This window comes from Nitrosomonas sp. PY1 (genome assembly GCF_022836435.1).
Lineage (GTDB): Bacteria > Pseudomonadota > Gammaproteobacteria > Burkholderiales > Nitrosomonadaceae > Nitrosomonas.
Window position 1 is genome coordinate 1 of record NZ_BQXC01000001.1, and the last position, 115,343, is coordinate 115,343.

Consider the following 115,343-nt stretch of genomic DNA (forward strand, 5'->3'; position numbering starts at 1 on the left):
CAGCGATATGCCAAATTTAAGTGGATATCACGGCAAAGCTGGCGGTCAGACTCAATCCCAAACAGATAACTGATCAATTGCATCCGAAAAAACAATACCGGATCGATGGAAGCTCGTCCATTGTCCAAACAGTAGAGCTCTTCTGTCAGATCATACAAAAAGTCTAAATCTAATAGCTTATCCACCTTACGTAACAAATGATCCTTAGGAATGAAGCTTTCCAGATCTATCGTCGAGAATAATTCCTGTTGATGCGTTTGCTTGCCTTGCATTGATCTTTATCGGCAGTAGATAGTGAAGCTCCTATTTTATTATTAACTCAACGTAGTATTTGGGGGTTTTTCAACAAGCCGTCTGAATTACTACATTTGATTGAATGAGTATAGTTGAATTCATAGGCCGAATCTCGATGCTTTGAGTTCCACATCTGTACGTTTCCAGGATTGCTCAAACCTCTCTTTAACAATTGCTGCACGTTCTGTTTTATTTTGTGCGGTCAATGCTTGTGTTAGTCCAAAAAGTGCCCAACCATTGTTACGAACATATTTTAAATCTTCCCAATAAACGGTTTCTGCTTCATTGGCGCGACCAGCTTTTAACAAAATAGCGCCGAGAGCCAAGCGCGGCGGGAAATGAAACTCAGGGGGTTCGGTGTACAGCAAGGCATCGTCTAGCCGAATCGCTTTATCGAGATGTAAAATTGCTTGCTCAAATTGGTTTTTTGCTCCGGCAATTTCTCCAGCAAGTACCTCAGCTGCTATGCGAAGAATGCTACTTGCGGAGTTTTTTGAAATTATAGGATCATCTTTCGATAGGCGCTCAAGAACGGTATGCAACTTTGCTAATTCCTGTTCCGCCTGCGATATATGCTGTGTCGCAACTTGCGCGAGACCTCTTACATAGTGCCAGCTACCCATCAAAAAAAGATTGGAAGCGGGAGGTGCAGGTTCTCGCAAAATTTCTTGCCAATATCCAAAACGAGCCAATGCCCAATAAGGAGTGACACGAAAAAATGCCGTGATGGGTATTTCATTCAACATGGTGTCATCAACTTTACTGGCTACTTTGCGTGCCGCTTCAATGGCCAATTGACTTTGTCCATCCAAGGTTGCGGCATACCAAAGGAAATGAATGTTATGAGGATAGTATGTAGTAGTATAAGGTCCTCTATCTTGGCACCTAGCAAGGTAACTTTCATCGACCGCAATAGCCATTTGATTGCTCTTGATGGCGTCAGCATAACGTCCGACACGCTGATAAATATGCGACGTCATATGTACTAAGTGCCCTGCTTCCGGTACCAACGTCAACAAGGTGTCGGCAGATTGTTCCGCTTTTTCAGGATTCTTGGTTGATTCCATCAAGTGAATATACATGTGCAGCGCCCCCGGATGTTTCGGGTTTACTTTTAGAATTTGCTCGGTAACACCCACGATTTCAGCGATTCCTTCGTAAGGTGTATCATCAGGCATCCAATAGCCCCACGAATGCAAATCCATTACCGCTTCGACAAATAATACCGCAATGTCTTGATCGTCCGGAAATCGTTGATGGGCTTTGCGCATAGCTTGCGCGTATGCTTTATTGTTCGTTGTCCGATCCTTGGCGTGACCTGTATAGCGCTTTTCCAAAGCGTTGATCAGTACTTGTTCACGTGGCGATATATTTTGCATCAAAGACTTAGCTTGCTGCACCAATGTGTGAGCTTGCATTTCCAAAGTGGCATTCATTTCTGCATTAATATTAGGACCCAATACCAGAGCCTGCCCCCAATAAGCCATCGCAAGATTGGGATCGAGATTCGCCGCTTCTCGGAAAGCACACCCCGCTTCAGTGTGATTAAATCCATAAGAAAAATTCAATCCCTGATTCATATATCGTTGTGCATCTTGGTTTTGCGTGGTCACAGGAAAAGAGTGCTCTCCCAATTGATATAATTTTGCAGCAAACAGCTCATCCGAACACGCGGTCTTCGTATCTGACATAACGTGTTGATGCGTGTTGTTTGTTATTTGAGATTTTTCGGATGAACTTGCTGAAATAGTGTCACTTTTGATTGCGCAGGATTGTAGTAAAACACCTATCGTCAGTGCTAAATAAATTTCTGTAAATTGAACATTTCTCAACAGCATGTATTTCTCCTTTGCCTTTAATTGCCGCACGAAGTAAAGAACGCGAAAGCCCTTTTCACGAATTGCAGCATCGATGAATTCATATTGCATTTTTATCAAAAAGATAACTAGATCTAATCGATTTCTTGATAAATCAGTTATTTACACGTGACCCTCAATGAAGATCAGAAAAACTTGATTAAGATCAAGAATGCATGTAGCAAGATTCAGTATCGTATGCAGGCCTTGATAAAAATTTAGTTTTTAAATAACAAATATAAAGGATTTATATGAATATTAAGCATTTGTTGATTTTATCGTCTGTAGTAATCGCCGTAACTGCTTGTGGTGGTAGACCGACGGCGCCAGAAACGCCTGATCCCGGTGCTTATGGAAAAACCATCCAACCTTTCCACCAAATTCCTGCGGGTGATCAGGAAGGTGGTGGTAAAGCTCGATCTACAGAAGAGAAATCAAGCTACTAACCTTTTCAGGTTTCATTGAGCTCAGCATTGAGCTATCTTAGTGCTCTATAATCGGAACAGTCGGTGAACTGATTATAGAGCACATTTTTAAACTCCAACATCATGTATTCGGATTAAAGAGTGTCATCACCAGAATCTTTGATCGTATGCCGACTATCTTAATTCTCAAGAAACTATTGAATCCAAACTTACAGTTCGTAAGCTCAACCAAAATTAGCGTGTTGGATATCTACTTTCTACAATTATTTCTCGACATTCCGAGATTTTAACTGGATGATAATTAGTCTTGTCGTCAATTTACTTTGAACAAATAACCATACTTGCGTGCTTAGTACATTGCCTTTCCCCCCTAGCATCTTTCAAGAAACGAAATTCCTATCGGCAAAGATCATAATCGTTGATCATTGCTATTTTTTCTTAATTATTACCTTGTTATCCCGTTAACTAGGAAGGCATTTAAATTCTACGGCAAACAAATTGTATTTGAGTGCTGGAAGCTTTTATTCGACATAATCACTTGGAATGACGATATGAGTATATTGGAGCTACTGGCTTTTGTAGTCAAAAATGGTGCATCAGATTTACATCTTTCATCCGGTATGCCCCCCATGATTCGAGTACATGGTGAGATTCGTCGAATCAATTTGCCTGAAATGGAACATAAAGAAGTACACAGCATGGTGTACGACATTATGAACGACAGTCAAAGAAAAGCTTACGAGGAACATCTCGAGTGTGATTTTTCGTTTGCTGTTCCGAATCTGGCACGCTTTCGTGTTAATGCATTCAATACTCAACGAGGCGCGGCAACAGTAATGCGAACAATTCCCTCCAAAGTACTTACTTTGGAGGATATTAAAGCACCGAAAGTTTTTGCAGAAATTGCCAAACAACCGCGTGGTGTAGTTTTAGTAACAGGTCCAACAGGCTCCGGTAAATCGACAACTTTGGCAGCCATGATTAATGACATCAATGAAAATGATTACGGGCACATTTTAACATTAGAAGATCCAATCGAGTTTGTGCATGAAAGCAAAAAATGCCTGATTAACCAAAGGGAAGTTGGAAGGGATACGTTAAGTTTCTCAAATGCTTTACGTTCAGCTTTACGTGAGGATCCTGACATCATTCTCGTGGGTGAGATGCGGGATTTGGAAACGATACGTTTAGCTATGACTGCAGCGGAAACCGGACATCTGGTTTTTGGTACCTTACATACTAGCTCTGCTGCTAAAACAATCGATCGTATTATTGACGTATTTCCAGCAGAGGAAAAAGAAATGATCCGCGCGATGCTATCCGAATCATTACGTGCGGTTATTTCGCAAACATTGCTAAAAACGAAAGACGGCAAAGGCCGTGTTGCTGCACATGAAATCATGATTGGCACTCCAGCTATCCGAAATCTAATACGAGAAGGTAAGGTAGCACAAATGTATTCGGCCATTCAAACCGGGCAGGGTGCAGGTATGCAAACGCTTGACCAGAATTTAACAGATCTAGTGAAACGTGGCGTTGTTTCAACGGCTGAAGCGCGTACGCAAGCAATGAATAAAGATAATTTCAGAGTTTAGCAAGCAAAATATCAATTAGCGTTATTTTATGAAAAGTTTTCGGTGATACTATGGATAAAGATCAAGCAACAAAATTTATGCATGATTTACTGCGTTTGATGTTAAGCAAAAAAGCATCGGACTTATTCATTACTGCCGGATTCCCACCGGCATTAAAGATAGATGGAAAAATGACCCCGGTTTCTCAACAATTACTGTCAGCACTCCACACTGAAACGCTTGCACGGGCAATTATGAATGAGAAACAAGCGATAGAGTTTGAAGCAAGTAAAGAAGCCAATTTCGCAATTAATCCCACGGGCATAGGGCGTTTTCGTGTCAATACTTTCGTACAGCAACAGCGTGTCGGGATTGTGCTGCGAACCATTACTACTAAAATTCCTGAGTTTGATGATTTAGGACTTCCGCAAGTACTGAAAGAAGTCGTTATGAGCAAACGAGGTTTAGTAATTTTTGTTGGCGGTACCGGTTCTGGAAAATCGACCTCAATGGCATCACTCATTGGTCATCGTAATAAAAATAGCCATGGCCATATCATTACCATTGAAGATCCTGTGGAGTATGTTCACGAACATATTAACTGCGTTATCACACAACGTGAAGTCGGAGTTGATACTGATTCATGGGAAGCAGCTCTAAAAAATACCTTGCGACAAGCACCTGATGTTATTTTGATCGGCGAGATACGTGATCGTGAAACGATGGAACATGCAATCGCATTTGCAGAAACAGGGCATTTATGCATGGGCACCTTACACGCAAACAGTGCAAATCAGGCATTAGATCGCATTATCAATTTTTTCCCGGAAGAGCGACGCATGCAATTACTGATGGATCTATCTTTGAATCTTAAAGCGCTGGTTGCACAACGCTTGATTCCCGCAAAAAGTGGCAAGGGCCGCGTAGCAGCGATTGAAGTATTGCTCAATTCACCGTTGATTGCTGATCTAATTTTTAAAGGCGATGTACATGAAATCAAAGAAATTATGAAGAAATCGCGCGAGCTTGGAATGCAAACATTTGATACAGCGCTTTTTGAGTTGTATGAAGCAGGAAAAATTGGTTATGAAGATGCCATGAGAAATGCGGACTCCATGAATGAACTTCGCTTACAAATAAAACTAAGGGGTAACGAAGTTAAAGAAAAAGACTTTTCCTCTGGAATAGAGCATCTGACAATAACCTAGATTATCTTAGAAACCAAGTATTTTTAGATTCTATCCATGTACTAAAAATCACTTATCTTTAGACTTAGTTATTTCTGAGATGGCATTCAATATCTGTTGACGTAAACTAGGACTAGCACCAAGTATTATGCCAGAGATTAGAACCGTCAGTACAATGTCGCTTTTTTTAACATTTGACTTGGCAACAATATCTCCAATTACCGATCCTAATTGAGTAGTAGAATCATCAGGGGAAACCTGTGCGGCTAGACGATTAACATTTTTCGGTGGTTTCGGTGGCGCACTTCTTCCACCTTGCTGAGAGATAATTATTAGTAGCAGCGCAGCAAGTAAAAATACTCCTCCACCAACAATTGCTCCAGCTTGCCAGTAAGGCATTATCTCGGCTAACGACAAATACAAACCAATGAGCACAAAAATTACACCCACGATCATTGCCATTACGGACAAGCCCAGAAAGGCCATGATTATGGCCAATCTGACTGATCCCTTCCACAGCTTAGCTGTTTCAGCAGCAAGCGTTTCTGTCAACAATTTTGGTAGCATTTATGCTGCAACGCTAACAGCTAACGCCTATTACTCAATAGCATACCGATTATAAAACCACCACCAAAAGCCACAAGCGCACTGGTTAAAGGTCGTTCTTCAATATATTTTTCCATATTTACTCCCACTTCCCTAGCTTGTTTTTTGACAGTTTTTTCAGCATCATGAGCCAAATCAGCAACATTTTGCCCCTGTTTTTCTGCCAGATCCTTCACTGAAGTCAATATCGATCCAATATCATTACGCAGATTAGCAAAGTCTTTTTTCATCTGATCCATTTCTTTACTGAATTCATCTGTTGTTGCCATATTTCAGCCCTCCATTTAAATTTAAGTTTGGTAACCGGAAATTAAATCACAAGAAACCCTTCTTGCGTTTTAGACAAGAATTTCAGGCAGTGTCCAGAAAACGATCCTACTTTATTTTTCAATTTGCTATTGATTATAGAGTACTTGAGAAATTACATATTCAGCAAATAAATAATTACCAATACGCTTGTCGGCACTTCGAGTAACCATGCTAAAAAATATCTACCCACTTTAGCCTCCTTATGATTTGTGATAACTAGCTTTAGTTCACCTATTTCCGGTCAATAGGACAAAATATTCATACGTTTATGTGATCAATCGGTAATAGCGAAGAGTTAGGGAGTTTTTTCATCTTCAAGTTATACGTCAGCCATCCTAATCTTAGTTTTTTGCGAGCTTTATGTAATAATGCTCGAGACCCACTAAAAAGGCAATACGAAATCCATTGAAAACAGTATCTGATCTTTGTTTCCCCCGAATGGTCTATAAGCAGGCGGATTAAGCGCATCAACACGGTCGTAGCGAATATTGGTGCGAAGGGTAAGCTTTTTTAACCAATCCCATTTGAGCTGCAATGAACGAGCCGCTTTCCAATTCAGTCCAATAGTTGCATCGTAATAATCAGCCGGGGTGACTGTGACGCTGCTCAAGTTACCAGCAAAACTGATTGCTGTACCGTTTACGTCCCCAACGTCAGCGGAGACGCGATATGGGGATGGATTGCGGAAACCAGCTTCATCACGGAACCATTCCCCGCGGAAACCGATCGATACATTTTCGGTTAAATCATAGTATAAATGCACGAGTGCACTCATCCATTCCGCATTTTTAACGGCATTAGTATATTTGAGATTATTCAGTAATATACCGCCCGCATACCCATAAACATGGTGCAAAACTAATAGCGTTTTAGGAGTAATTTTGTGTTGCAATACGATATTGTAAAAGGCCCATATTTCACTACTATGACTAGAAGTTTCACCATAGGTACCAGAAAAATGCAGGGTAGTAGCCTTGTTATCGGAGTTCCATGTAAAGCCGCCAAGACCACTCCAATTACCAAGTTGTCTATTCCAGCCACCATCCCAACCACCGGTTGCACTACCGGTAACCGCTCCCGCCAAAATATTCCAGTTGCTATTAACATTATAACTTGCCAACATTCCAGTATGCGTGAAAGGTTCTCCAATATTCATGGTATAACCCCGAGTATAGAAAAAATTCTCCGGTGCCGGAACCGTTTCAAACCCTGTTGGCGTATAAAAGTGACCCAGTTTGACGACAAGCCCGTTACCAACAGGCACATATGCTTTCAGATAAGCTTGTGGTAGCGCGATACCATAGGTTTTTGTCGAGTTACAACATAGATCGAGATCCCAGTCATTCCTTTTTAGCGGCTCACCGGAATTGACGTCATAAGCTGGTACACCGAATGCCTGGGTAAATATGGAGTCAGTTCCAAACATAAAATCAAAGCGACCGCCCCAATCGAAGGTATTACCTGAACTCCTAACTCCACGGCGCATGAACAAATTCAATTGATTCAACTGAAACCGATTGGCTTCGTCAGCAAAAATAACCGGACCATTAAAACCATTACTCTGACTAGGATTAAATGTTGCCCCGCCATGAATCCAACCGCCAAGCTCTAGTTCTTTGTTTTTTAAATAATTCATAAAACTATTGGCGTGAAGGCTTTCGGTCTGCATGATAAAAATTAATGCGCCTACAATGACAAAAAGAAGCCAAATTACATCGTATTTTAAAGGTGGTTTCTGAGAGATCTTTGCAAATTCACGTAACTTTCTTATTTTAAAGTAATTTGAGGTTTTCATTTGTAAACAATCAGATAGTTTTTTACCATTTACTAAAAACTAATCTGAAAAAATCATTTTAGGCCAGCCATTTCCGTTTGAGAAAACACAATATCTCTATTTGTTTGTTCGATAGGTAATCAATAAGAATCTCGGCAGTCTTCTCAATTCATACGCCATAATTACTAGGATATTTCCAGCATGTAATAATGCTTTCATTCGTGACAAGTGCTTGTATTGACCATCTAACTTGGTTGTCTAAGGCATGATTACGATATAACATAGCCTTTATGATAAGGCCACTGCACTGTAATCAAAGGTGACCTCTCGCAGCTTTATCGAGTTTGGCATCGAGTTTCATCATTTCGCTCTTCGCGACCGTTCACCACTTCACAAGCAGCCCTGATTCTAGGTTTAATCAACAACATCCCCGAATAAGTAAGACGACCCGCTTCATCCGATACCGGTGCATAATGAACTGCAACCGCTTTCTCTAGCAAGTTCCAGTCGATTAATTGATCAATTTGCTTCAAAGAATTCCCTTTTCGAGGGTGACGAGTTGCATCCAATTTAGAGAAACTCATGCTCACACTTAGTGCTATTGATTTAAAACTAAATTGTAGCATCGGACTGGGTAATCAAGAGCACAACCATGCACAGTTTCTCATATTCAACATATTCATATCACTCGATTCATTGAATTTGGATCGTAGTCTGTGGAAACATCGCTCTGAATAAAAAAACAGGAGAGGGCATCAGGAATTACTTCCATAAGAAAGTTCTTGCAAAACACTATTTCCTCAAGATCATGATTAATAAAGGCAATAAATTAACGTATTAATTTTTAGACCATTCAATCATACCGCTATACGCTGTCAGTAACACCATGATACCAAACACGATACGATACCAAGCAAAAATCGTAAAATCATGATTACTAACAAAACGAACCAATCCTCGTACTGCGATTAATGCACTGATAAAAGCGGAGACGAAACCAACCGCGAACATACTGAGGTCCCCCCACTCGAGTAATTCACGATTTTTGTAAACATCATAGACCGTTGCAGCGAACATCGTAGGAATCGCCAGGAAAAAAGAAAATTCTGCAGCAGTTTTTCGAGACAAGCCAAAAAGTAATCCACCGATAATAGTGGCGCCTGAACGCGATGTACCGGGGATAAGCGCCAAACATTGCGCACAACCTATTTTGAGCGCATGCTTCCAATTCATGTCATCAACGTTTGCTACTTCGATGGGATGTTCTCGACGCTCTACCCACAAAATCAATAAACCACCGATAATCAACGCGATCGCAATCGGGATAGGATGAAATAAATAGTCTTTAATGATCTTAATGAAGAAGAATCCCAATATTGCAGCCGGTAAAAATGCAATCATGAGATTCATCACAAACTGATTGGCAGTAGCATTACGACCTACACCACTGATCACTTGTATTACCTTATTACGATATTCCCAACAAACCGCCAGAATGGCTCCAAACTGAATAGCAATCGTAAATACCATGCCACGCTCATCATTGAAATCTAACAAACTACCAACCAAAATTAAATGGCCAGTGGAAGAAATGGGAAGAAATTCCGTCATTCCTTCCACTACACCTAGAATGAGCGCTTTTAATAATAAAATAAAATCCATTGGGCTATTGGTACGCCTGCAAAATTAATTGGATACAAAAAAGAACTTACAATTTACCGTAAATTTCAGATCCTTTTTCCTTAAATTCCGCTGATTTTTGCACCATTCCCAGCTGTAAAGCTTCGTCATCGGCAACGCCCTGGCTAGCAGCATAATCACGAACATCCTGTGTAATTTTCATGGAACAAAAATGCGGCCCACACATTGAGCAAAAGTGTGCCACCTTGGCACCCTCTTGCGGTAAGGTTTCATCGTGAAACTGTTGCGCTTTGTCAGGATCGAGACTCAAATTAAATTGATCTTCCCAACGGAATTCGAAACGTGCTTTCGATAACGCATTATCACGGACTTGCGCACCGGGGTGACCTTTTGCCAAATCGGCTGCGTGTGCAGCTATTTTATAAGTAATGATACCGTCTTTGACATCATCTTTATCTGGCAAGCCGAGGTGCTCTTTGGGTGTGACATAACACAACATTGCCGTACCATACCACCCGATCATTGCAGCGCCAATCGCAGACGTAATGTGATCATAACCAGGTGCAATATCGGTTGTCAGTGGACCGAGCGTATAAAAAGGTGCTTCATCGCAATATTTCAACTGCAAATCCATGTTCTCTTTGATTAAATGCATCGGCACATGACCAGGTCCTTCAATCATGGTCTGCACATCATGCTTCCACGCAATTTGTGTTAATTCGCCGAGCGTTTTGAGCTCGGCAAACTGCGCTTCATCATTCGCATCATGAATAGAACCTGGACGCAAACCATCGCCAAGCGAGAAACTGACATCATACGCTTTCATAATCTCACAAATATCTTCAAAATGCGTATATAGAAAGCTTTCTTGATGGTGCGCCAAGCACCACTTTGCCATGATTGAACCGCCGCGAGATACGATACCAGTCATACGCTTTGCTGTCATCGGTACATAAGCCAAGCGTACCCCCGCATGAATAGTGAAATAATCAACGCCTTGCTCGGCTTGCTCTAGCAAAGTATCACGAAAAATTTCCCAGGTCAGTTCTTCCGCTTTGCCATCGACTTTCTCTAATGCTTGATAAATCGGTACAGTACCAATTGGTACCGGACTATTACGAATAATCCATTCGCGGGTTTCATGGATGTTTTTGCCAGTAGACAAATCCATTACGGTATCACCCCCCCAACGAATCGCCCAAGTCATTTTTTCAACTTCTTCCTGGATACTAGAGCCTAACGCAGAGTTACCGATATTTGCGTTGATCTTAACCAAAAAATTGCGCCCTATGATCATGGGCTCGGATTCTGGATGATTGATGTTGGCTGGAATAATGGCGCGTCCACGTGCTACTTCGTCGCGAACGAATTCCGGCGTAATCATTTTAGGCAAAGATGCACCAAAATCGTGCCCCGGATGTTGACGCGTCAGTATTGCATGATGTTCCGCATTAAAAACTTCCACACGCTGATTTTCTCGAATAGCGATGTACTCCATTTCTGGCGTAATGAGACCACGACGCGCATAATGCATCTGGGTAACATTCAAACCGGCTTTGCTACGGCGAGGTTTTCGCTGTAAATTAAAACGCATGCCAGCCAATTGAGGATCATTTAGGCGAGATTGACTGTAAGTCGAATTGTGGCTGGATAATATTTCTGTATCGCTCCGCTCAGCAATCCAATTTTCACGCAGTGCAGGTAGTCCTTCGCGGATATCGATTTTCGCCGATGAATCGGTATAGGGGCCTGAAGTATCGTACACCCAAATAGATGGGTTTTTTTCTGCGCTTTTACTCGTAGTTGTGTCGCTTTGACGAATTTCACGCATAGGTACGCGGAGATCGGAACGCGATCCTTGCACATAGATTTTCCGGGAATTCGGTAGCGGCTTAATCGCCGCAGCATCGACTTGCGCAGAAGTATTGGAAAAAAGCTTTGGGTTTAAAATTGAATTCATAAAATAATCGCTCCTTAAAAAATGCCATAAAGAGCAGGGGTTCAATCCCAGCTTCCCTACGGCGGCATTATCCGCGTCAGGTATTAAGGGACTTTCTCACCAGAAATCAGATAATTCTGAAAACGGACCCCTAGCCGATGCTGTGAAGCTAATGGAAATATGAAATAATTGCAAGTCTTACTCTTAAAATTAAAAAAAACGGATGATCACAATGAATCTCGAAATCGAAGAAACCCGATCTCTTATGGTAGTACAGCAAATTCGTCCATGGTATGTTTTGGATGATAGTGTTTTGGATATGCTATATAAAATTAAACGTGAAGATTTCGTTCCCCATGAAAATCGCTCACTGGCTTTTGTTGATATGAAAATCCCTTTAGGATATGGGCAAATCATGCTTGAACCCAAAGTTGAAGCACGTATTTTACAGGAACTAAAAATTACCAAAAACGATAAAATTTTAGAGGTTGGTAGCGGCAGCGGCTATATGACCGCACTATTAGCTGAAAAAGGCAATCACGTATACAGCGTGGAAATCTTGCCAGAACTTAAATTACTGGCAGAAAAAAATCTAAAAGGGTATAACATTCAGAATGTCACGCTTGAACAAGGCGATGCTGCACAAGGATGGACTAAATATGCCCCTTATGATGTCATCGCGCTCACCGGATCGACTCCAGTACTGCCGGAAGTTTTTAAACAAAGCTTGAATATTGGTGGTCGCCTGTTTGCAATTGTCGGAGAAGATCCAGTCATGCAAGCTTTGTTGATTACGCGTACTGGATTAACTGAGTTTACAACTCGCAATCTTTTTGAAACCAGTATCACTCCCCTAATGAATGCACAACAACCGGAAAAATTTTTATTTTGAATCTCTACAAAAACTTAGCTACGGTAACCATCAAAGCGAGCTTACTATTGGTACAGTCTCATTGATTCCACGAAGCTATCGGAAATCAATATGAAACTGTGGCAACTGATTCTAGTCGCATTCATCATTGCCTTCTGGCATCCCCTGCTCGCAGCGGCGGATTTGATGGGGGTATACCAAGATGCGTTGGCACACGATGCGCAGTACCGTTCAGCACGAGCTATTTATGAAGCAACCCAAGAAAAGACGATTCAGGGTCGAGCCGGCTTTTTACCGAATATTGGAGTTTCTGCGGCTCGCTCTATTCAACAAATCAACCCAGGAAAAGTAATTTCCTCTACTACAGGGATGCCGGTTAATCCTCCTGAAAATACTATCCATACGGGAAGCGTTGTCGTGACTGCAACGCAACCGCTGTTTCGTATGGAAAACATCATTATCTACCAGCAATCGAAAACAGAGGTAAGTCGAGCCGATGCGCAATTTATCGTGGCTGGACAGGATTTGATTTTACGCGTTTCACAAGCCTATTTTGATGTCTTGGATGCACAAATCGATATAGAAGTCGTTGAAACACAGAAAAAAGCCATCCAAAAACAATTAGAGCAAGCCAAGCGTAATTTTGAAGTAGGCACTGCCACTATTGTAGATACCAATGAAGCGCAAGCACGTTACGATTTAACGCTATCGCAAGAAATTGCTGCCCGGAATGCGCTGGAAATCCGGAAGCGCACGCTGCAAAGTGTCACGACCCACTTTCCTGAGCATCTGACAGGTGCGAAAGAAATTATCTCTGAATTGACAGGGTTGAAATACAAAACCATGGACGAATGGGTGCAAGTCGCTGAATCACAAAACTTTACGTTAAAAATACAGCAGGCTGCCTATGAACTAGCACTTCAGGAGGTTAAAAGAATCAACGCGCAACACTATCCAACATTAGATTTGGTTGCCCAATATAGCGCTCAAGAAAATGTGGGTGCAGCAATTACCGGCCGCGGTATTGATCTCATATCAAAATCCATTGGAGTACAACTCAATGTCCCGATATTTCAAGGCTTTTCGGTACAGTCCAAGGTTCGTGAAGCAATAGCGTTAAAAGAAAAGTCCTACCACGATTTGGAAAATACCCGACGCAACATTACCTTACAAGTGCGCCAACAGTATCTGAATGTTACCAACGGTATTGCACAAGTCAAAGCACTTAAACAAGCTTACAAATCTAGTCAAACACAGTTGGAATCAACAATGTTGGGGCAACAAGTTGGCGTCCGAACCGAGGTCGATGTTTTAAATGCACAACAACAAATGTATGCTGCCAAACGTGATTTAGCCAAAGCTTATCACAGCTATTTAATGTCACGGTTACGCTTAACCGCAGAAACCGGTGAGTTAGATGAAGACGCTTTGATACAAGTCAATGCTATGCTGGTTAAGTAGTCATTCTTACGAAATTAATTCGCGCAGTTTTTACCAAACCGCAGATTCTTTTATTTGTTTATTGGATTAATTGCTGATAGATTACAGGCAACACATGAGAGAGTCGGTCTGGTCGAGCCACAATCGTATAGCCACCCCTACCAAACAAATAAGGAAAATAATCCTGTGCTTTGTGGTCTATCGTAATCCCAAACACGGACAAGCCTGCATGACGAGCCTCAATAATAGCTTGTCGGGTATCTTCAACACCATAACGACCTTCGTAATAATCGAGATCGTTCGGCTTGCCATCGGTCAGGAGCAGGAGCAGGCGATGCCGTTCAGTACGATGTTTGAGAAGTTTGCTGGTATGTCGCAAAGCTGCACCCATACGTGTGTAATACCCTGGGCGTAATGCTGCGATACGCCGAAGTAAGCGAGCATCAAATGCCTCAGTAAAATTTTTCACTTCAGTGACACGCACATAATCCCGCTTGCGTGACGTAAACGTGTAAATGGCGAATGTATCGCGACAAGTGGCAAGTCCTGTCGCAAGCGTGATTAATGCCTCTTTTTCAATATCAAGAATCCGCCTACCACCAATCCAACTATCTGTGGATAAGGAAACATCCATCAGAATGGCAACGCTCAAATCACGAGACTGCTGCCGTGTATCAAGGTAGATTCGGTCCGAACTATTACCGGTTGCATGCAGATCACATCTTGCACGTACTAAAGCATCCATATCGAGCTCAGTGCCATCCAATTGACGATGAAGCCTTTCACGTTTTGGCCGTAGCGCCTCAAATTGACGGCGAATTTTGCGAAAACGCTTTTTCGCCTGAAGATCGGGTTCCCACTGTTCAGCACTTTCAGTTGCGTGCTGAAAGATAATCCGACATTGTTGGGCATGATACTGTTTACGCCTGAAATCCCATTCCGGATAAACCAGTTCGGAAATTAATATCGCCGGATCGACATCGCCTGGCGAGAGATCCAAATCAAACTTCAATCGAGTAGCAACACGCTGCTCATTAGGACTTAGCGTAATTTCTTCCAGTTTTTCCGCGGCATCTTTAGCGGTATCCTCTTCATCGTCCTGTACCGCTCGATTAACATTGACCATTTCGGACCAACTCATCAATTTCTCGAAACGATTCAATAACAACGGGTCATCGCGCGTACTTTGATCTTGTTTTTCCCAGCGGCTTTTTTTATTGCGCTGTTTTTCATTGGTCTCGGCACTATGTGCTGAATGATCATCCAAATCATCCGGCTTAGCATTTTCAGACTTTAGATGAGCACTTATTTTCCCCCATAGCGGCACCGGTAAAAAGGTACGATAATTTCTAGTAGCATGCCATTGTGTAAAATCGGGCACTGGCTGTTGGATAGCTTGTAAAAAAATACTTCCTAATGTATCCATGTATGGTTGCGCTCCCAACATTACCTGAATTACGTTCTCGACAGCTTGCTCTTGTGCTGTCAGTGAACGCTGAGGCCGTGACTCCTTGATGGCGATACAAAGCCTGCGGTAGCTTTGAGCCAACCTTGGATAACGCTGATTAGTATGGGTACTTATCCAGTAAGCCTGGTGCAAAAAAGCAAGATCGGCTTGCAAAAGATCAGAGCGCTTTAACGACGACGAACAGTTCAAGTCGTTCGCTGTAGCGAAAAACACAGCGAGCCAAAAATAATGTTGTCGATTTAAGTCATTGTCTGAAAAATAATCGAGTGTTTCTGGAAGCAGCATGCGCTCTGCGTTGCATTCAATCGGAGCAATTGATTCTTGCATCATACCGAGACGTTGACGCAGCATCAGTCGATGTTCTGACGATTGCTGCGCTCCTGCAATAATACCCACACCTGGTGCGCCGCCCATTCCACGAAAAAAAACACCGAGTGCAACGCGCACGTTATCCAATGACACAGCCGCCTCCGGATAGCGCTGATAGCTAGGAGATTTACCAATCATGCGGTGCCATAAGTGACCGACCTGTTCCTCCAGTTCGGTAAATTCAAGCCATTTCATTATCGACCAAACGTCGCGTCAATTAACTCCAACAATCCTTGTTTCACTTCCGGGTCGTCGCACAATGGTTCTACTAGTGCCGCTTCAGCAGCTTGATAGGGATTGAGGCCATTCTTCAATAACGTAGCGCAGTAGATCAACAACCGTGTAGATACAACCTCTTCCAGATCAACATCTTTCAATGCGCGCAACCGTTGGGCCAGTGCAGCGAGGGAAATACACTGTGATTCGGGTAAGCCACTTTCCGTGGCGATGATTTGAGCCTCGATAGCAGGTGGGGGAAAGTCAAAGCTAATAGAAATGAAGCGCTGGCGTGTACTAGGCTTTAGGGATTTCAGAATGTTCTGATAGCCTGGGTTGTAAGATACTACCAACATGAATTGATGCGGAGCTTTCAGTAATTCGCCAGACCGTTCCAAAGGTAAAATCCGTCGGTCATCTGTCAATGGATGCAGCACAACCGTCACATCTTTACGTGCTTCTACGATCTCATCCAGATAACAGATACCACCTTCTCGGACAGCGCGAGTCAATGGTCCATCAACCCATTTTGTTTCACCGCCTTGCAGCAAGTAACGCCCTGTCAAATCCGCCGCTGTCAAATCATCGTGGCAAGAAACTGTATGTAATGGCCGCCCTAGGCGAGCAGCCATGTGCGTAACAAATCGAGTTTTACCACAACCGGTTGGTCCTTTAATCAACAGCGGTAAGCCTTCTCGATAGGCAGTTTCAAACAATGCGCATTCATGACCAATTGGTCGGTAAAATGGAATCTCTGTTATCTGCGGATCATATGCAGCGCCAACAGTCTTTTGAACGATTCTGTGATCGATCATCGGTTGTTAATGTGTGTGCTTCGATGTCAAGGCCTGTTCACGTGCTGGGCCTAACGCCGAATAAATAAACATCAGTGCACCAATGATAAAAAACACTCCAGCCCCCAAACGTAGCCAGTAAAATAATTCGATTTGCGATTGTACTTTCATGTATCCCATCTCCAGCACACGCTGCAAATGCGTTTGCAGGATACCCGCGAATACCAATGCAAACGTAATACCGATCATGGCGGCATTCATAAGCCAGAAGCTCCAAATATTCAAGGTTTGATTGAAGGGCTGTAGTTTGCGCAACGCAGGTAGCGCATAAGTGAAGAACGCCAAATTCAGCATCACATAAGCACCATAAAAAGCCAGATGGCCATGTGCAGCCGTCAGTTGTGTGCCATGCGTATAGAAATTAATCGATGGAAAGCTGTGCATGAGGCCAAGCAGTCCAGCGCCAATGAAAGCCATGACCGGACAACCCAAGCTCCAGAGAATAGCTGCTTTGTTAGGATGATCTCGGCCACTTTTCTTGACTAAGTAAAAAGCCCATAACATCATGGCAAAAAATGGAACAACTTCTAAAAAAGAAAATATAAGACCAATCCAGTGCCAGTATTCTGGCGCACCGATCCAGTAGTAATGATGGCCCGTTCCAAGCAAACCACTAAACAATGAAAAACCGACAATGACATACAACCATTTTTCAATCACTTCGCGATCAACGCCAGTTAATTTGATCAGCAAAAATGCCAACATGGCTGCCATAATGAGTTCCCATACGCCTTCCACCCATACATGCACGACCCACCACCAATACAGTTTATCGACAGCAAGATTATCGGGGTTATAAAACGCAAACATAAAGAAAATTGCCGCACCCCATAAACCCAATAACAACACAACAGACACGACCGTTTTGCGTCCTTTGAGCACAGTCATGGTGACATTATAAATGAATATCAAAAAAGCAATAACCATTAAGACTTTGACCAAGAAAGGCTGCTCCAGAAATTCCCGTCCTTCGTGAATGCCCAAAAGATAACTACCTACCGCAGCTAACGCCGCAAAAACAAAAATGCCCAGTTGCAACCACGCCAGTTTAGGGCTATGAATTTCCCGTTCACTTTCTTCCGGAATCAAAAAATAACTGGCGCCAAAATAACCGAGCAACAACCAAACCAGCAGCGCATTGGTATGAATCATCCGGAAAATGTGAAAAGGTACGGCTTCCGAAAGAAAATTTGGAAATACGTAAACAGTACCAGCCAACAAACCAGCCAAAATCTGAACCAGGAATAAAGCAAGAGCAGCTATAAAATAGGGGAAGGCAAGCCCCTGTGAATCATATTTCATTGATATGTCTCCTAAGACTGTATCTAAGTAAATAGAATAACTTGAATGATCAGATGTTAACCAGAAACATTGGGTGGCCAGCCAAGGGTATTGATACGACTCGTCCATTCGAGAAAATCTATCAAATCATCCAGTTCCTGCTCGCTTAAATTAAACTGGGGCATTTGTCGCCGTCCTTCAATACGGGTCGGCTGTGCGCGCATCCATGCCTTAAGTCCTAATCGAGCCCCTTCCGGGCTCTGCTTGCCGCCGTAGCGAACCCAAACATTACCCAATTCGGGAGCAAAATAAGCGCCTTCCCCAAGTAAAGAATGGCAATTAATACAAGAATGACGCTCCCATACATGCTTACCTCGCGCAACCGACTCTGTCAGCGTAGATTCATCAGTCGCCGTATTAACCATGTAAAAATGACTGTGAATGGTTAAAACTGTGAAAGCTACTAGAAAAAAAATAGAGCCACCGTAGAAAATATTACGTGCGGCTGATTTGGTTAAATATTCGGCCATATTAATGTTACTCCTGATTGGCAGACATTAAAAACCTCTTTAGCATAGAGGAGTATTATCCATAATAATCAAATGGATATGTTGTTTTCATCGAATCCGGACTTGATTCTAGCTTAAATGTTATAAGAATAAAAGCTAAAGAAGTATCGATAAACTCGTCAAGTCAGCAAGGTACAAAGCGAATAAAACATAAGAAATGAAATCTATCATAGGGATAGAAGAACCCTCGAACACAACCAAAGCAGTAATTATGATCTAAAATTTATCAACCTCATAAACCTCTTGCGCTTTTCAAGTGTTTGCAGAAATGATTAAGTAAGTTTTTCTTGAGGTTTTGCTTCAGGGACATCGCGCACATGTAAATCAAGCTGCGGAAAGGAAATTTCAATATGATGCTCATCGAATAATCCAAGAATCCGCGTATTCATTGCATCTTGAATCTCCGTGCGCAAATTAACCGTATCAACAAAAACACGCAATTCAAAGTCTAGCGTACTAGCACCGAATGCCATGAACCAACAAGATGGCTCCGGTTCTTTCAATACTCGCTCATCCTCTTGTGCAGCTTGTAGCAATAATGCGCGTACCTGGTTGACATCAGAATCATAGGCAACACCAACACGAATAATAACCCGTGTAATGTTATCGGTTAGCGTCCAATTGGTAAGCTGTCCGGTAATAAATGTTTTATTAGGAATAACGATTTCCTTATTATCAAAATCCAAGATCGTTGTTGCCCTAGTTCGAATTTTAGTTACTCTACCGGAAAACTCATCGACGGTAATAAGATCCCCTACGCGAAACGGTCTTTCAAACAATAGAATAATACCGGAAACAAAGTTAGCAAAAATTTCCTGTAACCCAAACCCAAGTCCAACAGACAACGCGGCGGCCATCCATTGCAATTGTGACCAACGCATTCCGAAAAAGCCCAAACCCAAAACTGTTCCTCCAATTACAATCGCATAACGCAAAACACTCGTTATCGCATATCGCGATGCGGCATCAATGCGGATATGCGACAACAAACTGATTTCAATTAATCCAGGCAGATTTCTCGCACCAGCCACTGTTATCATTAGCGTAATCAATCCAAAAATGAATGCCATCAAAGTCACGGGCTTCGTTGTGATCTGTCCATCCGGTCCGGTTTCACTAAAATCCCATAGTTCAATCTCATCCAGCTTGGCAACCGCAGGCAAAATTGAAACCCAGACCCAAGTCAATCCTACGATCAGTAAAGTAATACGCAATACACTCAATAAGCGGCCTGTCTGTGTATTGACTTGCTCCAAAGTGACATTTTCGCTTAACTCGGGTGTAACAACGCCGCTGGATTCCTCAGCGGCTTCAGCCGCCAAGCGACGTTCCTCCAGACGGTGCAACGCTAGGCGCCTCTCTCCCAGCAAAAACCACCGCGCCAACATGGCGCCAATCAATGCAATTGCAACGATTACGCTAAAACTGGCCAAGGCAGATCGCAATATAATTCCAGCCGTATAGATATAGCCCGTCATTGCTAGCGTTGCCACAAAAATGAAAGCAAGAGGTAGCGACCACCGCAAAAACTTTCTTAAGCTTGATGGTTCACTGACTGCGCCTCGAACTACCCAGAGCTTGCCAACATCCAGTACACGCCAGAGAACCCAAGCTAATACGATACAACACGCCACAATGGCTATGCGCGCTTGCACATCAATGGCTAAATCAACGCGACGAATAAAAGCTAAATTACCGACAAAATAGAGAAATAGTACAATAGCCGTTGATAGTGGTAACCATTGACGCAATACTTCTCGTCTTTGTTTTGTCCACCGGAAATGCGCTTGAGCAATTCCTTTGTCCTTATTTACCCAGAACAGTAGCGCGGCGGCAAATAACGGTGCTATCACTCTCATGAGTGCGAGCCCCAAAGAATGGCTAAAACGCCCTGGACTGCCAATATTTTGCAATAGCAGCCCTAGTGCCGCTAAAATGGAAGGATATAGCAAAGCTCCTATAATAGTCCAAATCAATGCTCGTATCGTAACCGTATAACTATCTTTACGGATTTGATAAGTGCTCTCAGCAAGTGCTGCAATCCGTGATGGCGCACGCCTTCGCAATTCAATTAGTACGATGATGAGCAATAAAGCGATCACCCAGGGTAGCGGATCTCGATGGAAACTCTGTAAACTTAGTTCCAACGTCATAGCATAACGCGATGGTTTGATTAAATCATGAAAACCTTCGGACACTTTCTCTAACCACTTGTTATCGACCATGCCATGACTTGGAATCCACAGCAAATGACGGCTCAACATTTGCTGTAAATCTTGTGTCACGCGAATTTGTTCTTGCAATTCATGTTCACTTTTTTCCAGAGTCGAAATACGTTTTTGAGACAATGAATCTTGCATCACTAACAGTTCAGCACGCTTCTGCAAAAGTGAGACCAATACATGATGCGTATTGCCATTTGTTTGCTCCAAACCATTTTTACTTGCAGCTTTATTGATCATGGCATCCGCCATATCATCAAAATCAACCAGATCCCGTTGCTGCTCATTCAAGACAATACGTTCCAGTCTCAAGTCCGACAAATCATCACGAATTGATTTTAAACGCAACTCTAAGCGCTCTGTCGGCCTTAACCGACGCTGTTCCCCCCAGAGCCAACGACCTACGCGTTCATTGATACCTCCTACATCGAGCCTTGCACGGCTATCTCGTAGGCTATCTGCGATATGTCTAAGTGCATACCCAATACTCGTCAGATCGCTTCGATCGTGCAACAACATTTCATTTTGATGCAACATCTTCTCGCCAATAACAAGGTTCTCATGCGCAATTGAAACCAAAAGTGGAACAGAGCCAATCAGATCCTGCTCTTGCTGCGCTAATTGACTGACCAAAGCTTTCAACTCAATACGACCACGATCTGAAATACGTTTCTGTAAATATTCCACGCGCTTTTCGTGCAATCCTTGCCGGAAATATAAATCCCGCAAAAGCGTTTCATAGAAACTTTGCCGTTGCGAAGCCGTACTTTGTTCCGCATTTTGCAAATCTATCGTCGCTTTTAATAAGCGCTGTTCGCTAATACGCCTTAACTTTCGTGCCTCGAATAAAGTTGTTGGTTCATCGTTCTGAATCACTACTGGTAATGACACATCATCCAACATGCGATGCAAAGAAGTGGTATCTTCACCCGTTTGGATAGAGTGCGATATCAACGCCGTCAATTTTTGCGTTGCTGCGAGTGTTTTGGTTTGTATATCTGCGATGGTGGTACGCTCTTGCTCAAGAAACTGCTCTAGCATAAAACCTTCGGCATTCTCCGGAATCCGTCTCGACCATTCCAAAAACTCTTGCTCTTGGTTGATGAGTAAATCCTTTTGCAGTCTACTTATTTTTTCTGGTTGCTCTGCCACTTCGGCTTGCAAAGCAGTTAAGTGCTCGTTAATCGTTATGATCTCTTCTTCTTTGGTTTTTGCTTCTTCCAAATGCCCCAAGGCCATTTGCTTCTGAGTTTCACCCATGGTGCTACGCTCCACCGCGTTCTTTGCTGCTGCAATATCTTTCATCAGCGAGGGCGGCTGCGATTGCGGTTGCGATTGTGGTTTCTGTTTCTGAGCGATTGCCGAATGAGGAAAAAAAACCGCTAGCGTTAACAAACTAAAAATGACTAAAAACAAAAATAATGTTCTGAATCTTAGTAGTGATTGGATTAACATGAATTCTTATGTTTGGAATGTTCTGAAAGATACTTATTTTAAAGATACCTTAATTAACTCAAATACAAAAGCCGCTTATAGGCAGCCGAAGAAGCACCCAACGCTATGAATTGATTGATGACTTCGTATGGTTACAGATATTATTTTAGTTACTACGCACTGACATTTGTTTTACAAAACACTAAAAAATCGATCTAATAAGCAATGTACTATTCAATTATTACTTTTATTGTTTGTTAAGTCTCAACATCCCATGCCTAGAAAGCCTAAAAAGAAAGTATTTGTCTTGGATACATCGGTTATTTTATACAACCATAATGCAATATACAGCTTTGAAGACAATAATATCGCAATTCCCATTACGGTACTGGAAGAACTTGATCACTTTAAGAAAGGCAACGATATTAAAAATTTTGAAGCAAGAGAATTTATCCGAATTATGGATAAATTGTCGTCCAATCATTCACTACAACAATGGATTCCCATTGACCGACCGAACCATGGTCATTTCAAAGTGTGTATGCAAGAGAAAGCCAATGGATTGGATGCCACCCAAGTATTTGGAGAAAATACCGCTGACCATCGTATTCTGAATGCCGTTATTTCACTCAGCGAAGAATATCCGGACAATAAAATAGTTTTGGTTTCGAAAGATATCAATTTACGCCTCAAGGCAAAGTCTCTCAATATCCCTGCAGAAGATTTTGAAACCGGAAAGATTAAAGATCTCGATTCGCTATACACTGGCAAAACAATCATAGACAAACTGCCTAAAGAAATTATAGACAGCGTCTATACCAATAATTTTTGCATGCCTGCTGATATAGGTCTGCAAGATCCTATACCCAATCACTACTTTATTCTAAAAAATGCTCGTGCTTCCGTTTTGGTCTTTTATAACCCAGTATCACAAAAAATCGAACGCATCCAAAAAGAATCCGCGTTTCGGATTACACCTAGAAACGCTGAACAAGTGTTTGCTTTACATGCAATTACGAATCCATATGTCAAACTTGTTACTCTGCAGGGCGTTGCAGGTACAGGAAAGACATTACTTGCTCTTGCTGGAGCATTAGATCAGAAAAGGCATTACAAGCAAATTTATCTAGCACGCCCAATTGTTCCTCTTAGCAATAAAGATATTGGCTTTTTACCAGGCGATATCATTTCTAAGCTTAATCCTTATATGGAACCCCTATGGGATAATCTTAAATTTATTAAAAGCTTGTTTACCGAAAAAGACAAGGAATTTAAACAGATTACGGATGCCGTTGATCAAGAAAAATTGAAGATTACACCTCTCGCTTATATTCGCGGACGCAGCATCTCGAATGTTTTTTTTATTGTCGATGAAGCACAGAACTTGACTCCGCACGAAGTGAAAACGATCATCACCCGTGCAGGAGAAAACACAAAAATTGTTTTTACGGGCGACATTTACCAGATAGATACCCCTTATCTCGACTCCCAAAGTAATGGATTATCTTATCTCATCGATAAAATCAAGCATCATGATATTTATGCACATGTACGGTTAGAAAAAGGTGAACGATCTAATCTTGCTAATTTAGCTAATCAATTATTGTAATTTAGCCAAGCTTACCTATAGTCGAGTTCAGCAAAGCTAACCGAACATCGTCTCAAACTTTACTAATACATCGGCTGCTAATGTTAGAATGCTTCTTGAAGCTGGCTAGACAGTCGCCGCTTGCGGTTTCATCAAGCAAGGGGAGGAAAGTCCGGGCTCCATAGAGTGGGATGGCGGCTAACAGCCGTCTGCCGTAAGGCAAGGAATAGGGCCACAGAGACGAACGTATTCAGTTACGGTGAAACGCGGTAACCTCCATCCGGAGCAAAACCAAATAGGCAGGCAATGACGCTACTCGCCGAGCCTGCGGGTGGGTTGCTTGAGCGTGTAAGTAATTACACGCCTAGAGGAATGACTGTTCACGACAGAACCCGGCTTATCGGCTAGCTTCACTTTCAAAATCTACGATCAAGGTCAAGTATTAATCATCAAAACGATATAAAATCAAGCGCAGCGTAAATACCTAACGATGGATATGACTACTTATAATTATTAGTAATGATTTTAAAACTCCTCAATAAAGTATTTAATCGTAAATCGTCTTATTACGAATCAGCCGCTCAGCCAATCGTTATCTCACGCCAACATCACGGAATTCAGCGCCTCCAAATTGATTCTTGTGCATTAAAAATCGTTACACAACTCCAACAAGCTGGCTATAACAGTTATATCGTGGGTGGTGCAGCTCGCGATTTACTATTTGGCTTTACCCCAAAAGACTACGATGTCGCCACTAATGCGACACCGGAGCAAATAAAACGTATTTTTCGTCGATCACGTATTATTGGACGACGTTTCAGGCTTGTTCATGTTATGTGCGGTTCTGATATTGTCGAAGTATCGACGTTTCGTGGGAGTTCAAAAATTGACGATGCGACTCAGACCGATCTGCATGGTCGGTTACTTCACGACAATGTATTCGGTACTCAAGAAGAGGATGCTGCGCGACGTGATTTTACAGTTAACGCGCTTTTATATGATCCCAATAAAGAAGAAATTATTGATTATGTGAGTGGATACGCAGATATCCAAGCTAAAAAACTTCGTATTATTGGAGATCCTGCACAACGTTACCGAGAAGATCCTGTGAGAATGCTACGGGCAATCCGGTTCGCGTCCAAACTGGGCTTACAAATTGATAATAGCACCGCACAACCGATTAGTGAATTGGCTCATTTATTGCAAAATGTACCGGCATCGCGGTTATTCGATGAAATGTTGAAACTATTATTATCGGGTCACGCTTTGGCATGTATTACCGAATTGCGCGCACGTGGCCTGCACCACGGCCTGTTACCCATGTTGGATGTCATTTTAGAGCAACCACTTGGTAAGCAATTCATCACTCTCGCATTAAAAAATACTGATGACCGAATCCAGCAAAACAAGCCAGTATCAGCAGGATTTTTATTTGCCACATTACTGTGGCATGAAGTGCTATCGAATTGGAATGCCTTACGTAGTCGAGGTGAAAAAACTTTTCCAGCACTATTTAATGCAATCAGCCAGACACTTGCAATTCAACACAACAAACTTGCGATCCCACAACGTTTTGATACGATTATGCAAGAAATCTGGACCCTACAACCCCGTTTTGAAATGCGTATAGGTCGTAGACCTTTTCAACTGATCGCTCACCCGCGTTTTCGATCCGCATATGATTTTATGCTACTGCGCTGTGAAAGCGGTGAATTCGATATTGAGCTAAAAACTTGGTGGGAGGATTTCTTAAGCGCCGACCCTGAAAAACGTGAAAAGATGCTCGTTAAATCACCGTTGACAAAAACTAAAAGACGGCGACGGAGAAAAAAAGCTGCGACACAAACAGGTACTTCCCCAGTTACTACCGTAGGTGTTAATCAGTAGCGCCGCAATGAATAGTAAAAAGAAATGGAGTGAAGCTTTTATTGCACTAGGGAGTAATTTAGAAAAACCTATTCAGCAAATTCAAGAAGCATTCGAAGAACTGGCACATATTCCCGAAACGCAATTAATAAAACAATCTTCATTGTATCAAAGCGCACCAATCGGACGATTGAATCAGCCTGATTTTGTCAATGCGGTCGTAAGGATCAAAACGCATTTAACACCACACGAATTATTCGATGAACTAATGGCCATTGAACAAATACACGGCCGCGTTCGGGAATCCTTAAACGCTCCACGCACATTGGATTTAGATCTTTTGCTATATGATATTTTAACTTTTCAAGATAAGCAGCTAATTATCCCTCACCCACGCATGTTTCAACGTGCATTTGTGTTAGTTCCATTACAAGAAATCGCCCCGGATTGTTTTATACCAGGTCATGGTTCGATTTCTCAGTTGGTCGCGGCTTGCTTCGATCAAAAGATACAATCTATTTCTCTAGAAAATTGATTTTTCATTAGTTTTTGACGTTAGTACGTATATACAACGGAATACAAAATTAGTTTATCCGTGATTCACCTTGTTTGTATAACGATTCTTAACGTATGGAGCATTTATGATGATGAGAAAATATATCATTACTGTTTTGATTGCGATTTATGCAATACCAGCTTTAGCAAGTAACACTGGGGCTTCGGTCAGTATCGGACAATCAGGGGTTTATGGTCAAATTCATTTGAACAATCAGTATCCCAATCCACAATTAATTTACTCAAATCCAGTTACGGCCATACATTCTGCCGGTGTTCCACAACAACCTGTTTATCTTCATGTTCCTCCAGGTCACGCAAAGAAATGGAATAAACACTGCCACCGCTACAATGCATGCGGCCAACCAGCTTATTTTGTTCAAGAAAAATGGTACAACGATGTATATCGACTACATTCTCATAATCAGAACAGCCATTCTGATCGACGCACTACTGTAGCAAATCGTAATGGCCATCGCAAACCGTCCAATATTGCTACGAACAGTAGGCAAGGTAATCAAAAACATTTAGGCCAAGCTAACAACAAGCAGCATAAAAAACGCGAACAGAAGCAACTTCACCAGAAAAACCCTAACAAAGGCGGTCGAAAAGATCGATAGCTTAGAGAGATATTCAAGCTCAATACTCGCCCATTAGGGCGAGATTCTCTTCTCCTACAAAAAAATAGGTTTTCTTATCCATCAAGTAATATCTCTATCACAAATTTCATTCGGTGAAATCTTTAATTCAAGTTGCTTATTTCCTGCTTTAGCTTATTTTTACAGTGTATCTCTTTACCTGATAAATCAAGCATTCCCGTTGCTCGCATACATTCGTTATAGTCAAATAGAATATCGGCCTTTTTTTGTGCATGATCTATTGAAATGGCCAGATTATTAACATACTTAGCGATCTTTTTAAGATCTGCCTCATCGATACGCGCGCCGATACCTTCTACAGTTTGTTTAGTGGCATCGAGTTTTTGTAACGATTCTTTATTGGTTTTATTGACTTGTTCTGCAAAAGCCTGATTAGCTTTATTAGAATAATCTCTTAATTCATCAATATTTTTTTGTGTAATATCGGATAATTTCTCTTGGTAATTACTTAGTTCAGATTGCACAAAGTTATTTACATTATTTCTAAAATGATCCAATGATTTATCGATTTCCAGTTTAAAGTTTTGCATTTTTTCAGAAATCATTTGATTGATTTCATTATCCAACCGTTTTTCTAACGATTCAGAAATTTTTTCAACAGGTGGCTGAGATGCAATAATTTGCATCTTTGATTCATTTAAATGTGCTTTAATATCGCTAGCAAACGACCGTTGGAATTGCTGTTGTTTATTATCAATTTGATTCTGAGAGTTTTTTTCATTTTCAGAAAGCAACCAAGACACAAAGATTAAATCCTTTTTTTTGTTGGTATCCATACCATGCAACATATCGTCTAAGACATTAGCAGAAACATCCGTATCTCCCGCCACCAAGATGTTGGTATGATGCAAATTGGCTGAATTCAATAAATCTTGTAACTTAATTTGGACTTCTTTGATATTCACATTGGCTCGATCAATCTGAGTGGATTGACGAAGCAATTCATAGGGCAAGTAAGTCAAAGCAACAACAATGCACGCTAGCAGAGCAAGCTTGCGCCCATTTCTATTTTTTATTCGAAAACACAGCACAAACACAATCACCAGCAATGCTATCGCAGGTGCGAGAATCAACAATACCTCGAGCCACTCTCGGCCCATTAAAATATTCGCTGAAATAAAATTCAGTGCTTTATTAATCAGTTCACTCATTTAAAATTTCTCCAAACCTCAATCCGATGTATTTGTCACTAATTTTTTAAGATGACAAAACAACTTTAAACATCAATATTCACTGCCCGCAATGCATTTTTCTCAATAAAAGCTCGGCGTGGTTCGACCACATCGCCCATGAGCGTAGTAAAAATTTCATCGGTCAAAATACTATCATCAATTTGTGCGCGAAGTAGGCGGCGGTTTTGAGGATCCATGGTGGTTTCCCAAAGCTGTTCCGGATTCATTTCACCCAGACCTTTGTAGCGTTGTACATTGATGCTTTTTTTCACTTCTTCCAGCAACCACTCTAGTGCCGGCTTAAATTCATATACGGCTTGCTTACGTTCGCCTCTTTGAATATAAGCGCCTTGGCCAAATAATCCTTGAAATAGTTGTGCTGTTTTTTGGATCTGCGCATAATCGGCGCTCTCAAGAAAATCATTATCCAAGTAACTCGTTAGTATATTGCCATGTGACATGCGCATGATTTTAAGTCGAAAACGTTCGTGAACTTGATCAAATTCCGCAACAATCTGTACATCCTTAACACGTGCAGCTAATTTCACTGCACTGTCGTTTGCTGTTTGTTCACTACTCAAATTCACATCTGGTTGACGCAGCAAAGCATGCATAATGTGACTATCAATGACCTGGCTCATACGCTCGATTACGGCTTCGGCTAAAATATATTCTGTTGCCATTTTTCCCAACGTATCGCCTGCCATCGGTGGCTTTTCTTCATGAAGAAAAAGCTCTGCACCATCTAAAGCCAAACTTAACATGTACGCTTTAAGTTCATTGTCATCTTTGACGTAACGCTCCTTTTTTCCTTGCTTAACTTTATATAAGGGTGGCTGTGCAATATATACATGACCTCTTTCAATCAACTCTGGCATTTGCCGATAAAAAAAAGTCAATAATAGCGTACGGATATGAGAACCATCCACATCCGCATCAGTCATAATAATGATTCGATGATAGCGTAATTTATCCGGATTAAATTCATCTTTACCAATGCCTGTACCCAGCGCTGTAATTAAAGCAATAATTTCCTGTGATGAGATCAATTTATCAAAACGGGCTTTTTCAACGTTTAAAATCTTACCTTTAAGCGGCATAATCGCTTGAAATTTACGATCCCGACCTTGTTTTGCAGAGCCTCCCGCAGAATCACCTTCGACTAGATAGAGCTCGCATAACTCCGGGTTCTTTTCCTGACAATCAGCCAACTTACCTGGTAACCCCATACTATCTAGCACGCCTTTTCGGCGCGTTAATTCACGTGCTTTTCTAGCAGCCTCACGAGCTCTAGCAGCTTCAATGATTTTATTGCAAATAGTTTTTGCATCGATGGGGTTCTCCAATAAATATTCTGAGAACTTTTGTGAAACAATTTCTTCTACCACTGGGCGAACTTCTGAAGAAACAAGTTTTTCCTTAGTTTGCGACGAAAACTTAGGTTCAAATAGCTTTACCGACAACACACACGACAATCCTTCGCGCATATCATCACCGGTAGTTTCAATTTTGGCCTTTTTAGCCAATTCATTTTTCTCAATATAGTTATTGAGCGTACGCGTCATCGCTGCACGCAGTCCGGTCAAATGAGTCCCACCGTCTTTCTGAGGAATATTATTAGTAAAACACAATACTTGTTCGCTGTAGCTGTCATTCCATTGCATGGAAACTTCCACAGCAATATTTTCTTTGGTGCCAATGGTATAAAAAATCGTTGGGTGCAATACTGTTTTGCTACGATTTATATATTCGACAAAATTCTTGATACCGCCGGTAAATGCAAAAATTTCTTCTTTACCAGCGCGTTGATCGATCAAGTGAATTTTTACGCCATTGTTAAGAAAGGATAGCTCACGTAAGCGCTTAGCAAAAATCTCGTAGTGATATTCGACATGACCGAAAATTTCTTCACTAGCTAAAAAATGAACTTCGGTACCATGCCTTTCGCTTTCACCAGTAACCTCTAGTGGCTTGACCGGTACCCCCATGCGAAATTCCATATGATGAATTTTTCCATCGCGGCGAATAGTTAACTTCAACCATTCAGACAACGCATTAACTACTGACACACCAACACCGTGTAGACCGCCTGATACTTTATAGGAATTATCATCGAACTTTCCACCTGCATGTAACTCCGTCATGACAATTTCCGCAGCAGAACGCTTCAAATCATCATCTTGTTTAATACCGGTTGGAATTCCGCGTCCATTATCTAATACACTGATAGAACTGTCTGGGTGCAAGGTCACTGTAATTTCATCGCAGTGACCCGCGAGCGCTTCGTCAATTGCATTGTCAACCACTTCAAATACCATGTGATGCAGTCCTGTACCATCGCTAGTATCTCCGATGTACATGCCAGGGCGCTTACGTACAGCATCCAAGCCTTTTAATATTTTGATGCTGTCAGAACCATAATCGTTTGGCATCTCTTTCGGTTGACTACTGTTTGGATCGCTCATTGGTTTTGTCTTAAACGCTATTAATGAAAAAATTTAAAGAGATACATGAAAAATCGTGAAACCTTTCAGCTTGACTAAATTCTCATGGGCATGACGATATATTTAAAAGCTTTTTCTTCTGGAATCGTGATCAATACGCTGGTATTGGCATTTTCAAAGGCACATTGCACCGTTTCGCTACTGACATTGTTTAGTAAATCCATCAAATAGTTTACGTTTAAGCTGATGTCGATCGATTCGTCATTATACTGAATTGCTAATTCCTCTTGCGCATCTTCTTGCTCATTGTTTTTACAAGTAATACATAAGTTATCTTTACTGATAAGCAACCGTACGCCACGGAATTTATCACTTTGATTTGATAGTATGGAAACACGCTGGAGCGCTTGTAAAAAAGCAATACGACTGATATCAAAAAATTTTTTATTTTTAGTAGGAATTACTCGATTGTAATCGGGAAATTTACCATCAATGATTTTCGATATTAATGTGATATCGGAAAATGCGAAACAAATTTTGTTTTGGAAATACTCAATATGGATAAGATCATCAGTATCCGTAAGTAATTTTGATAATTCCAAAACAGTTTTACGTGGCAGGATGACCTCTTGTTTCGTTAGTTTTTCTTGTAGTGAAGTAGCTGTATATGCTAATCGATGACCATCCGTACCTACACAAATGAATTGATTATCTTCTGCCAACAATAATAATCCATTCAGATAGTAACGAATATCTTGTTGTGCAATGGAAAACTGTACGTGATGCAGTAGTTTTTTTAATTCTTTTTGTTTAAGTGTCAAGGAAGTTGTTACAGGGATTTGCTCTGTCATTTCGGGAAAATCTTCTGCCGGTAGAATTTGTAGATTGAATACACTTTTACCGGATTTAACATGCAGATGATTGTCTTTACGTGTCAACGAAACCTCAGCGGTAGCATCTAATGATCTAAGAATATCTTGAAGCTTTTTAGCAGCAACCGTTAGAGAAAAAATTTGCACATCCGCTTTATCTTTAGGTACTGCTGTTTTAATCTGAATTTCAAGATCAGTGGCCAAAAAATAGGTCTTATCTTCGGTTTGACGAATCAATACATTCGATAGTATAGGCAGTGTTTGTCGACGTTCTACAATTCCTGTGACCGTTTGTAATGGTTTTAGTAGTGTATCTCGATTAGTTTTTATTAATAGCATTTGTATATAAAAAATAATAATTAAACTAAAGTACTAACAACTTCTGTATTATTTAAAAAATTTTATTTCTATCAAATAGATAATTTTAAAATATAGTATGTATAGTTGTTGTAAAGCAATTGGATAATTTGTGGATAAGTAAGCGAGAATAATTTATTGTCGAGTTATACACAAATTGTTAACCTGATATCCACTAACCTCGTAAAATAAGGATTAATGCATTAAAATCACGACTTATCGTGGGATCTGACATACGTAGCTCATTAATTTTCTTACAGCCATGTAAGATAGTGGTATGGTCTCTACCACCAAAAGCTTCTCCGATATCAGGTAGGCTTAGAGAAGTTAACTCTTTAGCAATAGACATGGCCATTTGCCTTGGTCGTGCGACAAGGCGGGAACGCTTCTTAGAGTACATTTCAGAAACCTTGATTTTGTAGTAGTCTGCAACGGTTTTTTGAATATTTTCCACCGATATCTGCCGACTTTGTACTGCTAATAAATCCTTGAGCGCTTCTTTTGCTAAATCCAATGTGATTTCCTGATTGATAAAACGTGAAAAAGCTAACACACGTTTCAATCCACCTTCTAATTCCCGAACATTGGAGCGAATATGCTTAGCAATAAAAAAAGCAACGCTTTCATCGAGCTTGATTTTTTCCAGTTGTGCTTTTTTAAGCAAAATTGCTACGCGCATTTCGAGTTCTGGTGGTTCAACTGCAACGGTTAAGCCCCATCCAAAACGTGAAACTAAACGTTCTTCTAAGCCAGAAATTTCTTTAGGGTATGAATCACAAGTGATGATCACTTGTTTATGTCTTTCCACCAATGCATTGAATGCATAAAAAAATTCTTCTTGCGTGCGGTTTTTTCCACCAAAAAATTGCACGTCATCTACTAATAGCACATCAAGTGAATGATAATATAATTTAAACTTATCAAAAGCTTTGTGTTGATAGGCACTGACCACATCTGAAACATACTTTTCTGCATGTACATACCGAATTTTGGCATCTTTGTTACCACTAACAATGTGATTTCCAATGGCTTGAATTAAGTGGGTTTTGCCTAATCCTACGCCACCGTATATAAACAGCGGATTATAGGCAATACCGGGAGACTGTGAGACTTGCATTGCGCCAGCCCGAGCAAGTTGATTAGCTTTTCCGGTAACGAAATTATCAAAAGTAAAATTTGGATTTAAGCGACTTAGATTCTTTTTATTTGCACCGTATGGATTATTACTATTGGATGAATCTGTATCGCGAAGGTGCATTACAGACTCTGGGGGCGTAGAAATAATTGGTTGAGGTAAAGGTGGCGGTGTTTGAAGTGCATTATTTTTTACTTCAACGGGCTCTGAGAGCTTTAAATTAAATGCGATTTCTTTGGCAAAATAGTTTCGTGCCATTATTTCAATATGATGAATAAAGTTATCTCTTACCCACTGTGACACAAAGCGATTTGGTGCGATTAGTACAACACCTTCATCACTGTTTGAGGTGGGATCGATTTGTAATGGCTTAATCCAAGTATTAAATTGCTGCGCATTTAATTCTTTTTTGAAATGATCAAGGCAAGAAAGCCAAAAAGTATTTAGCGATTGCATAACCCTAAGATATTGATTTAATATAACTTATAGTTGGATAACTATCATAAATAGAACAAGGAACCGAAAATTTCACTTTATACTTCTATATTGTCTATTAATCGAGTTTTGGCGAGCCATGCTGCTACCAATACTACTAAAGGTTCGATACGATAACAGGCAGGAGACAGCGAAGCACGATCACAAATTTGAACGTAGTCTACTTTCCATCCAAGCTCTGTCAAACGCTGTGTAGCTTCTTCTTGCAATACTTGAAAATCTTTATTGTTCGAAATAATTTCTTTTTTGATGTGAAGTAGTGTTTGATAAAGATTACTTGCTTCAATGCGTTGTGACGGGTCTAAATATTGATTTCTTGAGCTGAGCGCTAGCCCATCTGATGCACGAACAGTTTCTCCAGCAATGATTTCAATCGGCAAATTGAGTTGCTTGACCATTTCTTGCACCATGTACAGTTGTTGATAATCTTTTTTACCAAAAATTGCCAGGTTTGGTTGAATAATATTGAATAATTTCAATACTATCGTTGTTACGCCACGAAAAAAACCAGGGCGAAATTTACCTTCCAAAGTATCTGCGATAGGTGGTAATGCTAACAAGAATTCCTGGTGTGTAGGAAAAAGAATTTTTTCATCTGGGATGAAAATAGTATTGACATTTAGTTCTTCAAGTAATAGACAATCTTGTTCAATGGTTCGAGGATATCTTGAAAAATCTTCATGAGGTAGGAATTGCAAGCGATTGACAAAGATACTGACAACCACTTCACTGGATAACTGTTTGGCTTGTTTTATCAGCGCTAAATGGCCAGCATGTAAATTACCCATGGTTGGAACAAAAGCAATCGATGATAAGTTCTGTAAATGCGCGCGAATAGAAGGAATATCTCTAAAAATTTTCATAATGTGATCAATATTCTAATATTCGTGCTCGTGATCAGGAAATTGTCCTGATTTAACAGCAGTAACATAATTCGCAATAGCTTGTTGAATACTGTTTGTGCCCGTCATAAAGTTTTTTACAAATCTTGGCTTTTTATCTTTGTATAGACCTAATATGTCATGAAGTACAAGCACTTGTGCAGAACAATCCTTACCCGCGCCTATTCCTATGGTAGGAATTGAAAGTGATTGGGTAATTTCTTGAGCCAATTTCGCTGGGACGACTTCCATTAAAAGCATTCTTGCGCCTGCTTTTTCCAATAATAGTGCGTCTTCAATCAGCTGCTTCGCAGATTGTTGTGAAGCACCTTGTAACCTATAGCCGCCTAATTGATGAATGGACTGAGGCGTCAATCCGATATGAGCACAAACCGGGATTCCTCTTTGTGTGAGAAATGCGGTGGTTTCAGCCATGACTTGGCCTCCCTCAATCTTAACAATGTGTGCGCCTGCTGCTAAGATTTTACTGGCATTCTCAAAGGCCTGCTGTGGGGATTGCTGATAGCTGCCGAATGGCATGTCTGACATAATAAGCGCTTTGCTCGAACCGTTTGATACACATTGAGTGTGATAAATGATATTATCCAAAGTCACTGATAGCGTCGTGCTTTCGCCCTTTAGTACATTACCTAGCGAATCTCCAATCAATAATATATCAACGCCTGCGTCTTCCAATATTTTGGCAAAAGTCGCATCGTAACAAGTTAAAGCAGTGAATTTATCATTATTTTTAATGTATTGCTGTAAGGTAGTAAGAGTAGTACGCATCGGTCAGGAAGAATTTCAGCGTTGAATCCATAGATTTTAATAAAATCATAATAACGCATTTAACATATAAGATTGAAACAATGCAGCGAATTTATTAATCTTTGAGGGTTAAATTCTCCGTTTCTTGGGGAGAAAGCAGTTTGAAAATCAGTAGATTGGAAAGCGTAGTTGATGCCGCCGCTGTTCACGGAGACGTGCTTGCTTTATTTATATTTTTATCCTTTAGAAAAGATTATTGGTGAATTAATAAAGTCAGCCAGTTAGAACCTCGACCAATGGAAATGAGCAATTCGCCCATTAATTATCGTAAAACGGTAATTATATTCGTCGATGCGATAAATCCACATTTCTCTTGTATTGTATATTGGATCCAAATTTATTTTTACGTGCGGCCTTCCCATGTTGGAAATTAACTTATCGATAAAATCGCCATTTGAAATAATGGCGTCATTTGGAGCACGAAACCCACTTAATGAGATGAATAGCATTAAGATGAGCAATATTTGCCATAGCTTTTTCATGATGCTCTCCTTTTCCAGATCAGTTCAATCTAAATAAATTTGAATATGGCGTCACTATAAAGCTCAGGAAATTAATACAAGCTGAACAAGGAGTAAGCACATTGAAAACTATCGTGATACAAATGCAATATTTACGTATGACCGACTCTTTTAGTTGATTTGCGAAGAAATAATGCGCATGGATAAAAAGCCTGCATGATTGAATCTGATACTATTTGTGATTTAAGTGCCTGAAAAAAATGTTTATTGTTATTTCTCCTGCTAAAACATTGGATTTTGAGTTTCCTACAAATTTCGCTTTGTATACACAACCAGATTTTCTTGATGATTCGGCTGAATTGATAGATGTATTAAAAAAATTAGAGCCTGATCAGATTGGTCGGTTGATGTCGATCAGTCCTGCTCTGGCAACACTCAATTCCAATCGTTATATCGCCTGGAAGCGACCGTTTACGCAAGATACCGCTAAACAAGCAGTGTTAGCTTTTAAGGGAGATGTGTATATAGGGCTTGATGCAAATACACTTAGTACATCGGAGCTTGCGTTTGCACAAAATCATTTGCGAATTTTATCGGGATTGTATGGTTTGCTACGCCCGCTGGATTTGATTCAGCCTTATCGATTGGAGATGGGCACCAAATTTAAAAATCAACGCGGTAACAATTTGTATGAGTTTTGGGGTGATAAGATTACTCAAACTATAAACCAAGAAATGGAAAAACAGAAAACCGATGTTTTGATTAATTTAGCATCCAATGAATATTTCCAAGTGATACAACCACATCGGCTTAATGCGCGTGTTATTACGCCAGTATTTAAAGATCAAAAGAATGGCATATATAAAGTGATTAGCTTTTTTGCTAAGAAGGCGCGTGGCATGATGAGTCGCTATATTATTCAGAATAAACTAACTAAACTGGAGGATATTCGTTATTTTGATAGAGCTGGTTACCAGTTTAGTCAAAATGACAGCAGCGTAGATCAATGGGTTTTTTACCGGGCGGAATCCAAAGTAAATTAACCCGTTAAATAGGTACTAGAATTTATGAATAATCAGGAATATATTGAACGCGCTCAACGATATGTTCAATTGTCAAATCAAGGCGATTTGACGCAAATACAACGGATGTTTGCTTCGCATGCTGTTTACTATTCTGCGTACTTTGGTGAATATGTTGGTAATCAATCGATTCACGATATGATGTGTGAATTCTTTGGTCGTTTTCAGGATGCGCACTGGCAAGTTGAAGAATATCGCTGTATTGAAGAAAGAGGAGTGGAATTTGATTTTGTCATGACCGGAACGAATATTTCTACAGGAGAATCTGTAGAGCGCTATGGATTGGAGAAGATTTTTTTTACTGCCGCGGGATTAATCGAGAAAATTGTCGTATGTAAGGCGAAGAAACCACATTTTAAGCAGTAATGGTTTCCTTTTTTGTTTTGATGTGTATCGAGGTTACCTCAATCGATTATCATTGTTCAGTATAAAATTGCCAATAATGCCATTATTGACAACAAACTCATACCCACCCTCGTTTAAGCCATAAGTAGATAAAGCAATGATTTCTTCATACGGAACGCAATCGGTCAAAGGATCGTTCGTAAATGTATTCACGATATCAATCGAAATCACAAAACGATTTTCAATCAAGCGTTGATAGACTTGCCCAATTCTTTGACTGCAAATAGAGTTTCTATCCAAAACACGTAAGAATACCTGCGTTGGAAAAGAGTCGGTTATGATAACCTCGGTTACATCCAATTCCATTTTCGGTGGCGCTATACGGTAGCTCAATAAATTCCACGCATTTTTCCCCGGATCAAACTGCAACAAAGCATCCTGATACAGACCAATTTGATCAAGTGTGTCAACACGAGGAATTTGTAAGCTACCATTCTGATATAGCGGAAAGTGTTTTAGATCAACCAAAGTTTCTGCGATAGCAATCGTTGCAAGCAACGACGTTATTAATGGGCTGGCGACACCCCAAAGCAAAAATATTTGGCGCTTATGGCAATTAAAAATCACTATATCGCGAAGATCTTTTACGAGCAAATCGAGGGAGGATCAGGCCCAATATTAAGCCACCAAATAAAACTAAAGCGCCAGTGATAAACCAATCCCTATTTTTACGTGCTTCTATTTCACTGCTTTCATTTTGCAGTATGTTTAGGCGCTCTTCTGCATCAGCCAATTTGTCACGAAGTTTCTTATTATCCGCTTCAATATTCAAAACATTCGCAGATGCGGCCTTTAATGAGGACAATTGCTCGGTTAGTTTTTTATTTTCACTTTCTAATTGCGAAATAAGCTGTTTGGCGTTCTCATGCTCGTTTCTGATAGTTTTTAATTGCTCTATCACAGAGACATTAGCGTCTTCTTTCTGGTTCATGCTTTTAAGCAGTTGCTCCAGTTGAACCCGGGCGGTAGGCTCTGCACTAAGATAGCGCGTTAAGATCCAGCCTTCTTGACCATTGTTCGTCTTAACCCGTGTATGCCCACTTTCTTTATCAACTTCTAGTACTTCAACAGGCGTGCCGCTCTTAAGCATTCTCAAAATAGCATGACTTAACGTTGGGCCACGGCGCAATGTTACTTCTAACTGGTCGGATACATAACGCGTTTCTGCAGAAATCGAAGTAGTAAATAAAAAGCCTAAAAGAAAAAAAAGAAAAGCGCTGCTGTCAATACAGTTTTTCATTATTTTTTAAAGTAAGTTCCAAACTAATAAGTTCTGGCTTTTGGTGGAAAAGATTCCACAGTGAAAGGTTTCAATCGAACAGGTTTGTAATCTAATCGATTGTCTTGACTGAAAAACAGAGTGTGCTTTAACCATTTGACATCATCGCGTTGCGGATAATCGTCGCGTGCATGTGCACCACGGCTTTCACATCGAGCTTCGGCGGAAAACATGGTTGCAATGGCTATTTCCTTTAAGTTATCTAATTCCAAAGCTTCCGTGCGGGCGGTATTAAAGGTTTTGCTTTTGTCTTTTATTTCCGTGTGTGCTACTCGTTGCCCGATTTCTAGTATTTTATCTAATCCTTGTTTCAGAGTATCTTCAAAGCGGAACACACCGCAATGTACTTGCATGGTTTTTCTCAAATCTACCAACACCTGTGCTACGCTCTCGCCATCTTTTTGGTTTTCCAAGCGTGCGAGTCGCATCAGCGTTTTATCGCCAGCATCTGCGGGTAAAGGCTTGTGGTGAGGATGAGTCTTCAAATCTTCAATGATTTGATTGGCTGCGGCTCGTCCGAATACGACCAAATCCAGTAGAGAATTGGTACCTAAACGATTGGCACCATGCACTGAAACACATGCGCATTCGCCCACGGCATAAAATCCCGACACGACTTCTTCCGGCCCTGTACCATAAGGCGCCACGACCTGCCCTAAGTAGTTTGTTGGAATTCCTCCCATCATATAATGTACGGTTGGCACTACTGGAACAGGTGCGGAAATCGGATCGACATGTGCAAATTTCATCGCTAATTCACGGATACCAGGCAGACGAGATTTGATGATATCTGCACCCAAATGATCTAATTTTAGTAATACGTGATCGTTTTCTTCTCCACAACCTCGGCCCTCCTTAATTTCGATGGTTATCGATCGTGCAACAACATCTCTGCTTGCTAAATCTTTGGCATTTGGCGCATAGCGTTCCATGAAACGCTCGCCATCCTTATTTAATAAATAACCGCCTTCACCACGTACTGCTTCACTAATGAGTACCCCAACACCATAAACACCGGTCGGATGGAATTGCCAGAACTCCATATCCTCAAGCGGAATTCCGGCCCGGGCAGCCATACCTAAACCATCGCCGGTATTGATCCAAGCGTTGGTGCTGGCTTGAAAAATACGCCCACCACCACCCGTGGCAAACAGTGTTGCTTTGGCTTGTAGTAACACCACTTCACCGGTTTCCATTTCCATTGCGATAACGCCCAGTACATCGCCTTGTTCATCGCGTATCAGATCTAGCGCCATCCATTCAATAAAAAACTGTGTATTGGCACTGACATTGCGTTGATACAACGTATGTAATAGCGCATGTCCGGTACGGTCTGCTGCTGCACAAGAACGTGTCGCTTGCGCACCACCGAAATTCTGTGATTGCCCGCCGAAGGGGCGCTGATAAATTTTGCCACTTTCTAAGCGATCAAATGGCATGCCAAAATGTTCCAATTCATATACAACTTCATTCGCTTGCCGGCACATAAATTCAATGGCGTCTTGGTCACCGAGATAATCGGAGCCTTTCACTGTATCGTACATATGCCAATGCCAATTGTCTTCGGTCACATTACCTAAAGCTGCGGCAATGCCACCTTGCGCCGAAACGGTATGTGAGCGAGTTGGAAATACCTTGGAAAGTACGGCTACTTTCAATCCGGCTTCTGAAAGTTGTAAGGCAGCCCGCAAGCCTGCGCCACCTGCACCAACAATTACTACGTCAAATTTTCTTTGTGTTATTGTCACGCTAATTCCCTGTATTCCATAAAATATTCGCAGCCCATACGGTATAAAACAATAAGGAAACGATCACCAGAATCTGCAACGTCAGACGAACTGCGGTCACATGTATATAATCCATCAGAACATTTCTCAAACCAATCCAAGCATGCCAAAATAAGCAGATGAAAAAAATCAGGGTAGCAAATCTTATCCATTGTTGATTAAATAAATTTTTCCATGCTGTATAGTCGTGATAAGGTCCGGTAGTTAATATCACGATTATCATTGAAACCAGATAAGACACCATCAAGACAGCAGTAACACGCTGTATGAGCCAATCCTTCAAACCATAGTGTGCTCCAGTTACCGCAAGTTTGCTTTGCTTTACCATAGTAGCAATCCAGTTAAAGTAGTTAACATGATGCCCACGACAAACACTAAATAAGCGCTGGTGCGTGCTTGTTGCAATTCGACACCGATATGTTGGTCCAACAATAAATGACGAATTCCCGCACATACATGGTGAAAAAAGAACCATAGCGGAGGTAATATTATCAACATCATCAATGGATTCTGTAGATTTTTCTGCAAGTAATCGAAGCTTTCCTGAGAACCAAGAAAATCTTGAAAAATACACAGTAATACTGGAATGCCAGGGAAAAAAAGCAATACGCCCGTGATTCTGTGAATAATTGAAACTATAGCAGGTAAAGGCTGCTTAATTTTTAGAAGATTCAGATATTTAGGGCGGTTAGAATATGTTTTTGCTATCATGCTGAAAGTTCTTATGTAGAAATTTTGCCACCAAAACTCAATTCTGCTTGTACCTAAACAACGTTTGCAGCAAGTGTAGACCGTTATGCTGAATGATACAAGCCAGTTTTAACTTTTAGATAAATAGGGTTATATGTGGATAAAAAGTATATGCTTGTTTTATTAACGGAAGCTGCTGGCAGGTAAATTTTATGGTTTATGAAATGCTAACAACAATAAACCGCCTACCGACAGCAAAAGGACTGTCAACGCAATCAGTGTATTACGCTGATATTTTTGGGAGAGTTGTTTTTGAGGGTATACTGAAATGATAAAAGGATATCCACTCTTTTCAGGTTTTGCGATGATATTGACGTCGGGTTCTAGTACTAGCTGAGCGTGAATTTGTTGCGCTTCCAAGCGCGCTTGCTGTCGTGCAACTTCCCATTCTGGTTGATTGATAACTCCATCGCGGTTGCTATCAAAGCGCCGCTGCAAATCTGCTTGGTCTTTTTTCCATTCGTTCAGTAAATCGATCATAATAGCGCGCTCTTTGTGTTGCGTGCTAGCTGAGACTGTTGTGAATTGACCTAAGATATACAATGATTGTCCTGGCAAAATAAGTGATTCGCTATAACGATAATGATTAGAAAATCCATGTATCAGTGATTGACTTTCCAATAAAAGTGTTTTGGTTGGCCATTCGGTATTGCCATACCAGGCCAGGTGTTCGCTGCCATTTACTTCTGCGTGCGCTGGATCGACATAGCAACTGCTATCAGCGTCCATTAATTTAAACCGATAGTCACTGGTACGGTTATAAACAATCCGCCAACGCGATTGTTTGCGATTATTTTCGATAACCGATTCTTCTTGCTCGATTTGGCTGTGATACCAAAGGCAAGGGTGATTCGATAGTGGTGCATAAATCGCTTGATCATCGATAAACTGCCCTTTTCCGCTGACTTCCACATAGCCTTGATGCGCAGATCGTAGCTTGGTGGTGGGTGTATCTTCGATAATCCTCGACCGCTTCCAGTTTCTTATCGCTAGGTACAGGCTGATGCTAGCTACTAGCAGGCATGACAATACAGCAAATTCCCAGTCCTCACGCGACATGTCAGAAAACAGAGGATCCATGCTGAACGTGTTAGCGAAATAGCTGATTGATATTGACGTCAGTCGTTTCGGTGGAATTGAATTCCAATAAATCCCGTGGTGTAAAATGGAACCAGCGTGCAATCAGAACATCTGGAAATTGTTCGATGCGTACGTTATTGATTTTGGCCGCTTCGTTATAGAACTCTCGGCGATCTGCAATGGTGTTTTCCAGTCCGGTAATTCGAATTTGCAGGTGCTGAAATTTCTCGCTGGCTTTGAGCTCAGGATAGTCTTCCGAGACCGCAAATAAATTACCTAATCCGATACGCAAACTATTTTCTGCCGAACCTAATGCACTCATATTACTGGTTTCTCTCGCGGCAGCCACTTGCGAGCGTGCTGCAATCACTTGTTTCAGCGTTTCTTGTTCAAAACCCATGTATTGCTTGCATGTTTCCACCAATTTAGGAAGCTCGTCATGACGCTGCTTCAATAATACATCGATGTTCGACCAAGCCTGAGACACATTGTGTTTGATATCCACCAGGCGATTATAGATCAAGACACCATAGATAATAACGATGGCAATCAATGCCAATAGTATATAAATGAAAGCTTCCACGGTATAAATTCTCCTTTTATCAGTCAGGCAATGGTTAATATACCTGATCCATTATTGTATGAACGGTGTAAAAAGAAGGCTTATCAAAATGGTATTTTTTATCATGACTTATCATAGAGATATGTACTCGGGTCGAATTTTTAATTTTATTGACGCGAGTGGGCCTTATACTATGTGTGGGCTATTACAAGTATCAATCACAGCGAGGAGAGTGCGTTGCGAGTATATTATGGAAATCGATTTGAGCGAATTAAGCTTATTAAGCTGTCAGTGTTGTTGCTTTGCTTGACTGTTTCTGCAAGTGTTTGGTCGCAATCTCAGGAATCAAAAAGCATTACTATCCACTTGAGTGAGGAAGGCCCGGGTGGGTGCGAGCTACTTGGCAGAGTAAAAGGTTCTTCAAAAGAAAACGATCAGGATGCTAATGACGATAAAACACCTTACGTTGATCGACTGATTAAAGCGAGAAACCGCCTGCGAGAAGAGACTGCAAGGCTGGGTGGTAATACGGTCCATATTCTTCGTGCCAATAACTCAGGAAAATATGAAGCACCCGGTGTGGACAAGGAAATTTTTTATATAGGCGATGTTTATCAATGTAATTGAGTGTAGTTAACTTGTAGTCCCCCGCGGGCTTTGCCACGGGGTTGTTTATTTCAAGCAATTGGCATTGATGCGATCAATGCCTTGGTAATCAAGATATAAACAGGAATACCGATGGTTACATTATAAGTAAAAGTCAATCCAAGTGAGGCTGCCAGGGGTAGTGTGGGGCTGGATTCCGGAATCGCAATGCGCTGAACAGCAGGTACAGCGATATACGATGCTGCTCCACATAATACTGCGAATAGAACATACGTGCCTACTTCAAATGGATGTTGAAGCAACATACTATAGCCATGAGCAATCATGATACCGATCGATGCAAAAACATTAGGGGCTATTAATCCGAATGCAATAAAACCAGAGCCACCAAGTTTCAAGTCTTTAAGTTGCGAGCAGGCAGTCATTCCCATTTCCAAAAGGAAAAGACATAGAATACCTTGAAATAAAACTACAAAAAAACTGTCGTTAGCCTCAGTAACTTGCACTCCTTGTAGCCTGGAAATGAAACCAATTGCAATACCACCGAATAGCAAAAAAATACCGGGATTGAGAAAGATTTCATGCAGAATTTTTTTGTTGAATACGGAATGGCTATGCATCGTGTCATGAGCTTTAACAGTTTTCGGATCATAGTCGGGTTCTCCCGGCATATTGCCATTTTGGTCCATTTTTCCGGAATGGCGAATCTTGGAAGCAAGATAAAGTGCAACAAGGCATCCGGGAATTTCCATGACAGCTAGCATGACCGGCATATAGGCAGCAAATGCAATATTGGCTGTAACAAGGACGCCCATACATGTTACAAACGTACCGGCCGAATCTGAGCCGTAATAACCTGCTACCGTTGCCGCGTCAAGCTGTCGTAGTCGGGTCATGCGACGCAGTGCAAAATATGCGACTAAGCCAATAATTGTATTTGTAAAGAAACCGATAATCATGAATCCAAGTGCAATTTCAAGATCGGCAAACTCAAGTTCGGCTAATTCTTCACCGCCATGCCAACCAATCGCAATGAGTAAATAAATCGTTATGCCTTTATAAAGTGCGACAGGATATTCTAAGGGCACTTTTAATAAAGTAATCAGAAATCCTAAATAGAAGAATAATAGTAAGGGTTTAAATAGATTGTGCGTAAAATTAAAAATGAACTCTTCTAACATTTCAATACTCCTTTTGTACCTATGTAATGAGTTCTAAAGTACGGAAAATAAAGTAAGAGCTATCACTCTTTAGGTAAGAGCCTAATCAAACTGCCGACAATAGAAACAAAGCACTTTGCCATTGCAAATAATAGACCTTTTAATCTAGATGCAACAGCAGAGCATTTACTTAAGTATTTTTACTAAGGGGTATTAGTAGTGAGGTCATATCGTTATGGTTTCTTGTTTCGAGTCGACTTTAAAGAAACCCGGAATAGGGTGCCAGATAAAAGCCTAGCAAGTATTTGTGTGAATCTTGCTCTGATGAGCTTGCCGATAAATTTTCCAGCAATAGTGAATTTTGGCATTGCGAGAAAAATCTTTTGGTACCATGGCTTGGCTGATGTCTTCAATGATCAAATCATCGAATGCCTGATGGTCCATTTTAAAGCGTCGGAAATTGGTGGAGAAATAGAGTACTCCGTCTTGTGCAAGTAGCGTTACGGCATTGTAAATCAAGGGCACATGATTATTCTGAATATCGAAGGCCTCATCCATCTTCTTGGAATTGGAGAAAGTGGGTGGGTCAAGGAAAATTAAATCGAATTGCGGCTTGGGTTTGCAGTGCGTTTGTGCGGCTAGCCATTGCTGGCAATCGGCGCGTATGAACTGATGGTCGCCTTGAATACCATTGAGGGTAAAGTTTCGTTTCGCCCAGTCCAAATAAGTATTTGACATATCGATAGTTAGTGTAGAACGGGCGCCGCCGATAGCTGCGTGAACCGATGCGCTTCCGGTATAAGCAAATAAATTCAGAAAACGCTTATTCTCAGCTTGTTGTTGAATCATTAAACGCATTGGGCGGTGATCGAGAAACAATCCGGTATCAAGATAATCCTCAAAATTCACCCAAAATTGACACCCACCCTCTTCAATAATATGAAAGCGGCGCGAATTATTTATTTTTTCGTATTGCTCAGTGCTTTTTTGCTTGCGACGGATCTTTAAAAATACTTGTTCCGATGGGATGTCAAGTACCTTGCTGATTTCATTGAGTGCGCCGGCTAGTCGATGGTTAGCTTTGATTGGATCAATCGATTTGGGTGGTTCGTACTCCTGCACATTCACCCAAGTTTTTTCGCCTTGGTATACATCTACAGCAACCGCATATTCCGGTAAATCAGCATCATACAGACGATAACAATGGATGTGGTGACTCTTAATCCATTGTGATAATTTCTTTAGGTTTTTGCGTAACCGATTGGCAAACATCTCGGCGTGACTATCCGTTGTTGCGGCTCGAGCGCGAATATTGATTTGTTCAATACGCTCCTGTTGAGATTTTGCTTTAGGCTCGAAAAAGGTATTTTCATCGATATTCAGACGCAACAATTTACATTCCAGCGCACCATTAAATAGCGTAATAGGTTTTTGTGAACGGACTCCGAGGCGAAAACCTAGTTCTGGATTACCGATAATGATGGCGGCTTGCCAACCGATAAAGCGCTGCTTTAGTACCTCGCCAAAGGTACGATATAGTGCTGCCGCTTGAGTTTCATCATTAAGTCGTTCGCCATAAGGAGGATTGCAAACGAGCAGCCCTTTCGGCCAACTTTCTGCGGCAGATATTTCCGCAATATCTCGTTTTTCAATGTGAATTTTGTTTTGCAGTTCGATATTTTCGATATGTTGCAGCGCGGCCGTGACTGCACGGCGATCCTGATCAAAGCCTACGATGACTGGTAATTTATCGATACCAATCGTGCGCCGTTGCTGAGCCTCATTTACCAGCATTTGCCACAAGGCTTCATGGTGTTGTTTCCAACCCAAGAAACCAAAGTAATTACGTTGTAAGCCAGGTGCGATATCGCACGCAATCATCGCACCTTCCGTTAGTAAGGTGCCGGAACCACACATCGGATCAAGCAATGAACCGCCTTGTGCAGCCACAGCAGGCCAGCCTGCCCGTAACAAAATCGCCGCCGCCAAGTTCTCCTTCAGCGGCGCAATAACTGGCGTGTCGCGATAACCTCGCTTGTGTAAGCTTTCACCTGATAAATCCAGGCTCAATTGTGCCATTTCATGATGCAGATAAACATTCACCCGAATATTGGGACGTTCTGTATCAACGTTAGGGCGAGTGCCAAAACGGTTGCGCATTTGATCCACAATGGCATCTTTGACTTTGAGTGCGCCGAAATGTGTATGGGTAATCGCCGGATTATTTTTACTGTTAAACGAAACCGCCAGACTGTCATCCGCATTCAAATGCTCTGACCAGTCGATCCGTTGCACACCTGCGTAGAGATCCTGCTGCGATCGCACTTCGAAACTATCCAATAGCAGTAAAATGCGGTTGGCCGTGCGCAACCACAAGCAGGCCTGGTAGGCGAGCTTCAAATCCCCCTGGAAGGCAACACCAGCCATCTTCAGCTGTATGTTCTTGCCACCAAGAAGTTTGATTTCATTCGCCAAAATATCTTCCATCGCTTTTGGCGTAGTGGCAAAAAGTCGATAATCCGTCACGATGGGATAAGAGGCAAAGCAGAAATACAGTGAGTGTCCGCGTATAAGGTCAAATAGTAAGCGACTCTATGAAAACAGTTTGTTAAAACAACGGTGATCAGATTTTTTTATCGACATAATAATGCCGTAATGGTCTTAGGCTCTCATCTAATTCATATACCAACGGCCTTCCGGTAGCCAATCTGGATTTCATTACTTGGCCCGGAGTCAGATCATCCAGTAGCATCATCAAAGCACGTAGTGAATTGCGATGCGCTACCACCAAGGTGCACTGATTGTTTTTTAACTGTGGTTTAATGATGTTATCCCAATGTGGTTTCACACGTGCAACGGTTTGTTCCATGCTTTCACCTAATGGTAGTATGTTTTTGTCAATGTCAGCATAATTAGGATTGTTGCCGGGAAATCGCATGTCTTGAGCATTTATCGTTGGAGGAATTGCATCAAATTGAACCTGGCAACCTAGAATAGGCCAAACGCCGAATTTCGTGACGGCATATAACCGCCCGAGGTCTTCCAGCGCGCCATAATGCCGCTCATTTAATCGCCAATTTTGATAAATCGGTCGATTTGCTTGCTCCATAACCGCCAGTACAATTTGTGCTGTGGCGATAGCGCGTTGCAATACGGAAGTGAAACAAACATCAAATTGATAACCTGCTTTTTGTAACATTTGCGCTGCTTGTACGGCTTCTCTTTCACCCTTGGCGCTTAACGCAACATCACTCCATCCAGTGAATTTCTTTTGTTGATTCCAGATGCTTTCGCCATGCCGAAGGAGAATCAGCTTTTTGGTTTTGAGCACAGCGGGTTTGGCGATTGTCAGTGCAGAGCTGGTAGTATTTTCAGTCATTGTTATAGTTTCCTATTTATTAGCGGCGGAAGATTCACGCCAGATTTGTTGTAACGCGTCCCACAGGCCGTTACGCACCGTCTTTAAATATTGGGTATTGTCGGTTAAACCGTTGACCAATCGGCGTTGCGCCGTACCTAAGTTATGATAAGGCATGCTCATGAATAGATGATGAGTGGCATGATAACGCAATCCAACCGGCGCCCATAGAGGGGTGGTTAAAAAATTTCCGGGTATATTAATGGAATCAAGATATTGATCCGCTAAAGTCATTTTATGATCGCCTGGATTGCGATAAGCATGCGCTGCCAATGTACGCAGCGAATTAAGCATGAATACCGTTACCGCAACCAAATACCATAATATCAGCAATGAATAAGGTATTACATCGATTATCATCAAAATTGCCACGATAGCAACGAATAAAAAGGTTGCTAATTCCTGTTGACGCCAATTTAAATCATTACGAATGGCATTTTCGGATCGCCGATAAGTAGGATCTATTGTGAGCGATGAAGCGCGCTCCCAAATGATTTTTCTTAGGGGTGGGATTAAATAAGATAAGGGCGTTAGTATCAGATAACGAAATACTAATAACAAAGGTATCAGAAAAGACAGCAACACATAGATAATCATTTCTGCGGGCTTGCTCACTGCGAATGGCAGGTATTCACCATCCGCCCGGGTACCGTAAACATCAGGCTTATGATGATCATTATGTACACCATCATACATAAAGGATGGAATCATGAAAGGGATGCCGCTAAGTGCATTCCATACTAAACGAAAATTCTGGAAAGTGCCTTTTTTCAAGTGTGCCAATTCATGCACAAATATCGCTGAACGATACAGTGCCAATACAGCAACGATAAAGCTACCGATTTGCCAAAGTGAAAATAAGGGCGACAGCAGCGCGGTAAAAAATGCAGTCCATCCCAGCGTAATATGCACTGTAAAATCAATCCAATAAATCCAAGGATTCGGGGTCATTAAATCACGCACTAAGTGATGTGCTTCACGAAGTGGAAATTCTTTGGTGTAAGGGGTTTGTTGTTCGGTCACGGGCCTCTCGTATTGATATTTTCTGCCAATTTAAAGCCAGCACTGCTGGATATGTTGCATAATCAAGTCATTCTGCGTTACGTCAGTTAAATTAACCTGCTTTAAGTCAGGCATAGCGGGCCAACCAGCATCAATAAATTTCATATTTGCAAAAGTTTTGTGCTGAGCGTACCTTGGAATTACGTGAAAATGCACATCCGGATCGACCATCATGAGCATCAAGTAATTAATCTTATCGTACTGAAATGCTTTTGCCAGCGCAGATTCAAGTTGCCCTGTTACGGTATGCAATTCGGCAAAGCTCGCGGAGCTCAAATCGGATAATGCCCGCGCAGGCTCATGTGCTGCAAGAATCAATGCGCCAAGGGTTGCTTGCGCTGGACGCAACAACACAGACCAGTGGCGATATTGCCTAATGATGGTTTGTGGCGCACCAAACTTAAGCATGGTGGCGTTGAAAGACGGTAATTCAGTTACACTCATAATTCAACTTGGCTGATCAAACATCATGCCCGCTCGCGACAAATCTTCGATGAAATCAATTTCACACCAACGATATCCTTGAATCGAACACGAATTGACCAAATGCTGCTTGGCCAATGCATCGATAATCGATAGATACCATGACTTCAATTCAGCGGGGTGACGCAGTGCTGACTCGATGGCTTGACAGAAAATTTGCGGGCCTTGCTCGCGAAAATAGCTCAAGCCGATGGATTCCGCATTAACCTGATGGATTGGTACAATTTTACTCACCTGTTTCACCCAACCATCGGTATCCAATTGTACTTTCATATCATCCGCATCATAAACATCTTTTACATCCACACTCAGTGTAATAGGCACAGATTCAGAATTCAAGACCTTGGCCAAAAGCGCGGGCTCGACCAGAGTATCTCCATTGAGCAATAAAAAATCGCTACTCATTTTGTGACGAGCCACCCAGCAACTGGCTAAATTGTCCGCCACTTCAAAAAAAGGGTTGAACAAGATATTGATCTTATGATTTGCATAACGCTGCTGTATCAGTGCTTCAATTAAAGCTATTTGAAAGCCAGCAATAATGATGATTTCATCAACTCCGACGCTGAGCAAAGCATCAATCTGCCAAGCCAACACGGGTTTATCAGCAACAGTAAGCATGCATTTGGGCGTATTTTCAGTCAACGGGAGCAGCCGTCTCCCCTGGCCGGCGCTGAGTATAATGGCTTTCATGTGGTTTTTGACGATACAATGGCCCGATTAATTATGTCGCTATTTTAAACAGTAATACTACTCGTATGGCGTAATTCTGTAGCGATACGTTGCGTCGTTTGCAGAAAGTCTTCGACTTGCGTCAATGTGTTACTGCGCCCTAAGCTCACCCGCACGGCGCAGCGAGCTAGCATCGGATCGACTTGCATGGCAGCTAGCACATGGCTCTGACCTGGATTGACACTGGAACACGCTGCTCCTGCAGCTACAGCAAATCCTGCTTTGTCGAGTTTTACCACCAAAGTATCGCCTTCGATATCGGGTAGCGCAAAATAAGAGGTGTTGGATACACGTGAAACTTCTGCGCCAAAAATTACGGCACCCATTGCAAGTAGTCCTTTCTCCAGATGTTCTCGTAGTGGCAGGATATGCTTTGTCGTTTCATCTAAGCGGGATTGTGCCAACTCACAGGCAGCACCTAATCCAACAATGGCTGCTACATTTTCCGTTCCTGAGCGCAAGCCATTTTCATGACCACCGCCATAAATCAGTGGCCGGAGCATTAACCGCTTATCGACAATCAATGCAGCAGCACCTTTGGGACCATAAATTTTGTGTGCGGACAAAGTCATGGCTTGTACTTTCAACTTGGGAAAATCTACCGGAATTTTCCCAAATCCCTGAACTGCATCGGTATGTATTATCGAGCCTTGCACGTGCGCCATATCGGCAATGGATGAAACATCCTGAATTACACCGGTTTCGTTATTTACCAACATTACGGAAACCAATGCAGGTTTATCGCGTTGCAGGAGCTTTTCTGCCGCTTCCAAATCAACCTGCCCGGATGTATTGGTTGGGAACATATCGATGCTCCAAGGATCGGTTATTCGTTTCGACAATGCCAATGCTGGCTTCAGCACGCAGGGATGCTCGATAGCGCTAATAAGCATATTGGCAGGTTTTAAACTGTCGGCGGCACCACGAATGAATAGATTATTAGCTTCGGAGCCGCCGCTAGTAAAAATCACCTGCACGGGTTGTACGCCGACTGCATTAGCGACTTGTTTACGCGCTTTATCAATGGCACGCCGCGCAGCTATGCCATAACTATGTCGGCTGGATGCATTACCGAAATTCTGCTGCAGATAAGGCAGCATTGCTTCCAGTACCGCATCATCAAGACGCGTTGTAGCGTTGTGGTCAAAATAGTTAAATTCCATTAATTCACAAATCTATCTATTGAATGAGAGATAATGCAATTTTAATGGGTATTTCGGTTGGTAGGCATGAAATTTATTACAGTACTTGTTGTTATATTACTGCTTTTGCTATGTCACTGGTTATTGATCGATTTTCCTCATTTTGAATCAGATGACGCGTACATAATTTATCTTACATCGACGCTTGATTGGTATCATTTTTTATACGTTCCTGAAATCTATCAACAGCTTTCGGCTGCTCATTTGACTCCGTTTGCGGTGCCGTTTTATACATTGATTCAGGAATTTTTCCCGTTTTCCCCAGGCGCTTATTTAAATATCATGGTCATTCTTTTGGCCTTATGGATGTTTTCTTGCGTGTTTTTTTTGAAAATACATTTCAGATTACCTAATGCTGACATGGTTCTTTTCGGCGTCTTGATTCTGTCAGTTTCCTCGATTGGCACCATTCTTAATCGATTCTATACCTCGCATTATTTGTTAAGCGGCATTCTCGGTACGGTTTCACTGATTGCTTTAAGCTACTACAGCCAAACACGGCGTTCGGTTTTTTATTGGATTGCAACGGTGCTGATGATTCTGGCGCTAATGTCTAAGGAAATCATGATAGCTATTCTACCGATTAGTTTTTTCCTGTTTCTGCAAAATCGATTCTTAGCTAAGAAGATTTTCATCACCGGTATTTTTATTGTAGTTGGGTACTTTGCTTATCGCGGTTATATGTTGGAACAGTTAATCGGTACACGTGTTGCCAAGGGAGGGCTGACTCAAGGATTGGTTACGATTTATGAAGCATTGCCGGGATTTATAGATTGGTACATAAGTGGTCGAGTGCTACTATCTTTAGCACTCATCGGTGCTTTTTTTCTTAGCCCATTGACAGTACTTGCAGGGCTTGTCGTTGCCGTGATGCTTGCAGCTCCCACGCTTGCGGCTCCTCATGGATACAGTTATCCAGAACTTCATGCTGACCGCCTTTTTATTGCCAGTGACTTTGCTTTAGCTGCAACTGCCACGCTAGGATTTGCTCGCTGGCGGCAGCAAAAGCAACATTTTAATCGCCCTATGATATTAGCAGTGGTAGGTGGCATAGTTATCGCGGGTTTTGCTCGATCGCTCTACCAAACTAATCTTTACGATGAGCAAGTTCCTAACTCGAGTGAATATCGCATCACACAAACGATTTTAGAGCGTCATTCTTCTGCAGATGCAATCTATTTCCCGGAAAATTATGTTTTAGGCAGCTTGGTTGCCGCATTAAAGCATAAATACTCGCGCCCTCATGAAATTACTGCAAACTGCCTTGAAGCTTTGCAATGGAGTGGTGGAAATATTTTATTGTTGAATCATCACGGTCAAATCGTCTCTCACGCAACACTCGCTGAGAATTGTAGCTCAATGGATTTCACTCCATCGCTTAGCGGAGATGTGATTTACGATCGAGGAATACTACATTGGGATATTGTCGGCGCAGAACATTTGGAAGCAGGTGTTTATTTCCAAGAGCACGCCTTGTATATAGGAAACCGCCAGTTCCAAGAACGGTTGATTCGTCCATCCGTTGGAGAAAAATACAAACTCTATGCTAAGGAAGGAACGCATTGGTGGTTTTCGGAAGAAAAGGAAGTTGTTTTTAGGTGACAGTGTTTAACAGATTGTACGATTGATGAATAAAATTGCGTATCATTGAGATATCCGGTTTTCTGCAACAAAAATCTGTGCAGTTCAATATAAAACAATCATCGATATTTTAGTCAAGGTTGCTTTATAAATAACAAAAATTATTAAGAGGAATCGGGCCTCGGTTAACTTGCTGTTTAACTTATTTCATAAGGAGAAATGTAATGCCTGATTCAAATTTTAATTATGCGGGAGTAAATCCGTTTGGAATGGACGATCCTATCTATGTGGATATCGATGGCGATAGCGATCTGGACGCATTTGTAGGTGACAAGTTTTATCAAAATACTGGCAGCAAAACCAATCCCGTCTTTGCTGCGCCAATCTCTAAGGCATTTGGATTAGGATTGCCTGATATGGGGCTTGGGGGAGGATCGGCATTTTTGGATATCGATGGCGATGGTGATCTGGATGCTTTCACCGGAACTTATGAAGGAAAGACGCTCTTTTATCGAAACGCCGGAACATCCAGCAAGCCGTCGTTTGCACCAGCAGTAGAAAATCCTTTTGGCTTGAGTAAAATATCTGCAATAAGTTCTTCTACTTTCGTCGATATCGATGGCGATGGCGATATGGATATGTTTTCTGGTAGCGCGTATACCGGTACTTATTTTTTTAAAAACATCGGTACCGCAACGAACCCTATTTTTGAAAAACCCGTCATAGATCCCTTTGGTATGACAACAGGCAGAGGTTATACCTCTCCTACTTTTGTCGATATCGATGGTGATGGTGACCTAGATCTTTTTATTCAAAAAGATCATTATCAGTACAGTGGAGTGGATTTTTTCAGAAATATCGGTACGGCGAGTAACCCATTTTTTTATCAGGATACACCGACCCGGTTTGGGCTCTCGAATGACAATAACTACGTGAGTTTGACTTTTGCCGATATCGATGGCGATCACGATATGGATGCTTTCATCGGTTCAGCGTTTTATAAGAATTTAGGTACAACCGTTGATTTACCTAATTTTTCAAATTTTATTTGGGATACAGGTATCGACAATGCCACCCTGAGTCTTACGCCAAACCCTACATTTACTGACATTGATGGCGATGGCGATATGGATGCGTTTATTGGTCTTGGCTATGATGGTCACGAAGACCCCAATTCTCCAAATTCAGTATCGGGAAATGTGCTGTTTTACAAAAATATCGGTACAAAGGATCATGCTTCGTTTGCAGTTGCAGTTAAAAATCCTTTTGGTTTGAAAGATGTAGGGCAGGATGCCATACCGACATTCATCGATATCGATGGCGATCGCGATCTGGATGCTTTTATCGGTAATGCAGCGGGGGATACACTGTTTTTCAAAAATACGGGCACCGTTACCAATCCTGCTTTTGCGGCGCCAACTACGAATCCTTTTGGCTTGATTAAAGTCAACGGTGGTTCGGATCCAAAATTCGTGGATATCGATGGTGATCACGATATGGATGCATTTATCGGCAATCAGTATTTCAAAAATACGGGTACCCAAACCAATGCTAAGTTCAGTACGCCTGTAACCGATCCTTTTGGATTGGGTGTTTCGCCAGACTTTCTGGATATCGACCGTGATGGAGATTTCGATGCCATCTCTGGAGATACGTTGTTCCTTAATAAAGGTAGTGCCACTAATCCTGAGTTCTCAACCGGGGTTTATCTTGATAGCTTAAACAATGCTGGCTATCGTGTGGCACCAATCAATCATAGCTTTGTGGATATCGATGGAGATGGGGATTTCGATTCATATACAACACTCCTGTCTGAATATCCTTCCCGGTCGCCATTTGGCGGTTTTGACATCAATAACAAAGCACCCAATGTTTCCAATCTGACAGCACCTGAACAGTATACAAAAGGCGTTTCTTTAAATTTACAAAATATCGTTATCGAAGATTCAGACGTCAACATTGCAGTCACACTCAAATTATCCAATGCGGCTGTGGGCAAATTGAGTACGGCTACGTCTGGTACCGTCACATCAACGTTCAATGCAACTACAGGGACATGGACTGCATCGGGTAAATTGGCCAATGTGAATACACTACTGGCTAATTTGCAATTCATTCCAGCCAATAATGGAACTGATAATTTTACTGTCGTTGCAACGGTTTCGGATAATCAATCGACACCTCTGGTGGCGACAAAATCTTTTAAAATCCCCGGTTCTTCACTGTTGAATGCAACAGTCGGTAACGATAATCTGATTGGAACAACGGGTAATGATACGGTCAATTATGCTTCGGCTACCGGCCCAGTAACAGTATCATTGAATATCACAACTGCACAAAACACTGTTAATTCTGGTATGGATAAATTGATCGGTATCGACAATCTGATCGGTAGTAAATTCAATGATCGTTTGACCGGGGATAGCGACGACAATGTTATTCAAGGGGATGCGGGTAACGATGTCATTCGTGGTTGGTCAGGTGCTGATACGATGCTGGGTGGTGCGGGTAATGATACTTATTATGTTGAGAATGCCGGAGATGTTGTCACCGAGCAGTCCAATGCGGGGATTGACCTCGTCAGCAGCAATCTTTCCTATACACTGGGACTTAATTTGGAAAACCTTACATTGACGGGACCAAATGAAATTGATGGTGTAGGCAATGAACTCAATAATAAGCTCATCGGTAATATCGCCAGGAATTTGCTTAGTGGTAATGCAGGTTCCGATATTTTGAAAGGAGGCGGTGGAGATGATTATCTCAGTGGCGGTTCTGGTAAAGATACCTTGACGGGAGGTACCGGTAAAGATACTTTCTTCATTGGCTCAACAGATGCCTTTGATACGATCACTGATTTCAGTGTGGCGGGTGACGATATCATTGAATTAGATAACGATGTTTTCACATCTGTGGGCTGGGGAGAATTGGCCAACGAGCAGTTCCGAGTCGGATCTAAGGCGCTCGATAGCGATGATTTCATCATTTATAATAACGCTACAGGTGCGATTTTTTATGATGCAGATGGTAATGGCGCAGGTGCCGCGCTGCAAATCGCCAAGGTAGGTATCGGACTCGCATTAACGAATACAGATTTTGTTGCGTATTGATTCTTGAAGATAATCGCGGGAAAATAATACTGATATTCAGCAGAATTATTTCCCCGTGTTTTTGAATTAAACTTGCATGTTCATAACTTCTTGATAAGCAGTAACTAATTTATTGCGAACTTGCACCATAGATTGAAATGAGACATTAGCTTTCTGCAATGAGATCATCACCTCATGCAAGTCGATATTAGGTTGATCGCTGATAAATTGCTCGCTTAACGTATCTGCTTTTTTCTGAGCATTGTTGATTTGATTAATTGCAGATTCCAGTTTTTCAGAAAAATCAACTTTCCCTACGCTGTCGACGTTTCCGTCTTTTTTAGTTCCTGATGCTAAAGCTGAGGTTGATTGCAATTGCTGAAGAATGCTGTCAATAGCTGATTTATCCATAGCTTATCTCTCTACATGTAAAACTTATCAGTTCATTCATCACGGACTTAATTTTCTTGATTGATCAAGCGATATTGTTGTAGCTTATATCGCAGCGTTCTTTCAGAAATTCCCAGTTTCTTAACGGCCAATTTGCGTGAACCATTAACGGAAGCTAATGTTTCAAGAATATGTTTACGTTCGAGTGATTTCATATCTTGAGGAGAATCCTCTGTATATTTTTCGTTCTTCAGTGAAGAAAGCTTATTCTCAGGTAAATGAATGTGTTCTACATCGATTTCATCAGTTGCCAAAATCATGGCACGCTGTATGACATTTTCTAATTCACGAATATTTCCCGGCCAGGAATACTGAATCAATTTTTCCATTGCCACTGGCGTAACTCGGAAAGGCAGCTGGTCGTTTTGTTGAGCATTTGTTCCTACCATCTTGAGCACTAGCGGTTCAATATCCAAAGGTCGTTCTCGTAATGATGGAATTTCTATCGGAAACACATTGAGTCGATAATATAAATCTTCTCGGAATTGACCATTTTTAACCATCATCGGCATATCGCGATTTGAAGTCGCTAAAACTCTGATATCGAGTTTGATCGTTTTATGTCCACCAATTCTTTCAACTTCTCTTTCTTGAAGTACTCTCAGTAATTTCGCTTGTAATTCCAATGGCATTTCGGAGATCTCATCCAGTAACAGAGTACCTCCTTCGGCTTGCTCAAATTTTCCAGGCTGAGCTTGTGTCGCCCCGGTAAATGAGCCTTTTTCATAACCAAATAATGTCGTCTCAAGTAGATTCTCCGGGATGGCTGCGCAATTAATGGCAACAAAAGGTTGTGATGTCCGTAGAGAATGTCGATGAATATAATGAGCAATGACTTCTTTTCCACAGCCACTTTCGCCCGTTAACATAACGGTCGCTGGTGATTTTGCAACACGCCTGGCAAGCGATAACAACGCTCTAGTTTTTGGATCATTGGCAATTACTGAATTATCTTGATCGGATTCCGATAATGCATAGCGTTTAATATAAACAAGCAAGCTATCTGGATCGAAAGGTTTAAGTAGATAATCACAAGCGCCTGTACGCATCGCAGTTATCGCTTTGTCGATTTCTCGATAAGCTGTCATCAGTAACACGGGCAACTCAGGGTTCAAAGATTTAATTTTCTTTAACAGCATCAATCCATCCATTGGTTTCATTTGTACATCGCTGACCACCATTCCAATCGGTTGCGTTTGGACTATAGTCAGTGCGTCGTGGGCATTCGCAGCCGCGACTGCCTCATAACCGGATAACTTGATGGTGGTACAAACCGCTTCAAGCAAATCTTGATCGTCTTCGACCACTAAAATAGGCAGTGTTTTTTGCATGCGATCAATCCTGTTGAGTTCTTGGTATCGTTACAACAAACTCGCTGCCATTATCCGATGGCGAATTAACACAAACCGTGCCATTCATGGAATGAATCACGCCACGTACAATGGCCAGGCCCAATCCAGTGCCTTCTTGTCGTGTCGTATAAAACGGTTCAAATACTCTATTTTGGGCTGTATCATCGATTCCCGGACCGTAGTCTCGAACACTCAATACCAGCATATCTTTCTTCAAACTGCTGGTCAGTATGATTAAATCATCTGCGGTAGATGCTTGCATGGCATTTTCCAGCAAACTGATCATTGCGCCAAATAGTGCTTGGTAATCAGCTACTAAATACTCTTCTTTGCTATGGTCATGGACAATCAAGTGCATATGGTGCAGTTTCAGTTGTGGCTCAATCACTTGTTGCAATTCAGATAGCAAATAACTGATCGAAAATCTTTCGAGTTGCGTAGTTTCGCCTTTGACAAAGCGAAGCATATCTTTAGTTAGCTGCTCTAAGCGATGCAAGCGTTCAATCGTTTTGTCGGCAAAGCCTTTTCGCACATCGGGAGTTAAGTTATCGTTACCTAAGTGTGTTGCATATAACAGTGCCGTCGCCAGTGGAGTACGCAGTTGATGCGCAAGGTTTGCAGCCATCTCTCCCATCGCCGTTAAGCGTTGATTCCTTCTGATTTTTTCCTGTATTGCATAAGATTCGGTAATATCGTTTAATAATAAAATTTGCCTGTTTTCGCAATCCATTAAACTGCTTTGAATACGAATGCGTAGCTGTTGCTTTGCTTCTTCATCCTGTTGCAAATACCACTCATTCATTACCTTGGTTGGTTTTAACCGTTGTGCGACGATATCTTGCCATTGCAGGTGTAACAAGGGCTCTCCAAGAATTTGCAACGCCGCTGGGTTGACTTGTTCGATGCTTCCTTGAGTGTTTAATGCAATGACTCCGCCCGGAAGCGCATTCAATAAAAAACTCAGTTGATTGGATATATTTTCTTTCTCTAAGAGTTGTTTGCGCAGTTCCCCATTAGCTAATGCTAGCTCATGTGTCAGTTGTGCAACTTGATGTTGCAATCCCTGATACACGCCGGAAAGCTGCTCAGATGCTTCATTAAATGCTGCAAAAGCAATCTGTAGCTGCTGTTGATCGGTCGTCATTGAATCTTTGTTTGATTTAAATTGATTGATCTGCACAACAAAATTTACTGACAATTATTCAAAATTATCGCTAGCTTACCTTTATTCATGCATCAACGATGACTGAAATAGGGCATGCAAATCTATTTTATTCAAGCATTCGTAATGCTTGGGATTATCCATAATCGTCAGTCATAAGAATCTATGTTGTAAGCAGCAATAATTTTATTGCTGCTCAACCGTATTTTTTATACGGAAAATTCAGCAGAACAATTGATTGAATTTTGAAAGTGATTAGGAGAACAGTTCGTGGCAACAGTTCCGGACGAAGCTAATACAACGAAGAAAGCAGCAGCGCCGATGAGTGCAACTGCATTCAAATTAGAGCAATTGCGTCAACTACCTAACCAGAAAAAAATTGGCTTGATACTGTCTTTAGCCGCAGTGATTGCGCTCATTATTGGTGGTTTGATGTGGAGTCAATCTCCTGAATATCGTGTGTTGTACAACAATGTATCGGATCAAGATGGTTCGAGCATTATTACTGCTTTGCAACAAATGAATGTGCCATATAAGTTCTCCGAGCATGGCGGTATCATATTAATTCCCGAAAAACACATCCATGAAGTACGCTTGAAATTGGCTGGCCAAGGGCTACCTAAAGGTAGCTTATCGGGTTTTGAAATCATGGAAAATCAGAAATTTGGTTCTAGCCAGTTTCTGGAGCAAATCAATTACCAACGTGCTTTAGAAGGTGAGCTTGCTCGTTCGGTACAGTCGCTTTCTGCGGTACAAAGCGCTCGAGTACACTTGGCCATGCCTAAACCATCGGTTTTTTCAAGAGATAAGCAACAGCCGAGTGTATCAGTACTCGTTAATTTATACCCAGGTAGAGTTCTCGCTGTGGAACAAGTCAGTGCTATTGTCCATTTGATGTCGAGTAGCGTGTCGAATTTACCTGTAAAGAATGTGACCATTGTTGATCAGAATGGCAATTTATTGAGTACATCCAATGACACTAAACAAGATACACGTTTCGATGCCAAACAACTCGAATATATTAAAGAGCTTGAAGAAGGCTATATTCGCCGCATTGAAACAATATTGGCACCGATTACCGGTGCGAGCAATGTACGTGCTCAAGTGGCCGCCGATTTGGATTTTTCTCATATTGAGCGCGCTGAGGAAACTTATCGCCCTAATAATAGTGAGGCTGAAGGTGCATCAATCCGTAGTCAACAAACTCATGAATCTATTGCTACTGGTTCGAAATTTGACGGTGGAATTCCGGGGGCACTATCGAATCGACCACCTGAAAATGCTGCTGCGCCTATTGAAGTAGATAAAAAGAAAAAAGGAGAACCAGCTTCTGAAAATGAAGATGAAAAAAACAAGAAGGAACCTCCTATTCCTACTGACAGGAAAAAAGAGTCGACCACAAATTATGAAGTCGATAAAACAGTACAGCACACTAAGCAATCAACAGGGAATATCAAACGCTTAACAGCAGCAGTGGTGGTAAATTATCGTAAGAAAGTTGATGAAAACGGTGAAATCACGCATGAGGCACTTACTGCAGATGAGCTCAAAGAAATTAACAACCTGGTAAAAGAAGCAATGGGATTTAACGAGAAGCGTGGAGATTCCTTAACTGTAACGAATAGTGTATTTTCAGACCATGGTATGAGTTCAGATACCATTTTCTGGAAAGATCCAGAAAATATTATGCTTGCAAAGGATTTTGGCAAACAATTTCTAGTATTCGTGTTGGTGTTATTCTTCTTTCTTAAGATTTTACGGCCATTCCTAAAAAGCTTAGAACCAGCACCTGCCGTTCCTGCATTAGCTAATAACGGTGCAACGAATACACCAGTAGAAGAAGCCAGTATAGGTCCGGATGGACAACCGCTTCCTGGGCAAGCTACAAGTCCAGCCATGCTTGCAATTCAAAAATCAATTTATGAAGAAAATCTGAAGCAAGCAAGGAAGTTAGCTTTGGAAGAACCGCTTATCGTTGCCAACGTTGTTAAAGATTGGATTTCAAAATAATGGATGATGAAGGTATAAAAAAAAGTGCTATCTTGCTCATGACGTTAGGAGAAGCGGAAGCGGCATCGGTGATCAAATTGTTGGGCCCGAAAGAAGTGCAGAAGATCGGTGAAGCAATGTCCAACTTACAAAATATCACGCGTACTGAAATCGAAAAAACCCTTGAGCAATTTTGTAGTGAAACAGAGGGAAGAACTACGCTCGGTCAAGATTCGTCAAACTATATCCGAAAAGTTTTGACCACCGCGCTAGGCGATGAAAAAGCTGCCAGTATAATTGATCGTATTTTACAAGGTGACGATACCAGCGGCATCGAAGGATTGAAGTGGATGGATGCGCCTTCGGTGGTAGAGTTAATTAAAGACGAACATCCGCAAATTATTGCCACCATTCTAGTGCACCTAGAGCGTGATCAAGCCAGTGAAATCCTTAGCTTGTTTGAGGAACGATTGCGCAATGACACATTATTGCGTATCGCAACCTTAGATAGCATACAACCCGATGCTTTGCGCGAACTCAATGATGTTTTGACAAAATTACTTGCAGGCACTAACAATATTCGCAAAGCAGCTCTGGGCGGGGTGCGTACTGCCGCAGAGATTCTAAATTTTGTGCCAACCGCTCAGGAAGCGAGTGTCATTGATAATATCAAACAATTCGATGAAGAGCTGGCACAGAAAATCATGGATGAAATGTTTGTCTTCGATAACTTAATCGATATTGATGATCATGGTATCCAGCTGCTGTTAAGAGAAGTTCAATCCGAATCTTTGATTATCGCTTTGAAAGGAGCGCAAGAAGAATTACGTAAGAAAATTTTCAAAAATATGTCACAACGTGCCGCTGAAGCCCTTCGAGAAGATCTTGAAAGCAAGGGACCTGTTCGTGTGTCTGAAGTTGAAGCTGAGCAAAAAGAAATTCTTAAAGTGGTGCGTCAACTTGCGGATGATGGACAAATCGTATTGGGAGGTAAAGGTGATGATAGCTTTATTTAACCTAAGAATCTCATTCACATTAAATGAACTGGTGTGAATACTCATGATTACTGCTTATAAACGATCATGACCGACGGCTTTGTACCCAAGGAACAGCTTAGTTCTTACCAAAGATGGGAGATGAGTGCTTTTGACGATGCGGATGTGTCCTCTGAAGCACTCAATGAAACACAATCAGAGTCACCAGAAAGTAACGATTCAATTAATAATCCGACAGTCGTTCCCCTATCTACAGAAGTTGAATTAACCGCGATTCATAATCAAGCTAAGGAAGAAGGATATGCCGCCGGATTTCAAGAAGGCAGCGCGGCAGGTTATACCGAAGGTAGAAACACTGCGGAGCTTGAAGTTAAGGAAGAAGTGTTGCATTTGCAAACGCTGTTATCCAATTTCACGCAAGATTTATATGCCATGCAGCAACATATCGCGAATGATCTGTTGGCAATGGCTATCACGACTAGCAAAAAAATGACTGCGCAGGCGCTCGAAATAAAGCCGGAATTAATTATACCTATTGTGCAAGCAGCCATTCAGCAATTACCTTACTCAGTCCAACATCCCCGTCTGTTCTTGCACCCCGATGATGCAAAAATTGTACATGCTCATTTAAGTGATCAGTTAACGCAAGAAAATTGGTCAATCCGTGAGGATGGGGAATTGACACGAGGCGGCTGTCGTATCGTAACCAATGGTAGCGAAATTGATGCTACCATAGAATCACGCTGGCAAAAAATTCTATCCGCTATTGGCCAACAAAATGATTGGCTCGAGTAAGCATATGAATATGCATCGTCACGAACATTGGAGTCGTTTCTTGAATAACTGTGAGCACCTCATAGAGCCGGTCAATACTTGTGCTACTAGCGGAACGATAACTCGAGTCTCGGGGTTGGTTATAGAGGCCATTGGATTAAAAGTACCGGTTGGTGGTAATTGCACAATTTTGCTATCAAACGGTCAAAAAGTATCGGCTGAAGTGGTCGGGTTTTCCGGTGAACGCCTGTATTTAATGCCTTCGAGCGATGTGTATGGATTGTCTCCTGGTACTAAAGTTATTCCCACAGAATATATTGCCGATCCACCAAAATTTGGAGAGCTCCAACACCCACGCAGACGTGCCGCTGATCGTGCGAAACATATTCACGTGGGAATCGAATTACTGGGGCGCGTGGTTAACGGACTAGGGGAGCCATTGGATCGCCTGGGTGCTATACATGCAGAACATAATGTTCCACTTTATAGCCGTCCCTATAACCCACTTGAGCGTACACCAGTCACTGAACCGTTGGATGTAGGCGTACGCGCCATCAATGCACTGCTCACCGTTGGTAGAGGTCAGCGCATGGGATTATTTGCAGGTAGTGGCGTAGGTAAAAGCGTTTTGCTCGGTATGATGGCACGCTACACGAGTGCGGATATCGTGGTGGTCGGTTTAATTGGTGAGCGTGGTCGTGAAGTGAAAGAATTCATCGAGCATACTTTAGGAAAAGAAGGTCTTGCGCGTTCTGTAATCATAGCAGCACCGGCGGATACTTCCCCTTTATTACGTTTACAAGGTGCGGCTTATGCAACAGCCGTCGCAGAATATTTCCGGGATACGGGCAAGAACGTGTTACTCATCATGGATTCATTGACCCGTTATGCGATGGCGCAGCGTGAAATTTCCCTCGCCATCGGTGAACCTCCCGCCACAAAAGGATATCCACCTTCGGTATTCGCAAAACTACCACAATTAGTCGAGCGTGCAGGTAACGGTAATAAAGAAGGGGGATCGATTACTGCCTTCTATACTGTTTTAGCTGAAGGTGATGATCAAAATGATCCGATCGCAGACAGTGCACGCGCAATTCTCGATGGGCATATTGTTCTCACAAGAAGGTTAGCTGAAGCGGGGCATTATCCTGCCATTGACATTGAAGCCTCGATTAGCCGCATTATGCCTAATTTAGTTTCTGCCACACATATCCGGATGTCGAGAAGGTTTAAAAGTCTCTATTCGCGTTACCAGCGCAGCTACGACTTAATCAGCGTAGGTGCTTATGCATCAGGTAGTGATCCAGAACTGGATCAAGCTATTCAACTGTATCCCGCATTTGAGAAATTTTTGTATCAAAGCATGTCTGAACAAGAACGTTTCGAAGATAGCTTGCAGAAATTAACGGATTTACTGGGTAATGAAAATTTTTGATACGCTTTTGTTGGTGTAGCTATGCCAAGATCTTCGTTACATACGATAGTTACACTTACCCAGCAGCGATTAGATTCTGCGGTAAAAAAACTCAGCATATTTAACTCTTATTTGCAAGCAGAGGAAAAGAAGCTAGCGCTACTCGAAGGATATCGAAACAATTATCAAATATACCTACATAACTCGATGAAACAAGGTATTGCACATACTCAGTGGCATAATTTCACAACGTTTATGCAAAAGCTCGATAGCGCTATCGATGAGCAACGCCAAACGGTGAAACTAGCAGAAAATAATCGAAATGCCGGTAGAGATGAATTTCAAACCTATCAGCGTAAATTAAAATCCTTCGAAGCTTTACTCAAGCGCCAGCAACAAGCGGAGGCACAACAACAGGTGAAAATTGAACAAAAACTAATGGATGAGTTTGCCACCAGCAATTTCATCCGTAATACAATGAACTCGATGGATCAGTAAGAAACAAGCTCCAGTCTGCATAATAATGGCACGGAGGTTGCTTATTAAGGAGTATGCTAATAACCTGTGAGATTGAAAGACCATGCAAACTTTAGCTTCTGCAGCGCCAATAAACAATATTCCGAATACAAGCTCACCGACTTCAAAGCAATCACAATCAACGGCTACGCCAGAAAAATTTGATAAGATTTTACAGCGTGAGGTCTCCGAAGGATCGAGCAAAAGTGATACAAACCCAAAATCTTTCCAAACAGATTCTTCAATAGAGCCTGTAGCACCAGAAAACGACAAACCTTCTACCGAGACATTACCGGACAAGTCATCCAATAACGGCGGAGTGAATAATCTGTCTGTCATTGAAGTAAAGAGTTCACCAGATTTACCCAACTATCTTTTTGATACCGCGACAAACCCTAATTCATTAATAACTCCATTGGCGATACCTGGAGAACTTACCACGACATTGATTCCAGGTAACGTAGTAACCGAGGGAGATGGATCGACTCAAGCTCCATCACAATTTACAAATTTGCTGCTTCAGAAAAGACTGACATCGTCGGTTTTTGAGGAAAATCATTTTTCATATGCATCCGATGATTTTTTGCAATCATTCGGTGCGGCAAATTCTGCCGATTTCGGCAAACTATATCCTGTTATACCCGATGCGATTAAACCCGCAGCTATACAAACAGAAAATATTTCGTTAACTGCTCCAATCGAATCGGTCGGGCATCCACTTTCAGAGTTGAATACGGCAATGCTTACAACACCTTCGTCAACGAATAGTACGCCAGTGCATGATATTCACGTTGAAGCCGTAGTTGGTCAACCTAAATGGGACAATGAATTTGCTCAAAAGATAGTTTGGATGGGTAACCAACAACAGCAGGTTGCCGAGATTCACTTAAACCCAGCAAATTTAGGTCCCGTCGAAGTAACGCTTAACATTACGCAGGACCAAGCTACCGCACAATTTATTTCACCACATGCATTTGTTCGTGATGCCATTCAAGATGCTTTACCGAGATTAAAAGAAATGCTGGCAGATAATGGAATTCAGCTAGGCAATGTCACAGTAGGCGCTGAATCGTTTCAACAAAGCAATCAACAACAAGCTCACAATCTGCCCAAAAATTCTTTTGATAGCAATAACCATACTACTGAAACAACGAGTAGAAATGAAATCACCGCTACTGCGCCTATTCGACACCAGGGTATTGTTAACACCTATGCTTAAGACAACTAAGTTTTATTGAGAATAGATTGTAGTATTTTGATAGGCGCATGATTAATCCACTTTCCATCGTGGCTCTTATCAACTAAGTTAAATACCTCACTTGGCTTCTAAAATAACGACACTATTTCAGCGTTATTTGCTACATGATCACAATATGCCTTCCGTGATAATAGCGTTCATTAACATAGGAGTGGGGTGAATATGTCAAATGCTGCGGCTGAAGTTCCTGCTGGAACAGCAGGAAAAAAAGGGAAAAAAGGTTTAATCATTGGCATTCTTGTTGCACTCATTGCAATTGGTGCAGGAGCCGGCGGAACATGGTATTTCATGAAAATGAATGGTGATGCTTCCGGAGAACCCGCACCACCTAAACCAAAACCTACCAAATTCATGGATCTAGAACTGTTTACCGTCAACTTGAACGCTGATGAGGGTGGTCAATATTTGCAGGTCGGATTAACGATTAAAATCAATGAAACTTCGGTTGAACAAGAAATCGGCAAACAAATGCCGGATATTCGTAATCGAATTCTGATGTTGCTATCTAGCAAGAAATCATCCGAAGTAAATAGCATTATCGGAAAACAGCAGCTTAGCCAGCAGATTGCTGAGGAAATTAAACAATCTGTCAAGAAAGAAGAATTTCAATCGGATATTCTTGAAGTGTTGTTTACTTCATTTGTAATTCAATAATCGAGCTTATTCATGTCTGAGGAGTTCCTTTCACAAGATGAAGTCGATGCACTCCTCAGAGGTGCCAGCAGTGGTAGCGATGAAGACACCAAAGAGGAAGATAAAGGGGGTGCCAAACCCTATAACATCGGTTCGCAAGAGCGAATTGTTCGTGGACGCATGCCAACGTATGAGATTATTAACGAGCGATTCGCGCGCTATTTCCGCATTGGGTTATTTAACTTTATGCGCCGTTCGGTAGATATTTCGCTTGAACCTGTGAAAGTAATCAAATTTAGCGAGTTTGTGCGCAACCTCGTTGTTCCGAGCAATTTTAATATGGTGCAGATGAAACCCTTGCGGGGAACAGCGTTACTTGTTTTCGATCCGAATTTAATTTTTCTAATTATCGATAATTTATTCGGAGGCGATGGCCGTTACCACTCGCGCGTAGAAGGAAGGGATTTTACCCAAACAGAGCAACGCATGATTCAGCGTTTGCTTAATGTGGTATTTGAGGATTATGAGAGGTCATGGAAACCGGTGTATCCAATCACATTTGAATTTATCCGTTCGGAAATGAATCCACAATTTGCTGCAATTGCGACTCCGAATGAAGTTGTAGTGATAGCCACTTTTAATATTGAGCTAGGAAGCAAGGGCGGTGCTCTATATGTATGTATTCCGTACGCTATGATTGAGCCTATTCGTGACCTTCTTTATAGTTCTTTGCAAGGAGAGCACGTAGAAGTTGATAAGCGCTGGAATAAGTTATTGTCACAACAAATTCAAGGTGCTGAAGTTGAGCTTATCGCGAATATTGGCCACACTAAAGTAACATTTGAGCAAATTCTCAGTATGCAAGAAGGCGATGTCATCCCGATAGAAATTCCAAAAATAATTAAAGCACATGTGGATGGTGTTCCTGTTATGGAATGTGGTTACGGAACGATGAATGGACGTTACGCTTTGAAAGTGAATTCGCTGATATCTCAATCAGAAATAGAATAAGTTAACGGAGATACAACTATGTCAGAATCTACAGACAATAACGCGACCGAAACTGATGATTGGGGTGCCGCAATGGCTGAACAAGCGGCGGCTAATACAGTAGAGTCTAGCGACTCCATAGAAAAAAGTGGCGCTTTGGATACTAAAAATGGCGCGACTTCGGTATTCCAGGAGTTTTCTGGGGATGGCTCCAATCACGGTGTGCATCATGACATCGATATGATCCTCGATATACCGGTACAAATGACTATCGAGTTGGGTCGTACGCGCATTGCTATCAAAAATTTACTCCAACTGGCACAAGGTTCTGTGGTCGAACTCGATGGAATGGCAGGTGAACCAATGGATGTGTTAGTCAATGGCTGTTTAATTGCTCAAGGTGAAGTTGTTGTAGTAAATGATAAATTCGGTATTCGTTTAACCGACATTATTACGCCGAGCGAGCGTATTCGTAAACTGAATCGATAACTATTTTATGCAGACACGTTACTGGATTGCATCCATATTATTCGGATTGATGTTTTCGCTCGGAGTGCATGCGACAACAACTGAGAAGCCGAACTATGCCTCTCCATCTCCGGTAATTTCGACAGAGCATACTTTGCAAATGATTGGTGGATTATTAGTAGTGCTGGCAATTATCTTGAGTATTACTTGGTTGTTAAAACGATTTTCGTTGCTACCAGCAACACCCTCGAGCGCCTTAAAAGTCGTATCTGCTACGGCTATAGGACAGAGGGAGCGCGTCGTGGTGGTAGAAATTCAAGATACTTGGCTGGTTCTAGGCGTTGCACCGGGCCATATTAGCAAATTGCATAGTCTGAGCAAACCTGTAGGCACATCTGAAAAAATAAACCTCCCAGCAACCGAATCGGAATTCTCGGTAAAACTTAATGAGAGTATTCATAAGAGCAATGTCTAACACTATGCTACTCAATTCAATCATAGATCGAGGTAGATTTCAGTGCAATATGCGAATTTTTTTACGATTCATCTGTTTTTTAGTGGGGTTTATCGCACTTCCTGTATATGCACAGAAATCAGGCTTTCCTGCATTTACTAGCTCGCCGAATGCAAATGGCAGTACAAGTTATGCGCTCAATCTACAGACATTATTACTGCTGACATCATTAACTTTTCTACCTGCTGTCATTTTAATGATGTCGAGTTTCACGCGAATTATCATTGTATTGTCATTATTAAGAATAGCACTGGGTACTCAATCTTCGCCACCTAATCAGGTATTGCTGGGATTGGCTTTATTTCTGACTTTTTTTGTAATGTCTCCAGTGATCGATAAAGTTTACACGGAAGCTTATATCCCTTTTTCCGAGGATAAGATATCGATTCTGGAAGCTGGCGAGAGAGCTAGCGTACCGCTAAAAACGTTTATGCTGCATCAAACCCGGGAAACCGATCTAGCACTTTTTGTACAGATTTCAGATAGCGAAGAACTGGAAAGCCGAGAACAAGTCCCATTAAAAATATTAGTTCCAGCTTATATTACCAGCGAATTAAAAACAGCATTCCAAATTGGATTTATCATCTTTCTTCCGTTTTTGATTATTGATCTTGTCGTATCCAGCGTGTTAATGGCGATGGGTATGATGATGCTATCCCCCATGATCATTTCATTGCCATTTAAATTAATGCTATTTGTTCTGGTGGATGGTTGGCATTTGATCATCGGTTCCTTGACACAAAGTTTCTATCCTTAAAAGGAGAGGCCAGATGACACCCGAAAGTACCATGACCATTGCTAGGCAGGCGATTGAAATTACTTTTATCGTATCCGCTCCGCTATTATTATCTGCTCTGATAACGGGCTTGATGGTCAGTATCTTCCAGGCTGCCACACAAATTAATGAGATGACATTATCTTTTATTCCTAAGCTATTGGTGATGTTTATTGTCATGATTATTGCAGGTCCCTGGATGATCAGTATCATGACTGATTACATGCAGCGATTATTTTCCGATATTCCCTGGATGGCAATTGGATGATTTTTAAAAAGTAAATCTACCGCGGCAGTGTTTAATACGCCATGATCAGTATCACTACAGATGAGCTTTATGCATTGTTGGCTACCTTCATCTGGCCGCTTAGCAGAATACTGGCGTTGATTGCAACTGCACCAATTTTGGGAAATCCAAGTACTCCTATCAGGGTTAAAATGGGATTGGCCATTATGATGACTGTTCTGGTTGCGCCTACTGTCGAAAAATCCTTGCCCGATATTGATCCTGCTTCAGGATTGGGATTTATTGTATTGCTACAGCAATTACTGATTGGTATTGCGATCGGTTTTGTCATGCGTATCGTTTTTGTCGCCGTTGAGATGGCTGGTGAGTTAATTGGTTTACAAATGGGGCTTGGCTTTGCAATTTTTTTCGATCCACAAAATTCTGGCCAAATCGACATCATTGGTCGCTTTCTTGGTGTTATTGCCAGTTTAGCCTTTTTAGCTATGAATGGGCATTTAATGGTATTAGCGTTGATTTCACAAAGCTTCAGTACATTACCGGTAGGCGTGAGCGGTGTAAATGAGCTTACTTTTCAAACATTGGCCAATTGGGGGCAAGAAATTTTCAAATCCGGCTTGCAATTATCGCTACCCGTGCTAACAGCTTTATTGATCACCAACTTAGCGTTAGGTATTTTGACTCGTGCTGCACCGCAATTAAATATTTTTGCTGTTGGTTTTCCATTAACACTATCTATCGGTCTTTTCGTGCTAGCTTTGAGTATGCCATTTTATGCGCCAATTCTTGAACGACTCGTGTTCGATGGGCTTAATTTAATGATGGGCATTGTGAATATAACAAAATTAAATATGCCCTGACAGATGAAGTCTATCAATACTATTTATAAACCAAAGTAAAAGATAAGTTTTATCGCAAAATAAACAGGTAGTCGAATCAAGTTTTATTTGTGAATGAGGCGTTATTTTCGTTTGTTTTTATTACATAGATTATGAAATCATTCCCTATAATCAGAAATTCTTTAGCGTCTTCTGATGAAATGAATGGAATTAAATTAAGCTTTGATACTTATTTCTTACGGTTTTTAATCAAGAATGCAAAAAGGATAAATGACGGGCATATCGCCTATACTGCCTACTTAATCAATATATTCAATCGAGTGGAGCCAAAATGGAAGTACGTGAAATAGTCGGCAATGTTCGTTCAATATTTTCTTTACCTGAAGCTGTTATTCGTATCAATGAATTAATTGAATCGGGAGATACTTGTAATACCGAGATAGAACGAGTCATTCTTAATGATCCAGCATTAACGGCTAAACTGTTGAAGTTTGCCAACAGCACGTATTTTGGCTTCTCAGGAAAAGTAGATACAGTACAAAGAGCCATTTCAATTATTGGTCACAAAGAATTACGTAATTTGGCGATCGCAGCATCCGTAACTGCTACTTTTAAAGATATTCCATCGAATCTGCTAAATATGGATACATTTTGGCAGCACAGCGTGGCTTGCGGAGTTATTGCGCGATTATTGGCATCCAATGTGGAAAATAGGGAGCGTTTCTTTATAACAGGGCTATTGCATGCTGTCGGAAGGCTTATCTTGCTCCATCAATTTCCTAAGGAATTTGCAAAAGTTCTTGGCCTCCTTAACGAAGGTGAAGACGCTGTGCTCAGCGCGGAACGCAAAACATTTGGTTTCATTCATCCCAACCTGGGAGCGGAGCTTTTGCGGCAATGGAAACTACCCCCTGATATTTGCAAGATGGTGGAATTACAGTTTGAAGGGACACTGGACACTAGGGATAAGTTTGATGCGTTTACACTAAATGCGGCAGTCGGTATGGCCAATTTCATACAACCTTACACGAATCAAAGAGTCGATGCCGAGAAATCTATATCAAAATGTACACTTGAGGCTTGGGATTTTCTTGGCTTAACGCCGGAATTGATTGAATCCATTGTTACCGTAGCAAAACTGCAAGTGATTGAATTGACCAATATGATTAAATAACTGTATTTTGAAAATACAGGTTTACAAGACACAGATTCCGGTAGGATAGAAATCGGAATTGAATGATATTTATTTTGGTAATCTTTTCAGACTGTACAGAATTGCCAGCAGGATACGTCAAATACGCCTCTCCAAAGACTTTTTGAAATGGTGACCGTAACTTAGGAACTACAGAGCTCTATTTAATCTTACCGTGGCACTGCTTGTATTTTTTTCCTGATCCACAAGGGCAAGGATCGTTGCGCCCAACTTTATTGTCATGGCGCACAAAAGGTTTGGCTTTAGGTTGCTCTCTGCCTCGATCAGTTGGTTTATCATCTTCCAGCGCTTCTTCGTAACTGGTGTGGTGATATTCAACATTTTCTGGTGCACGTAGCGTTTCGGTGACCGCTTCTACTTGCTGTTCGTTTTTGATCTGGACTGTCAACAGTATTTTGGTTACTTCATTCTTCACTTCTTCGAGCATGGTGGTAAATAACTCGAAAGCTTCACGCTTATACTCTTGTTTAGGGTTTTTCTGAGCATAGCCACGCAAATGAATACCTTGACGTAAATGATCCAATGCTGCTAAGTGTTCACGCCAATGAGAATCCAAAGTTTGCAGCATCACTGCACGTTCATAATGATGCATGATATCCGAGCCAACCTGCTCAACTTTATTCTGATACGACTCACTGGCAAGATCAAGAATACGCTGCAATAAATTCTCTTCATGTAAATCTTGGTTTTCTTCAAGCCATTTTTGCAAAGGGAAGTGTAGTTGATATTCTGATGCAAGCGCGCGTTCTAAGCCTGGTACGTCCCATTGCTCTTCAACGCTTTGCGGTGGAATATATGCATAATATAAATCACTGAGTACATTATCTCGCATGGCGATAATTGTATCGGTGATATCCGAACCCGCTTCTAATAACTCATTGCGTTGCTGATAGATGACGTTACGTTGATCATTAGCAACATCGTCATAATCGAGCAATTGTTTGCGCATATCGAAGTTTCTGGCTTCAACTTTACGCTGCGCATTTTCAATCGCCCGTGTCACCCAAGGGTGCTCGATCGCCTCACCTTCGGGCATCTTAAGGCGTGTCATAATATTTGCAACACGATCCGAAGCAAAAATACGTAGCAATGGATCTTCTAAGGATAGATAGAAGCGGCTTGAGCCAGGATCTCCTTGCCTTCCTGATCGTCCACGCAATTGATTATCAACGCGACGTGACTCATGCCGCTCGGTGCCAATAATATGCAGTCCGCCTAACTGTAAAATTTCATCATGCGTTGCTTGCCATTTGGATTGAATTTCTTCGATTTTTTGTTTTTTCGTATCTTCGCTTAATTGTGTATCACTGCGAATACGTTCGATTTCCGGTTCTGGATTACCGCCCAATACAATATCGGTACCGCGTCCCGCCATATTCGTAGCAATCGTAATCATTTTAGGACGACCTGCTTGTGTAACGATATTAGCTTCGCTAGCGTGTTGTTTAGCGTTTAATACTTGATGCGGCAATTTTTCCCGTTCCAACAACTTAGAAAGCAATTCGTTATTTTCAATCGAAGTTGTACCCACCAAAACAGGTTGTCCGCGTTCATAGCATTCCTTGATTCCTTCGATAATCGCGGTATTTTTTTCTTTCGTTGTTTTATAAACAAGATCCATGCGGTCATCGCGTACCATCGGACGATGAGTTGGGATAATCACGGTTTCTAAGCCGTAAATTTGTTGGAATTCGGCCGCCTCGGTATCCGCCGTACCGGTCATGCCGGATAGTTTTTGGTACATGCGAAAATAATTTTGGAAAGTAATCGAGGCGAGCGTTTGATTTTCTTTCTGGATTGTAACCCCTTCTTTGGCTTCAACGGCTTGATGCAATCCATCTGACCAACGACGTCCTGACATTAAGCGACCTGTAAATTCATCAACGATGACTACTTCACCATCTTGCACAACGTAATGCTGATCTAAGAAATATAAATAATGTGCACGCAAACCAGCATTCAGGTGATGAATCAGCGTAATGTTAGCCGGATCGTACAGGCTTGATCCAATTTTCAGTAATCCAGCATCTGTCAATAATTGCTCTGAATGCTCGAAACCAGCTTCACTCAGCGTGACTTGATGCGATTTTTCATCAACGCTGAAATCACCGGCACTTTCCTCGTTTTCTTGGCGTTTGAGCTTTGGTATCAACTTATTAATTTGAATATAAACATCCGTATCGCCTTCCGCCTGGCCAGAAATAATTAAAGGTGTGCGTGCTTCGTCAATTAAGATCGAATCAACCTCATCCACAATAGCGAAATTGAGCATACGCTGTACTCGTTCACTGGGATGTGTAACCATGTTGTCCCGTAAATAATCGAATCCATACTCATTATTGGTGCCGTAGGTAATATCCGCTGCATAAGCGGCTTTCTTTTCGTCATGCGCCATTTGCGCATAAATTACGCCCACGCTGATACCTAGGAATTGATAAATTTTACCCATCCATCCAGCATCGCGTTTTGCCAAATAATCGTTAACCGTAACAATATGTACGCCATTGTCTGATAATGCGTTCAAATATGCAGGCAGGGTTGCCATTAAAGTTTTGCCCTCACCTGTCCGCATCTCGGATATTTTGCCATCATGCAGCACCATCCCTCCGATTAACTGTACATCAAAATGGCGCATACCTAATGTTCGTTTTGATGCTTCTCGTACCACTGCGAAAGCTTCAGGTAGTAAGACGCTGAGCGCTTCTCCGTTGGCTATCCGTTGTTTGAATTCATCGGTTTTATTGCGAATATCGATATCCGATAATTGCGAGATTGATGACTCCATATCGTTAATCATGCGTACAGTTTGAGTGTACTGTTTGATCATTCGATCATTTCGACTACCAAAAATCTTTTTGAGTAGATTTAGCATAGAGTCTTTAAGTTTTTACTAATTGGAATGATGGAAAAAACTACCAAAAGCGTCCTTACTAGTATTGCTTCATTCTATTTAATGAAGCAATACTAGTAAATAACACGTTATTCAAGCTGATCATTAAAGCGAAGTTCTTTTGTAGGTTATTTTTCTAAAGCACCCATTATCCTGGTTTTTTTAGAAATTTTGCCGGATTAAGTGATTTGTCATTGTGCCTAATTTCAAAATGCAAATGCGCGCCGGTCGAACGTCCGGTGCTTCCTACTTCAGCGATTTTTTGCCCTTGTAGTACGATTTGCCCAAGTTTTACCAGTCTTTTAGACGCATGCGCATAACGACTAACCAAATCATTTCCATGATCAATTTCGATCATATTACCATAATCGGGGTGTCGATCCGAATAAACGACCACTCCTGCTGCTGCTGCTTTGATCGGTGTTCCCATGGGTGCAGAAAAATCTACTCCTTCATGAAAAGCTTTTCTTCCAGTAAAGGGATCAATGCGATATCCATATCCAGAAGAAAACCAATCTATTTCTATAGGCATTTCAGAGGGCACTATCAGTTTTGATAAGCGGTCATTACGAAGCAATAAATCCAACGCACCCAATTTATCGGTTTTTTCAATTAGTAAATTGGAAAGTTTCTCTACTTTATCGTTGAACTCGCTAAGAGTAAATTCGTTACCAGGTAACGAATGGAAAGCACCACCTTGTCCGGGTGCTTCCATCATAAAAAGATCGTTTGATTTAATACCAGAAGATTCTGCTAAACGCCCACCAAGTACATCCAATTGCATCAACTGTGCCTGCATTTGCCCCAGCTTACTTGCCATACTATTGAGGTTTTCCTGCATATGCGTTTGGATTTTTTGATGCCTTTCTTCTAAAGGATTAACTAAAACAGCTCGCACTGCTGGAATATCAATTTTGTGTGCATATCGAAGTGAAATGAAATTTAAACCTAGTGCAAGGAGCAAAACAACGCATAGAAACGCACTTGATATTAATATAATATTTGCCTTTGTAAGTCTTATTTTTTTTGTTCGATCTGAATTATTCGAAATAAAAATGATGTTCATATAAAAAATAAATGACGCCTATAAATAGTGATATATAAATAAAAATATGACATCTCAAAAAATTAACGTTTATTTTGATATGCTTGGCGAGTCGCCACAGTATAAAAATATTCTTTCATTAGCTCATAGGCTTTATGAAAACCAATTGGCATTTGCGAAGCTAGTTCCAGCAAATCTGGCACCCTATTGTTACCTCAGTAAAATTAATAATAATGAGTTAACCGTGATTGTAAAAAATGGCGCTATTGCTGCAAAACTTAGACAAGTTTCCCCAACGCTGTTGGATAAACTGCAAAAGCTAGGATGGAAAATTACTTCAATTCACTTATTGGTGCAAGGTAATTTCTTTCAGGATAAAGTAGATTTCTTTGATAAACAAAGGTATATCAAAAAAATAATTTTTACTCACGCCGCTCGGAAGAGTCTGAGTGAGTTTGTTACTACTTCACAGGACAGCGAACTAATAAGAGCCGTGAAATCTTTTCTTCAGAAACACGAGAGCAACCCAATCCAATTCCATGTAAAGAAGTAAGCAATTTACATTTTGAAATGTTGTAAGATTTCAGATTGCTGTTTATTCATATTATTCCAACACAAGTGTTTAACGAAAGGAGTAGCCAAATGAAATCTATAATTACGTTAGGCGTAGCATTGATTTTGTTGCTATGGTTGTCCGGTTGCGCTAACACAAAACCCATTCTATATCCTAATGCCCATTATAATTCCGTTGGACGAGAAGCGGCAGAAGCAGATGTTGAGGCTTGTAGGCGACTCGCTGAATCCGCAGGCGCTAGCGAGGATAGCAGTGATTCAGCAGCGGGTAGGGTTGCGACTAGTACAGCTATGGGGGCAGGGATGGGAGCCGCAGGTGGAGCAGTTGGGGGCGCAATTTCTGGCGGTGCAGGTCATGGCTCGTTAATCGGTGCTGCAAGCGGTGCTGCAATTGGACTACTGCGAGGTATTTTCTTTGCAGCAAGACCTTCTCAGCCTAATCCAGCATACGTTAATTTTGTATACCAATGCTTACAGGAAAAAGGCTATTCAGTAACCGGCTGGCAATGATGTGGGGCAATAACAAGCCTTTTTCTGATTGCGAAGAAGAGATGTTGGAAAATCCAGTTCTAGTTCATAGAATATAGAAGTTAACCAGATATTGTAGAGAATTCTTTTATGGAAAATGAGAGGAAAAATTCATCCGCGCCTTACGATTAGAAAAGGCTTAGCGCGGATGAATAAGAGGGAGGGATACAACTTTTTAACAAAAATACCGATCAACTAATGTTTAAACAGTATGGAATTCATTATGCGCATAATTTTGTGTTTTGGGAATGTGACAAATTGTCGCAGGTGTTTGGCGTAGATATTTATGTTCCCATTAGAAAAAGTAATTGATTGAAAAAATTCCCTCGTGATTGTGATCATAACGATTCAATTCAAGCCGAACATCGAGATTTTGCGAGAGAGCGTAGCGCGTTGCAAATTGTGTAGTAAAAAACAGTTTGGTTTCTCCTAGTAAAAAGATCTGATAGCTGCCGGATAACTTGATGCGCCAATTCTGAGTAACATCATAATAGCTACCAACTTCAATATCGCCACCTAAGCGATAATGCTCTTTCAGTTCCTTAGAAACTTCTGCTTTTACATCAGCAAAGGAAAAAAGCAGCAATGGCGAAAAGAAATTCGGGCGATAGGAAAATCCTCGGCCATAACTACCTTTGAGAAGGTTGCAATAGTTACAGTCATGGTCTCTCAGTGTGTCAATTCCGATATCCAATCGCCAAGACAGCTTGTTGAATAAGGGATCGAAGGGATTGAGTGCGGTAATGGCAAGAAACTTTGCCTGATCCAATCTGAGACGTTCGGATTCGATGAAGTAACGAAGCTTGAAATCCATAAAAATGATTTCCGAATTCTTATCATAACCGATGTCTCTTGCCATTAAATCATGGTAAGCGGGTCGGTAGGCAAATTCGAGAAAAGGCTCGTGATCGTTGTGACCTACTCCCAATTGTGAACGGTCGGTACCGTGTCCAAGGTCAGGCCGTGTAGAAAACTGTTCGATTTGATTGTTGCTATCGTCGCTAATGGGTAGTCGACTGCGTGCCAGTAATACTGAACGCGGGATTTTGACTTCTTTATCTGTTTTTCTCTGCATGCTCAAATATTGTAAATAATCCATATAGGCATTGAGTAGTAATGCTTTTGATGAATTGGGGAGCTGTTTGAAGCGCTCATCCTCTATCGTCGTTCTCTCTTTGGCGATATCGAGAAAAAGTTGTTGTTCTTCAACAGTCATATGCATGCGCTTATGGTTCATCTTGGTCAAAACCGCAGGCCGGTAGTCGATTTGCTTCACTAGACCTTTTTGCGCTTTGACCAGTTTGATTGTGTCAGTGGGAATGACACTGAAGAAGAATTGATCTTTCAAGTGCAACTCGGGATTGGCAATCTCTAGCAACGAAAGCACATGATACGAACAATTTTCCTGAAAGTAGTAATAATCGAAATAGGTTCCACCTAATTCCCATAGATGCAATAACATCATATTAAGCTGATCTTCGGTAAATTTGAGCTGATATTCCCAAAGATCACGGCTTTCCCAGTTGTTATATTCCTGGACCTTGGTGTAGTAAGGAAATACTGCAAATCGGCCTTCGAATGAACCAATCAGTCCTTTCAGGGCATACAAAAATGCATTGTCGGTATCGGGTTCTGCAGCATAGTTGACACCATAATTGATTAATTGATTATCAGGTCCTGTTCTTCGACTATCGATGCGAATCAACGTGTGACCAAACATCGAAGCGGGATTGTTGAGGAAATATGAAGCGAATACTAGTGTTACGCCGACCGGGTCCAACGTTGTCAACCAGCGATTCAGGCGATCGCAATGTTGTATCTGAATCCGATCCGGATCAAATTGCAATTGCTGACTCAACCATTTAAATCGCGCTGGAAAATTACATTGCGGATGTTCTTTGCCCTCTGAGAGTTGCTCCATGGGAACAAAAAAACTAGCAAGTGTTGCGTCTAATTCAGATTCCGGGTCGGTTTTTCCAGTGGGGGAAGCAAAAAAATCTATGCCATCGGCTTCGCTGACCACGCCACCAAAAGTTTTTTTATTATATTTCAGCAATAATCGCCAGACACGTTTGCTGCTGAGTTGTTGCTGCTTTGCTTGTTGTTGCAGTTCTAGGAGATAGTGATTGTTAGCACTGGCATGCGTAATACAGAAGAAGCTAAAACACAACAATACCGTGCAACATACGAATCCAAATCGAAACGCAAATGAAGGAAAACAATATGTAATTAAACGGACATAGCGTAGCACTACGTCCGTTATACTTACTTCTCTCAATCAATTGAGGGAAGAGATTCGAATATTACAAGATTTTGCAAGTTTAGGATTATCGTTGATTTGATTTTCAAGCTTCGCAAGCAGTTCAGCTGAGGTAACCTGATCATTTGAAATTAACTGGTCAAATTTACTCTGGGTCATTGCACCGAATTCTTGGTGTGTACTTCCTGGGCATTGATACAAATTAGCCAGTGTCGAAAGCGTTTCGCCTTTGCCTTGTGCCATTTCTTTTACCAGACTAGTGTAGTTTTGTTGCGCAAAGACTTCTCTTTCCTTATGTAAGCTAATCAAACCATGATCACCACAATTGGAAGTTCCTGAGGTGATACCGAAAGTCTGACTTCCCGAAGTGCCATTGGTAGTAGCTGCTAAAATTTGCTTGCCTCCTGGTTCAGATCCCATAATCTCAGAACCCCATCCGCAACCTGCAGCACCATATCCAGCGGCAGAAGCGGCAACGGGGGACAGGAGTAAGAGTGCTGTTGCTGCTATTAAACCATTTCGTATCATAATGCTCTCCAAAGGAATGTTCTAGGTAACATCAAACTGTTTTTGATTGATGTCTTAAAGCAGTGTTTCTGAATCAATCATTATATCAACACTTTAAAAAGTGACCCCACAAGACCATCATCACCTTTATTGAAACACCTCGAATGTACTGAACCATCGTTGGGTTGTCAAATTTTTACAAAACGAAAAAACAAAAAGTTGAACGTCCAAAGGATAGTTGTCTGTGTGATAACAAATGTTTTTTAGCAGTTGTCACGTTGTTCTCCAGAATAATTTCATACGTGATAAGCTGCGCCATGCATCACTGGGCTTGTGTTCGCGTTGCAAGGTTTCAATTTCTAACACACCGCTGAGTCGACCGAGATCGAAGGCCACTGGCCCTATTTTTTGGGCAAGTTGTTGTAAAAGCCGTGATGACACACGTCTATCATTGGTATAACCTAGTTCGTCCTGCAAATCTGCTAGCATTTTAGTAAAGCGTTGAGGATTTTTGCAATTAAACAAAGAAAATAAAGTATCCGCAGCGTAGCGCATTTTTTTTGCTGCAATACGTGCCTGATGACGTTCTGGCGCGGTTTGTGTTGTCAAGCTTTGACAACATTGATGTAACGCTTGCCATCGATCTTCAAGAATTTTTGCTGCCCATTGTTGAATATGCTCTTTGGCCATTATCTCAGCGTGGGATGGCAAAGCTATCAAATGTCGTTCGATAGCGAGAATCAACGCAGTAAATTCTACATGATGTAATTTTTTGTGTGTCCGTTGTCGTATTTTTATGGCGATGTCGTGAATGGCGGTTAATGTGGCCTGTTGAATTGGTTCATGTCCAGGTATAGATGTTATTTTTTTTGATAGATCAGGAAGAATTTCGTGTTCAAAAACATCCCAATCTCTCGCCTCATTGAGTTCCTGCATTATTTTCCGCAACGATTTATTCCAAGGGATTGCAATCGGTTGCTTTGTTGATTGAAGCAGCGCTAAGCCGGAACGGATACGCCGCAAAGCAACACGAATTTGGTGTAGATACTCTGGATTATCGATGTGCCGGAAGTACCCTGGCATATTTGCGAGTAATTGTTTTAATGCGGTTGCGATAATACAGCAATAAATATCAGTAATGCTCTGATCTGCATGAAATAGAATTGGTGAGGCTTTGATCGGTTTTATCGTGTTTGCACCCACTAATAAATAACCGCGTGCGGCTTTGCTTTGCGGTTCAACGAACAGAGGAACTTGTTGTAATAGCTGTTCTGCTAAATCGAATAGAAATTCAGCGGGGCCTGATTTGAGTTCGAATTCCACTTCGCAAACTTCTTGTTGCAAATCGTTCGCGGTTATTGCTCCAGTATCTAGCGCAATTTCTACCTGATTATCAGCATTTTTTAGAAACCAAGTAGTACGTTTAAATTCTGTCACAAAAACGGGTGCAACTTGTTCAAGTTCGATTCCAGCTAATAGATCGATTGCTTCTTTGGATAATACGGTGAAATCTGGATGTGTATCGTTTTTAACGACTGCTTCCCATTCCGGACGATATGTTAATGTTCCAGTCGATTGCGCTTCAGCTTTCAAAGTCTGAATCCATCGCTTTTTGCCGATACGTCGAATACGTAACGCAATACCGCGTTGTTTAAGCTGAAAGGTATCGGTATCGAAATAAATACTGCGCAAGTGCTGCCGTTGCGGTTTGATTTTACGGAGTAGTGATGCATCTAGGATGCGAGATATGTGTCGTGGATGCAATGCCAGCTTAAGTTCAATTTCCATGATGACTCGGTCTAGCGAAATAAAGTACGGTTTATTCGATTTTTAGCGTAGCAAAATCAATATTTGAGGGTGCTGCCGGCATTTTTAATTTCATGCTTTCTAAGGCACTGGCCACGATTTGCGCAACTAGTAGATTACGATACCAGTTGCGATTGGCCGGAATCACAAACCAAGGTGATCGCTCGGTGCTGGTTGCCCGAATCATGTCCTCAAAAGCGTCCATATAATCTTGCCAAAACTTTCGTTCTTCGATATCTCCAATATTAAATTTCCAATTTTTTTCTGGGTTACGGATACGCTCTTCCAATCGTTTTTTCTGTTCGTCTTTAGAAATATGCAGAAAAAATTTTACAATAGTCGTACCATTTTCCGACAACATTTCTTCAAACGCATTAATTTGCTCAAAGCGTTGCTTAGCGATTTTGTCGGATATCTTGCCATGAACGCGAGTAATCAGTACGTCTTCATAATGAGAGCGGTTAAAAATCCCAATATGGCCTTTTTCCGGCGCACTATAATGTACTCTCCACAAGAAATCGTGCTTCAATTCTTGCTCCGATGGTGTTTTAAATGTTGCGACTTGGCATCCTTGCGGGTTGACGCATGACATGACGCTTTTTATTGTGCCATCTTTCCCGCTGGTATCCATTCCCTGCAGAATAATCAGTAGTGAGTATTTGCCGTTAGCATACAGACGCTCTTGAAGCTGCTGAATTTTTTTAGTGTAGCTTTTCGTTTGTGTTTTCGCTTTTTCTTTATCGCTGGCTGTTTTTTTAAAATTATCGGTGTCGTCGGGATCAAACTTTGACAGTGTTACTTGATCATCTGCTTTTATTTGATATTTTTTCATGGCATTCACTCTGTAAGGATCTGATATTCATAGTAGTCTACTTTTTCGGAAGCAACAATCAAGCAGATCAATTGACAAATTGCATCTTTTTGCTAAATATTCGTTGTCGTTTTAAACAAATGGCTTCGATATCTAGAGGTGTTGTCAAGATTGGAATTGGGATGTAATTGAGTTGATTGATCGTAAGTACTTGTTGCAAATGATCGCCAATTTTCAATGAACAACTATCCATGCCTGCGCTTTGAAAATAGATATCACCTTGTGTTGCGCCATACGTTGTCAACTGTTGGAATGAGCCGCGTGCTCCGATGGCACCCACTAGGCTCATGGCGGGATGGAATTCTGTCTTAGTGGCGAATACTTTTTTAGCCTCTATATATTCACGAAAGATATCTGCAATTGCAAGTCTTACATTAAATAATGAGCGTGCGCCAATAAATGGTATGGGACCTTCTTGTAAGTCTCCCCAAATAAACCCTCCCATGCCGCCAAACAAAGGGGAAGAATCAAAAACTTGTGCAAATGCATTAATTTGATCAATCGTTTGATTTTCGGAAGGAAAGTGGTAAAAGTTTTGGAAAGTACCGGGTACGAGAAAAATTTTTCGTCCAATCGGATGAACCGTTTCCATGGACAACACTGCGTTTCTAATCCAATCGATGTATACGCTTTGTGGCATGGATGAAGTGATGGTATTTTCTGAAGTTGCCCCAGCAATAATGCATTCCGAATTGGAGCTATCACAAACCAGGTTTAATTTATGGTCAGAGTCGAATAGAAAGGGTAGTTTCTGAAAGACTTTCAAAAAAGGAAGGTTTTTCAACCCTAATTCTTTTAATAAAAAATTAATGACATTTGAATCGGTGATTTTATATGGTATTAGGTTATCGGGATAAGCGTTACTGAAAGATTCAACGATACTAAGGCTTGCGATATTTGTAGTGTTATTGGTATCTGAGAAAATATTGGAAATGTCGGTCATGCCGCATTGATCAAACGATCCATAGCAGTCATATCCCAAGTATTCAACGTCATCTAGCAGAATCACATTATCTGAAGGATTGCTATTTTTCTGATAGATTAACTCAGCAAATGCTTCGATGTGGAGCATGCCGCTTCCTGGCAAGGCTTTACGTAATTCTGCGCCGATTTTCCTAAATATATCCAGTGTGCGGGTATATTTATCAGTAATTTCAGTACAAGCGGTTGGGTTCTGATTGAGGCAGGATAAACGCAATCTCCATAATGGTTCATCAACGAGAAATAGTATGGGACCTTGATAATCCGAGGCCGTTATGGCTTGAGCCAACGGAGTAACATCGAGCTCTCTGAAAGAGTGTGTCGTTTCATCAAAAAGGAACCGGCCAATTTCAATCACAGGAATCAAGTTATGGGTGTTTCTATTTAAGTACCGTGTAACATCGTTTAAATCTTTAGGCGTGAAAGCAAATGCATTGGAAAAGCTTGCAACCTCGCTGATATGACTGGGCTCATTCAAGGCAAAACCAACAATTTTCTCATTAGGTTTAGTCGAAAAATATTTTTTTGCATGTTCTAAACAAAATTGATAATGATCTGAATTATTATCGATAGCGCCATTATGAAAGATTTGCGATGGATAAATTCCATAAAATCCATGCTTGAACACCTCAAAGTTAGTCATCTCGGTATGTGTCGCAAGTAAATGCGCATTGCCGTTTCGACATGAAAAAGACGCATCGTTGTCTTTATTAATAGCATTACCCCAAGATTTTTTTATACTGGAATTGGCATATAAGTACGAAATCGCATGTCCTGATTGCTGTAATTTTTCCACAGCACGATCTACCGACTCATCCAATACACGTGCCACATTGTCTCCAGATTGGCTGATCGAACCGCGAAAAGGATTTAGACTGATGATAACAATGGGTTTGTCGCTGGATAATTGCAGCTTTGTAAAAAGATTTTCAAAGTAGTGCGATAAATCCAATAAACCGCTAGTTTGTACAATGTACTGATAAGTAGAGCGGGTTTGCTCTAGCGTGTGCGGTATAATCGCTTGACTATCTGGTAAATCATAATGCCATACATCGGCGTTCAAATATTCAGCAGACGCACGCAACTCTAAAGTACGTTGTTCGCCGCAACTGCTTGCACTCTCCGATTCTGATTTGCAACCTGATTTACCTTGCGTGGCAATAATCATGGCGCAATAATTGGTATTTTCAGAACAATGATCCTTCATGAACGGATAAATCAGAAGTTCATCGCCAGGGTATGCGCCGACAAAAATGAAACGATTAGGGCTGTCGAACCGAGAATTTTGAGCCTTGGTACAAAACGGATCGTCACGGCAAGGATCCGCAGCGGATACACTACAAGCCAACAAGGTGCTTACGATAATAATAGCCGTAAATAATAAAGCCTTCATCATATTAGAATCCTATTCTTGCGATCGACCGAGGTTCCTTGTTGCTTTCCTGATGTGTAGGATAGTTTAATGTACGATCCTTATGATTGATAGAGTTGCTGATTAAAGCTGTGGTATTTAATCGGATGAATCTTGCACTTGAATCCAATGCTCCAAGAGTAGCTGCATTGTCCTTCTTCCATTAAATTCATTGACTTGGACGCGATATACGGCATCAATTACTTCGGGTAATGGGTCGTGATAAAAAAATAATATCGCGTCGTAGGTAGCCTCAGCCGGTGGCTCGTGGTCGTCTCGATCTAAAGTATGCAGTTTTCGTAAGCGCAGTTTTGAATGCTTTCCACCTACAGTACGCTGACTTTCTATCGTAAAACGGGTCATAAAGGTAGGTTGTGGGAATCCTTGCCCCCAAACTTGTTGATCCAGAAACTCGGCTAATTCCAAATTGATTTCCGATAGCATTAGATCGCCATCGGTTTCAATTACGTGCGTCAAATCATGCGGTGACAAGAGTGCTTGCGCAGCTTGTTCAAAAGCTCGGCAGAATTGCATGAATGCTTGCTGTTTAATAGTCAATCCTGCAGCGGCTGCGTGACCGCCAAATTTGATAATGAGTCCAGGGTGTTTTTTAGTTATCCAATCCAATGCATCACGCAAATGAAATCCCTGGATAGAGCGCCCTGAGCCTTTCAACTCATCGCCATGACCAGGAGCAAAAATAATCGCTGGACGGTGATATTTATCTTTAATTCGTGAAGCGAGAATGCCAATCACACCTTGATGCCAATCCTGATCGTATAAGCTGATGGTGTAGTTATCTTGAGCTTCTGTTTCTGTTTGGTGTCGTGTCAGCAAATGTTCCAGCTTAATTAATGCGCTTTCTTGCATGACTGATTCGATCTCGCGCCGCTCGCCATTTAATGTATCCAATTGCTGCGCAATGTGCGCAGCGTAGGCTTCATCATCGGTAATTAAGCACTCAATGCCTAACGACATGTCATCTAGACGACCTGCTGCATTTAAGCGTGGCCCGATGATGAAACCCAATTCATAAGTGGAAATTTGCCGGTAGTCACGTTTTGCGATTTGTAATAAAGCGTGGATGCCAGCGCAACACTGCCCTTTGCGCATACGCTGCAAGCCTTGTTGCACTAGGATACGATTATTGCTATCCAATTTAACCACGTCCGCAACTGTTCCAAGCGCAACCAGATCGAGAAAGTTAGCCAAATTGGGTTCCGGCATAGACGCGGAAAAAGCGTTTCGGTTACGCAGCTCAGCTCGCAGTGCCAACATCAGATAAAAAATCACACCGACACCTGCAATACTTTTGCTCGGAAAAGGGCAACCGGGTTGATTGGGGTTGATAATTGAAGCCGCATCCGGTAATGCCTCCCCCGGGAGATGATGATCGGTAATGAGTACGCGCATACCGAGTGCATTTGCTTCCGTAACACCGTCGATACTGGCAATACCGTTATCGACAGTAATCAGAATATCCGGTTTTTTCAGTGTATGCGCAAGTCGAACGATTTCTGGCGTTAAACCGTAGCCAAATTCAAAGCGATTCGGTACTAAATAATCAACAACGGCACCAAATTTTCGTAAGATGCGAATACCAATTGCGCAAGCAGTGGCGCCGTCGGAATCGTAATCCGCAATAATTAATAAGCGTTTCTTAGCGGCAATCGCATCAGCCAGCAATGCGGCGGTTTGAGTGACGTTTTTGAGTTGCGTAAAGGGGATCAACTGCGCCAGTTCTGTTTCCAGCTGTTGGATATTATGAATGCCTCGTGCGGCGTAAATACGCGCTAGAACAGGAGGTAGCCCACCATCACTTAAATTCTTATAGCATTGGGGGTCAAATAATCGGGTAACAATTTTGCTCATGTATCTAACGTTGCCCGTCAAACATCGCTTCAGAAAATATCAGCCAGAAACATCGGTTGCTACATTTTCTGCATCTGTAATTTTCTCTGCTTTGAGTAAATAAATTCGACGGCTATCTACGCGTTGTACTGTAAATTTAAATGGATCAATGGCAACTGATTCACCGCGGTTAGGCATGCGGCCAAATTTATTTAGCACCAGACCGCCGATAGTATCGTAATCTGTATCATCATAATACGTATTGAGTGCTTGATTAACGCACTCGATTTCGGTGATTGCTTTGATGCGATACACGTCTTCCGCTTCGGCTACGATATTGTCTTCCTCTTCGTCGAAATCGTATTCGTCTTCAATTTCACCAACAATTTGTTCCAATACATCTTCGATTGTTACCAATCCAGCAGCGCCACCGTATTCATTGACTACAATAGCCATATGATTGCGGTTACTGCGAAAATCTTTCAATAGTACATTTAAACGCTTGGATTCGGGAATAAACACGGCTGGACGTAACATGCCGCGCAAATTGAACTCATCTGGGTCTGCATAATAGCGTAGCAAATCTTTTGCGAGCAGAATGCCGATGATTTCGTCCTCGTTTCCTTCGATAGCAGGAAAACGTGAATGCGCAGCTTCAATCATAAATGGAATGAACTCTTCCGGTTTTTTACTGATATCGATTAAGTCCATCTGTGAGCGTGGCACCATGATATCGCGTGCCTGCATTTCTGAAACCTGCATGACACCCTCTATCATGCTGAGTGCATCTGAATCGAGCAGATCTCGCTCAAATGCGGAGTGCAACACGGTAATTAATTGTTCGCGGTCTTCTGGCTCACGAATCAACAAAGCACTGAGTCGTTCTAGCCAGCCGCTCTTAGGTGAAGGATCATCCATGTATTGTGCTCATAAAATGTAAATTTTGATTATTCAGGTTAGGCGCTCAGATTTTGCTAATTGCAGAGTCACGTCCGTTTTTTGTTCCAAATAAGGATTTTGATAGCCAAAACGAGACAATATCTGGCTTTCCATCTGTTCCATTGCAACCGCTTCCGACTCAATCAGATGATCGTATCCTTGTAGATGCAATACGCCATGTATCGTCAAATGCGCATAATGCGCGTGCAGCTGTTTGCGTTGCTGTTGCGCTTCTTGGAGGATGATCGGTGCGCACAGTACAATATCGCCCATCATCGGTTGAACATCATGATCGGTAAAGGTAAGCACGTTGGTAGCATAATCTTTTCCACGGAACTTGCCATTTAATTGCTGCCCTTCCACTTCGTCAACGATACGAATGACAATCTCAGCTTGTTGTGTCAATGCAGCTTTGACCCAACGGCGAAATTGCTGGCGTGTCGGCAGTGCTTCGGAATCGCCGCTGGCATATTGCACTGCAAGCTTAAAAGTGGGATGCATATGCAACGTGTCAAGGTTCGGCAGTGCGTCGATCGTGTTGCTCATAAGCGTTGATGATGCGTTGCACCAAAGGATGTCTGACTACGTCGTCCGATTTAAAGCGAGTGAAAGCAATGCCGCGAATATTCGTCAATACGTCTTGAACATCCACCAAACCGCTTTTTTGGTGTTTTGGTAGATCGATTTGCGTAATATCGCCGGTTATCACTGCCTTAGATCCCATGCCGATGCGTGTCAAAAACATTTTCATTTGTTCAGGGGTCGTGTTTTGCGCTTCATCCAAAATAATAAACGATTGATTCAAGGTGCGTCCGCGCATAAATGCGAGCGGTGCAATTTCAATGGTATTGCGCTCAAACTGCTTGCTCGTTTTATCGAACCCCATCAAATCATAAAGCGCATCATACAAAGGACGTAAGTAAGGATCGACTTTCTGCGTCAGATCGCCCGGTAAAAAGCCCAAACGTTCCCCTGCTTCGACGGCTGGTCGGACCAAAATCAAACGAGATACCAAACCACGTTCCAAAGCATCGACCGCGCTGGCTACTGCAAGATAGGTTTTTCCGGTACCGGCAGGGCCGATGGCGAACGTGATATCGTGATCTTGAATTTGTTGCAAATATTGAATTTGACGCGGCGTCCGGCCATGAAGGTTACTACGGCGCGTCATCAGTGACGCCGGTACTGGCGAATTCACTAAGGATATATTGATATCGCCATCTCCCACAGTTGTTGGTTTTCCTGAGTTCAGTGCCTCGACCAAACCCAATTGAATTTGCTCCAAGCTCAAGTGCTGCTTCGATTGGTTGTAAAAATCGCGTAAAACCTTTGCAGCCAATTTAGTTTGATCAGAACGACCTGACAGGCTGAAATGCTCACCACGGCGGGATATTTCCACATCCAATACATTTTCAACTTGTTTGAGATTTTCGTCCAAAGAACCGCACAAGTTGGCCAGTCGCTGATTGTCGGCGGGTGTGAAGGAGATTTCGAGAGATGCTGATTTCAATGTTAAACGATGCTATTACAATAGTGCGATTGTCGCAGCGGTTGCGATACTTTGCAAGCAAAAAACCACGTAGCGTATCGCAATTATTCCGATAGCATTTCGCCGCGTAGAGAATGAGCGCGCGCTTCGGTAATACGAACATTGATGAAGCTGCCGACATGTTCAGGACTGCTTGTTAGATTGACGACTCGATTATTATCGGTTCGACCGGAAAATTCACCGGCATTCTTTTTAGAAACACCTTCCAGTAATACCCGTTGTACCGAATTCACCATGCTTTGACTGATTTTGCGAGCTTGTTGATTGATTTGTGCTTGCAAGCGGTGCAATCGTTCTAGCTTGACTTCCTGCGGCGTTTCATCGGGTAAATCTGCGGCAGGTGTGCCAGGGCGAGGGCTATAAACAAAGCTATACGATTCGTCAAAATTTAATTCTTCAATTAATTTCATTGTGGCCGCAAAATCGGACTCGGTTTCTCCAGGAAATCCCACAATAAAATCTGAAGATAATGAAATATCTGGACGAATAGCGCGTAGTTTTCGAATGATCGATTTATATTCCAGCACGCTGTAGCCACGTTTCATTGCTGCAAGCACCCGGTCGGAGCCGGATTGCACTGGCAAATGCAAATGATTGACCAGTTTTGGCAAGTTGCGATACGCTTCAACTAAGCGTGTAGTAAATTCTTTAGGATGCGAGGTAGTATAGCGAATGCGCTCAATGCCGGGAATTTCGTGCAAATATTCCAATAACAAAGCAAAATCGGCAATCTCGCCGTCATCCATGACGCCCAAATAGGCATTGACATTTTGCCCTAGCAGAGTGATTTCCTTAATGCCTTGGTCTGCCAGTACGGCAATTTCCGTCAACACATCATCAAGTGGACGGGATACTTCCTCTCCCCGCGTATAAGGCACTACGCAAAAGCTGCAATACTTGCTACAGCCTTCCATGATTGATACGAATGCTGTAGCGCCTTCGGTACGGGCCGGCGGTAGATGGTCGAATTTTTCGATTTCAGGAAACGAAATATCCACTTGTGGCCGACCAGTCGCTTTACGTGTTTCAATCAACTGTGGTAACCGATGCAATGTTTGCGGACCAAAGACCACATCGACGAATGGAGCGCGGGTCACAATCGCCTTCCCTTCCTGGCTCGCGACACACCCTCCCACGCCAATCAACAAATGAGGATTTTTTTCTTTCAAATGGCGTACACGACCCAGATCATGAAATACTTTTTCTTGCGCTTTCTCGCGCACAGAACAAGTATTAAATAAGATCACATCGGCTTGAGCGGGATCGTCGGTTGCCTCCATGCCATATGCAGCATGCAGCACATCGGCCATTTTCTCCGAGTCGTACTCATTCATCTGGCAACCAAAAGTTTTGATATATAGTTTGTTACTCACAGATTATTACTGGTCCTGAATTTAAGTGAATTGTGCGCCTTGCAGGCAAAAGTCATTTTATTTTTTTCTCGCCTTTGGCTTCTTCTTCGGTCAAATACCAGATACGATGCAAATTTCCCATCATATCAATTTGATAACGTATGGCGCCGCGTTTATACGTGGCATTGGGTAATACAATTTGATTGTCGCTGTCGCGTACTTGTCCTGCTGCTCCCATAATCATGAGATTTCCATCAATATTGAATTGAGGAAAAGACGCGCCATTCAAATTTCCCAATTTGCTATCGGGTGGAAAATTTCTTTCCATTTGACCAGAAGCCGACATGACCCCTGTCACCGATAAAATCAACCCAATCAAAAAATATCCGATCGCACGTGTAATCTTCATAATCATTGCCAAGAAAATGCTATCAAATCAGAATGATCGACAATATACAAACATCCGGTACTAAGACTCGTTTTTAGAGTGACCTAATGATACGCTAAACGGAAAATGCCGAGCAATGGATTTGTATTCATCATTCTGATTCTTTATAGTGCATGGGTGTATTCATGCAGAGATTAACATGGAATCAAGTCCGGTGATTAAAACACAATTGACCTGCAAGATTGAACTGCCGAAACACTACCACATTAACGCAATTCTAGCGTTTCATCAGCGTGACCCCCAAGCAATTGCAGAATATGTTAATGAGCATTCGCTAACCAAAGGGTTGCTTTGGAATGAGCAACCAGCTTGCTTGACCATCCATTTTCAATCCGGTGTCGCGCAAGCTCAGTTAACCCTTGATGGAACTGTAAACAACGGCGACTCTGCTTTACTGAGCAAGTATTTGCACCGATTATTGGGATTAACCCAAGCAATCGAGGAATTTGAGCAATGTTTTCGGAATCACCCTGAGTTAGGTCCTATGCTGCGTAAACAAACGGGGTTGCGAATTCCTACTACTTTTTCCGTTTTTGAAGCAATCAGCTGGGCGATCATTGGACAACAGATCAGTGTCAACGCCGCCGTATCAATTCGGCGCAAACTAATTCGCTACACCGATATTTCACACTCAAGCGGATTATTGTGCTACCCAAATGCCGAACGCATCGCGCAACTGCGCGTAGAAGAACTGCGCAATTGCGGACTTTCCTTGACCAAAGCCGAAGCCTTGCTGACCGTCAGCCGTATGCTCTCAAATGGTGAATTACATTTCACAGATGAATTTACGGTACCTCCCATCGACAGCCTACAGCGACAACTCGGTGCGGTTCGTGGTATCGGCCTTTGGACCATTAATTATGTTTTATTGCGTGGCTTTGGATGGCTTGATGCTTCATTACACGGCGATGTTGCCGTGCGTCGCGGTTTACAGAAACTTCTTGCTAGCCCTAACAAAATGAGTGAAAAGCAAGTACAGCAATGGTTGGAGCAATTTTCCCCTTGGCGTGCATTGGTCGCTGTGCATTTATGGTCATTAGGAAGTGTGATGGGAGCATAAGTCAATTGAATCACTAGTATTGTTTCATAGTCAGGAGTGTTTTAAATGGAGCAACTTACAGATTTAAAAGCAATATTACATTCCAAGCGGGCTAATATTTACTATTTGGAGAAATGCCGGGTAATGCAAAAAGACGGTCGTGTTCTCTATTTGACAGAAGCCAAGGACGAGCAGCTCTACTGGAATATTCCGATTGCCAATACCACAGTTATTTTATTAGGTACCGGCACTTCCATTACCCAAGCGGCAGTTCGTATGCTCGCATCTGCGGGTGTTTTGATCGGCTTTAGCGGTGGAGGTGGTACGCCACTACTAGCAGGTAGTGAAATCGAATGGTTGACACCGCAAAGTGAATACAGGCCGACCGAATACGTACAGGGATGGTTATCATTCTGGTTCGATGAAGCGAAACGATTGTGGGTTGCCAAACATTTTCAACTGATGCGCATCAATTACCTGCAAAATGTATGGAACAAGGATAAGGACCTGAAAAATGAAAATTTCTTTATCGACGATCAAGATGTCATGCAGGCGTTTTCAGGTCTCTCAAACAAAGTCGAGCAAGCAAACAATGTCACTGAATTACTGTTGATCGAAGCTCAACTCACCAAAAACCTCTACAAAATAGCCGTCAGCCGAACCCAGCAAAAAGATTTCGTGCGTAATTACGACAGCACCGACAGCGCCAATGCTTTTCTCAATCATGGTAATTACTTAGCTTACGGATTGGCTGCGGCTACACTTTGGGTATTGGGTATTCCGCACGGTTTTGCTGTGATGCACGGCAAAACCCGCCGAGGCGCATTGGTGTTCGATATCGCCGACCTCGTCAAAGACGCCATCGTCCTGCCTTGGGCTTTTGTTTGTGCCAAGGAAAAAATGAGTGAACAGGAATTCCGCCAGCAGATTCTGCAAAAGTTTACCGAACACAAGGCTTTGGATTTTATGTTTGGTCAGGTAAAAGCAACCGCTACAAATAATAGCGGTTGCTTTTAAGCTGCCTGTACGGCAGATAAATCCAATTTATAACTAAGATTATATTTTTCTAAACTATCTGTACGATAGTAAAAAGATATTAAATTAAGATTAAGTATTTTGTCAATTTATAAATAAGATAATATTGGTTGTTAATTCTACTTACTTAGAGTATGCTAACTGACATATAAGGTAAGAATGCAAATCCCGCTTTGTATGCGAGATCACTCTTCGAGCCTGTGGATGTTATGCTTGGTTTGCATAATAGTCATAGAAATCAGGCTACTCTTAAATCTTGGCGGATGAAAGATAGCCTGATTTTAACCCATTAGCACATTGGATGAAATCGTTATGATGGTTACTTTTGTGTCTGAGTGCGAGAAAAAAGCACTTAACAGAACTCGGCGTGTATTCGACGCATTCGCAAACCGTATCGGCAACAACACCTGGCAAACCGTGATCACGGAAGAAGGATTGATCGCGGTCAAAACCCTACTGCGAAAAACCGCAACCAAAAATACTGCTGTTGCTTGTCATTGGATACGGTCGAGAAGCCGCAGCGAGTTGGTGTGGATTGTGGGGAATCGTAGGCGTTTCAATGCACAGGGAATTGTTCCCGTGAATTCCACAGCTAAGAACCTGCTTAATAGTCAATGGGAGAATAACTGGACTTATTTACCCGCTATCAAAGCGCTAGTAGCTATCTCTGCTTTGTTGCATGATTGGGGCAAGGCAACAGCTTTGTTTCAAGCCAAGCTCAAATCCGGAACTACCAAAGGTGATCCCTTACGTCATGAATGGATTTCTTGCTTGTTATTAAATGCTTTGGTTCGACATGCAGGTGATAGTGATGAAGCCTGGTTAAGTCTATTGCAATCAGGTGAACTGAATGAGCAAACACTAAAAACAATTGTCACGCAGAATGCTACCAAGCCCATGGCTGATTTACCCCCGCTGGCGCAACTGGTTGCTTGGTTGGTAGTTTCTCATCATCGTCTTCCGTTCCGCGTAAAACCTGAAAATGAAATTATTTCAGAAAGAGGTCAAAGTTCTTATAAGGAGCGGGATACGGTTCAACGAGTTTTGCAAAGCATCATGCCGGAGTGGGGCTATCAAAACAAATTCGACGAAATGGATTATAAGAAACGTGTAGTCAGTTGTTTTGAGTTCCCCGGTGGCTTGCTTTCTCAATCTTCGCAATGGCTTAAATACTTGAAAAAATGGTCAACCCGCTTATTACAAGCACAGCCGCAAATTCAGCAATTATTCGACAATGGCGCTCACCGTCTGCTGTTACACCATGCGCGTTTGTGCCTGATGTTGGGCGACCATTATTACTCGTCTTGTCCGGCTAAAAATGACTGGCAAAGTCTTGTAACACTGTTTGCAAATACTGATGATAAACGTAATTACAAACAAAAACTCGATGAGCATTTGGTCGGTGTTTGTGAGAATGCGCTGAAAATCAGTCAGACTCTGTCAAGATTTTCATCGGAAATGGAGTCAGCTTACGATATTAAAGCGCTCAAACAAAAAAGCCCTGCCGGGTACGAATGGCAGGATAAAGCCGTTGAAAATATCAAGCAATTCAAATTTCAACACGAAGCTATACGGGAACAAGGCTATGGCTGTTTTATTGTGAACATGGCTAGTACCGGATGCGGTAAAACCATTGTCAATGCCAAGATCATGCGCGCCTTATCCGATGATGGTGAAAGCTTGCGTTACATTCTGGCTTTGGGTTTGCGGACGTTGACGCTGCAAACCGGAGACGAATACCGCTACCGCATCGGTTTGAAAAACGACGAATTGGCTGTTTTAATCGGTTCGGCGGCAGTTAAAGAGTTGCACGAGCAGGCACAGAAAAAGCATGAGCAAGAACCGGCTTTTGAGGAACTAGGCGCGGAATCGCTGGAACAATTATTAGAGGAAGATTTGCATTACGGCGATGCGCCTACCGCAGAATTTCTGGATGTTTTGTTTCCCGAAAAACACAAAGCAAAACACAAAGCCTTTTTATATAAACCGGTACTGGCTTGTACCATCGATCATATCATTGCTGCTACCGAGATTTTACGTGGAGGGAAATATATTCTGCCTTGCCTGCGGTTGCTGTCATCGGATTTAGTGATTGATGAAGTCGATGATTTCGACGGTGCCGATTTAGTCGCCATCGGCCGCCTGATTCATCTCGCCGGGATGCTCGGACGGAAAGTAATGATTTCCTCGGCCACTATTCCCCCGGCATTGGCGGAAGGTTTTTTTAATGCCTATCAGGCTGGATGGCAGTTGCATAGCCATTTTAAACAAGCAAGCCCCATAATTGCCTGCGCGTGGATTGATGAATTTACCGCCCGCATGGAGCGAGTCGATCAGAGTGATGTAAAGAACCGTTGCTACCAGTATCAGAGCCTGCACCGGCAATTTATCGATAAACGGGTCATTAATTTGCAAAAACAGGTGGTCAAGCGTAAAGCTTTTATCGTACGTTGTGACGATTTGCTCTTGGAAAAAAATGATGAACAATCCCGGCAGCAGCGCTATTTTGAAAAAATCCGCCAAACCGTTTATCACCTTCATAGCAGTCATCATACGATTGATGCGAGAACCGGCAAGAAGGTGTCTTTTGGTGTCATCCGCACAGCGAATATTTCACCTTGCGTGGCGCTCACTCAATTTTTACTGCAAGCCGATTGGGAAGAAAACTACACTCCCAGAATCATGACTTATCACAGCCGACAGGTTTTGCTTTTGCGTCAGGGGCAGGAAAAGCACCTGGATAATGTATTAAAGCGTAAGGAAAAACCCGGTGAGATGCCGGAAGGATTAAAAGATCCTATTATCCGACATCACCTTGATAATACACATGCCGAGCATGTCATGTTTATCTTGGTAGCTACACCAGTCGAAGAAGTTGGGCGGGATCACGATTTCGATTGGGCGATCATCGAGCCGTCTTCCTTCCGTTCCATTATTCAATTAGCCGGACGCGTGCGACGGCACCGGCAAGGCAGCGTCGAGCAAGCCAATATCGCTGTGATGCAATATAACCTGAGTGCATTGCGCCGGGATGACAGACCGGCTTATTGCCGCCCCGGTTACGAAACGGCGAAAACGTTACGGTTGACAACGCATGACCTTTGCCAGTTGGTCGATGAAACTGCTTTAAACCATGTAGTCAATGCCGTTCCTCGTATCCAGCAACCTGAATCTATGCAGCCCAGCCAACGCTTGGCCGATTTGGAACACCAAGCAATACACCTGGTATTAACGCAATACGATCAAAAAGGCCCGCAATGCTTACAAGCATGGCTTACCGAATGTTGGTGGTTGACTGCCGTACCGCAACAACTGAACCGGTTTCGTGAGAGCGAACCGGATATGAATTTGTATCTGGTTTGGCGAAACGGAAAAGCAGTGTTCTGTGAAAAGGACGAATGTGGCGAATTCATACTTCGCCAATCGAGAAATAACATTGCCAAAGCCGATGCAATGACGGAAACAATGCTCGGCAGATTGTGGCTAAAAAGAGATTACCAGCAAGCATTGCTTGAGCAGACTGGTGTCGAGAGTCAATTCAACGCCGACATTGAGCAGTTAATTACAGAAAAATCGAAGCACTACGGAGAAATTACGTTTCCTAAACGAGATAACGATGATCGCAAGTGGTTTTATTCGGATCAATTAGGTTTGTTTCAACTGTAAAAAGTATATCGCAACCACAGAGGAATCTCATTATGAGTCAGGACATTAATTCCTTTCTTGAGGAACGAAAGGTGAACTGGTTGAAAGCTCGAGTAAAAGCATCAATGAGCGATGAAGAGCAAGAAAATCTTGTTGCGGAAGCAAATGAGAAATTTTTCCCAGCTACTTGGCTACCAGATGCAGCCAAACGTGCTGCTTGGTTATCGATAGTCAGTCACCCGGGAAAATTTAGTCATCCAAGTGCAAAAACAACTTCAATTATCGCAATAGGTAAACCAAGACACGATGGCTATTTGCGAAGTGGTAATGTTGAGTATGAACTTGATGTGCTCGGTAACGCGGCTGCAATGGATGTATATAAATTCCTCAGCTTAACTATGGAAGATGGAGAAACCGTCTTACAACATTTGGAGCGTGATAGCCCTGAAATTCGGACTTTATTAACTATGCAGACTGTCAGTTATGAGAGCCTTAAAGAAGGTTTTATGACTATCAAACAAACTGACGGTGAAAACAAAACCGATCAACTGGTTAAGCAGGTTTACTTTCCAGTCGATGATGCCTACCACTTGCTTTCTCTGATGACACCTTCGGGTTTGCTAACAAAGCTGAAAGCAAAAATCGATACTATGCGTTTCTCAGAAAAAACCCAGCAAGCTAGAGAGCATCGTAAAAAAAATGAGCATCACGAACATGGTTTTGAAGATTTGCTGGAACTTACGGTTACTGCGTATGGTGGTACCAAACCACAAAATATCAGTGTTCTTAACAATCAAAATGCTGGATTGGCCTATTTATTGCCAAGCATTCCGCCTAATTTGCATCAACGCCAGATTCGACTCCCCACAAGCAACTTTTTCAGAAATAGTTTGTGGCCACGGCAGTTCCAGGAGAGTTTCCAGACTCTGGATCGCCTCATCAAAAGTGGCATCAATAACAAACCGATTCGAGACGGTATTCACAACACACTTAAATTTTTGATTGACCAGGTTATGCAACGGGTATTCCAGATTCGTGCGATCGCTACAGGTTGGTCGGAGGCGGAGCATTACCGGAATTTACCACTCGCTCAGCGAATATGGCTAGACGATGCCAAACTGGAGCAACGACAGAATCATGATGATTGGCTGAAAGAGGTTGCAGCAGCTTTTGCCAAATGGCTATTGGATAGCTATGAGTATCTGCACAAAGACACTCAAGTGAAATTGAGTGACGACGAGTTGCTTGAAGTGAAAAAACTCATATCGGAAGCACTGAATAGCGACAAGGAGTTTTTCAAATGAACATGAGACGTTTTTTATTAATATCCCATCTTAAAATCCACAACGCCAATGCCATGAGTAGCCCGTATTCCATTGGCTTTCCGGCGATGACAGCTTGGCTGGGCGCGATGCATGCCTTGCAGCGGCACCTCCACCAACAAGGCTTGAACGAGATTGAGTTGAATGCCGTGGCAGTAAGTTGCCATCAGTTTGATTTAAAAGTTTACAAAGGGCCGGGGGATTTCGTTCATTCGATTGTAGGCACGGCTAATCCATTGGATAAAGACGGCAGTCGTCCGGCCTTCGTCGAAGAGGCGCGCTGTCACTTGGAAGTTTCATTATGGGTCGAATTTCACGGATTGGACAGTGATGATCATGATCGTTTTAAAAATTTAGTTGATACTCAGCTACAGCGTATGAAATGGGCAAGTGGCGACGTATTGACCGTCAAGCCGGTTGAAATTCTACAGATTGATGAAGATAACGAGCATGAAACAAGAAAAGCGCTCAACCGCTTGATGTTGGGGTATGTACTGATCGAACGCCGGGATTTGATGCTGAAAACTATGCAGGAAGAAAACAAAGATGCTCTGGATGCATTACTTGATCATTTAAAGATCATGCATCGCAGTACTCAGGACGAGAACGGTAAAGTCACCTGGAGCAGTCGACGCAAAATACCGGGCTGGCTAGTGCCGATTGCCGTCGGCTTTCAGGGCATTTCCGAGCTTGGCATAGCCAGGAATCAACGTGACCGGGACACACTGCACCGTTTTGCTGAAAGCGTAGTCACATTGGGTGAATTCAAGATGCCTTATCGCATTACCAAACTGGATGACATGCTTTGGCAATACCGTGTTGTGCCTGAACAAAATTTATATCTTTGCCAAACCTTATCATCAACCTATGGAGACTGAACATGGCTGTTAAGAACGACGCAACCGTATTGGCTTTTGAAAAGAAACTGGTACCTTCGGATGGCTATCTGTATGGCACAACATGGAATGAACGCCATCAGAAGGATAAAGCGATTGCATTGAAGCTGAATGAAAAATCGGTGCGTGGTACGATTTCCAATCGATTAAAGCCAGCACTGCAGAGTGATCCATTGAAACTTAATGCAGAAGTTGAAAAACCTAATCTGCAAACTGTCGATGCCTGCGCTTTGAGTGAAAATCAAGATACCTTGAAGCTCCATTTCACATTGAAAATTCTTGGGGGAGTAGAAAAACCCTCGGCCAGTAATGGCCCTAAATTTAATGAATCCTACCCGAAAGTTGTGCAAGCTTACATCGAACATGAAGGTTTTAAAGAATTATCCAGACGTTATGCCACTAACATTGCTAATGGGCGGTATTTATGGCGCAACCGGGTAGGTGCGGAAAAAATCGAAGTGATTGTCGATACCGGAGACGGTCAGGCATTTACCTTCACTGCTAAAGATTTTGCGTTAAATCGCTTCGATTCAAGTAATCCTGATTTACAGGCACTCTCAAATAGAATCGCCGAAGCATTATGTGGACGATTGCCTTATTTGCTTATCAGCATTGAGGCTTTTGCATTGGTCGGAAAAGCGCAGGAAGTTTATCCCAGCGAAGAACTGGTTTTAGACAAGGGAAAGGGTAACAAAAGCAAGGTCCTGTATGAAACTAATGGCGTAGCGGCAATGCATTCGCAGAAAATAGGCAATGCTTTGCGCACAATCGATACTTGGTATCCCGGCTATGACAGTCTGGAAATTGGTATTGGGCCAATCGCGATCGAACCTTATGGGGCAGTAACAAACCTTGGGAAAGCCTTTCGAACGCCTAAAGATAAAGTTGATTTTTATACTTTATTTGACAGCTTTGCATTGGGTGAATCACTTGCCGATAAAACTCAGCAACATTATGTCATGGCTGTCCTGGTGCGTGGCGGGGTTTTTGGCCAGAGCGGTAAGGAATAGATCATGAAATGCTATCAGGAAATTACTTTAATTTCTAATGCAGATATCAACCGGCATTTCCTCTGGTCCAAAACCTTCCAGCAAATCCACCTTGGACTTGTTGAAGCGCAGGATGTGCAAAAGCGCGTATCGATTGGCTTATCGATTCCCGAATACAAGATGGGTGAAAAATTTGGAGTGTTAGGCAGCAAGCTTCGATTGTTTGCTCCGGACGAAGCTACGCTGATCCAGTTCGACGCGGATAAGCGATTAAACCGCCTGAGCGATTATGTGCATTGCACCAGTATTCGCCCGGTACCAAGCACGGTCAAAGGTTATGCGGTTTATCAGCGTGAGCAACCTAAAACCGGCAAAGAGCGGCTAGCCCGGCGTTATGCCAAGCGACACAACTTGGATTATGAAACTGCGTTTAATCACAAAGTTGAGTTGTGTGCAAAACACGATAATGCAATCGAGTGTGAAAGAATGTTGATGAGTTACAGCGAAATGCCGCACAAAATCATCACAACCCCGTTTATTCGGTTAAAAAGTTTAAGTAGCGGTAATACATTCTGTCTTTGGATCAAAAAAAGGAAAATAGAAAGCAGCGTTAGCGGAACTTTCACAACCTATGGTTTAAGTTCCGCTGCTTCTGTACCCGAATTTTGACCTATTTTTTGGACGATCTTTAACAATTCAAATAAATCAGCTAGTTGTGACGCAGGTATTTACATGATGGTTATTGATTAGAAAACATCTTATATACTGCACCACGACTGGCTTTAAGTTTTTTTATCGTCAGTTCGCTGCCGCACAGGCAGCTTAGAAAGTCGACGAGAATGAAACACGTCAAGAGCATATGTTCGCTGCCGCACAGGCAGCTTAGAAAAAAGAAACATTTAGAAGAATTGATCAAAGATGGTTCGCTGCCGCACAGGCAGCTTAGAAAGTTTGATTTCTTCGCTGTACGTAGTAACCGCTGTTTTTAGATTTTGCGTAAGCAATATTAATATGCTACCCCTAAGCGCGTTACTTCACTCCGCCATAGGGATACGGGACGAATTGGTATCCGGTACCTGCACGCAGAAGATGGCCGAGACCTGGAAACGGCTGATGGGCGGCTGCGATAATGACCCGATCTGTAGCGGCTTCGGCAAAGATCTTCGCTCTGGCCTTGGCTGCCGTTGGAGAATCAGTATCAAAAACGATGGTGACTTGTGGTTGTGCGAATTGAATTGTGCCGACGTGTATCACATCGCCCCACACCAACATGCGTTGGCCTTCCGACTCGACTTTGTAGACAGTGTGGCCGAGAGTGTGGCCAACAGCTGAGATAGCCTGAATGCCGGATATCAGTTCGGCATTTCCGGCAAAGGGTTTGAGCCGTCCCGCCTCCTTATAGGGCTTGAGGGCGGATTCGGCGAAGGGGAAGAACGGACGATGATCTTCCGGCGCTTTCATCACTTGGTCAACGTCTGTCCAGTAGGAAAGCTCGCGCTGATCAAGTCGGATGATGGCATTCGGAAACGCTTCACCGGCCGGAGTGATCAATCCACCAACATGATCCGGATGGATATGCGTGAAGTACACTTCATCGACTTGCTCGGGACTATAGCCCGAAGCCGTCAAGTTCTTCAGCAATTGCCCAAGGCTCGGACCAAAAATGCCACTGGGCCCGGTGCCGCTATCGATCAAGACAAGCTTCTCGCCAGTATTGATCAGAAAGGCGTTCACCGAAACAGGAATCACAGGTCCTTGAAACAGCGCGTCCAAGTCCTCCTCGACCTTCTTGGGAGTTGTGTTGGTCAGCAGCTTACTCGGTTCGAGATCGATGGTTCCATCGTGAAGCGCGGTAATCTCGAATTGGCCCAGCATCATTCGGTAGAAGCCAGGTGCTTGAAACTTCTGCTGGGGTGCAGCGGCCCAGGCCGAACTGATGAACAGTGTAGTAAATAACAGCGAAAGGATACGTTGCTTGATTTTCGTCGTCAGATTCATTTTGATTGATTGAGTGAGTTAAGGCAGTTTCATTTTGGTAAAGCAATGAAGACTTAATTCTGTCGTGCGGACTTGATCAGCTCAATGACTCACCAATTTGGCGAGGACTGAATTTCATTTGTTTTTTCTTTGTTTTTTGAAGTAAAGACTGAATTCTATCAATTATTCTCAAATACTTTTTGCAATAATGCAATTACGACCACTATTTTTAGCAATATAAAGGCATTCATCCGCTTTTCGCAATACTGTAGCAATGTCGGTAGTCTCGGTTTGCTTATCAACAAAACATGCACCGATGCTTACGGTGATTCGTAATTCGTTAGTTGTATTATGGATAATTTTAATTGGGCTATTGCAAATTGCTTTACGAAAACGATTTCCAATTAACGATATGCGTTTTTCTCCACAAGGGTACAATATTGCTAAGAATTCTTCTCCTCCCATTCGGCCAATCGTATCGTATTTTCGACAACATTTGCTGAATCGCTTGCTTATTTCCTGCAGCACTTGATCGCCAACATCATGTCCATAGGTATCATTGACTGCTTTAAAGTAATCAATATCCATATGCATAATACTTATTGGTTTATTTTCTCGGTGCGCTAAGTGCAATGTTTTTTCAAGTAGTTCAATTAGCGCTCCTCTATTCCAGATTCTTGTAAGATAGTCGTGAGTTGCTTTTATGTAGAGCTCATTTTTTGATTTCTCTAGGCTTTGATTTAAATCGTCTATTTTCCTTGCAGCCAGGCGTAACTCCATTTGATCCACAACCATCTTGGAAAGTCTTTCCAGAATATTGATTTCGTCTTGAGTAATTGTTCTCGGCTTGAAATCAGCTACACATAGTGTGCCTAAATTATATCCATCATGGGTTTTTAGTTGTGAAGCAGCATAGAAGCGAATTCCATTCTTTTCTTTTGTCAAGGAGTTGGCCAAAGTTCTGGGGTCTAGGGTTGCATCTTTTACAATATATGGTTTGTTGCATAAAATGGCCGATGAACATAAGCCTGGCTCACGATTTATTTCCGTAATGTCTGTTCCATGGCGTGATTTAAACCATATTCTATCTTTATCGACCAAACTCACAATGGCAATTGGTGTGTTTAGAAATCGAGCTGCGAGTGTAGTAATATTGTCAAATGCGCCGTTCTTAGGAGTATCTAAGATTTCATAGCGATATAGCGCTTTGATTCTTTGCTTTTCCTTAACCGGATCAATAATAATCGAATAATTCATATCAGTGTAAAGCTAAAAATGAAATTAGTAGTTGAATACTTTATAGCGACTGATTCTTGGCGCTATTATTTGTTTTTACACGGTGGATAAGTTGCTTCTCCGTTAAACATAAAATGTTATGAATGTATAATCGGATTTAATTGATTTAATTTTAGGGTTGAGCATTTGGCTAGTAAGTTATGAGTGACGGTGTTCAACTATTAATCGACTGTATCGAAGATTTTGGCCGTGCGACGGAGATGTTGCAAACAATGAGCGAGAGGAATAGAAACCGATCAGAGGATTTGCAGCCTTTGAAGTACTTGCTCCAAAGTGGGATGTCGCGGTCGACAGGTCAAGTTGCAAGGAAATCCTTGAACAGGCACTGCATATATAGTTGCCGGTGACTGTGCGGCACGATAGCGAATGCCCCTGAAACCGAGAAATGAGGTAAATAATGCAAGAAAAAACACAATTTCAGAGTAAAAAACACCAAACTTTAACTCAGCTCCGTAAATTGCATAGAAAAGTTTGCGATGCTATGAATTCTCAATGTTTCCTTAGATCTTCATTTGCGGAGCATGAAATTGTTTTTATTGCGTGATGATCGCAAGATCAGCGTTATCGGTGGCCTTCTACTATTAGGATTGACTCTGACGACTGGACTTGCTGTGTATTATACCATGCGACAGCAAGTTGAGTCCGCACTGGGGCGTGGGCTTAGCGTTGCGTTACAAGGGAAAGCGCTGCTGCTTGAAAGTCAGGTAGAAAAGGCGCTTGCGGATACGCGCGCGCTGACGCATCGTCCTTTCTGGAATAAAGCTTTACAAAGGCTGAATATAGCACCCAATGATACTGAACCTTTAGAAGGTTTGCAACGTAGCACAGAGTCGTTATTTCAATCGGGTTTTTTGGGTGTCACCTTGCATAGCGCCAACGGTACTTTACTAACACAAGCAGGTCATTTTTCGATTAACAAAGAGCAATCGCTCACTCTAAATAGAGGAAACAAAACTTTTTTATTTTGGGACAAGCAATTTATTCTGCATACGAGCCAAGATATCTTTGATCCAAAAAATCAGCACATTGCTACAGTGACCGTTGAAATTGTCATACCTAAATTAACCAGACGTTTTAGTGAGATCCGCTTAGTTGGTGAAACAGGAGAATTTATTTTATGCGCCCCCCCCAATCAGGGTGAGGGAGATAATGAGATGCCTTGTTTAGTCAGTCAAGCGGATGGCGTGAAGTTTAAACGTTTAAAACATACCGCCGCAACCAAAGTACAGCCAATCAGCTTCGCTCTCGAAGGAAAAAATGGTGTCGTTGCTGCGAAAGACTATCGCGATATTCCAGTTATCGAAGCTTATCATCCTCTTCAGACTATTGGATTAGGGATGGTTCTAAAATTGGATGAGTCGGAACTATTCAAACCCATCAATAAAGAATTAAAAATTATTATTCTTTATCTTGTCGGTTTAATCATCGCTGAAATATTGCTGCTTAACTGGTTTGTAGGCAGGCTCATTACATCCGAACAAAAAGCCCGTAGCGCTAAAGAAATAGCAGAGAAATTCTCTACCGAGTTAAGCTATAAAGAAAACCAGTTACAGGAAAGGCTTAAAGAAATAACTTGTTTATATGAAATACGTAGCAATATCAATTTGGAGTTGCCTGTACACGATCTTTGTCAGAGAATCTTCAGGTATTTAGTTCCCGCCCTACAATATCCCGACAATGTTTCAGCAACTATTGAATTGGACGGTAAGCAGATTGCATCATCCAATAATGCCAAAAACTTAATACAGGAGTTGAATTCTGCCATCATCATCAATGGTAAAACATGTGGCCAGCTTAGAGTTTTTTATCCTGAGGATAAAAAGTTTCTTGTTGAAGAGCAAAAATTAATTGATGCGATTACAACGGATTTTTCAAGATGGCTGGAGCGCAAGCAAGTCGATGAATTACTACATATACGCTTAAGAGAGATCACGTGTCTATACAAGATTAGACGCGGCTTGGCACATAATCTATCGATAGAGAGCGTGTGTCAAAATATTTTTGAGTTTTTGATTCCTGCCATACAATTTCCTGAGATTACTACAGTGATCATTGAAATTTATGGAAAACGCTTTAATTCTAAAAACTATCGCTTGAGCTTTGACAGTAAATCTTTAGCGGTTTTACCTGATTACGAAAAAGTATGCCTTGAGTGCTATAGAGAGAGTGATGTGATCGGATCATCCCTGCAGTCGAAAATTATAGTGGATAACGAATTTTGTGGTTATTTAAGTGTACTTTACCCTGACAATCAACCATATTTGGTGTTAGAAGAACAGAATCTGATCGATGCAATTGCTAGCGATTTATCTAATTGGTTGGAGCGCAAAAAAGTGGATGAATTATTGAATGAGCGGTTAAAGGAAATGACTTGCTTGTATGAAATTCGCCGAGGTATTGGTGCTGAGTCTTTAATTGATAATGTGTGCCAGACTATTTTTACACATTTGATACGTGCTTTACAGTTTCCTGAAATTGCGACGGCTGTTATTGAATTGAATGGGTGGCGTTTCACCTCGGGGAAATATGATCCTAATACCGGGCAGCGATTTTTTTCCAAGATAAAACCTGTCGTACAAGAATCGCGGCCTAGACGTGCGGAACGGGATCCTGCGTGTACCTGTTGGTCTACGATTAGCGTAAACGGTAAAGTATGCGGTCAATTGCGTGTATTCTATCCTATCGATAAGCCTTTGCTACTCCCGGAAGAGCAGAAAATGATTAATGCAATCGCCAGTGATTTGGAGAGTTGGCTTGAACGTAAACGACTTGAACAAGCATTAGTTTTAGTTGCAGAAGAACAAGCGCATACACTAGGGCAAGAGTTGCACGATAATATCGGGCAACAGGTTGCTGCCATTAGCTATCAAACGCGAGCTCTCGAAAAACAGATTGCTGCGATAGGCGATGACAATATGTCGGTCACTGCCGCCTCGATCGCTTCGCAAGCACAAACGGCTGTTATACAGATTAAACAACTTGCGCAAGGTTTGCTGCCATTTGAATTAGAGGCTAATGGATTAATTCCAGCATTAAGGACTTTAGCATCTAGAATAACGACAACTTATAAGATCGTTTGTGATTTTACTTGTAAAGGTAATATCATGATCGATGATAATATCTTATCGCTTAATTTATATCGAATTGCGCAAGAGGCTGCCAATAACGCAATTCGCCATGGCCAAGCGCAGCATTTATATATTTCCTTGGTACTTGACGGCGATATGCTACGCTTATCAATCCGTGACGATGGAGTAGGTTTAGGGGATAGCCCTAAGTCAACTTCAGGAATGGGGATTAAGATTATGCAATATCGTGCTAAGCAACTGGGTGCGAAATTCGAAATTTTGCAGCCGAACGAAAGAGGGATAGAAATTCGATTAGAAATGCAAATGACTTAAACCTTCTATGAAAACTAAATCCAAAATCATGTTGATTGATGATCATGCCATGCTCCGTCATGGCATGGCGATGTTGATTAATATGGAACCGGATATGGAAGTTGTTGCTGAAGCGGGTGACGGTAATGAAGCGATCGCTTATTTGAAAAAAAACCCTCCTCCCGACTTGATTTCCCTGGATGTGACACTTAAAACCGTTTCGGGCTTTGAAGTCATAAAGAATATACATGCATTGATCCCTACAGTTCCGGTGTTATTCATTTCTATGCATGACGAGTCTGTTTATGCGGAGCGTGCATTACGTGCTGGTGCTCGGGGGTATGTAATGAAACAAGAAGAAGGCGATGTAATGTTATCTGCGCTACGTGATGTGCTAAAAGGTAATGTTTATCTGAGTAAGCAAATGAATGAAAAAATGTTGCAGCGCTTCGTCTCTGGAGGAAGCGCTACACCTGAAGATTTGATTAATACACTTACTCCGAGCGAGTTTGAAATTCTTCACTTGATTGGGCAAGGGCGAAGCAGTCAAGAGATTTCCGACCTGCTATGCCGCAGTATTAAAACCATTGAAACGCATCGATTCAATATTCGAACCAAATTAAATTTAAAAGACGGGGCTGATCTAATACGTTACGCCACACGCTGGATTTCTGAAAAGCACTAAATGCTGAGAAAGTAAGTTCCGAAAAAATCATCCGCGTCGTAATGAGGAGGGAATGGAGGGACGGCGCGGATGATTACGAAGGACAGTAGTAAATCGAATCTGAGTAGATTATGAACGCATTCATAATTTTTGAGAATGTGACAGATTGTCGCAGCTGCTAGTTCAATATTATCCGTAGATCATTGACATTCGTAATCGCACTCTATCAGGGATTGCCTATTTGCAGAGAATCTTGCAATATCTTGTTTGAAAATAATAATCCTTGCTGAATGGCGAGTAAAAGTTTGTCGATTTTCGATTCCAATTGTATATTCACGCGAAAGTCTTGTCCGCTCTTAACGTTTGGATTGTTACCTAGCAAGGTAAGCTTAACATTCAGATCGTGCGTATCCGATTTATTAAGACTTAGTGTTAATTCTTTAAAATGAAAATCTTCGATCGCTTGTAGCAATAGATCTACTTCTTCTCCCCGGTGCGCCAATAATTCTTTTACTTTTTCTGATTGAAGGCTTAGTACTCCTGGCGTTTTTGCTGAGAGCTCTCCATCTACAATGGCAATACGATCATGATTCAGAGTCAGCGGGATTTTTCCTGATAGTTGCCCATCACCTCTCAGGCCATCAATTTGGATCCATTCAAAAAATGTATTCAAGTTGATATTGTTAAGGTGCACTTCGGTTTGAGATGCTCCTGCATTGGGATCGAGGTTGATGACAACAGGATTTATCGCCACTTTACCACCCAGAATGAGAAAGTGTGCTTGATCTAGCAAAACCTGCGGGGTACTGCGGGAGTTGATCTGGTAAGAAACCATTAAATCTTGTATCGGCATACCAAAATCGATTGCTTGAATAGAGATGCTTTGCTTTGGTTCGCTGCGGATTGGTAATAAGTTATTTAAGCTGAGTCTGGCATTTAAGCCTTTTACTTGCGTACCACCATACGTAAAAGCAAGATCTCTGGCGGAAATTACAGCATTACTTTTCAAAACACCCTTTTTCGACCACCGAATCGTTGCTTTGCCACCGATTTGACCATTTACATCTTTCAACACGGCTAACGCTGGGAAAATCTGTTTGGGTTGTAATTTATTGCGAGTAAATTTCATCGGAACGACTTGCAAGGTTAATAGGCCAGTGCCAGTATCGATTGCATATTCGCCATTCATTTTTAGATAGCTTAAAGATGAGGTACCTGCAGTAAGACTTAACAAATACGGTGCTTTTTTATCTGCATTAGATTGCAGAATGCTTCCGGAAAGAGATAAAGGCGTGAAAGCAGCTGTCTGTACAAGATGCTTAATTTGTTGAATCGAAAAATCTGCAACTCGGGTAGTAGCAGACGGTTCGATCAACCAATGCGCAGAAATACCGCTCAGTTTCAATTGATCTTCCGGTAGAGTTAATGTGGCTTTGTTGAGTGATATGCCGGCACGATATACATCGTTAGCCGGTTGCGAGCCGGTGATATTGATTGGTCCTGCATCAATCTGAATTTCACGAATGATGGATTTCTTGCTGCGAGCAGGAGTATCTTGATAAAACGCAGAGAATTTGTTCGGGTTGATTAAAATATCGTGCTTTATATTGATTCCCGATATGTTTTTTTCCAACTCGATGTCTACCCGGGAAATTTCGAGCGACAATGGCTTTTTGATAGTTATAGGAAAGTTGGAATGTAATTGGTTAATGTGTATTTGACCGACATTGCGCAGACCGATACGCCAGATATCTTGCTCGTTTTTGATATGTAGAGGCAGCGATATCGAAGTTTCTTCTATGTTCAGGTTGTTATCCGCAACGAACTGCCCTTTATTCAGTTGTAAATCTAAGTCAGCTTGCCAGGATTCATTGATTTGTCGAATATCACTTTGGATAATGCATTTATCCGCTTTTAGCATGCTGAGTTGCGAAGCTTTTGATAGCGTCGCTTGTTGGATACCAACCATGATCAACTCTGTTTGTAGTTGTTGTAATGCCAGATCTGCCAAAGTAAACGTTGCATGGCCTGTCAAATCAGCGATTTGAACTTCAGGTAAATTAACTATTCCCTTAGAAATCACAATATGGCCTTGTATATTACCCTGTGTATCTGAGGTTGCTTGTAATTGTGCTTTTATTTCTCCTATCGACCCTAAGGCGGCAACATTCAAATGAACGACTTGTATTTCTGGATTTTCATGCGGCTTACTCTGACCCGATAAAAGTATCGTGACGACATGATTGCCATCATTGAGTTCGATAACCAAATCATTGATAGATAAAGCTGGCAGTTTCGGTATATGAATGGTTTTTTCATTAGATAAAGATAAGGATTGCGAGTTTATAGTTGTAGACCTTCTATTTATTGGTTGTAGATTGGTTGAGATGTACGCACCATCTAGGATTAATGAATCAATATTACCCTTTAACAGGTCTTGCCAATTCCAATTAGCGCGAATTTCATTGAAGCGCAGCTCTTGATTATTACCCGCAATTAAATTGCGTATGGTGAGTTGGTCAACTGCGAGATCTATTGCCGTGACAGATTGTAGTGGATATCCCAATTTGCTTAATTGATCGCCGAGAAAAATCTCGGCAAAATGATTGCGAAAATGATAAATCGCTGCACTCATTATAAATAGCACAATCATTAGTATCGAAAATCGGGCTTTCCATCGATGATTAGGCATACTCACTTCTGACATTGTATTATTTTCATAAATTCGATTGCGTACCAACTATTACCAGATTTCTTTGTGTTGGTGCGTGGTTATAAAATAGATATCATAATCGAACAATTTTTCTTCTCTTTTTGAATTTTCAATTATTATGGATTTGCTCACACAAGGCCTATTGGGTGCTACGATGGCGCAAGCCGGTGCTCAACAGCGGGAAACTCGCATTGCTACCGGTATAGGTTTTGCTGCGGGTATTGCTGCAGACGCAGATATTTTGATTCAGTCGGAACAAGATCCGCTACTGAATATTGAATTTCATCGTCACTTCTCGCATTCGTTGTTTTTTGTTCCGCTCGGTGCTTTAATCGTAGCGTTGATACTGTGGTTCTTTTTCAGGAAGCGCTTGTCTTTTGCACGTTTATATCTTTTTGCATTCTTGGGTTATTGTTTGAGTGGCGTACTGGATGCTTTTACTAGCTATGGCACTCATTTGCTATGGCCACTGAGTAACGAGCGTGTTGCATGGAGCATCATATCGGTCATTGATCCAATTTTCACAGTGATTTTATTGGTGACCGCAATTATTGCTTTCAAAAAAAATAACCGACTAGCTGCTTATCTTGGGTTATTTCTAGCGGCTACTTATCTAACACTTGGCTGGATACAATCCCAACGTGTTGAAGCCTTTGCCAAAGCGACTATTGCTGAACGAGGACAAACAGCCGAAATATTACTGGTTAAACCGACACTCGGAAACATATTATTATGGCGTTCGATTTATCGCTATCAAGGCTCATTATATGTAGACGCTATTCGTGTCGGCTTAATAACAGGAGCACAGCTTTACCCGGGAGAGTCAATTGCACAATTTGATCGGGCGCGCGATCTGAGCGCTGTTCCGGATTCTTCAATATTGGCGAAAGATATTGAACGCTTTAGTCATTTTTCTTCAGGACTGATTGCAATTCGCCCAGAGCAACCCAACGTACTCATTGATGTGCGCTATTCTAACTTACCGAATACGCTTGCTCCGCTATGGGGCATAGAGATCGATCCAGAGCAACCCGATCAACATGCTAAATATAACCTTTACCGGGATTCATCTAAGCAGACGCGAGAAAAGTTTATTGCGTTGTTGCTGGGACACAATGACGTTAATTAATAGAGTGCTACAGAATGACAAGATGGAAAAAGCTTACATTGGCGATCGAGTTATGCTTGCAAACATAGTAGTCAGCAATATTTTGAGTTAGAATCACGAATAATTTTCAATAGCAGCTGGCATTTAGCTTTCTAAAATAACCTATGATTCTTATTCTTGCGCCCAATACACAGCCGGACAGTCCGGAGTATAAGCAACTGATGTCTCGACTGGATACTCTTCCTGGCATATCTACCCGTGTTCATAAAGAGATGGGGGCTGAGCAATCTTTGACAGAAGTCTATTTGATTGGCAACACTAAAGTTTTATCGATCGAAGAGGTAAGTGGATTTCCTTGCGTTGATCGTGTTGTTCGAGTTTCTGAAGAATATCGGGTGCTGGGACGCCATAAGGATGATGATCGGCCGACATATTTCACATACAACGGTGTGAATTTTGGCCAAGATACACTCAATGTATTTGCCGGATTATGTGCTGTCGATACGCTGGAACATGTAGAAATGATGATGAAAGCGTTGCGTGAAAACAATCAGGTGTGTACGCGGATGGGAGCCTATAAGCCACGTACAAGTCCTTATGCTTTTCAAGGACATGGGAAAGCTTGCCTTCCTTATGTATTTGATTTAGCTGGGAAATATGGGATTAAAGTGATTGCAATGGAAATAACTCACGAGTCTCATTTGGAAGAAATACGTAATGCATTGTTTCAAACTGGTAATGCAACTGGCGTTATGCTACAAATTGGTACGAGGAACACGCAAAATTTCGAGCTACTCAAAATCGTAGGCCGGCAACAAGATTTCCCTGTTCTGATAAAGCGCGGTTTTGGGATTACTTTGGATGAATCATTGAATGCTGCCGAATATTTAGCCTCGGAAGGCAATCGCAAAGTCATTTTTGGATTACGTGGAATGAAAACCAATATGGGAGATCCTCATCGAAATTTTGTCGATTTTTCGCATGTCCCTGTAGTCAAGCGCTTAACACGTATGCCTGTGTGTATCGACCCCTCACATTCCGTCGGAACGCGTGCGGAATCTCCAGATGGCTTATTGGACATCATGCAGGCAACTGCGCAAGGTATTATCGCTGGCGCTAATATGGTGCTAGTTGATTTTCATCCGGCTCCTAGTAAAGCATTGGTTGACGGACCGCAAGCACTTTTAATGAAGGAATTTCCGCACTTCCTAGAAGATATTCAGTTGGTTAGAGAAACGTATGAGAAACGTATCGCGCTAGCTCAACGGTATTTGGAACAATAATACTTAATTAAAGTCTCATCTGATAATAAAAATTTGTTACGAATTAGCTCAATCTATTCTTAGACGTTCTTTGTATCGGGAAAAATATGATCAGAGTATTGCTATCTAATCCAAGAGGTTTTTGCGCTGGCGTTGATCGCGCTATTGAAATCGTTGAACGTGCACTTAAAATGCATGGTGCGCCAATCTATGTTCGACATGAAGTCGTGCATAATCGTTTTGTTGTTGAAGGACTTGAAAAAAAAGGTGCAGTTTTTGTAGAAAACCTTGATGAAGTACCGCAAGACAGTATTCTGATATTTAGTGCGCATGGTGTATCGCATGCCGTACGTCGCGAAGCGGCTGATCGAAAATTAAAAGTCTTTGATGCAACTTGTCCTCTAGTGACTAAAGTTCACGTTGAAGTGGCAAAAATGCGTAAAGAAGGGAAGGAAATTATCATGATCGGTCACCAGGGTCACCCAGAAGTTGAAGGAACTATGGGGCAAGCGGAAGGTAATGACAGAGGTATGTACCTGGTTGAAACTGAAACTGACGTCGAGAATTTACAAGTAAAAAATGAAAGTAATTTGGCTTATGTAACTCAAACTACTTTGTCTGTAGATGATGCAGCGCGTATTGTAGATGCGCTGAAACAACGATTCCCTAAGATAATCGGCCCAAAAAAAGATGATATTTGCTATGCCACACAAAACCGCCAAGATGCGGTAAAAAAAATGGTTAATCAATGTGATCTGGTAATTGTAGTGGGATCTCCTAATAGCTCGAATTCTAACCGTCTTTGTGAAGTTGCAAGAAATGCTAATGTCGAAGCTTATATGGTTGATCGTGCAGAACAATTGCAAGAAAAATGGTTTCTTGGAAAGAAAATTATCGGTATCACTGCAGGTGCTTCAGCGCCAGAAATTTTAGTGCAGCAAGTTATATCCAGGCTTAAGGAAATCGGTGCTAAACAGATTGGCGAAGAAGTGACAATCGAAGAGCTTAGCGGTGTAGTAGAATCAGTAGTGTTCCCTTTGCCAAAACCATGAGCTGTATTTTATATACCGGATTTTGTATTTAGCTGTGTAATACTCAGACAATTCAATAGAACTTTACCCATATTTTACCCGACATTATGAGTCATTCACCATTTCCAGTACCCAATCCTGATTTATATACCGAGGAAGAAGTAGCAGCACTGGTTCATCATTTTTATGCAAAAGCCAGAAAAGATCCTGACCTGGGACCTATTTTTGAATCGCACGTGATCGACTGGGATGCTCATTTTGTGCAAATGACCAACTTCTGGTCAGCGCAGTTGCGCGGAACCTCGCGTTTTCGAGGTGCACCGATGCCAAAACATATTGCTTTGCCTGACCTTAACGCTGAACTGTTTGAGCGTTGGTTACAGCTTTTTCGTGAAACGACAGAAGAGCTGGGTAATGCCAATCTTCAATATCATGCCAACAGCATTGCCGGATTCATTGCCACACGGCTTTGGCAAGGCTATCAAATGAATAACTATCCAGATAAAGATTTCATACCGTTACGTATTAACTAATGTCTTAGTCTTAAGTGGCGCCTATTACTTAATAGGACTATAGTTGAATATGCAAATTGCTTGGTGTTAAATAATATCAAGCGATTTGATAATAAGACGTGTAAAAATAGCCTTATTCAATCAAATCACATAGTGATAGAAGCGTAGTATTGTTTTTCATCTTGGGATTTTCTTACTTTGAAAAGCATCAAAAATAAGATTATTATTTTTTCCATCCTAGCCACATTAATCCCTTCAATCGGGCTGGGCATATTATCATTTTATCAAAATGAAATGATGATTAAAGAAAACCTTACGCGCGAATTACGTGCGCTGACCAATTACGCTGATCATGAATTAAATTTATGGATTAAGGAGCAAATTTATACGGTTCGTGAGCTTTCGCACTCTAAAATTCTGACTGAGGGAGTTGTGCTGGCTAGTCAATCACAAAAAGACAAGTCTGCAAGACAGAAAGCTTTCATCGAACATTACCTAAAATCAGTGTCCGATAAACTAGATACGGTGCTTGTATTGACGGCAATCGATACCAATGGACAAATACTGGCAAGTACTATTGATTTTCAAGATACGATACCAATCCCTCGGAATTGGACTGAAGCTGCTTCAATCCAAGGAAATGTTATTGTTCCACCTCATTGGAATAAGCTCTATGCGACTGCTACGCTCAGTATTTTAGTCCCCATATTATCATTGGATGATTATATTTTGGGTGCGCTTGTTGCAACTTTTGATTTGAAAAATATTCATGCTTCTCTTAAAGACTCCATAAAATCACCGCTAGGTGAAATACTAATACTGGATCGGGATAACCGAATCATGCTATCGAGCGATGATAGATTCCTGCATGATAGTAAAAACGACGCGATATTATTTCACGACGCTGAAGATCTAAAGCAGTTAGAGATAAATCCTGAAGTATTGCAAATCCCTCGCGGGATAGGTAGTGAAAAAGTGATTGGTTTAGCTTATGTATCCGCAAATCCACCTATTACTATCATTGCGCATAGAAGCTACGATTCTGTCTATGCTGCTTGGAAACAACAGCGTGATCTATTTGTCAGCTTAGTCGGTGCTATTCTAGCGATTGTCGCCATTATTGCTTTTAAAATGGGCCACGCAATTGTCGTTCCTTTGCAAAAGCTAATATTAGCCACGGAAGATATTGTTAAAGGCAATTTCAATGTTGACTTAAAAACTTCACAACGTAATGAATTGGGTAAATTAACTCAAATGTTTAATCAGATGGCTGATAAATTACAACGAAATCAGATAGAAATCACAAGTGCAAGCAATACCATGCAGGAGAAAAACAAATTACTCGAAACGCTTTCTGTAACCGATAGCCTTACTGGGCTTTTTAATCGTAGTAAACTCAATTCAATTATAAATGATCAATTGGCGAGATTTTCTCGTAACAATCGTCCCTTTGCAATACTGATGATTGACATTGATTACTTCAAAGCTTTAAATGACAGCCTTGGGCATATTGCAGGGGATGAGATTATTGTGTCTGTAGCACAAAAAATATCACACTGTATTCGCAGTGTTGATTTTGCGGCTCGATATGGAGGGGACGAATTTGTGGTTATTTTGACCGAGACGGTTGCTGAAGAAGCTATCAAAACTGCGGAGCGAATACGATCGCATGTGGCTAATATTCAAAATAACGAATCTAATAAGCTCACCAAAACAGTTACCCTAAGTATCGGTATTGTACAAAGCGAAAACGAAGATACCTCTTTAACTCACTTGCTTTCCCGGGTTGATAGCGCCCTATATCAAGCTAAGCATGCCGGGAGAAATCAAACTTACTGCATACGGCCAAAACTATTGGCTGCAAATGGCTAAGACTTTTTTGTTGTCAGCGGTCGAAATTTATTCTAGTTCAAATCCAGTGCTCTGGATCCATCCCTGATTCTTACCGGTCAAT

The 115,343-nt window shown here is 41.8% G+C and carries 98 protein-coding genes, 1 other RNA gene, 1 CRISPR repeat array and 1 riboswitch (1 of these 101 running past the window's edge); of the genes, 45 read left to right on the forward strand and 54 right to left on the reverse strand.

Annotation, left to right across the window (positions count from 1 at the left end):
* A partial coding sequence (locus W03_RS00005) for a transposase (protein WP_244070154.1) occupies positions 1-272 on the reverse strand: 272 nt, incomplete at its 3' end.
* 120 nt (positions 273-392) lie between these two features.
* A complete protein-coding gene (locus W03_RS00010) occupies positions 393-2,222 on the reverse strand; it encodes a hypothetical protein (protein WP_244070156.1) in 1,830 nt (609 codons plus the stop codon).
* A 179-nt stretch (positions 2,223-2,401) separates the two neighbouring features.
* Here W03_RS00010 and W03_RS00015 point away from each other — a divergent pair, with 179 nt between their 5' ends.
* From W03_RS00015 to W03_RS00025, 3 genes are all read left to right on the forward strand, one after another.
* On the forward strand, positions 2,402-2,596 hold the full coding sequence (locus W03_RS00015) for a hypothetical protein (protein ID WP_244070158.1): 195 nt from the start codon (positions 2,402-2,404) through the stop codon (positions 2,594-2,596).
* Between the two features lie 530 nt (positions 2,597-3,126).
* Positions 3,127-4,170 (forward strand): type IV pilus twitching motility protein PilT, encoded by a 1,044-nt coding sequence (locus W03_RS00020; RefSeq protein ID WP_244070160.1) that lies wholly within the window; start codon positions 3,127-3,129, stop codon positions 4,168-4,170.
* 50 nt (positions 4,171-4,220) lie between these two features.
* The gene (locus W03_RS00025; protein WP_244070164.1) at positions 4,221-5,357 is read left to right on the forward strand and encodes a PilT/PilU family type 4a pilus ATPase; all 1,137 of its coding nucleotides are present in this window, start codon (positions 4,221-4,223) and stop codon (positions 5,355-5,357) included.
* 48 nt (positions 5,358-5,405) lie between these two features.
* Here W03_RS00025 and W03_RS00030 read toward each other — a convergent pair whose 3' ends face one another.
* From W03_RS00030 to thiC, 6 genes are all read right to left on the reverse strand, one after another.
* Complete coding sequence (locus W03_RS00030) at positions 5,406-5,903, reverse strand: phage holin family protein (protein ID WP_244070166.1); 498 nt, start codon at positions 5,901-5,903, stop codon at positions 5,406-5,408.
* A 20-nt stretch (positions 5,904-5,923) separates the two neighbouring features.
* Positions 5,924-6,211, reverse strand: coding sequence for a YqjD family protein (locus W03_RS00035; RefSeq protein ID WP_244070168.1), 288 nt, complete (start codon positions 6,209-6,211; stop codon positions 5,924-5,926).
* A 422-nt stretch (positions 6,212-6,633) separates the two neighbouring features.
* A complete protein-coding gene (locus W03_RS00040) occupies positions 6,634-7,920 on the reverse strand; it encodes a porin (protein ID WP_244073665.1) in 1,287 nt (428 codons plus the stop codon).
* Between the two features lie 440 nt (positions 7,921-8,360).
* Positions 8,361-8,558: a hypothetical protein gene (locus W03_RS00045; RefSeq protein WP_244070170.1), complete on the reverse strand. Its 198-nt coding sequence runs from the start codon at positions 8,556-8,558 to the stop codon at positions 8,361-8,363.
* 304 nt (positions 8,559-8,862) lie between these two features.
* The gene (locus W03_RS00050; protein ID WP_244070172.1) at positions 8,863-9,687 is read right to left on the reverse strand and encodes an undecaprenyl-diphosphate phosphatase; all 825 of its coding nucleotides are present in this window, start codon (positions 9,685-9,687) and stop codon (positions 8,863-8,865) included.
* 46 nt (positions 9,688-9,733) lie between these two features.
* A complete protein-coding gene (thiC, locus tag W03_RS00055) occupies positions 9,734-11,626 on the reverse strand; it encodes a phosphomethylpyrimidine synthase ThiC (RefSeq protein ID WP_244070174.1) in 1,893 nt (630 codons plus the stop codon).
* 36 nt (positions 11,627-11,662) lie between these two features.
* A riboswitch (TPP riboswitch) is annotated at positions 11,663-11,768 on the reverse strand.
* A 69-nt stretch (positions 11,769-11,837) separates the two neighbouring features.
* Here thiC and W03_RS00060 point away from each other — a divergent pair.
* The gene (locus tag W03_RS00060; protein WP_244070176.1) at positions 11,838-12,497 is read left to right on the forward strand and encodes a protein-L-isoaspartate O-methyltransferase; all 660 of its coding nucleotides are present in this window, start codon (positions 11,838-11,840) and stop codon (positions 12,495-12,497) included.
* Positions 12,498-12,587: 90 nt separating this feature from the next.
* A complete protein-coding gene (locus tag W03_RS00065) occupies positions 12,588-13,937 on the forward strand; it encodes a TolC family outer membrane protein (RefSeq protein ID WP_244070178.1) in 1,350 nt (449 codons plus the stop codon).
* 58 nt (positions 13,938-13,995) lie between these two features.
* Here W03_RS00065 and W03_RS00070 read toward each other — a convergent pair whose 3' ends face one another.
* The 5 genes from W03_RS00070 to W03_RS00090 form a co-directional block, all read right to left on the reverse strand.
* Positions 13,996-15,948, reverse strand: a complete 1,953-nt coding sequence (locus W03_RS00070) for a nitric oxide reductase activation protein NorD (protein WP_244070180.1) — start codon at positions 15,946-15,948, stop codon at positions 13,996-13,998.
* Positions 15,948-16,784, reverse strand: a complete 837-nt coding sequence (locus tag W03_RS00075) for a CbbQ/NirQ/NorQ/GpvN family protein (protein WP_244070182.1) — start codon at positions 16,782-16,784, stop codon at positions 15,948-15,950. Before W03_RS00075 ends, W03_RS00070 begins: the two co-directional genes overlap by 1 nt.
* Positions 16,785-16,790: 6 nt before the next feature.
* Entirely contained in the window at positions 16,791-18,125 is a 1,335-nt protein-coding gene (locus W03_RS00080; protein ID WP_244070185.1) for a cbb3-type cytochrome c oxidase subunit I, read from the reverse strand.
* A gap of 56 nt (positions 18,126-18,181) precedes the next feature.
* Positions 18,182-18,634, reverse strand: a complete 453-nt coding sequence (locus W03_RS00085) for a cytochrome c (protein ID WP_244070187.1) — start codon at positions 18,632-18,634, stop codon at positions 18,182-18,184.
* Between the two features lie 311 nt (positions 18,635-18,945).
* A complete protein-coding gene (locus W03_RS00090; protein WP_244070189.1) occupies positions 18,946-22,350 on the reverse strand; it encodes a mechanosensitive ion channel domain-containing protein in 3,405 nt (1,134 codons plus the stop codon).
* A gap of 253 nt (positions 22,351-22,603) precedes the next feature.
* Between W03_RS00090 and W03_RS00095 the strand changes: the two genes are divergently transcribed.
* The 5 genes from W03_RS00095 to W03_RS00115 all read left to right on the forward strand — a co-directional run bounded on the left by W03_RS00095 (position 22,604) and on the right by W03_RS00115 (position 26,958).
* On the forward strand, positions 22,604-23,938 hold the full coding sequence (locus tag W03_RS00095; protein WP_244070192.1) for a PhoH family protein: 1,335 nt from the start codon (positions 22,604-22,606) through the stop codon (positions 23,936-23,938).
* A 97-nt stretch (positions 23,939-24,035) separates the two neighbouring features.
* Positions 24,036-24,333: RNase P RNA component class A (rnpB, locus tag W03_RS00100), an RNA gene on the forward strand.
* A gap of 103 nt (positions 24,334-24,436) precedes the next feature.
* Positions 24,437-25,804, forward strand: coding sequence for a polynucleotide adenylyltransferase PcnB (pcnB, locus tag W03_RS00105; RefSeq protein WP_244070194.1), 1,368 nt, complete (start codon positions 24,437-24,439; stop codon positions 25,802-25,804).
* Positions 25,805-25,811: 7 nt separating this feature from the next.
* Complete coding sequence (folK, locus tag W03_RS00110; protein ID WP_244070199.1) at positions 25,812-26,318, forward strand: 2-amino-4-hydroxy-6-hydroxymethyldihydropteridine diphosphokinase; 507 nt, start codon at positions 25,812-25,814, stop codon at positions 26,316-26,318.
* A gap of 106 nt (positions 26,319-26,424) precedes the next feature.
* Complete coding sequence (locus tag W03_RS00115; protein WP_244070201.1) at positions 26,425-26,958, forward strand: hypothetical protein; 534 nt, start codon at positions 26,425-26,427, stop codon at positions 26,956-26,958.
* A 122-nt stretch (positions 26,959-27,080) separates the two neighbouring features.
* On the opposite strand, the gene W03_RS00120 is transcribed toward W03_RS00115, so the two are convergent.
* The 7 genes from W03_RS00120 to W03_RS00150 all read right to left on the reverse strand — a co-directional run bounded on the left by W03_RS00120 (position 27,081) and on the right by W03_RS00150 (position 35,663).
* Entirely contained in the window at positions 27,081-28,148 is a 1,068-nt protein-coding gene (locus W03_RS00120; protein WP_244070203.1) for a hypothetical protein, read from the reverse strand.
* Positions 28,149-28,213: 65 nt separating this feature from the next.
* The gene (gene gyrB / locus W03_RS00125; protein WP_244070205.1) at positions 28,214-30,634 is read right to left on the reverse strand and encodes a DNA topoisomerase (ATP-hydrolyzing) subunit B; all 2,421 of its coding nucleotides are present in this window, start codon (positions 30,632-30,634) and stop codon (positions 28,214-28,216) included.
* A 74-nt stretch (positions 30,635-30,708) separates the two neighbouring features.
* Positions 30,709-31,824 carry a DNA polymerase III subunit beta gene (dnaN, locus tag W03_RS00130; protein WP_244070207.1) on the reverse strand — a complete coding sequence of 372 codons (1,116 nt, stop codon included), beginning with the start codon at positions 31,822-31,824 and terminating at the stop codon, positions 30,709-30,711.
* A 193-nt stretch (positions 31,825-32,017) separates the two neighbouring features.
* Positions 32,018-33,433, reverse strand: a complete 1,416-nt coding sequence (gene dnaA / locus W03_RS00135; protein ID WP_244070209.1) for a chromosomal replication initiator protein DnaA — start codon at positions 33,431-33,433, stop codon at positions 32,018-32,020.
* Positions 33,434-33,510: 77 nt separating this feature from the next.
* The gene (panC, locus tag W03_RS00140; protein WP_244070211.1) at positions 33,511-34,335 is read right to left on the reverse strand and encodes a pantoate--beta-alanine ligase; all 825 of its coding nucleotides are present in this window, start codon (positions 34,333-34,335) and stop codon (positions 33,511-33,513) included.
* 15 nt (positions 34,336-34,350) lie between these two features.
* The gene (panB, locus tag W03_RS00145) at positions 34,351-35,142 is read right to left on the reverse strand and encodes a 3-methyl-2-oxobutanoate hydroxymethyltransferase (RefSeq protein WP_244070212.1); all 792 of its coding nucleotides are present in this window, start codon (positions 35,140-35,142) and stop codon (positions 34,351-34,353) included.
* A gap of 260 nt (positions 35,143-35,402) precedes the next feature.
* A complete protein-coding gene (locus tag W03_RS00150; RefSeq protein WP_244070214.1) occupies positions 35,403-35,663 on the reverse strand; it encodes a hypothetical protein in 261 nt (86 codons plus the stop codon).
* Between the two features lie 239 nt (positions 35,664-35,902).
* Here W03_RS00150 and yaaA point away from each other — a divergent pair, with 239 nt between their 5' ends.
* Together yaaA and W03_RS00160 are read left to right on the forward strand one after the other, a co-directional pair.
* Positions 35,903-36,685: a peroxide stress protein YaaA gene (gene yaaA / locus W03_RS00155; protein ID WP_244070216.1), complete on the forward strand. Its 783-nt coding sequence runs from the start codon at positions 35,903-35,905 to the stop codon at positions 36,683-36,685.
* Between the two features lie 24 nt (positions 36,686-36,709).
* Positions 36,710-37,090, forward strand: a complete 381-nt coding sequence (locus W03_RS00160) for a nuclear transport factor 2 family protein (RefSeq protein WP_244070217.1) — start codon at positions 36,710-36,712, stop codon at positions 37,088-37,090.
* Positions 37,091-37,123: 33 nt separating this feature from the next.
* On the opposite strand, the gene W03_RS00165 is transcribed toward W03_RS00160, so the two are convergent.
* The 7 genes from W03_RS00165 to W03_RS00195 all read right to left on the reverse strand — a co-directional run bounded on the left by W03_RS00165 (position 37,124) and on the right by W03_RS00195 (position 42,608).
* A complete protein-coding gene (locus tag W03_RS00165) occupies positions 37,124-37,696 on the reverse strand; it encodes a hypothetical protein (RefSeq protein ID WP_244070219.1) in 573 nt (190 codons plus the stop codon).
* Positions 37,686-38,369 (reverse strand): TIGR04211 family SH3 domain-containing protein, encoded by a 684-nt coding sequence (locus W03_RS00170; protein ID WP_244070220.1) that lies wholly within the window; start codon positions 38,367-38,369, stop codon positions 37,686-37,688. The genes W03_RS00165 and W03_RS00170 overlap by 11 nt, the downstream gene beginning before the upstream one ends.
* Positions 38,370-38,392: 23 nt before the next feature.
* Entirely contained in the window at positions 38,393-40,156 is a 1,764-nt protein-coding gene (gene sdhA / locus W03_RS00175; protein WP_244070222.1) for a succinate dehydrogenase flavoprotein subunit, read from the reverse strand.
* A 1-nt stretch (position 40,157) separates the two neighbouring features.
* Positions 40,158-40,523 (reverse strand): succinate dehydrogenase, hydrophobic membrane anchor protein, encoded by a 366-nt coding sequence (sdhD, locus tag W03_RS00180; RefSeq protein ID WP_244070224.1) that lies wholly within the window; start codon positions 40,521-40,523, stop codon positions 40,158-40,160.
* Positions 40,517-40,906: a succinate dehydrogenase, cytochrome b556 subunit gene (sdhC, locus tag W03_RS00185; protein ID WP_244070226.1), complete on the reverse strand. Its 390-nt coding sequence runs from the start codon at positions 40,904-40,906 to the stop codon at positions 40,517-40,519. Before sdhC ends, sdhD begins: the two co-directional genes overlap by 7 nt.
* Positions 40,907-41,095: 189 nt before the next feature.
* Complete coding sequence (locus W03_RS00190) at positions 41,096-42,025, reverse strand: GIDE domain-containing protein (protein WP_244070228.1); 930 nt, start codon at positions 42,023-42,025, stop codon at positions 41,096-41,098.
* 10 nt (positions 42,026-42,035) lie between these two features.
* Complete coding sequence (locus tag W03_RS00195; protein WP_244070230.1) at positions 42,036-42,608, reverse strand: LemA family protein; 573 nt, start codon at positions 42,606-42,608, stop codon at positions 42,036-42,038.
* A 216-nt stretch (positions 42,609-42,824) separates the two neighbouring features.
* On the opposite strand from W03_RS00195, the gene W03_RS00200 reads away from it, so the two are divergent.
* The gene (locus W03_RS00200) at positions 42,825-43,214 is read left to right on the forward strand and encodes a DUF4156 domain-containing protein (RefSeq protein WP_244070232.1); all 390 of its coding nucleotides are present in this window, start codon (positions 42,825-42,827) and stop codon (positions 43,212-43,214) included.
* Positions 43,215-43,264: 50 nt separating this feature from the next.
* On the opposite strand, the gene W03_RS00205 is transcribed toward W03_RS00200, so the two are convergent.
* The 7 genes from W03_RS00205 to W03_RS00235 form a co-directional block, all read right to left on the reverse strand.
* Positions 43,265-44,374 (reverse strand): sodium-dependent bicarbonate transport family permease, encoded by a 1,110-nt coding sequence (locus W03_RS00205; RefSeq protein ID WP_244070234.1) that lies wholly within the window; start codon positions 44,372-44,374, stop codon positions 43,265-43,267.
* 273 nt (positions 44,375-44,647) lie between these two features.
* Complete coding sequence (gene rlmKL / locus W03_RS00210; RefSeq protein ID WP_244070236.1) at positions 44,648-46,879, reverse strand: bifunctional 23S rRNA (guanine(2069)-N(7))-methyltransferase RlmK/23S rRNA (guanine(2445)-N(2))-methyltransferase RlmL; 2,232 nt, start codon at positions 46,877-46,879, stop codon at positions 44,648-44,650.
* Between the two features lie 97 nt (positions 46,880-46,976).
* Positions 46,977-47,732: a 2,3-diphosphoglycerate-dependent phosphoglycerate mutase gene (locus W03_RS00215; protein ID WP_244070238.1), complete on the reverse strand. Its 756-nt coding sequence runs from the start codon at positions 47,730-47,732 to the stop codon at positions 46,977-46,979.
* Between the two features lie 12 nt (positions 47,733-47,744).
* Positions 47,745-48,794: a fatty acid desaturase gene (locus W03_RS00220; protein ID WP_244070240.1), complete on the reverse strand. Its 1,050-nt coding sequence runs from the start codon at positions 48,792-48,794 to the stop codon at positions 47,745-47,747.
* A 30-nt stretch (positions 48,795-48,824) separates the two neighbouring features.
* On the reverse strand, positions 48,825-49,277 hold the full coding sequence (locus W03_RS00225) for an HIT family protein (protein WP_244070242.1): 453 nt from the start codon (positions 49,275-49,277) through the stop codon (positions 48,825-48,827).
* Positions 49,278-49,280: 3 nt separating this feature from the next.
* The gene (locus W03_RS00230) at positions 49,281-50,009 is read right to left on the reverse strand and encodes a sugar phosphate nucleotidyltransferase (RefSeq protein ID WP_244070244.1); all 729 of its coding nucleotides are present in this window, start codon (positions 50,007-50,009) and stop codon (positions 49,281-49,283) included.
* Between the two features lie 44 nt (positions 50,010-50,053).
* Positions 50,054-51,211 carry a cysteine desulfurase family protein gene (locus tag W03_RS00235; protein ID WP_244070246.1) on the reverse strand — a complete coding sequence of 386 codons (1,158 nt, stop codon included), beginning with the start codon at positions 51,209-51,211 and terminating at the stop codon, positions 50,054-50,056.
* Between the two features lie 66 nt (positions 51,212-51,277).
* Here W03_RS00235 and W03_RS00240 point away from each other — a divergent pair, with 66 nt between their 5' ends.
* Both W03_RS00240 and W03_RS00245 read left to right on the forward strand, forming a co-directional pair.
* Positions 51,278-52,852: a hypothetical protein gene (locus W03_RS00240; protein ID WP_244070248.1), complete on the forward strand. Its 1,575-nt coding sequence runs from the start codon at positions 51,278-51,280 to the stop codon at positions 52,850-52,852.
* Between the two features lie 203 nt (positions 52,853-53,055).
* Positions 53,056-55,941: an FG-GAP-like repeat-containing protein gene (locus W03_RS00245; protein WP_244070250.1), complete on the forward strand. Its 2,886-nt coding sequence runs from the start codon at positions 53,056-53,058 to the stop codon at positions 55,939-55,941.
* Positions 55,942-56,007: 66 nt separating this feature from the next.
* On the opposite strand, the gene fliE is transcribed toward W03_RS00245, so the two are convergent.
* From fliE to W03_RS00260, 3 genes are read right to left on the reverse strand one after another with little or no spacing between them, the layout of a single operon-like run.
* Entirely contained in the window at positions 56,008-56,331 is a 324-nt protein-coding gene (fliE, locus tag W03_RS00250; RefSeq protein ID WP_244070252.1) for a flagellar hook-basal body complex protein FliE, read from the reverse strand.
* A gap of 47 nt (positions 56,332-56,378) precedes the next feature.
* The gene (locus W03_RS00255; RefSeq protein ID WP_244070254.1) at positions 56,379-57,701 is read right to left on the reverse strand and encodes a sigma-54 dependent transcriptional regulator; all 1,323 of its coding nucleotides are present in this window, start codon (positions 57,699-57,701) and stop codon (positions 56,379-56,381) included.
* 4 nt (positions 57,702-57,705) lie between these two features.
* Entirely contained in the window at positions 57,706-58,866 is a 1,161-nt protein-coding gene (locus W03_RS00260) for a PAS domain-containing sensor histidine kinase (protein WP_244070256.1), read from the reverse strand.
* A gap of 288 nt (positions 58,867-59,154) precedes the next feature.
* On the opposite strand from W03_RS00260, the gene fliF reads away from it, so the two are divergent.
* From fliF to W03_RS00330, 14 genes are all read left to right on the forward strand, one after another.
* Positions 59,155-60,894 carry a flagellar basal-body MS-ring/collar protein FliF gene (gene fliF / locus W03_RS00265; protein ID WP_309296077.1) on the forward strand — a complete coding sequence of 580 codons (1,740 nt, stop codon included), beginning with the start codon at positions 59,155-59,157 and terminating at the stop codon, positions 60,892-60,894.
* Positions 60,894-61,889 (forward strand): flagellar motor switch protein FliG, encoded by a 996-nt coding sequence (gene fliG, locus W03_RS00270; protein WP_244070258.1) that lies wholly within the window; start codon positions 60,894-60,896, stop codon positions 61,887-61,889. The genes fliF and fliG overlap by 1 nt, the downstream gene beginning before the upstream one ends.
* A 66-nt stretch (positions 61,890-61,955) precedes the next feature.
* Positions 61,956-62,663 (forward strand): flagellar assembly protein FliH, encoded by a 708-nt coding sequence (locus tag W03_RS00275; RefSeq protein WP_244070260.1) that lies wholly within the window; start codon positions 61,956-61,958, stop codon positions 62,661-62,663.
* 4 nt (positions 62,664-62,667) lie between these two features.
* Entirely contained in the window at positions 62,668-64,077 is a 1,410-nt protein-coding gene (fliI, locus tag W03_RS00280; RefSeq protein WP_375792701.1) for a flagellar protein export ATPase FliI, read from the forward strand.
* A 21-nt stretch (positions 64,078-64,098) separates the two neighbouring features.
* On the forward strand, positions 64,099-64,554 hold the full coding sequence (fliJ, locus tag W03_RS00285; RefSeq protein WP_244070262.1) for a flagellar export protein FliJ: 456 nt from the start codon (positions 64,099-64,101) through the stop codon (positions 64,552-64,554).
* 82 nt (positions 64,555-64,636) lie between these two features.
* Positions 64,637-65,791: a flagellar hook-length control protein FliK gene (locus W03_RS00290; protein ID WP_244070264.1), complete on the forward strand. Its 1,155-nt coding sequence runs from the start codon at positions 64,637-64,639 to the stop codon at positions 65,789-65,791.
* Between the two features lie 201 nt (positions 65,792-65,992).
* Positions 65,993-66,484, forward strand: a complete 492-nt coding sequence (gene fliL, locus W03_RS00295) for a flagellar basal body-associated protein FliL (protein WP_244070266.1) — start codon at positions 65,993-65,995, stop codon at positions 66,482-66,484.
* A 12-nt stretch (positions 66,485-66,496) separates the two neighbouring features.
* Positions 66,497-67,474 carry a flagellar motor switch protein FliM gene (gene fliM / locus W03_RS00300; protein ID WP_244070268.1) on the forward strand — a complete coding sequence of 326 codons (978 nt, stop codon included), beginning with the start codon at positions 66,497-66,499 and terminating at the stop codon, positions 67,472-67,474.
* 18 nt (positions 67,475-67,492) lie between these two features.
* The gene (gene fliN / locus W03_RS00305) at positions 67,493-67,942 is read left to right on the forward strand and encodes a flagellar motor switch protein FliN (protein ID WP_244070270.1); all 450 of its coding nucleotides are present in this window, start codon (positions 67,493-67,495) and stop codon (positions 67,940-67,942) included.
* A 7-nt stretch (positions 67,943-67,949) separates the two neighbouring features.
* Positions 67,950-68,396, forward strand: a complete 447-nt coding sequence (fliO, locus tag W03_RS00310; protein WP_244070272.1) for a flagellar biosynthetic protein FliO — start codon at positions 67,950-67,952, stop codon at positions 68,394-68,396.
* A gap of 49 nt (positions 68,397-68,445) precedes the next feature.
* Positions 68,446-69,192 carry a flagellar type III secretion system pore protein FliP gene (fliP, locus tag W03_RS00315; protein ID WP_244070274.1) on the forward strand — a complete coding sequence of 249 codons (747 nt, stop codon included), beginning with the start codon at positions 68,446-68,448 and terminating at the stop codon, positions 69,190-69,192.
* 13 nt (positions 69,193-69,205) lie between these two features.
* Positions 69,206-69,478: a flagellar biosynthesis protein FliQ gene (gene fliQ / locus W03_RS00320; protein ID WP_244070276.1), complete on the forward strand. Its 273-nt coding sequence runs from the start codon at positions 69,206-69,208 to the stop codon at positions 69,476-69,478.
* Positions 69,479-69,519: 41 nt separating this feature from the next.
* Complete coding sequence (fliR, locus tag W03_RS00325) at positions 69,520-70,317, forward strand: flagellar biosynthetic protein FliR (RefSeq protein WP_244070278.1); 798 nt, start codon at positions 69,520-69,522, stop codon at positions 70,315-70,317.
* A 310-nt stretch (positions 70,318-70,627) separates the two neighbouring features.
* Positions 70,628-71,470: an HDOD domain-containing protein gene (locus W03_RS00330; RefSeq protein ID WP_244070280.1), complete on the forward strand. Its 843-nt coding sequence runs from the start codon at positions 70,628-70,630 to the stop codon at positions 71,468-71,470.
* Between the two features lie 178 nt (positions 71,471-71,648).
* Here the strand turns inward: W03_RS00330 and secA are convergent, their stop codons facing one another.
* Entirely contained in the window at positions 71,649-74,381 is a 2,733-nt protein-coding gene (gene secA, locus W03_RS00335) for a preprotein translocase subunit SecA (protein WP_244070282.1), read from the reverse strand.
* Between the two features lie 166 nt (positions 74,382-74,547).
* Positions 74,548-75,219, reverse strand: coding sequence for a M23 family metallopeptidase (locus tag W03_RS00340; protein ID WP_244070284.1), 672 nt, complete (start codon positions 75,217-75,219; stop codon positions 74,548-74,550).
* A 292-nt stretch (positions 75,220-75,511) separates the two neighbouring features.
* Between W03_RS00340 and W03_RS00345 the strand changes: the two genes are divergently transcribed.
* Both W03_RS00345 and W03_RS00350 read left to right on the forward strand, forming a co-directional pair.
* The gene (locus tag W03_RS00345) at positions 75,512-75,997 is read left to right on the forward strand and encodes a DUF721 domain-containing protein (protein ID WP_244070286.1); all 486 of its coding nucleotides are present in this window, start codon (positions 75,512-75,514) and stop codon (positions 75,995-75,997) included.
* 89 nt (positions 75,998-76,086) lie between these two features.
* Positions 76,087-76,527, forward strand: coding sequence for a glycine zipper family protein (locus W03_RS00350; protein ID WP_244070289.1), 441 nt, complete (start codon positions 76,087-76,089; stop codon positions 76,525-76,527).
* A 313-nt stretch (positions 76,528-76,840) separates the two neighbouring features.
* On the opposite strand, the gene W03_RS00355 is transcribed toward W03_RS00350, so the two are convergent.
* The 11 genes from W03_RS00355 to W03_RS00405 all read right to left on the reverse strand — a co-directional run bounded on the left by W03_RS00355 (position 76,841) and on the right by W03_RS00405 (position 90,481).
* Positions 76,841-78,823, reverse strand: a complete 1,983-nt coding sequence (locus W03_RS00355; protein ID WP_244070292.1) for a DUF4105 domain-containing protein — start codon at positions 78,821-78,823, stop codon at positions 76,841-76,843.
* Positions 78,824-79,333 carry a DUF3015 family protein gene (locus W03_RS00360; RefSeq protein ID WP_244070294.1) on the reverse strand — a complete coding sequence of 170 codons (510 nt, stop codon included), beginning with the start codon at positions 79,331-79,333 and terminating at the stop codon, positions 78,824-78,826.
* A 252-nt stretch (positions 79,334-79,585) separates the two neighbouring features.
* Positions 79,586-81,100: a CYTH and CHAD domain-containing protein gene (locus W03_RS00365; protein WP_244070296.1), complete on the reverse strand. Its 1,515-nt coding sequence runs from the start codon at positions 81,098-81,100 to the stop codon at positions 79,586-79,588.
* Positions 81,101-81,131: 31 nt separating this feature from the next.
* Positions 81,132-81,950, reverse strand: coding sequence for a polyphosphate kinase 2 family protein (locus W03_RS00370; RefSeq protein ID WP_244070298.1), 819 nt, complete (start codon positions 81,948-81,950; stop codon positions 81,132-81,134).
* Positions 81,951-82,017: 67 nt separating this feature from the next.
* Positions 82,018-84,366: a hypothetical protein gene (locus W03_RS00375; RefSeq protein ID WP_244070300.1), complete on the reverse strand. Its 2,349-nt coding sequence runs from the start codon at positions 84,364-84,366 to the stop codon at positions 82,018-82,020.
* Positions 84,367-84,480: 114 nt separating this feature from the next.
* Positions 84,481-86,253 carry a single-stranded-DNA-specific exonuclease RecJ gene (recJ, locus tag W03_RS00380; protein WP_244070302.1) on the reverse strand — a complete coding sequence of 591 codons (1,773 nt, stop codon included), beginning with the start codon at positions 86,251-86,253 and terminating at the stop codon, positions 84,481-84,483.
* Positions 86,254-86,292: 39 nt separating this feature from the next.
* Complete coding sequence (locus W03_RS00385; protein ID WP_244070304.1) at positions 86,293-87,150, reverse strand: HlyC/CorC family transporter; 858 nt, start codon at positions 87,148-87,150, stop codon at positions 86,293-86,295.
* Between the two features lie 33 nt (positions 87,151-87,183).
* Positions 87,184-87,717: an rRNA maturation RNase YbeY gene (gene ybeY, locus W03_RS00390; protein WP_244070307.1), complete on the reverse strand. Its 534-nt coding sequence runs from the start codon at positions 87,715-87,717 to the stop codon at positions 87,184-87,186.
* Positions 87,683-88,681, reverse strand: coding sequence for a PhoH family protein (locus tag W03_RS00395; RefSeq protein WP_244070309.1), 999 nt, complete (start codon positions 88,679-88,681; stop codon positions 87,683-87,685). The genes ybeY and W03_RS00395 overlap by 35 nt, the downstream gene beginning before the upstream one ends.
* An 83-nt stretch (positions 88,682-88,764) precedes the next feature.
* Entirely contained in the window at positions 88,765-90,093 is a 1,329-nt protein-coding gene (gene miaB, locus W03_RS00400; RefSeq protein WP_244070311.1) for a tRNA (N6-isopentenyl adenosine(37)-C2)-methylthiotransferase MiaB, read from the reverse strand.
* Between the two features lie 52 nt (positions 90,094-90,145).
* Positions 90,146-90,481 (reverse strand): hypothetical protein, encoded by a 336-nt coding sequence (locus W03_RS00405; protein WP_244070313.1) that lies wholly within the window; start codon positions 90,479-90,481, stop codon positions 90,146-90,148.
* A 178-nt stretch (positions 90,482-90,659) separates the two neighbouring features.
* Here W03_RS00405 and W03_RS00410 point away from each other — a divergent pair, with 178 nt between their 5' ends.
* From W03_RS00410 to cas6f, 7 genes are all read left to right on the forward strand, one after another.
* Complete coding sequence (locus W03_RS00410; protein ID WP_244070315.1) at positions 90,660-91,580, forward strand: AlkA N-terminal domain-containing protein; 921 nt, start codon at positions 90,660-90,662, stop codon at positions 91,578-91,580.
* Positions 91,581-91,625: 45 nt separating this feature from the next.
* On the forward strand, positions 91,626-92,576 hold the full coding sequence (gene cas1f, locus W03_RS00415) for a type I-F CRISPR-associated endonuclease Cas1f (protein ID WP_244070317.1): 951 nt from the start codon (positions 91,626-91,628) through the stop codon (positions 92,574-92,576).
* A gap of 330 nt (positions 92,577-92,906) precedes the next feature.
* A complete protein-coding gene (cas3f, locus tag W03_RS00420; protein WP_244070319.1) occupies positions 92,907-96,260 on the forward strand; it encodes a type I-F CRISPR-associated helicase Cas3f in 3,354 nt (1,117 codons plus the stop codon).
* A gap of 32 nt (positions 96,261-96,292) precedes the next feature.
* On the forward strand, positions 96,293-97,543 hold the full coding sequence (csy1, locus tag W03_RS00425) for a type I-F CRISPR-associated protein Csy1 (protein WP_244070321.1): 1,251 nt from the start codon (positions 96,293-96,295) through the stop codon (positions 97,541-97,543).
* On the forward strand, positions 97,540-98,439 hold the full coding sequence (gene csy2, locus W03_RS00430) for a type I-F CRISPR-associated protein Csy2 (protein ID WP_244070323.1): 900 nt from the start codon (positions 97,540-97,542) through the stop codon (positions 98,437-98,439). The genes csy1 and csy2 overlap by 4 nt, the downstream gene beginning before the upstream one ends.
* Before the next feature lie 2 nt (positions 98,440-98,441).
* Complete coding sequence (csy3, locus tag W03_RS00435; protein ID WP_244070325.1) at positions 98,442-99,467, forward strand: type I-F CRISPR-associated protein Csy3; 1,026 nt, start codon at positions 98,442-98,444, stop codon at positions 99,465-99,467.
* 3 nt (positions 99,468-99,470) lie between these two features.
* Positions 99,471-100,115, forward strand: coding sequence for a type I-F CRISPR-associated endoribonuclease Cas6/Csy4 (gene cas6f, locus W03_RS00440; protein WP_244070327.1), 645 nt, complete (start codon positions 99,471-99,473; stop codon positions 100,113-100,115).
* A 132-nt stretch (positions 100,116-100,247) separates the two neighbouring features.
* A CRISPR array of direct repeats spans positions 100,248-100,397; the repeat unit is 28 nt; unit sequence GTTCGCTGCCGCACAGGCAGCTTAGAAA.
* A 78-nt stretch (positions 100,398-100,475) separates the two neighbouring features.
* Here cas6f and W03_RS00445 read toward each other — a convergent pair.
* On the reverse strand, positions 100,476-101,444 hold the full coding sequence (locus W03_RS00445; RefSeq protein WP_244070329.1) for an MBL fold metallo-hydrolase: 969 nt from the start codon (positions 101,442-101,444) through the stop codon (positions 100,476-100,478).
* Between the two features lie 168 nt (positions 101,445-101,612).
* Positions 101,613-102,680, reverse strand: coding sequence for a sensor domain-containing diguanylate cyclase (locus W03_RS00450; protein ID WP_244070331.1), 1,068 nt, complete (start codon positions 102,678-102,680; stop codon positions 101,613-101,615).
* A gap of 560 nt (positions 102,681-103,240) precedes the next feature.
* On the opposite strand from W03_RS00450, the gene W03_RS00455 reads away from it, so the two are divergent.
* On the forward strand, positions 103,241-106,120 hold the full coding sequence (locus tag W03_RS00455; protein WP_244070333.1) for an ATP-binding protein: 2,880 nt from the start codon (positions 103,241-103,243) through the stop codon (positions 106,118-106,120).
* Positions 106,121-106,127: 7 nt separating this feature from the next.
* Positions 106,128-106,784 (forward strand): response regulator transcription factor, encoded by a 657-nt coding sequence (locus tag W03_RS00460; RefSeq protein WP_244070335.1) that lies wholly within the window; start codon positions 106,128-106,130, stop codon positions 106,782-106,784.
* Positions 106,785-106,989: 205 nt separating this feature from the next.
* On the opposite strand, the gene W03_RS00465 is transcribed toward W03_RS00460, so the two are convergent.
* Positions 106,990-109,455, reverse strand: a complete 2,466-nt coding sequence (locus tag W03_RS00465) for a YdbH domain-containing protein (protein ID WP_244070338.1) — start codon at positions 109,453-109,455, stop codon at positions 106,990-106,992.
* A 139-nt stretch (positions 109,456-109,594) separates the two neighbouring features.
* On the opposite strand from W03_RS00465, the gene W03_RS00470 reads away from it, so the two are divergent.
* From W03_RS00470 to W03_RS00490, 5 genes are all read left to right on the forward strand, one after another.
* Positions 109,595-110,605, forward strand: a complete 1,011-nt coding sequence (locus tag W03_RS00470) for a metal-dependent hydrolase (protein WP_244070340.1) — start codon at positions 109,595-109,597, stop codon at positions 110,603-110,605.
* Between the two features lie 143 nt (positions 110,606-110,748).
* The gene (locus W03_RS00475) at positions 110,749-111,867 is read left to right on the forward strand and encodes a 3-deoxy-7-phosphoheptulonate synthase (RefSeq protein ID WP_244070342.1); all 1,119 of its coding nucleotides are present in this window, start codon (positions 110,749-110,751) and stop codon (positions 111,865-111,867) included.
* Between the two features lie 86 nt (positions 111,868-111,953).
* Positions 111,954-112,898, forward strand: coding sequence for a 4-hydroxy-3-methylbut-2-enyl diphosphate reductase (ispH, locus tag W03_RS00480; RefSeq protein ID WP_244070344.1), 945 nt, complete (start codon positions 111,954-111,956; stop codon positions 112,896-112,898).
* 86 nt (positions 112,899-112,984) lie between these two features.
* A complete protein-coding gene (locus tag W03_RS00485; protein WP_244070345.1) occupies positions 112,985-113,410 on the forward strand; it encodes a group III truncated hemoglobin in 426 nt (141 codons plus the stop codon).
* A 273-nt stretch (positions 113,411-113,683) separates the two neighbouring features.
* The gene (locus W03_RS00490) at positions 113,684-115,261 is read left to right on the forward strand and encodes a diguanylate cyclase (protein WP_244070347.1); all 1,578 of its coding nucleotides are present in this window, start codon (positions 113,684-113,686) and stop codon (positions 115,259-115,261) included.
* A gap of 27 nt (positions 115,262-115,288) precedes the next feature.
* On the opposite strand, the gene W03_RS00495 is transcribed toward W03_RS00490, so the two are convergent.
* Positions 115,289-115,343: the end of an SH3 domain-containing protein gene (locus W03_RS00495; RefSeq protein WP_244070349.1), read on the reverse strand. It continues 734 nt past the right edge of the window; 55 of the gene's 789 nt are visible here — the last part of the coding sequence; its start codon lies beyond the right edge, outside the window; its stop codon occupies positions 115,289-115,291.

Bases quoted from the DNA above. Each gene is read 5' to 3' on its own strand.
- W03_RS00010 (WP_244070156.1), bottom strand. From the start codon at position 2,222: ATGCAATATGAATTCATCGATGCTGCAATTCGTGAAAAGGGCTTTCGC.
- W03_RS00015 (WP_244070158.1), top strand. From the start codon at position 2,402: ATGAATATTAAGCATTTGTTGATTTTATCGTCTGTAGTAATCGCCGTA.
- W03_RS00020 (WP_244070160.1), top strand. From the start codon at position 3,127: ATGAGTATATTGGAGCTACTGGCTTTTGTAGTCAAAAATGGTGCATCA.
- W03_RS00025 (WP_244070164.1), top strand. From the start codon at position 4,221: ATGGATAAAGATCAAGCAACAAAATTTATGCATGATTTACTGCGTTTG.
- W03_RS00030 (WP_244070166.1), bottom strand. From the start codon at position 5,903: ATGCTACCAAAATTGTTGACAGAAACGCTTGCTGCTGAAACAGCTAAG.
- W03_RS00035 (WP_244070168.1), bottom strand. From the start codon at position 6,211: ATGGCAACAACAGATGAATTCAGTAAAGAAATGGATCAGATGAAAAAA.
- W03_RS00040 (WP_244073665.1), bottom strand. From the start codon at position 7,920: ATGCAGACCGAAAGCCTTCACGCCAATAGTTTTATGAATTATTTAAAA.
- W03_RS00050 (WP_244070172.1), bottom strand. From the start codon at position 9,687: ATGGATTTTATTTTATTATTAAAAGCGCTCATTCTAGGTGTAGTGGAA.
- thiC (WP_244070174.1), bottom strand. From the start codon at position 11,626: ATGAATTCAATTTTAAACCCAAAGCTTTTTTCCAATACTTCTGCGCAA.
- W03_RS00060 (WP_244070176.1), top strand. From the start codon at position 11,838: ATGAATCTCGAAATCGAAGAAACCCGATCTCTTATGGTAGTACAGCAA.
- W03_RS00065 (WP_244070178.1), top strand. From the start codon at position 12,588: ATGAAACTGTGGCAACTGATTCTAGTCGCATTCATCATTGCCTTCTGG.
- W03_RS00070 (WP_244070180.1), bottom strand. From the start codon at position 15,948: ATGAAATGGCTTGAATTTACCGAACTGGAGGAACAGGTCGGTCACTTA.
- W03_RS00075 (WP_244070182.1), bottom strand. From the start codon at position 16,784: ATGATCGATCACAGAATCGTTCAAAAGACTGTTGGCGCTGCATATGAT.
- W03_RS00080 (WP_244070185.1), bottom strand. From the start codon at position 18,125: ATGAAATATGATTCACAGGGGCTTGCCTTCCCCTATTTTATAGCTGCT.
- W03_RS00085 (WP_244070187.1), bottom strand. From the start codon at position 18,634: ATGGCCGAATATTTAACCAAATCAGCCGCACGTAATATTTTCTACGGT.
- W03_RS00090 (WP_244070189.1), bottom strand. From the start codon at position 22,350: ATGTTAATCCAATCACTACTAAGATTCAGAACATTATTTTTGTTTTTA.
- W03_RS00095 (WP_244070192.1), top strand. From the start codon at position 22,604: ATGCCTAGAAAGCCTAAAAAGAAAGTATTTGTCTTGGATACATCGGTT.
- pcnB (WP_244070194.1), top strand. From the start codon at position 24,437: ATGATTTTAAAACTCCTCAATAAAGTATTTAATCGTAAATCGTCTTAT.
- folK (WP_244070199.1), top strand. From the start codon at position 25,812: ATGAATAGTAAAAAGAAATGGAGTGAAGCTTTTATTGCACTAGGGAGT.
- W03_RS00115 (WP_244070201.1), top strand. From the start codon at position 26,425: ATGATGATGAGAAAATATATCATTACTGTTTTGATTGCGATTTATGCA.
- W03_RS00120 (WP_244070203.1), bottom strand. From the start codon at position 28,148: ATGAGTGAACTGATTAATAAAGCACTGAATTTTATTTCAGCGAATATT.
- gyrB (WP_244070205.1), bottom strand. From the start codon at position 30,634: ATGAGCGATCCAAACAGTAGTCAACCGAAAGAGATGCCAAACGATTAT.
- dnaN (WP_244070207.1), bottom strand. From the start codon at position 31,824: ATGCTATTAATAAAAACTAATCGAGATACACTACTAAAACCATTACAA.
- dnaA (WP_244070209.1), bottom strand. From the start codon at position 33,433: ATGCAATCGCTAAATACTTTTTGGCTTTCTTGCCTTGATCATTTCAAA.
- panC (WP_244070211.1), bottom strand. From the start codon at position 34,335: ATGAAAATTTTTAGAGATATTCCTTCTATTCGCGCGCATTTACAGAAC.
- panB (WP_244070212.1), bottom strand. From the start codon at position 35,142: ATGCGTACTACTCTTACTACCTTACAGCAATACATTAAAAATAATGAT.
- W03_RS00150 (WP_244070214.1), bottom strand. From the start codon at position 35,663: ATGAAAAAGCTATGGCAAATATTGCTCATCTTAATGCTATTCATCTCA.
- yaaA (WP_244070216.1), top strand. From the start codon at position 35,903: ATGTTTATTGTTATTTCTCCTGCTAAAACATTGGATTTTGAGTTTCCT.
- W03_RS00160 (WP_244070217.1), top strand. From the start codon at position 36,710: ATGAATAATCAGGAATATATTGAACGCGCTCAACGATATGTTCAATTG.
- W03_RS00170 (WP_244070220.1), bottom strand. From the start codon at position 38,369: ATGAAAAACTGTATTGACAGCAGCGCTTTTCTTTTTTTTCTTTTAGGC.
- sdhD (WP_244070224.1), bottom strand. From the start codon at position 40,523: ATGGTAAAGCAAAGCAAACTTGCGGTAACTGGAGCACACTATGGTTTG.
- sdhC (WP_244070226.1), bottom strand. From the start codon at position 40,906: ATGATAGCAAAAACATATTCTAACCGCCCTAAATATCTGAATCTTCTA.
- W03_RS00190 (WP_244070228.1), bottom strand. From the start codon at position 42,025: ATGGATCCTCTGTTTTCTGACATGTCGCGTGAGGACTGGGAATTTGCT.
- W03_RS00205 (WP_244070234.1), bottom strand. From the start codon at position 44,374: ATGTTAGAAGAGTTCATTTTTAATTTTACGCACAATCTATTTAAACCC.
- W03_RS00215 (WP_244070238.1), bottom strand. From the start codon at position 47,732: ATGACTGAAAATACTACCAGCTCTGCACTGACAATCGCCAAACCCGCT.
- W03_RS00225 (WP_244070242.1), bottom strand. From the start codon at position 49,277: ATGAGTGTAACTGAATTACCGTCTTTCAACGCCACCATGCTTAAGTTT.
- W03_RS00230 (WP_244070244.1), bottom strand. From the start codon at position 50,009: ATGAAAGCCATTATACTCAGCGCCGGCCAGGGGAGACGGCTGCTCCCG.
- W03_RS00235 (WP_244070246.1), bottom strand. From the start codon at position 51,211: ATGGAATTTAACTATTTTGACCACAACGCTACAACGCGTCTTGATGAT.
- W03_RS00240 (WP_244070248.1), top strand. From the start codon at position 51,278: ATGAAATTTATTACAGTACTTGTTGTTATATTACTGCTTTTGCTATGT.
- W03_RS00245 (WP_244070250.1), top strand. From the start codon at position 53,056: ATGCCTGATTCAAATTTTAATTATGCGGGAGTAAATCCGTTTGGAATG.
- fliE (WP_244070252.1), bottom strand. From the start codon at position 56,331: ATGGATAAATCAGCTATTGACAGCATTCTTCAGCAATTGCAATCAACC.
- W03_RS00255 (WP_244070254.1), bottom strand. From the start codon at position 57,701: ATGCAAAAAACACTGCCTATTTTAGTGGTCGAAGACGATCAAGATTTG.
- W03_RS00260 (WP_244070256.1), bottom strand. From the start codon at position 58,866: ATGACGACCGATCAACAGCAGCTACAGATTGCTTTTGCAGCATTTAAT.
- fliG (WP_244070258.1), top strand. From the start codon at position 60,894: ATGGATGATGAAGGTATAAAAAAAAGTGCTATCTTGCTCATGACGTTA.
- W03_RS00275 (WP_244070260.1), top strand. From the start codon at position 61,956: ATGACCGACGGCTTTGTACCCAAGGAACAGCTTAGTTCTTACCAAAGA.
- fliI (WP_375792701.1), top strand. From the start codon at position 62,668: ATGAATATGCATCGTCACGAACATTGGAGTCGTTTCTTGAATAACTGT.
- fliJ (WP_244070262.1), top strand. From the start codon at position 64,099: ATGCCAAGATCTTCGTTACATACGATAGTTACACTTACCCAGCAGCGA.
- W03_RS00290 (WP_244070264.1), top strand. From the start codon at position 64,637: ATGCAAACTTTAGCTTCTGCAGCGCCAATAAACAATATTCCGAATACA.
- fliL (WP_244070266.1), top strand. From the start codon at position 65,993: ATGTCAAATGCTGCGGCTGAAGTTCCTGCTGGAACAGCAGGAAAAAAA.
- fliM (WP_244070268.1), top strand. From the start codon at position 66,497: ATGTCTGAGGAGTTCCTTTCACAAGATGAAGTCGATGCACTCCTCAGA.
- fliN (WP_244070270.1), top strand. From the start codon at position 67,493: ATGTCAGAATCTACAGACAATAACGCGACCGAAACTGATGATTGGGGT.
- fliO (WP_244070272.1), top strand. From the start codon at position 67,950: ATGCAGACACGTTACTGGATTGCATCCATATTATTCGGATTGATGTTT.
- fliP (WP_244070274.1), top strand. From the start codon at position 68,446: ATGCGAATTTTTTTACGATTCATCTGTTTTTTAGTGGGGTTTATCGCA.
- fliQ (WP_244070276.1), top strand. From the start codon at position 69,206: ATGACACCCGAAAGTACCATGACCATTGCTAGGCAGGCGATTGAAATT.
- fliR (WP_244070278.1), top strand. From the start codon at position 69,520: ATGATCAGTATCACTACAGATGAGCTTTATGCATTGTTGGCTACCTTC.
- W03_RS00330 (WP_244070280.1), top strand. From the start codon at position 70,628: ATGGAAGTACGTGAAATAGTCGGCAATGTTCGTTCAATATTTTCTTTA.
- secA (WP_244070282.1), bottom strand. From the start codon at position 74,381: ATGCTAAATCTACTCAAAAAGATTTTTGGTAGTCGAAATGATCGAATG.
- W03_RS00340 (WP_244070284.1), bottom strand. From the start codon at position 75,219: ATGGCAAGTAAGCTGGGGCAAATGCAGGCACAGTTGATGCAATTGGAT.
- W03_RS00345 (WP_244070286.1), top strand. From the start codon at position 75,512: ATGACATCTCAAAAAATTAACGTTTATTTTGATATGCTTGGCGAGTCG.
- W03_RS00350 (WP_244070289.1), top strand. From the start codon at position 76,087: ATGAAATCTATAATTACGTTAGGCGTAGCATTGATTTTGTTGCTATGG.
- W03_RS00360 (WP_244070294.1), bottom strand. From the start codon at position 79,333: ATGATACGAAATGGTTTAATAGCAGCAACAGCACTCTTACTCCTGTCC.
- W03_RS00365 (WP_244070296.1), bottom strand. From the start codon at position 81,100: ATGGAAATTGAACTTAAGCTGGCATTGCATCCACGACACATATCTCGC.
- W03_RS00370 (WP_244070298.1), bottom strand. From the start codon at position 81,950: ATGAAAAAATATCAAATAAAAGCAGATGATCAAGTAACACTGTCAAAG.
- W03_RS00375 (WP_244070300.1), bottom strand. From the start codon at position 84,366: ATGATGAAGGCTTTATTATTTACGGCTATTATTATCGTAAGCACCTTG.
- recJ (WP_244070302.1), bottom strand. From the start codon at position 86,253: ATGAGCAAAATTGTTACCCGATTATTTGACCCCCAATGCTATAAGAAT.
- W03_RS00385 (WP_244070304.1), bottom strand. From the start codon at position 87,150: ATGGATGATCCTTCACCTAAGAGCGGCTGGCTAGAACGACTCAGTGCT.
- ybeY (WP_244070307.1), bottom strand. From the start codon at position 87,717: ATGAGCAACACGATCGACGCACTGCCGAACCTTGACACGTTGCATATG.
- W03_RS00405 (WP_244070313.1), bottom strand. From the start codon at position 90,481: ATGAAGATTACACGTGCGATCGGATATTTTTTGATTGGGTTGATTTTA.
- W03_RS00410 (WP_244070315.1), top strand. From the start codon at position 90,660: ATGGAATCAAGTCCGGTGATTAAAACACAATTGACCTGCAAGATTGAA.
- cas1f (WP_244070317.1), top strand. From the start codon at position 91,626: ATGGAGCAACTTACAGATTTAAAAGCAATATTACATTCCAAGCGGGCT.
- cas3f (WP_244070319.1), top strand. From the start codon at position 92,907: ATGATGGTTACTTTTGTGTCTGAGTGCGAGAAAAAAGCACTTAACAGA.
- csy1 (WP_244070321.1), top strand. From the start codon at position 96,293: ATGAGTCAGGACATTAATTCCTTTCTTGAGGAACGAAAGGTGAACTGG.
- csy2 (WP_244070323.1), top strand. From the start codon at position 97,540: ATGAACATGAGACGTTTTTTATTAATATCCCATCTTAAAATCCACAAC.
- csy3 (WP_244070325.1), top strand. From the start codon at position 98,442: ATGGCTGTTAAGAACGACGCAACCGTATTGGCTTTTGAAAAGAAACTG.
- cas6f (WP_244070327.1), top strand. From the start codon at position 99,471: ATGAAATGCTATCAGGAAATTACTTTAATTTCTAATGCAGATATCAAC.
- W03_RS00445 (WP_244070329.1), bottom strand. From the start codon at position 101,444: ATGAATCTGACGACGAAAATCAAGCAACGTATCCTTTCGCTGTTATTT.
- W03_RS00450 (WP_244070331.1), bottom strand. From the start codon at position 102,680: ATGAATTATTCGATTATTATTGATCCGGTTAAGGAAAAGCAAAGAATC.
- W03_RS00455 (WP_244070333.1), top strand. From the start codon at position 103,241: ATGAAATTGTTTTTATTGCGTGATGATCGCAAGATCAGCGTTATCGGT.
- W03_RS00460 (WP_244070335.1), top strand. From the start codon at position 106,128: ATGAAAACTAAATCCAAAATCATGTTGATTGATGATCATGCCATGCTC.
- W03_RS00465 (WP_244070338.1), bottom strand. From the start codon at position 109,455: ATGCCTAATCATCGATGGAAAGCCCGATTTTCGATACTAATGATTGTG.
- W03_RS00470 (WP_244070340.1), top strand. From the start codon at position 109,595: ATGGATTTGCTCACACAAGGCCTATTGGGTGCTACGATGGCGCAAGCC.
- W03_RS00475 (WP_244070342.1), top strand. From the start codon at position 110,749: ATGATTCTTATTCTTGCGCCCAATACACAGCCGGACAGTCCGGAGTAT.
- ispH (WP_244070344.1), top strand. From the start codon at position 111,954: ATGATCAGAGTATTGCTATCTAATCCAAGAGGTTTTTGCGCTGGCGTT.
- W03_RS00485 (WP_244070345.1), top strand. From the start codon at position 112,985: ATGAGTCATTCACCATTTCCAGTACCCAATCCTGATTTATATACCGAG.
- W03_RS00490 (WP_244070347.1), top strand. From the start codon at position 113,684: ATGATGATTAAAGAAAACCTTACGCGCGAATTACGTGCGCTGACCAAT.